The sequence below is a fragment of the Siccibacter colletis genome (genome assembly GCF_000696575.1).
Lineage (GTDB): Bacteria > Pseudomonadota > Gammaproteobacteria > Enterobacterales > Enterobacteriaceae > Siccibacter > Siccibacter colletis.
On record NZ_JMSQ01000006.1, the window covers coordinates 573,467 to 683,534 of the forward strand.

The 110,068-nt window shown below is 56.7% G+C and carries 115 protein-coding genes and 2 pseudogenes; 83 read left to right on the top strand and 34 right to left on the bottom strand.

The window, feature by feature from the left end:
- The first annotated feature begins 121 nt into the window (after positions 1–121).
- Together ET34_RS0108365 and ET34_RS0108370 are read left to right on the top strand one after the other, a co-directional pair.
- Positions 122–1,315: a methyl-accepting chemotaxis protein gene (locus tag ET34_RS0108365; protein WP_051640501.1), complete on the top strand. Its 1,194-nt coding sequence runs from the start codon at positions 122–124 to the stop codon at positions 1,313–1,315.
- 225 nt (positions 1,316–1,540) lie between these two features.
- The gene (locus tag ET34_RS0108370) at positions 1,541–2,179 is read left to right on the top strand and encodes an RpiB/LacA/LacB family sugar-phosphate isomerase (protein WP_031521119.1); all 639 of its coding nucleotides are present in this window, start codon (positions 1,541–1,543) and stop codon (positions 2,177–2,179) included.
- Between the two features lie 49 nt (positions 2,180–2,228).
- Here the strand turns inward: ET34_RS0108370 and ET34_RS0108375 are convergent, their stop codons facing one another.
- On the bottom strand, positions 2,229–3,653 hold the full coding sequence (locus ET34_RS0108375; RefSeq protein WP_031521121.1) for an MFS transporter: 1,425 nt from the start codon (positions 3,651–3,653) through the stop codon (positions 2,229–2,231).
- Between the two features lie 200 nt (positions 3,654–3,853).
- Between ET34_RS0108375 and azuC the strand changes: the two genes are divergently transcribed.
- Positions 3,854–3,937, top strand: a complete 84-nt coding sequence (gene azuC / locus ET34_RS22490) for a stress response protein AzuC (protein ID WP_014229869.1) — start codon at positions 3,854–3,856, stop codon at positions 3,935–3,937.
- Between the two features lie 96 nt (positions 3,938–4,033).
- On the top strand, positions 4,034–4,282 hold the full coding sequence (locus tag ET34_RS0108385) for a DUF2766 family protein (RefSeq protein ID WP_031521122.1): 249 nt from the start codon (positions 4,034–4,036) through the stop codon (positions 4,280–4,282).
- Positions 4,283–4,323: 41 nt separating this feature from the next.
- Here ET34_RS0108385 and ET34_RS0108390 read toward each other — a convergent pair whose 3' ends face one another.
- Positions 4,324–5,667: an anaerobic C4-dicarboxylate transporter gene (locus ET34_RS0108390; protein WP_031521124.1), complete on the bottom strand. Its 1,344-nt coding sequence runs from the start codon at positions 5,665–5,667 to the stop codon at positions 4,324–4,326.
- 306 nt (positions 5,668–5,973) lie between these two features.
- Between ET34_RS0108390 and ET34_RS0108395 the strand changes: the two genes are divergently transcribed.
- On the top strand, positions 5,974–7,125 hold the full coding sequence (locus tag ET34_RS0108395) for an alginate lyase family protein (protein ID WP_031521126.1): 1,152 nt from the start codon (positions 5,974–5,976) through the stop codon (positions 7,123–7,125).
- Here ET34_RS0108395 and ET34_RS0108400 read toward each other — a convergent pair.
- Positions 7,122–7,625 (bottom strand): non-heme ferritin-like protein, encoded by a 504-nt coding sequence (locus ET34_RS0108400; protein WP_031521128.1) that lies wholly within the window; start codon positions 7,623–7,625, stop codon positions 7,122–7,124. The genes ET34_RS0108395 and ET34_RS0108400 overlap by 4 nt on opposite strands.
- Positions 7,626–8,099: 474 nt before the next feature.
- Here ET34_RS0108400 and ET34_RS0108405 point away from each other — a divergent pair, with 474 nt between their 5' ends.
- The 6 genes from ET34_RS0108405 to otsA all read left to right on the top strand — a co-directional run bounded on the left by ET34_RS0108405 (position 8,100) and on the right by otsA (position 14,907).
- A complete protein-coding gene (locus ET34_RS0108405; protein ID WP_031521130.1) occupies positions 8,100–8,612 on the top strand; it encodes a cupin domain-containing protein in 513 nt (170 codons plus the stop codon).
- A 270-nt stretch (positions 8,613–8,882) separates the two neighbouring features.
- The gene (gene araF, locus ET34_RS0108410) at positions 8,883–9,872 is read left to right on the top strand and encodes an arabinose ABC transporter substrate-binding protein AraF (RefSeq protein WP_031521131.1); all 990 of its coding nucleotides are present in this window, start codon (positions 8,883–8,885) and stop codon (positions 9,870–9,872) included.
- Positions 9,873–9,971: 99 nt separating this feature from the next.
- On the top strand, positions 9,972–11,486 hold the full coding sequence (gene araG, locus ET34_RS0108415; protein WP_031521133.1) for an L-arabinose ABC transporter ATP-binding protein AraG: 1,515 nt from the start codon (positions 9,972–9,974) through the stop codon (positions 11,484–11,486).
- 12 nt (positions 11,487–11,498) lie between these two features.
- Entirely contained in the window at positions 11,499–12,485 is a 987-nt protein-coding gene (gene araH / locus ET34_RS0108420; protein WP_031521134.1) for an L-arabinose ABC transporter permease AraH, read from the top strand.
- Positions 12,486–12,701: 216 nt separating this feature from the next.
- Positions 12,702–13,508 (top strand): trehalose-phosphatase, encoded by an 807-nt coding sequence (otsB, locus tag ET34_RS0108425; RefSeq protein WP_031521136.1) that lies wholly within the window; start codon positions 12,702–12,704, stop codon positions 13,506–13,508.
- Positions 13,483–14,907, top strand: coding sequence for an alpha,alpha-trehalose-phosphate synthase (gene otsA, locus ET34_RS0108430; protein WP_031521138.1), 1,425 nt, complete (start codon positions 13,483–13,485; stop codon positions 14,905–14,907). Before otsB ends, otsA begins: the two co-directional genes overlap by 26 nt.
- Positions 14,908–14,956: 49 nt before the next feature.
- On the opposite strand, the gene uspC is transcribed toward otsA, so the two are convergent.
- A complete protein-coding gene (gene uspC, locus ET34_RS0108435; RefSeq protein WP_031521140.1) occupies positions 14,957–15,376 on the bottom strand; it encodes a universal stress protein UspC in 420 nt (139 codons plus the stop codon).
- 817 nt (positions 15,377–16,193) lie between these two features.
- Here uspC and flhD point away from each other — a divergent pair.
- The 17 genes from flhD to cheZ all read left to right on the top strand — a co-directional run bounded on the left by flhD (position 16,194) and on the right by cheZ (position 33,614).
- The gene (gene flhD, locus ET34_RS0108440) at positions 16,194–16,544 is read left to right on the top strand and encodes a flagellar transcriptional regulator FlhD (RefSeq protein WP_031521141.1); all 351 of its coding nucleotides are present in this window, start codon (positions 16,194–16,196) and stop codon (positions 16,542–16,544) included.
- Positions 16,545–16,547: 3 nt separating this feature from the next.
- On the top strand, positions 16,548–17,126 hold the full coding sequence (flhC, locus tag ET34_RS0108445) for a flagellar transcriptional regulator FlhC (RefSeq protein ID WP_031521143.1): 579 nt from the start codon (positions 16,548–16,550) through the stop codon (positions 17,124–17,126).
- Positions 17,127–17,253: 127 nt separating this feature from the next.
- The gene (gene motA / locus ET34_RS0108450; RefSeq protein WP_031521145.1) at positions 17,254–18,141 is read left to right on the top strand and encodes a flagellar motor stator protein MotA; all 888 of its coding nucleotides are present in this window, start codon (positions 17,254–17,256) and stop codon (positions 18,139–18,141) included.
- Positions 18,138–19,070, top strand: coding sequence for a flagellar motor protein MotB (motB, locus tag ET34_RS0108455; RefSeq protein WP_031521147.1), 933 nt, complete (start codon positions 18,138–18,140; stop codon positions 19,068–19,070). Before motA ends, motB begins: the two co-directional genes overlap by 4 nt.
- Positions 19,071–19,080: 10 nt before the next feature.
- Complete coding sequence (cheA, locus tag ET34_RS0108460; RefSeq protein WP_031521149.1) at positions 19,081–21,072, top strand: chemotaxis protein CheA; 1,992 nt, start codon at positions 19,081–19,083, stop codon at positions 21,070–21,072.
- Positions 21,073–21,096: 24 nt separating this feature from the next.
- A complete protein-coding gene (gene cheW, locus ET34_RS0108465) occupies positions 21,097–21,600 on the top strand; it encodes a chemotaxis protein CheW (protein ID WP_024549656.1) in 504 nt (167 codons plus the stop codon).
- 355 nt (positions 21,601–21,955) lie between these two features.
- The gene (locus ET34_RS0108470) at positions 21,956–22,522 is read left to right on the top strand and encodes a spore coat protein U domain-containing protein (protein WP_031521151.1); all 567 of its coding nucleotides are present in this window, start codon (positions 21,956–21,958) and stop codon (positions 22,520–22,522) included.
- A 72-nt stretch (positions 22,523–22,594) separates the two neighbouring features.
- Positions 22,595–23,098: a Csu type fimbrial protein gene (locus tag ET34_RS0108475; protein ID WP_051640502.1), complete on the top strand. Its 504-nt coding sequence runs from the start codon at positions 22,595–22,597 to the stop codon at positions 23,096–23,098.
- A gap of 15 nt (positions 23,099–23,113) precedes the next feature.
- Positions 23,114–23,866, top strand: a complete 753-nt coding sequence (locus ET34_RS0108480; RefSeq protein ID WP_031521155.1) for a fimbrial biogenesis chaperone — start codon at positions 23,114–23,116, stop codon at positions 23,864–23,866.
- Positions 23,842–26,235, top strand: a complete 2,394-nt coding sequence (locus tag ET34_RS0108485; protein ID WP_051640503.1) for a fimbria/pilus outer membrane usher protein — start codon at positions 23,842–23,844, stop codon at positions 26,233–26,235. The genes ET34_RS0108480 and ET34_RS0108485 overlap by 25 nt, the downstream gene beginning before the upstream one ends.
- Complete coding sequence (locus ET34_RS0108490) at positions 26,235–27,200, top strand: Csu type fimbrial protein (RefSeq protein ID WP_031521159.1); 966 nt, start codon at positions 26,235–26,237, stop codon at positions 27,198–27,200. Before ET34_RS0108485 ends, ET34_RS0108490 begins: the two co-directional genes overlap by 1 nt.
- 107 nt (positions 27,201–27,307) lie before the next feature.
- Positions 27,308–28,981 carry a methyl-accepting chemotaxis protein II gene (gene tar, locus ET34_RS0108495; RefSeq protein ID WP_031521161.1) on the top strand — a complete coding sequence of 558 codons (1,674 nt, stop codon included), beginning with the start codon at positions 27,308–27,310 and terminating at the stop codon, positions 28,979–28,981.
- Between the two features lie 39 nt (positions 28,982–29,020).
- Positions 29,021–30,622 carry a methyl-accepting chemotaxis protein IV gene (tap, locus tag ET34_RS0108500; RefSeq protein ID WP_031521163.1) on the top strand — a complete coding sequence of 534 codons (1,602 nt, stop codon included), beginning with the start codon at positions 29,021–29,023 and terminating at the stop codon, positions 30,620–30,622.
- An 18-nt stretch (positions 30,623–30,640) separates the two neighbouring features.
- Complete coding sequence (cheR, locus tag ET34_RS0108505) at positions 30,641–31,507, top strand: protein-glutamate O-methyltransferase CheR (protein ID WP_031521165.1); 867 nt, start codon at positions 30,641–30,643, stop codon at positions 31,505–31,507.
- Positions 31,504–32,553, top strand: coding sequence for a protein-glutamate methylesterase/protein-glutamine glutaminase (locus ET34_RS0108510; protein WP_031521167.1), 1,050 nt, complete (start codon positions 31,504–31,506; stop codon positions 32,551–32,553). The genes cheR and ET34_RS0108510 overlap by 4 nt, the downstream gene beginning before the upstream one ends.
- A 16-nt stretch (positions 32,554–32,569) precedes the next feature.
- A complete protein-coding gene (gene cheY, locus ET34_RS0108515) occupies positions 32,570–32,959 on the top strand; it encodes a chemotaxis response regulator CheY (RefSeq protein ID WP_031521169.1) in 390 nt (129 codons plus the stop codon).
- A 10-nt stretch (positions 32,960–32,969) separates the two neighbouring features.
- Entirely contained in the window at positions 32,970–33,614 is a 645-nt protein-coding gene (gene cheZ / locus ET34_RS0108520) for a protein phosphatase CheZ (RefSeq protein WP_031521170.1), read from the top strand.
- A 46-nt stretch (positions 33,615–33,660) separates the two neighbouring features.
- Here cheZ and ET34_RS0108525 read toward each other — a convergent pair whose 3' ends face one another.
- The 4 genes from ET34_RS0108525 to ET34_RS0108540 all read right to left on the bottom strand — a co-directional run bounded on the left by ET34_RS0108525 (position 33,661) and on the right by ET34_RS0108540 (position 38,712).
- Positions 33,661–34,797, bottom strand: coding sequence for a fimbrial protein (locus tag ET34_RS0108525; protein ID WP_031521172.1), 1,137 nt, complete (start codon positions 34,795–34,797; stop codon positions 33,661–33,663).
- Entirely contained in the window at positions 34,787–37,324 is a 2,538-nt protein-coding gene (locus ET34_RS0108530) for a fimbria/pilus outer membrane usher protein (RefSeq protein ID WP_031521174.1), read from the bottom strand. The genes ET34_RS0108525 and ET34_RS0108530 overlap by 11 nt, the downstream gene beginning before the upstream one ends.
- Before the next feature lie 8 nt (positions 37,325–37,332).
- Positions 37,333–38,025, bottom strand: coding sequence for a fimbrial biogenesis chaperone (locus tag ET34_RS0108535; protein ID WP_031521175.1), 693 nt, complete (start codon positions 38,023–38,025; stop codon positions 37,333–37,335).
- Between the two features lie 114 nt (positions 38,026–38,139).
- The gene (locus ET34_RS0108540) at positions 38,140–38,712 is read right to left on the bottom strand and encodes a fimbrial protein (protein WP_031521177.1); all 573 of its coding nucleotides are present in this window, start codon (positions 38,710–38,712) and stop codon (positions 38,140–38,142) included.
- A 486-nt stretch (positions 38,713–39,198) separates the two neighbouring features.
- On the opposite strand from ET34_RS0108540, the gene flhB reads away from it, so the two are divergent.
- From flhB to bglB, 5 genes are all read left to right on the top strand, one after another.
- Complete coding sequence (gene flhB / locus ET34_RS0108545; RefSeq protein ID WP_031521178.1) at positions 39,199–40,350, top strand: flagellar biosynthesis protein FlhB; 1,152 nt, start codon at positions 39,199–39,201, stop codon at positions 40,348–40,350.
- On the top strand, positions 40,343–42,421 hold the full coding sequence (gene flhA / locus ET34_RS0108550; protein ID WP_031521180.1) for a flagellar biosynthesis protein FlhA: 2,079 nt from the start codon (positions 40,343–40,345) through the stop codon (positions 42,419–42,421). Before flhB ends, flhA begins: the two co-directional genes overlap by 8 nt.
- Positions 42,421–42,813 carry a flagellar protein FlhE gene (flhE, locus tag ET34_RS0108555; RefSeq protein ID WP_031521181.1) on the top strand — a complete coding sequence of 131 codons (393 nt, stop codon included), beginning with the start codon at positions 42,421–42,423 and terminating at the stop codon, positions 42,811–42,813. Before flhA ends, flhE begins: the two co-directional genes overlap by 1 nt.
- Positions 42,814–43,103: 290 nt before the next feature.
- Positions 43,104–44,690 (top strand): MFS transporter, encoded by a 1,587-nt coding sequence (locus ET34_RS0108560; protein WP_031521183.1) that lies wholly within the window; start codon positions 43,104–43,106, stop codon positions 44,688–44,690.
- Positions 44,690–45,829 (top strand): beta-galactosidase BglB, encoded by a 1,140-nt coding sequence (bglB, locus tag ET34_RS0108565; RefSeq protein ID WP_031521185.1) that lies wholly within the window; start codon positions 44,690–44,692, stop codon positions 45,827–45,829. The genes ET34_RS0108560 and bglB overlap by 1 nt, the downstream gene beginning before the upstream one ends.
- 69 nt (positions 45,830–45,898) lie before the next feature.
- On the opposite strand, the gene argS is transcribed toward bglB, so the two are convergent.
- Positions 45,899–47,632 carry an arginine--tRNA ligase gene (gene argS / locus ET34_RS0108570; RefSeq protein WP_031521186.1) on the bottom strand — a complete coding sequence of 578 codons (1,734 nt, stop codon included), beginning with the start codon at positions 47,630–47,632 and terminating at the stop codon, positions 45,899–45,901.
- Positions 47,633–47,819: 187 nt separating this feature from the next.
- On the opposite strand from argS, the gene ET34_RS0108575 reads away from it, so the two are divergent.
- The 3 genes from ET34_RS0108575 (at position 47,820) to ET34_RS0108585 (ending at position 50,231) form a co-directional block, all read left to right on the top strand.
- Entirely contained in the window at positions 47,820–48,383 is a 564-nt protein-coding gene (locus ET34_RS0108575; protein ID WP_031521188.1) for a VOC family protein, read from the top strand.
- 135 nt (positions 48,384–48,518) lie between these two features.
- Positions 48,519–49,061 carry an SRPBCC family protein gene (locus ET34_RS0108580; RefSeq protein ID WP_031521190.1) on the top strand — a complete coding sequence of 181 codons (543 nt, stop codon included), beginning with the start codon at positions 48,519–48,521 and terminating at the stop codon, positions 49,059–49,061.
- Between the two features lie 3 nt (positions 49,062–49,064).
- Positions 49,065–50,231, top strand: coding sequence for a zinc-dependent alcohol dehydrogenase (locus tag ET34_RS0108585; protein WP_031521191.1), 1,167 nt, complete (start codon positions 49,065–49,067; stop codon positions 50,229–50,231).
- Here the strand turns inward: ET34_RS0108585 and ET34_RS0108590 are convergent.
- Entirely contained in the window at positions 50,228–51,364 is a 1,137-nt protein-coding gene (locus tag ET34_RS0108590; RefSeq protein ID WP_031521193.1) for a MalY/PatB family protein, read from the bottom strand. The genes ET34_RS0108585 and ET34_RS0108590 overlap by 4 nt on opposite strands.
- Positions 51,365–51,448: 84 nt before the next feature.
- Between ET34_RS0108590 and cutC the strand changes: the two genes are divergently transcribed.
- Entirely contained in the window at positions 51,449–52,192 is a 744-nt protein-coding gene (gene cutC, locus ET34_RS0108595) for a copper homeostasis protein CutC (protein ID WP_031521196.1), read from the top strand.
- 94 nt (positions 52,193–52,286) lie between these two features.
- Here the strand turns inward: cutC and cmoB are convergent, their stop codons facing one another.
- The 5 genes from cmoB to ET34_RS0108620 all read right to left on the bottom strand — a co-directional run bounded on the left by cmoB (position 52,287) and on the right by ET34_RS0108620 (position 55,903).
- Positions 52,287–53,258, bottom strand: a complete 972-nt coding sequence (cmoB, locus tag ET34_RS0108600; RefSeq protein ID WP_031521197.1) for a tRNA 5-methoxyuridine(34)/uridine 5-oxyacetic acid(34) synthase CmoB — start codon at positions 53,256–53,258, stop codon at positions 52,287–52,289.
- Complete coding sequence (gene cmoA / locus ET34_RS0108605; RefSeq protein WP_031521199.1) at positions 53,255–53,998, bottom strand: carboxy-S-adenosyl-L-methionine synthase CmoA; 744 nt, start codon at positions 53,996–53,998, stop codon at positions 53,255–53,257. Before cmoA ends, cmoB begins: the two co-directional genes overlap by 4 nt.
- Before the next feature lie 39 nt (positions 53,999–54,037).
- Positions 54,038–54,433 carry an MAPEG family protein gene (locus ET34_RS0108610; RefSeq protein ID WP_031521201.1) on the bottom strand — a complete coding sequence of 132 codons (396 nt, stop codon included), beginning with the start codon at positions 54,431–54,433 and terminating at the stop codon, positions 54,038–54,040.
- Between the two features lie 73 nt (positions 54,434–54,506).
- Positions 54,507–55,340 (bottom strand): DUF72 domain-containing protein, encoded by an 834-nt coding sequence (locus tag ET34_RS0108615; RefSeq protein ID WP_031521203.1) that lies wholly within the window; start codon positions 55,338–55,340, stop codon positions 54,507–54,509.
- The gene (locus tag ET34_RS0108620; RefSeq protein ID WP_031521205.1) at positions 55,337–55,903 is read right to left on the bottom strand and encodes a hydrolase; all 567 of its coding nucleotides are present in this window, start codon (positions 55,901–55,903) and stop codon (positions 55,337–55,339) included. Before ET34_RS0108620 ends, ET34_RS0108615 begins: the two co-directional genes overlap by 4 nt.
- A gap of 265 nt (positions 55,904–56,168) precedes the next feature.
- On the opposite strand from ET34_RS0108620, the gene aspS reads away from it, so the two are divergent.
- The 6 genes from aspS to ruvB all read left to right on the top strand — a co-directional run bounded on the left by aspS (position 56,169) and on the right by ruvB (position 61,426).
- Positions 56,169–57,947 (top strand): aspartate--tRNA ligase, encoded by a 1,779-nt coding sequence (aspS, locus tag ET34_RS0108625; RefSeq protein ID WP_031521206.1) that lies wholly within the window; start codon positions 56,169–56,171, stop codon positions 57,945–57,947.
- A gap of 1 nt (position 57,948) precedes the next feature.
- Positions 57,949–58,392 carry a dihydroneopterin triphosphate diphosphatase gene (gene nudB, locus ET34_RS0108630; protein WP_031521207.1) on the top strand — a complete coding sequence of 148 codons (444 nt, stop codon included), beginning with the start codon at positions 57,949–57,951 and terminating at the stop codon, positions 58,390–58,392.
- 27 nt (positions 58,393–58,419) lie between these two features.
- Positions 58,420–59,160, top strand: coding sequence for a YebC/PmpR family DNA-binding transcriptional regulator (locus tag ET34_RS0108635; RefSeq protein WP_031521208.1), 741 nt, complete (start codon positions 58,420–58,422; stop codon positions 59,158–59,160).
- A 37-nt stretch (positions 59,161–59,197) separates the two neighbouring features.
- Complete coding sequence (gene ruvC, locus ET34_RS0108640; protein ID WP_031521209.1) at positions 59,198–59,719, top strand: crossover junction endodeoxyribonuclease RuvC; 522 nt, start codon at positions 59,198–59,200, stop codon at positions 59,717–59,719.
- Between the two features lie 76 nt (positions 59,720–59,795).
- Positions 59,796–60,407: a Holliday junction branch migration protein RuvA gene (gene ruvA / locus ET34_RS0108645; RefSeq protein WP_031521210.1), complete on the top strand. Its 612-nt coding sequence runs from the start codon at positions 59,796–59,798 to the stop codon at positions 60,405–60,407.
- Positions 60,408–60,415: 8 nt separating this feature from the next.
- Positions 60,416–61,426, top strand: coding sequence for a Holliday junction branch migration DNA helicase RuvB (ruvB, locus tag ET34_RS0108650; protein WP_031521211.1), 1,011 nt, complete (start codon positions 60,416–60,418; stop codon positions 61,424–61,426).
- Between the two features lie 40 nt (positions 61,427–61,466).
- On the opposite strand, the gene znuB is transcribed toward ruvB, so the two are convergent.
- Both znuB and znuC read right to left on the bottom strand, forming a co-directional pair.
- A complete protein-coding gene (gene znuB / locus ET34_RS0108655; protein ID WP_031521212.1) occupies positions 61,467–62,252 on the bottom strand; it encodes a zinc ABC transporter permease subunit ZnuB in 786 nt (261 codons plus the stop codon).
- Positions 62,249–63,004 (bottom strand): zinc ABC transporter ATP-binding protein ZnuC, encoded by a 756-nt coding sequence (znuC, locus tag ET34_RS0108660; RefSeq protein ID WP_031521213.1) that lies wholly within the window; start codon positions 63,002–63,004, stop codon positions 62,249–62,251. Before znuC ends, znuB begins: the two co-directional genes overlap by 4 nt.
- 78 nt (positions 63,005–63,082) lie before the next feature.
- On the opposite strand from znuC, the gene znuA reads away from it, so the two are divergent.
- From znuA to lpxM, 3 genes are all read left to right on the top strand, one after another.
- Positions 63,083–64,015: a zinc ABC transporter substrate-binding protein ZnuA gene (gene znuA / locus ET34_RS0108665; RefSeq protein WP_072001995.1), complete on the top strand. Its 933-nt coding sequence runs from the start codon at positions 63,083–63,085 to the stop codon at positions 64,013–64,015.
- Between the two features lie 15 nt (positions 64,016–64,030).
- Positions 64,031–65,350, top strand: coding sequence for a murein DD-endopeptidase MepM (mepM, locus tag ET34_RS0108670; protein WP_031521217.1), 1,320 nt, complete (start codon positions 64,031–64,033; stop codon positions 65,348–65,350).
- A gap of 129 nt (positions 65,351–65,479) precedes the next feature.
- Positions 65,480–66,457: a lauroyl-Kdo(2)-lipid IV(A) myristoyltransferase gene (gene lpxM, locus ET34_RS0108675; RefSeq protein ID WP_031521218.1), complete on the top strand. Its 978-nt coding sequence runs from the start codon at positions 65,480–65,482 to the stop codon at positions 66,455–66,457.
- Positions 66,458–66,500: 43 nt separating this feature from the next.
- On the opposite strand, the gene pyk is transcribed toward lpxM, so the two are convergent.
- Both pyk and ET34_RS0108685 read right to left on the bottom strand, forming a co-directional pair.
- Positions 66,501–67,943 carry a pyruvate kinase gene (gene pyk / locus ET34_RS0108680; RefSeq protein WP_031521220.1) on the bottom strand — a complete coding sequence of 481 codons (1,443 nt, stop codon included), beginning with the start codon at positions 67,941–67,943 and terminating at the stop codon, positions 66,501–66,503.
- A gap of 130 nt (positions 67,944–68,073) precedes the next feature.
- Positions 68,074–68,943, bottom strand: a complete 870-nt coding sequence (locus ET34_RS0108685) for a MurR/RpiR family transcriptional regulator (protein WP_031521222.1) — start codon at positions 68,941–68,943, stop codon at positions 68,074–68,076.
- A 357-nt stretch (positions 68,944–69,300) separates the two neighbouring features.
- On the opposite strand from ET34_RS0108685, the gene zwf reads away from it, so the two are divergent.
- The 3 genes from zwf to ET34_RS0108700 all read left to right on the top strand — a co-directional run bounded on the left by zwf (position 69,301) and on the right by ET34_RS0108700 (position 73,526).
- Entirely contained in the window at positions 69,301–70,776 is a 1,476-nt protein-coding gene (gene zwf, locus ET34_RS0108690) for a glucose-6-phosphate dehydrogenase (RefSeq protein WP_031521224.1), read from the top strand.
- Between the two features lie 230 nt (positions 70,777–71,006).
- Positions 71,007–72,821, top strand: coding sequence for a phosphogluconate dehydratase (gene edd / locus ET34_RS0108695; RefSeq protein ID WP_031521225.1), 1,815 nt, complete (start codon positions 71,007–71,009; stop codon positions 72,819–72,821).
- Positions 72,822–72,884: 63 nt separating this feature from the next.
- Entirely contained in the window at positions 72,885–73,526 is a 642-nt protein-coding gene (locus tag ET34_RS0108700; protein WP_031521227.1) for a bifunctional 4-hydroxy-2-oxoglutarate aldolase/2-dehydro-3-deoxy-phosphogluconate aldolase, read from the top strand.
- Positions 73,527–73,565: 39 nt separating this feature from the next.
- Here the strand turns inward: ET34_RS0108700 and purT are convergent, their stop codons facing one another.
- Complete coding sequence (gene purT / locus ET34_RS0108705) at positions 73,566–74,771, bottom strand: formate-dependent phosphoribosylglycinamide formyltransferase (protein WP_031521229.1); 1,206 nt, start codon at positions 74,769–74,771, stop codon at positions 73,566–73,568.
- Positions 74,772–74,908: 137 nt separating this feature from the next.
- Between purT and ET34_RS0108710 the strand changes: the two genes are divergently transcribed.
- From ET34_RS0108710 to ptrB, 4 genes are all read left to right on the top strand, one after another.
- Positions 74,909–75,238: a YebG family protein gene (locus ET34_RS0108710; RefSeq protein WP_031521230.1), complete on the top strand. Its 330-nt coding sequence runs from the start codon at positions 74,909–74,911 to the stop codon at positions 75,236–75,238.
- A gap of 72 nt (positions 75,239–75,310) precedes the next feature.
- Positions 75,311–75,655 (top strand): protein YebF, encoded by a 345-nt coding sequence (yebF, locus tag ET34_RS0108715; protein ID WP_031521232.1) that lies wholly within the window; start codon positions 75,311–75,313, stop codon positions 75,653–75,655.
- Positions 75,656–75,821: 166 nt separating this feature from the next.
- Positions 75,822–76,484: a tellurite resistance TerB family protein gene (locus ET34_RS0108720; protein WP_031521234.1), complete on the top strand. Its 663-nt coding sequence runs from the start codon at positions 75,822–75,824 to the stop codon at positions 76,482–76,484.
- Positions 76,485–76,569: 85 nt separating this feature from the next.
- Complete coding sequence (gene ptrB, locus ET34_RS0108725; protein ID WP_031521235.1) at positions 76,570–78,630, top strand: oligopeptidase B; 2,061 nt, start codon at positions 76,570–76,572, stop codon at positions 78,628–78,630.
- On the opposite strand, the gene exoX is transcribed toward ptrB, so the two are convergent.
- Positions 78,631–79,293, bottom strand: coding sequence for an exodeoxyribonuclease X (gene exoX / locus ET34_RS0108730; protein WP_031521237.1), 663 nt, complete (start codon positions 79,291–79,293; stop codon positions 78,631–78,633). It abuts the gene before it with no gap.
- Positions 79,294–79,353: 60 nt separating this feature from the next.
- The gene (locus tag ET34_RS0108735) at positions 79,354–79,584 is read right to left on the bottom strand and encodes a DNA polymerase III subunit theta (protein ID WP_031521238.1); all 231 of its coding nucleotides are present in this window, start codon (positions 79,582–79,584) and stop codon (positions 79,354–79,356) included.
- Between the two features lie 126 nt (positions 79,585–79,710).
- On the opposite strand from ET34_RS0108735, the gene yobA reads away from it, so the two are divergent.
- Genes yobA through ET34_RS0108750 form a run of 3 tightly spaced genes read left to right on the top strand, consistent with a single transcriptional unit; the run spans position 79,711 to position 81,323 of the window.
- Positions 79,711–80,085: a CopC domain-containing protein YobA gene (yobA, locus tag ET34_RS0108740; RefSeq protein ID WP_031521240.1), complete on the top strand. Its 375-nt coding sequence runs from the start codon at positions 79,711–79,713 to the stop codon at positions 80,083–80,085.
- A complete protein-coding gene (gene copD / locus ET34_RS0108745) occupies positions 80,085–80,951 on the top strand; it encodes a copper homeostasis membrane protein CopD (RefSeq protein ID WP_031521242.1) in 867 nt (288 codons plus the stop codon). Before yobA ends, copD begins: the two co-directional genes overlap by 1 nt.
- A gap of 27 nt (positions 80,952–80,978) precedes the next feature.
- On the top strand, positions 80,979–81,323 hold the full coding sequence (locus ET34_RS0108750; RefSeq protein WP_031521244.1) for a YebY family protein: 345 nt from the start codon (positions 80,979–80,981) through the stop codon (positions 81,321–81,323).
- 312 nt (positions 81,324–81,635) lie between these two features.
- Here ET34_RS0108750 and ET34_RS0108755 read toward each other — a convergent pair whose 3' ends face one another.
- The 11 genes and pseudogenes from ET34_RS0108755 to ET34_RS0108800 form a co-directional block, all read right to left on the bottom strand.
- A complete protein-coding gene (locus tag ET34_RS0108755; RefSeq protein ID WP_031521246.1) occupies positions 81,636–82,721 on the bottom strand; it encodes a tyrosine-type recombinase/integrase in 1,086 nt (361 codons plus the stop codon).
- Positions 82,690–82,962: an excisionase gene (locus tag ET34_RS21680; RefSeq protein ID WP_072001993.1), complete on the bottom strand. Its 273-nt coding sequence runs from the start codon at positions 82,960–82,962 to the stop codon at positions 82,690–82,692. Before ET34_RS21680 ends, ET34_RS0108755 begins: the two co-directional genes overlap by 32 nt.
- Positions 82,963–83,026: 64 nt before the next feature.
- Positions 83,027–83,269 carry a DUF4060 family protein gene (locus ET34_RS0108760; RefSeq protein ID WP_031521248.1) on the bottom strand — a complete coding sequence of 81 codons (243 nt, stop codon included), beginning with the start codon at positions 83,267–83,269 and terminating at the stop codon, positions 83,027–83,029.
- Positions 83,256–83,900, bottom strand: a complete 645-nt coding sequence (locus ET34_RS0108765; protein WP_031521249.1) for an ASCH domain-containing protein — start codon at positions 83,898–83,900, stop codon at positions 83,256–83,258. Before ET34_RS0108765 ends, ET34_RS0108760 begins: the two co-directional genes overlap by 14 nt.
- A gap of 34 nt (positions 83,901–83,934) precedes the next feature.
- Positions 83,935–85,093: pseudogene (locus ET34_RS0108770) on the bottom strand (RecT family recombinase); the annotation flags it as partial.
- On the bottom strand, positions 85,059–88,280 hold the full coding sequence (locus ET34_RS22930; RefSeq protein ID WP_031521253.1) for a RecE family exodeoxyribonuclease: 3,222 nt from the start codon (positions 88,278–88,280) through the stop codon (positions 85,059–85,061). The gene ET34_RS22930 and the pseudogene ET34_RS0108770, both read right to left, overlap by 35 nt.
- A 141-nt stretch (positions 88,281–88,421) precedes the next feature.
- Positions 88,422–88,592: a YdaE family protein gene (locus tag ET34_RS23090; RefSeq protein ID WP_269077678.1), complete on the bottom strand. Its 171-nt coding sequence runs from the start codon at positions 88,590–88,592 to the stop codon at positions 88,422–88,424.
- Positions 88,585–88,740: pseudogene (locus ET34_RS22935) on the bottom strand (hypothetical protein); the annotation flags it as partial. The pseudogene ET34_RS22935 and the gene ET34_RS23090, both read right to left, overlap by 8 nt.
- 266 nt (positions 88,741–89,006) lie before the next feature.
- Entirely contained in the window at positions 89,007–89,312 is a 306-nt protein-coding gene (locus ET34_RS0108790) for a hypothetical protein (RefSeq protein ID WP_201770425.1), read from the bottom strand.
- The gene (locus ET34_RS0108795; RefSeq protein WP_031521256.1) at positions 89,305–89,757 is read right to left on the bottom strand and encodes a hypothetical protein; all 453 of its coding nucleotides are present in this window, start codon (positions 89,755–89,757) and stop codon (positions 89,305–89,307) included. The genes ET34_RS0108790 and ET34_RS0108795 overlap by 8 nt, the downstream gene beginning before the upstream one ends.
- Positions 89,758–90,150: a helix-turn-helix domain-containing protein gene (locus tag ET34_RS0108800; RefSeq protein ID WP_031521259.1), complete on the bottom strand. Its 393-nt coding sequence runs from the start codon at positions 90,148–90,150 to the stop codon at positions 89,758–89,760.
- A gap of 102 nt (positions 90,151–90,252) precedes the next feature.
- Here ET34_RS0108800 and ET34_RS21695 point away from each other — a divergent pair, with 102 nt between their 5' ends.
- The 6 genes from ET34_RS21695 (at position 90,253) to ET34_RS21255 (ending at position 93,751) form a co-directional block, all read left to right on the top strand.
- A complete protein-coding gene (locus ET34_RS21695; protein WP_031521260.1) occupies positions 90,253–90,471 on the top strand; it encodes a transcriptional regulator in 219 nt (72 codons plus the stop codon).
- Between the two features lie 59 nt (positions 90,472–90,530).
- Entirely contained in the window at positions 90,531–91,034 is a 504-nt protein-coding gene (locus ET34_RS0108810) for a toxin YdaT domain-containing protein (RefSeq protein WP_152548374.1), read from the top strand.
- Between the two features lie 184 nt (positions 91,035–91,218).
- Positions 91,219–92,205, top strand: coding sequence for a replication protein (locus tag ET34_RS0108815; protein ID WP_031521263.1), 987 nt, complete (start codon positions 91,219–91,221; stop codon positions 92,203–92,205).
- A complete protein-coding gene (locus ET34_RS0108820) occupies positions 92,189–92,932 on the top strand; it encodes a replication protein P (protein WP_031521265.1) in 744 nt (247 codons plus the stop codon). Before ET34_RS0108815 ends, ET34_RS0108820 begins: the two co-directional genes overlap by 17 nt.
- The gene (locus tag ET34_RS0108825) at positions 92,922–93,254 is read left to right on the top strand and encodes a hypothetical protein (protein ID WP_051640506.1); all 333 of its coding nucleotides are present in this window, start codon (positions 92,922–92,924) and stop codon (positions 93,252–93,254) included. The genes ET34_RS0108820 and ET34_RS0108825 overlap by 11 nt, the downstream gene beginning before the upstream one ends.
- The gene (locus ET34_RS21255; protein ID WP_051640507.1) at positions 93,251–93,751 is read left to right on the top strand and encodes a hypothetical protein; all 501 of its coding nucleotides are present in this window, start codon (positions 93,251–93,253) and stop codon (positions 93,749–93,751) included. The genes ET34_RS0108825 and ET34_RS21255 overlap by 4 nt, the downstream gene beginning before the upstream one ends.
- Before the next feature lie 37 nt (positions 93,752–93,788).
- Here the strand turns inward: ET34_RS21255 and ET34_RS0108835 are convergent, their stop codons facing one another.
- Positions 93,789–95,207, bottom strand: a complete 1,419-nt coding sequence (locus ET34_RS0108835; protein WP_031521269.1) for a hypothetical protein — start codon at positions 95,205–95,207, stop codon at positions 93,789–93,791.
- 429 nt (positions 95,208–95,636) lie between these two features.
- Between ET34_RS0108835 and ET34_RS0108840 the strand changes: the two genes are divergently transcribed.
- From ET34_RS0108840 to ET34_RS0108930, 21 genes are all read left to right on the top strand, one after another.
- Entirely contained in the window at positions 95,637–95,945 is a 309-nt protein-coding gene (locus ET34_RS0108840) for a type II toxin-antitoxin system RelE/ParE family toxin (RefSeq protein ID WP_031521271.1), read from the top strand.
- Between the two features lie 79 nt (positions 95,946–96,024).
- Positions 96,025–96,360, top strand: coding sequence for a HigA family addiction module antitoxin (locus ET34_RS0108845; protein ID WP_031521273.1), 336 nt, complete (start codon positions 96,025–96,027; stop codon positions 96,358–96,360).
- 213 nt (positions 96,361–96,573) lie between these two features.
- The gene (locus tag ET34_RS0108850) at positions 96,574–96,807 is read left to right on the top strand and encodes a DinI family protein (RefSeq protein ID WP_031521275.1); all 234 of its coding nucleotides are present in this window, start codon (positions 96,574–96,576) and stop codon (positions 96,805–96,807) included.
- 387 nt (positions 96,808–97,194) lie between these two features.
- A complete protein-coding gene (locus tag ET34_RS0108855) occupies positions 97,195–97,791 on the top strand; it encodes a DUF1367 family protein (protein WP_031521277.1) in 597 nt (198 codons plus the stop codon).
- On the top strand, positions 97,791–97,997 hold the full coding sequence (locus ET34_RS20915) for a hypothetical protein (RefSeq protein ID WP_035890989.1): 207 nt from the start codon (positions 97,791–97,793) through the stop codon (positions 97,995–97,997). The genes ET34_RS0108855 and ET34_RS20915 overlap by 1 nt, the downstream gene beginning before the upstream one ends.
- Positions 97,998–97,999: 2 nt before the next feature.
- Positions 98,000–98,290, top strand: a complete 291-nt coding sequence (locus ET34_RS0108860; protein ID WP_031521279.1) for a DUF1364 domain-containing protein — start codon at positions 98,000–98,002, stop codon at positions 98,288–98,290.
- Positions 98,287–98,649, top strand: coding sequence for a crossover junction endodeoxyribonuclease RusA (gene rusA / locus ET34_RS0108865; protein ID WP_031521282.1), 363 nt, complete (start codon positions 98,287–98,289; stop codon positions 98,647–98,649). Before ET34_RS0108860 ends, rusA begins: the two co-directional genes overlap by 4 nt.
- Complete coding sequence (locus ET34_RS22500) at positions 98,646–98,786, top strand: YlcG family protein (RefSeq protein ID WP_031521284.1); 141 nt, start codon at positions 98,646–98,648, stop codon at positions 98,784–98,786. The genes rusA and ET34_RS22500 overlap by 4 nt, the downstream gene beginning before the upstream one ends.
- Positions 98,783–99,565 (top strand): antitermination protein, encoded by a 783-nt coding sequence (locus ET34_RS0108875; RefSeq protein WP_031521286.1) that lies wholly within the window; start codon positions 98,783–98,785, stop codon positions 99,563–99,565. Before ET34_RS22500 ends, ET34_RS0108875 begins: the two co-directional genes overlap by 4 nt.
- A gap of 651 nt (positions 99,566–100,216) precedes the next feature.
- Complete coding sequence (locus ET34_RS0108880; RefSeq protein ID WP_081826917.1) at positions 100,217–100,447, top strand: class II holin family protein; 231 nt, start codon at positions 100,217–100,219, stop codon at positions 100,445–100,447.
- A 7-nt stretch (positions 100,448–100,454) separates the two neighbouring features.
- Positions 100,455–100,952 (top strand): lysozyme, encoded by a 498-nt coding sequence (locus ET34_RS0108885; RefSeq protein ID WP_031521290.1) that lies wholly within the window; start codon positions 100,455–100,457, stop codon positions 100,950–100,952.
- Positions 100,942–101,412 carry a lysis protein gene (locus tag ET34_RS0108890; protein WP_051640508.1) on the top strand — a complete coding sequence of 157 codons (471 nt, stop codon included), beginning with the start codon at positions 100,942–100,944 and terminating at the stop codon, positions 101,410–101,412. Before ET34_RS0108885 ends, ET34_RS0108890 begins: the two co-directional genes overlap by 11 nt.
- A 437-nt stretch (positions 101,413–101,849) precedes the next feature.
- Entirely contained in the window at positions 101,850–102,077 is a 228-nt protein-coding gene (locus ET34_RS21705) for a hypothetical protein (RefSeq protein WP_072001994.1), read from the top strand.
- 435 nt (positions 102,078–102,512) lie between these two features.
- Positions 102,513–102,686 carry a GnsA/GnsB family addiction module toxin gene (locus ET34_RS21710; protein WP_031521294.1) on the top strand — a complete coding sequence of 58 codons (174 nt, stop codon included), beginning with the start codon at positions 102,513–102,515 and terminating at the stop codon, positions 102,684–102,686.
- A gap of 141 nt (positions 102,687–102,827) precedes the next feature.
- Positions 102,828–103,010: a hypothetical protein gene (locus ET34_RS0108900; protein WP_031521296.1), complete on the top strand. Its 183-nt coding sequence runs from the start codon at positions 102,828–102,830 to the stop codon at positions 103,008–103,010.
- Positions 103,011–103,050: 40 nt separating this feature from the next.
- On the top strand, positions 103,051–104,052 hold the full coding sequence (locus ET34_RS0108905) for a terminase small subunit (RefSeq protein WP_031521298.1): 1,002 nt from the start codon (positions 103,051–103,053) through the stop codon (positions 104,050–104,052).
- Entirely contained in the window at positions 104,030–105,334 is a 1,305-nt protein-coding gene (locus tag ET34_RS0108910) for a terminase large subunit domain-containing protein (protein WP_031521300.1), read from the top strand. Before ET34_RS0108905 ends, ET34_RS0108910 begins: the two co-directional genes overlap by 23 nt.
- A gap of 4 nt (positions 105,335–105,338) precedes the next feature.
- Positions 105,339–106,742, top strand: coding sequence for a DUF4055 domain-containing protein (locus tag ET34_RS0108915; RefSeq protein WP_031521302.1), 1,404 nt, complete (start codon positions 105,339–105,341; stop codon positions 106,740–106,742).
- 1 nt (position 106,743) lies between these two features.
- Positions 106,744–107,847 carry a phage minor head protein gene (locus tag ET34_RS0108920; protein WP_031521304.1) on the top strand — a complete coding sequence of 368 codons (1,104 nt, stop codon included), beginning with the start codon at positions 106,744–106,746 and terminating at the stop codon, positions 107,845–107,847.
- A gap of 124 nt (positions 107,848–107,971) precedes the next feature.
- A complete protein-coding gene (locus ET34_RS0108925; protein ID WP_031521306.1) occupies positions 107,972–108,724 on the top strand; it encodes a DUF6651 domain-containing protein in 753 nt (250 codons plus the stop codon).
- Between the two features lie 16 nt (positions 108,725–108,740).
- Positions 108,741–109,877, top strand: coding sequence for a P22 phage major capsid protein family protein (locus tag ET34_RS0108930; RefSeq protein WP_031521308.1), 1,137 nt, complete (start codon positions 108,741–108,743; stop codon positions 109,875–109,877).
- Positions 109,878–110,068: the final 191 nt, after the last annotated feature.

Sequence of the window (110,068 nt, forward strand, 5' to 3'; positions counted from 1 at the left end):
TTAACCTGCCGAAAATATCTGTGTGGCACATTCTTTTGCGGGAATAGGCCTGCAAAGGAAGAAGGGAGACGGTGCAGAACACAGAGTGCAGGGAGGCAAAGTAGACACCAGGAAACCATCTATGAATTTTATCCGCAATATCAAGATCCGCATCATGGTGGTGCTGATCCTTATCCTGTCCACGCTCGCCTGGCTTGGCGTCTCAGGAGTGACGCTCGGATTTCTGTATCACCTTGAGCAGTCTGTGGCACTGACCGAACAGCAAAAACACTGGGTGGATATTGCCCAGACGCTGCTGGTGGTCTCGGCCTTTGCCAGCATCGGTATCACCATCCTGACCGAACGCTATCTCTGGTTTTGTCTGGTCAAACCGGTGGATGTGATCCGCAGGCATATGCAGGTGCTGGCGAAAGGGGATCTGGAAAAACAGCTGCCGGATCTCGGACGTAACTGTGTCGGGCTTATCGTGCCGCACATTCAGGAGATGCAGGCTAACTGGGCGCGGGCCGTCGCCGGCATCCGTACCAGTGCCGTGGCGCTGCACCATAACGCCGGCGAACTGGCAGGGGTGAACAACGATCTCTCCAGCCGTGCCGGACAGCAGGCCGCCGCGCTGGAAGAGACCAGCGCCAGCATGGAGCAGCTTGGTGGCGCGGTACAACGCAACGCCGAAAACACCACGCATGCCAGCTCGCTGGCGCGTAACGCAACGCAGATTGCTGAAGCAGGCGGACAATCAGTACGCCGGGTTATGGAGACCATGGACACCATCTCCAGCAGCTCGCAGCGCATTGTGGATATCACAACGACGATTAACAGCATCGCCTTCCAGACCAACATTCTGGCACTGAATGCAGCCGTAGAGGCGGCAAGGGCGGGTGAACAAGGACGAGGATTTGCCGTGGTAGCAAGCGAAGTTCGTAGTCTGGCAAGCCGCAGCGCGCAGGCGGCAAAAGAGATCGAGGCGCTGTTGGGCGAATCGGTAACCAATGTGCAGACCGGTTCAGAGCAGGTTAAAAAAGCAGGCGAAGCAATGGACAACATTCTTCGCGCTATTGGCCAGGTGAACGACATTATGGAAAGAATTGCCAATGCAACAGGTGAACAAAGTGATGGCATCAATCAGGTGGGGGTGGCAGTGAGAGAACTGGACACGGTGACTCAGGCGAACGTTCAGCTGGTGCAAAAATCAGTCATTTCGGCTGAAGATTTAGCGCGTCAGGCGAACCGGCTGACCGAGATCGTCTCGGTCTTCCGCGCGGCGGAAGTGCTGGCCCCGGCTTTTGAAGCGGCGCTGACCTCACCACGCGGCTGATAGTTCGCAGCGCGGCGCATCGTCGCACTGACAAAATCCTGCTCTGCCTGGTGCACAGCAGGATTTTTTTTGCCTGCATAGCGCAGCGACAAAACTGTGAGCGCATCTTAACTTTTTAAAACTGCTTTTTACTAAATTTGAAAGAACGTTTGCTAAGTAGTAAGGTTTAGCCACAGTACGTTATCCACCCCGGGGAAACCCGCACGCTATGTCGGAGAGTAACAGATGAAAATTGCACTGATGATGGAAAACAGCCAGGCGGCTAAAAACGCCATCATTTTCAACGAGCTGAAATCAGTTGCCGATGAAAAAGAGTTCCCGGTGTTCAACGTCGGGATGAAAGACGAACAGGACCATCACCTGACCTATATCCATCTGGGCATCATGGCGAGCATTCTGCTGAACTCGCGTGCGGTTGATTTCGTGGTGGCTGGCTGCGGTACCGGTCAGGGCGCGCTGATGTCTCTTAATATTCATCCGGGCGTAAACTGCGGCTACTGCATCGATCCGGCGGACGCCTTCCTGTTTGCCCAGATCAACAACGGTAACGCGCTGGCGCTGCCGTTTGCCAAAGGTTTCGGCTGGGGCGCTGAGCTGAACGTGCGCTTTATCTTCGAAAAAGCCTTCACCGGCCGTAAAGGCGAAGGCTATCCGCCGGAGCGTAAAGAGCCGCAGGTGCGTAACGCCGGTATCCTCAACCAGGTGAAAGCGGCGGTAGTGAAAGACAACTATCTTGATACGCTGCGCGCCATCGACCCGGAGCTGGTGAAAACCGCCGTGTCCGGCGAGCGCTTCCAGCAGTGCTTCTTTGAAAACAACCAGGACAAAGAGATCGAAGCCTTCGTGCGCGAAATCCTTTCCTGAGTAAACGCAGCATTATTAAAGGCCAGCAGCGATGCTGGCCTTTTGCATTTCAGCCCGCCGCTTTGCGCGACACGCTCTGCCCGGCATCGCGCGTCAGGCGCAGTGTATCCAGCAGCCCCACCAGACTCACCGCCGCAATAAACAGAAACGCAATGCGAAAGCTGATGCCGGGCATATTTTCCAGCCCCAGCCCGTCGCCGATCGCTTCTCCGAGGCGGATACCGGCAGTCCCCAGCGTAATCCCAAGCCCAATCGCCAGCTGTGTTGCGGTGCTGAACAGCGTGTTGGCATAGCTCATCTGGGCGGCGGGCACGTCGGCAAACGCCAGCGTGCTGATGCCGGTAAACTGCACCGAGCGAAATACGCCGCCCAGACCCAACACCAGCAGCACCAGCCAGGCCGGCGTCTGCGGCGTCAGCCAGGCGCAGGCCGCGAGCGCCACGACATTGAGAATACCGTTGCCAATGAGCAGGCGCTTAAAACCCAGATGGCGGATCAGCGGCGTCGTGGCGGGTTTGATGACTAAATTGCCGACGAATACCGCCAGCACCAGCAGACCGGAATGGAAGGCATCCATGCCGAACCCCACCTGAAACAGCAGCGGCAGCAGGAAGGGCACGGCGCTGATAGAACAGCGGAACAGCGAGCCGCCGTACATGGTTACCGCGAACGTGGGGATGCGCATGGCATCGAGGCGGATCATCGGGGCAGCTGCCCGCCGGAAGTGGCGCAGGGCAAAGATAAAGGCCGCGACGCTCAACACCAGCAGACCGATGAACAGCGGCAGGCTGAATCCCGGTGCGCCCGGTAGCTCCATCGCCCAGACGAGGCTAACCATCGCCAGCGCGGTGGCAAGAAAACCCGGCAGGTCAAAGCGGCGGCGCGACGCGTCGCGCACCTCGGGAATAATGCGCCACGCCAGCAGCATGGCAATCAGGCCAAGCGGCAGGTTAATAAAGAAGATCCAGCGCCAGTCAGCATAGCTGGTAATGAATCCGCCCAGCGGCGGGCCGATTATTGGCGCAATCAACGCCGGCCAGGTCAGGGTCGCAATCGCCGTGATGAGGTGTTCCTTCGGCGTGGTGCGCAGCACCGCCAGACGGCCTACCGGCACCATCAACGCCCCGCCCGCGCCCTGCAGGACACGCATTGCCACAAAGGTTTCGAGATTGGGTGCCAGCCCGCACAGTACCGAGGCGAGGGTAAAAATCGCCAGCGCCGTGGTGAACACCTGACGCGCGCCAAAGCGGTCGGCAATCCAGCCGCTGGCGGGGATCAGCACCGCCAGCGTCATCAGATAGGCACTGATACCGATATTCAGATCGACCGCATCCACCCCAAAGCTTTTCGCCATGTCGGGCAGGGCGGTGGCAATCACCGTGCCGTCGAGAAACTCCATAAAAAACGCGCCGGCCACCAGCAACGCGGCGGGTGAAAGGCCGCGTCGTGCCGTTTCGGTATCCTGTTCAGCCATAAAAGAAACGCCATTTTAAAAAAGTTTTCAGAAAGTATAGCGCGCTAACTTACGGATTCGTAAGACATTTATTTAACATTTGCCTGCTATTTTTTAACCAATTTATGTGACGCGCATCACATAACTGTTGATTTTTGTGATGGAGGTCATATTATAAGCGCATCGCAAAACATCATCTGCACACATACACTGGAGTTATCATGAAACTGCGCAAAATCCTGAAAAGCATGTTTGAAAACTACTGCAAAACTTTCAAAGATGTGCCGCCAGGCGCGATGTTCTGATAAAAAAACCTGCTGCGGCAGGTTTTTTTATAGCTGCAATTTGTTGCGGCTTCGGCCCTCGGGTACTATTGCCGCTCGCAATATAAGGAGAAGAGTATGTCCCAGGTTTTGAGCGCCGATGAAGAGCTGGTATCTGACGTTGTCGCCTGTCAGTTAGTGATTAAACAGATCCTCGATGTCATCGACGTGATCGCACCGGTCGAAGTGCGTGAGAAGATGGCCAATCAGCTGAAGGCAATCGACTTCTCCTCCAGCCCGGCGGCCGATCCGGTTACCGTGCGCGCCGTGCAAAAAGCGGTAGCGCTGATTGAGCTGAAGTTCACCCCGCAGAACGAAGCCCACTGATCGGTTTTCCCCTCGCCCCATCGCGGCGCGAGGGGAAGCAGTCAGAATAATACCTGCACCAACAGGTAACTCACCACGCAGGCGCTACTTACGCCAATCAGCCCCGGTATGATGAAGCTGTGGTTGAGGATAAATCGGCCGATGCGCGTGGTGCCCGAGCGGTCAAAACCGATGCAGGCCAGATCGCTGGGATAGGTCGGCAGGATAAAATAGCCGTACGATGCGGGAAAGAAAGCCAGCAGCATCTTCGGTTCTACCCCGAGCAGCAAACCCATCGGCGCGACCGCCGTGAGTGCCGCCGCCTGGCTGTTCACCAGCTTGGACACCAGAAACAGCACCAGCGCATAGGTCCAGGGATGGGTTCTTACCACCCCCTGCAGCGCCATTTTCAGTTCATCAAGGTGAGCCTGAAAGAAGGTATCGCTCATCCACGCCACGCCAAATACCGAAAAAATCGCCACCATCCCGGCCTTAAACACCGCGCTGTCAGAGATTGCCGCCGGTTTCACTTTACAGCTCATCAGAATTAGCGCCCCGGCAATTAGCATCAGCATCTGAATCACCAGGTTCATCGACAGCGGTTTAAGCGCCCCTTTGATCTCAAACGCCGGACGCAGTGCCGGAATGGAACCGAGCAGCACCACCACCAGAATCGCGGCAAAGAAGATCCAGGTGGACCACCAGGCCTCACGCGGAAAGCGCTGGCTCAGTAGGGTATCGGTACTGCCGTACACGTATTCCCGCTGCTGCGGATCGGCAATTTTTGCCTGGAACACGGCATCATCGGCTAACTCCTTGCCGCGCCTCAGGCTCCACAGCGCGGCGATGAGCACCCCGGTCAACGAGGCCGGTACCGACACTGCCAGAATCTGTAATATCCCCCACGCCTGGCCGACACCGTGCCCGGCGGCCAGAATCGAGACCAGCGAGACCACCGCCACCGAAACCGGTGAGGCGGTGATCGCCATCTGGGAGGCAATGGACGATACCGCCATCGGCCGTTCGGGACGTATCCCTTTTTTCAGGGCGATGTCCGCGATAATGGGAAACATGGTGTAGACCACATGCCCGGTCCCGCACAGGAAGGTGAGCGTCCAGGTGGTAAAGGGGGCCAGCAGGGTGATGTGCTGAGGATGGCGACGCAGCAGGCGCTCGGCGAACTGCATCATCACGTTTAACCCGCCTGCGGACTGGAGCGTGGCGGCGCAGCCGATGACCGCCAGGATGGTCAGCATCACGTCAACCGGAGGTTTGCCCGGCTCCAGGCCGAAGATAAAGCTAAGAATAAAAAGGCCAATACCGCTGATGAGCCCCAGTCCCATACCGCCGAAGCGCGTTCCCAGCAGCAGACAGAGAATAATGACGATAAATTCAATGACGATCATGACAATCCCTTAATGAAAAGAAGGTTATTGCGAGCATCATGACAAATTTTCGCCGCCTGCTTTGCGAGCGGGATCGGGTTTATAAAATGCTGTAAAAGCAATCACTTAATAACTTAATTTTAACATTTTCTGATAACCACCTCCCATAGCATGACCGCCAGGCGTCGCGGCTCAGTGCATCCGCCACGCATTTCCGTGACCGCGCCGCGATTTTTAACCCACGCTGCTTTCACCCCTGTTTACACTTCGTAACAATAAGCCCCTCTTATCATTGATGGTGTGAATGATGCTGTACCGGAGCGGTTTATGATGCTGTACACGCTGGACAGTTCCTGCCTGGAGCGCGCCCGACGCGCCCTGAGCCGTGGGAGTCACCCGTTAAGCGCGGCGCTGGAACAACTGCGGGTGGATGCCGATCGCATCTGCCGTACGCCGCCGGAAAGCGTGGTGATGAAACTGGCCGCTGCCCCCGGCGGGGATGCACACGATTACTACAGTCTCGCCCCCGATGCCTGGCCTTCCTTATTACGGGGCGACAAACCCTGCTGGCAGCGGCGCGAGGGCATGCTCAATCCTGACGCCGAAAGCGACACGTTTGATGCCGCACGTCTCACCCGCATGGCGAACCGCTGCCTGACGCTGGGCGCTGCCTGGTATTTTACCCGCCAGCGCGTTTACGCTCAGGCTGCCGCAGAACAGATCCGCTGCTGGTTTATCGACCGGGAAACCCGGATGCGTCCTCACCTTAACTTCGGCCATGCTGTTCCCGGCGAGCTGGTTGGGCAGGGGAGCGGGCTGAGCGAGACGCAGCCGCTTTGGATGGTGATGGATACGCTGGGGCTGATTGCCAACTCCGGGGTGCTGGATGACGAGGATGTCGGCGCGCTGCGCCAGTGGTTCGCGGCCTTCAGCCACTGGATGTTTCATACCGACATCGGCTTTGAGGGTTACGCGTGGCACGACTGGCGCGGCACGGCGCATGATGCGCAGCGCGTCGCTTTTTTGCTGTTTTGTCACGATTTCCCGCTGGCGCGGCGTGTGATCCAGCATGGTCTGACCCTGCGGCTGGCGGGCCAGTTCGATCGCGACGGGCGTCAGGCCGCCGCGCTGGACGGCGATCACCCTTTCCGCGCTGCGCTGCATAATCTTGATGCCCATCTGCGGCTTAATCGCTATGCCGAACCGCTGGATATCGACCGCTGGCAGTCGGTAACTCACGCAGGGCGGCTGCGGGCCGGGCTGGATTATCTGCTGCCGTTTGTGCTTGAACCGGAACTGTGGCCGTGGCGCGACGGTGTCGATCGTGATGATGAAACGCTGCTGCGGGTGCTGCTGCAGGCAGTGCGGGGATACGGGACGGGAGCGGAGCGGTATTGCGATGCGCTGGCGGCGCTGCCGCCGACGCAGACTGCCCGCCGGGAATGGTTACTCTGGTATCCCGGCGAGCGTGGGCGTTAGTGCAGGTTAGAGGTGAAGATCGGCAGCAGCGATTTGTCGGTCTGTTCCATGCCCAGACCGGCTTCATTCGCTTTGCGCACTTCTTCAAGCAGCGTGTTAACCAGCAATCCCTCTTCCTGCTGCATCTCTTCCAGCTCGCGCAGGAAGGTCAGGGTTTCAAGATCGTCAGCGTTTTCTGCTTCATGTGCCAGGCGGGACAGGGTTGTCAGACGCAGCTGACAATCCTGCAGCGTCTGGATGTAGATCTCTTCCAGCGAGGTGCAGGCGCTGTTTGGTGTTTCGCTCATGCGTACCACCGGCATGGCGCCGGCATGCTTCATGAAATCAAAGACGCGCATCATCTGCGTCACGTTGCCCTGCGCCTGATGGCGTAAAAACAGGGCGCTACTGTTAAAGCGGTGCGCTGCGCACCACTCGCTCAGCTGAAGGTAAAGGTTAGAAGAGTAAAACTCGCGATTTATCTGAGCGTTAAGCTTTTGTGCCACACCAGCGACTCTCATCGTAATTTCCTTATTTTGCATGCCAGGAGACAGGCGCACATTTCCGGTGCATCAGACCAGGCAATAAGTCGGATGCACATTTCGCGCCATAAAAGGGTGATAAAATAAAGTGTAGATACTCTTCATTAAAAACACGCAGAGAAATTAAAATATTTTTCTGCGCGCTCAATTAATCATACGTGGGGAAATTTACCTTAAGAATAATCTTAATAAAAGAGCGGGAGTGCAACGCTTTGTCATTAAAAGTAGGTAAATTCTTAAAGTTAAGTTTTGTAATATACTGATATATATGCTTATTTATCCGAATGGATGACTGGATATGAAAATTTTTATTTATAAAGATATATCCTCATATTAACCGCGTAATAAGCAGAAAATATATTTTTAGCGCTTCGCTTGTTAATATTTTAGCAGCAGTTAATTAATAAAGCCTCTGGCTAAAACTATACTTTAATTTTCAACTCGGGAGGCCTGATGACGATATCATGCGCAACGCACCTTTTATCTGAACCCTGCGGCGGGGTGCCCAATAATGCACTGCCCCTGATGCTGTATCCCGGTATTGCCGCCGCGGCAACCGGTGATATCGCTGACTGGTTTGAGCAGCGTTTCGACACTAACGGCTGGCCGCCGCGCTGGCGTTATCCGGTATTCACCTATACCCACTTTCACTCTAACACCCATGAAGTGCTGGGGATCTATCAGGGCTCGGCAGAGATCCAGTTTGGTGGCGAAGCGGGGCCGGTGATCGCCGTCAGCAAAGGTGATGCCGTGTTGATCCCGGCAGGCGTGGGCCATAAGCAGATTACCGCCAGCAAAGATTTCATGGCGGTCGGGGCTTACCCGGCGGGATTTTCGCCAGACAAATGTCTCGACCAGCCGGAAAAACTGACGGAAACGCAGCGTAACGTGGCTGAGGTACCGCGTCCGGGGAGCGATCCGCTGTTTGGTGAGGAGGGTGGTATCAACAGCTACTGGACGCCTTGAGTGAGAATATGGAGATAATGGCTGACGCCAGTTTTAATCATCATACATATACAGTCTGATTTATGCCTTAATCCGCTGAATTTATGTACACATTTACTGTAATTCAGCGGTGTGATGTTGCTCTCCTATGGATTTTTAATTTCCCGCTACAACTATCTCCAGCAACGGTGCCGCCACCCTGTGCGGCGCTAATGCCTTGTTTTCGGTCCGATTAATCATTCGCAGTGCGTTTTTACCCTGCACAAAAGCAAGCACAAGCTGGAGCATACCATGCACAAATTCACTAAAGCGCTGGCAGCCATAGGTCTGGCTGCGGTTATGTCACAATCCGCTATCGCGGAAACAATGAAACTCGGTTTTCTGGTGAAGCAGCCAGAAGAACCCTGGTTCCAGACCGAATGGAAATTCGCCGATAAAGCCGGAAAAGATCTGGGCTTCGAAGTGATAAAAATTGCCGTGCCTGACGGTGAAAAAACCCTGAACGCCATCGACAGCCTGGCAGCCAGCGGCGTGAAAGGTTTTGTTATCTGTACGCCCGACCCGAAACTTGGCTCCGCCATTGTCGCAAAAGCCCGCGGATACGACATGAAAGTGATCGCCGTGGATGACCAGTTTGTCACGGCAAAAGGCAAACCGATGGAAACCGTGCCGCTGGTGATGATGGCCGCCACCAAAATTGGCGAGCGCCAGGGGCAGGAACTCTATAAAGAGATGCAGAAGCGCGGCTGGGATGTGAAAGAGACCGCCGTGATGGCAATTACCGCTGATGAACTCGATACCGCCCGTCGCCGCACCTCCGGCTCAATGGACGCGCTGAAGGCCGCTGGCTTCCCGCAAAAACAGATCTATAAAGTTCCCACCAAATCTAATGACATCCCCGGTGCCTTTGATGCCGCTAACTCCATGCTGGTTCAGCACCCGGAAGTGAAGCACTGGCTGGTGGTCGGCATGAACGACAACACCGTGCTCGGCGGCGTGCGCGCGACGGAAGGGCAGGGCTTCAAAGCCGCTGACGTCATCGGGATCGGCATTAACGGCGTGGATGCGGTCAGCGAACTGTCGAAAGGCCAGGCGACCGGCTTCTACGGCTCGCTGCTGCCAAGCCCGGACGTGCACGGCTACAAGTCCAGCGAAATGCTGTTTAACTGGGTGACCAAAGACGTTGAACCGCCAAAATTCACCGAAGTGACCGATGTGGTGCTCATCACCCGCGACAACTTCAAAGAGGAACTGGCGAAGAAAGGCCTCGGCGGCAAGTAACGCGCCGGTGATCCGCCCCTTTGCGGAGGGGCTGTTGCGGCGCCACGCGCCGCTTTGCTTTCTGACAACACCACTCCTTTACTGGATGCGGGAGACGTTATGCAACAACCCACACCCTGGCTCTCCTTTCGCGGCATCGGGAAAACCTTCCCCGGTGTAAAAGCGCTTTCGGATATCAGCTTCGACTGTCACGCCGGGCAGGTCCATGCCCTGATGGGCGAAAACGGTGCCGGTAAATCCACGCTGCTGAAAATTCTCAGCGGCAACTATGCCCCCAGTACCGGCACTATCGCCATCCGCGGCGAGGAGGTGAGCTTCAGTGACACTACCGCTGCGCTGGATGCTGGCGTCGCCATTATCTATCAGGAGCTGCATCTGGTGCCTGAAATGAGCGTTGCGGAAAACATCTATCTCGGCCAGCTACCGCACAAAGCGGGGCTGGTTAACCGCTCGCTGCTCAACTATGAAGCCGGTTTGCAGCTTAAACACCTCGGGCTGGATATCGATCCCGAAACCCCGCTCAAGTATCTCTCCATCGGCCAGTGGCAGATGGTGGAAATTGCCAAAGCGCTGGCGCGCAATGCCAAAATCATTGCCTTTGACGAACCCACCAGCTCACTGTCGGCACGGGAAATTGACAACCTGTTCCGCGTGATCCGCGAGCTGCGCAAAGAGGGACGCGTCATTCTGTATGTCTCTCATCGCATGGAGGAGATCTTTGCCCTCAGCGATGCCATCACCGTGTTTAAAGACGGGCGCTACGTGCGCACCTTTGATGACATGGCGCAGGTGAACCACGATGCGCTGGTGCAGGCGATGGTAGGGCGCGATCTGGGCGACGTGTACGGCTGGCAGCCGCGGGAGCACGGCGCGGAGCGGCTGCGGCTGGAGAACGTGAAAGCCAAAGGCGTGCGCTGCCCGGTGAGCCTGTCTGTGCGACAGGGCGAAATCGTCGGGCTGTTTGGCCTGGTCGGAGCCGGGCGTAGCGAGCTGATGAAAGGCCTGTTCGGCGGCACGCGCATCAGCGACGGGCAGGTGTTCATCGACGGTGAGCCGGTCAATATCCGGCAGCCCGGCGATGCCATTCGCGCCGGGATGATGCTCTGTCCGGAGGATCGCAAAGCCGACGGCATCATCCCGGTGCATTCGGTGCAGGACAACATCAATATCAGCGCCCGACGCAAGCACATCAGCATCGGCTGTCTGATCAACCGTGCCTGGGAAACCAGCAATGCCGATCGTCATATCCGCTCGCTCAACATCAAAACCCCAAATGCGGAACAGCTGATCATGAACCTCTCCGGCGGCAACCAGCAGAAGGCCATTCTGGGGCGCTGGCTGTCTGAAGAGATGAAGGTGATCCTGCTTGATGAGCCGACGCGCGGTATTGATGTCGGGGCTAAACACGAAATTTATAACGTTATCTATGCGCTGGCGGCGCAGGGTGTGGCCGTGCTGTTTGCCTCAAGCGATTTGCCGGAAGTGCTCGGCGTCGCCGACCGCATTCTGGTGATGCGCGAAGGCGAGATCGCCGGGGAGTTACTGCACGAGGAGGCCAGCGAACAGCAGGCGCTCTCACTTGCTATGCCTAAAGTCAGCCAGGCTGTCGCTTAATCAGGAGAGGTTATGTCTTCACTCACTACATCCGGCGCACCGAAGTCTAAGTCGCCGTTTACCTTTGGCCGTATCTGGGATCAGTACGGCATGCTGGTGGTGTTCGCGGTGCTGTTTCTCGCCTGCGCGATTTTTGTCCCTAACTTCGCCACCTTCGTCAATATGAAAGGCCTCGGGCTTGCTATCTCAATGTCGGGGATGGTGGCCTGCGGCATGCTGTTCTGCCTCGCCTCGGGTGATTTCGATCTGTCGGTGGCCTCGGTGATTGCCTGTGCCGGGGTAACGGCGGCGGTGGCCATCAACCTGACGGAAAGCCTGTGGCTGGGTGTGTTTGCCGGGCTGATGCTTGGGGTACTGAGCGGTCTGGTCAACGGCTTTGTCATCGCAAAGCTGAAAATCAATGCCCTGATCACTACCCTGGCGACGATGCAGATCGTGCGCGGTCTGGCCTACATCATCTCCGACGGTAAAGCTGTGGGCATTGAAGATGAGCGCTTCTTCACCCTCGGCTACGCTAACTGGCTGGGGCTGCCGGCACCCATCTGGCTCACCGTCGGCTGCCTGATCATCTTTGGTTTCCTGTTAAATAAAACCACCTTCGGACGCAACACGCTGGCGATTGGTGGCAACGAAGAGGCGGCGCGGCTGGCGGGGGTGCCGGTGGTACGCACCAAAATCATCATCTTCGTGCTCTCAGGCCTGGTGTCTGCTGCCGCAGGGATTATCCTCGCGTCGCGCATGACCAGCGGACAGCCGATGACTTCCATCGGCTATGAACTGATCGTCATCTCGGCCTGCGTGCTGGGTGGGGTTTCTCTGAAAGGCGGCATCGGTAAAATCTCTTATGTCATGGCCGGGATCCTGATTCTGGGTACGGTTGAGAATGCCATGAACCTGCTGAATATCTCCCCGTTCTCGCAGTACGTAGTGCGCGGTTTGATTCTGCTCGCAGCGGTAATATTTGACCGCTACAAGCAGAAAGCGAAGCGTACCGTTTAATTTTTTTCTGCGTTATCTATTCGCTCCGGTTATGGGTCAGGCCTCCGCGCCTGGCCTCTTTTTTTACGCTATTTTTATATTTTTCCCGCTACTGTCATGGCTCGCGGCACAGATAATTCTCATAGCGAGCTCTCAGACACTGTCTATACTTACATGGCTAATGATAATACGGGGTAACCGTTTGGTTATCCCTCAACCTGAAAGGAGGAGAACCTGGTGGCTGAAGATTTACCCGTACCGCCTCTATTAACCGGCAATCTCGCCTTCTTTTTTGACCTGGATGGCACCCTGGCGGAAATCAAACCGCATCCCGATCAAGTTTCTATCCCGCCTGAGGTTCGCGCTATGCTCAAGCGCCTGTCGGAACTTAACGACGGGGCACTGGCACTGATCTCAGGGCGCTCGATGAAAGAGCTGGATAATCTCTCGCTACCGTTCCGTTTCCCGCTGGCTGGCGTACACGGGGCCGAGCGCCGTGATATCAGTGAAAATACCCACCTGGTAACGCTTCCGGCAGAGCTGGTGGCGACCCTGCAGCGCGACCTTGAGCGCGAAATGGCCTTAATGCCCGGCAGCGAACTGGAATCCAAAGGCATGGCCTTTGCGCTGCACTACCGTCAGGCCCCTGAATTCGAAACCCGCATCCTCGAGCTTGCGCGCACCTACGTGCGCCACAATACCTTGCTGGCGCTGCAACCGGGCAAGTGCGTGGTGGAGATCAAACCAAAAGGTATCAGCAAAGGCGCCGCCATTGCGGCATTTATGGATGAAGCGCCTTTTGCCGGACGTCAGCCTGTTTTCGTGGGCGACGACCTGACCGATGAAGCCGGTTTTGAGGTTGTGAACCAGAGGGGCGGCGTCACGATTAAAGTCGGGAAAGGGGATACCATTGCACAGTGGCGTCTGCAGTCCGTCAGAGAGGTTCATCTCTGGCTTGAAAAATTAACCTTGCAGCAAGAACAAGAAAAAAAGCACATCACCGAAAGGAGAGAAGGCTATGAGTCGCTTAGTCGTAGTATCTAATCGTATTGCCCCGCCAGATGATAAAAAGAGTAGCGCCGGTGGGCTGGCGGTAGGAATACTGGGGGCGCTGAAAGCCACAGGTGGACTCTGGTTTGGCTGGAGCGGTGAAATCGGCAATGAGGATGCCCCGCTTAAAAAAGTCAGCAAAGGCAACATTACCTGGGCTTCATTCAATCTCAGTGAAGAAGACCATGAGCAGTATTACAACCAGTTCTCCAACGCGGTACTGTGGCCGGCATTCCACTATCGCCTCGATCTGGTGAACTATCAGCGTGATGCATGGGATGGCTACCAGCGCGTGAATGCGTTGCTGGCGGATAAGCTGCAACCGCTGATTGAAGAGGACGACGTGCTGTGGATCCACGATTATCATCTGCTGCCCTTCGCCAGCGAGCTGCGTAAACGCGGCATCAATAATCGTATCGGCTTCTTCCTGCACATTCCGTTCCCGACCCCGGAAATCTTCAATGCGCTGCCGCCGCACACCGAGCTGCTTGAAGCGCTGTGCGATTACGATCTGCTGGGCTTCCAGACCGAGAACGACCGTCTGGCGTTCCTTGACAGCCTGGCGCTACAGACTCGCGTCTTTACCCGCGGCAGTAAAAACCATACCGCCTGGGGGAAAGAGTTCCAGACCGAAGTCTATCCTATCGGTATCGAGCCGAACGAAATCGCCGAACAGGCCGCCGGCCCACTACCGCCCAAGCTGGCGCAGCTTAAAAACGAGCTGGGCAGCGTGAAGAATATCTTCTCGGTGGAGCGTCTGGACTACTCCAAAGGCCTGCCGGAACGCTTCCTGGCGTTTGAAGCACTGCTGGAGAAGTATCCGGAGCACCACGGTCAGATCCGCTATACCCAGATTGCGCCAACCTCGCGTGGCGACGTGCAGGCCTATCAGGACATTCGTCACCAGCTGGAGACCGAAGCAGGGCGCATCAACGGGAAATACGGCCAGCTTGGCTGGACCCCGCTCTACTACTTAAACCAGCACTTTGACCGCAAGCTGCTGATGAAAGTGTTCCGTCATGCTGACGTCGGGCTGGTGACGCCGCTGCGTGACGGGATGAACCTGGTAGCCAAAGAGTATGTCGCCGCCCAGGACCCTGAAAATCCGGGTGTGCTGGTGCTGTCGCGCTTTGCCGGGGCTGCCAATGAACTCACCTCCGCGCTGCTGGTGAACCCCTACGATCGCGACGACGTGGCGAACGCGCTGCATCGCGCGCTGACCATGCCGCTGGCAGAACGTATCTCCCGTCACAGCGAGATGCTGGATATTATTCGTGATAATGATATCGATCACTGGCAGAGGACGTTTATCAAAGATCTAAAGGGGGTAACGCCACGTAGCGAAGAGAGTACGCTACAAAAAAATGTGGCGACCTTCCCGAAACTGGCCTGAGATAACGGCTGACAGAAAACAGGCTCACGGAGGTGAGCCTGTTTTGTTTTCAGAGGGGGACCAGCAGCACATCGACCCGGCTGGCGGATACCACGCGTCGCGCTGAGCAGGTCACTTTATTGAATAACGTCTGGTTATGGTTCCCGCACACCACCAGATCCACGCCATGCTCCTCGCAGGCCGCCAGAATATGTTCGCTAAGCTCCCCGCTGGCGATGGTGGTTTTCCATACTGGATACCCCGCCTGTGTCGTCAGCTCATCCAGAAACAGCTGCGTCTCTTCCTGCATTAACCCGCGCAGGTTATCCAGCATCGGTGCCCCCAGCTGGTTGTAAAGCTCTGGATCGGCGGCCAGCGTCAGCAGCGAGATCCGCCCGCCGGTGGGTTTAACGACGGAAACGGCTTTGGCGACCAGACGATGACTCTCCGGGGTGACGGCAACCGCCACCAGCACATGTTGATAGCTCACATTACCTCCTTTTAAACCCTTACTCTTAAGGGGAGTTATCCGGTCATACACCCTGTTAAATCCGTGTGCAAGAGGGAGGGAAGGGCAAACTGTGAGTGATTTCATAAAAAATCATTAATTATTCTTATGGAAAGAAATAGTCCATCCGCTTTTAACAATCGAAGCGCAAATTTATTCATAAGGATTTACACAACTTTGCACGAAAATGTTAACTACTTCAGGTAATCAATTAACATCGACCTCATCATAACGGAGCGTGATAGCTCAAAAAAAGAGGTAACTTAACCTACTGATTTTAGTAGTTATACGGTAACAAAGATTGCATCAAATTGTCACAAACCCAGAGCTGGTGCCGCTTGCAGGCCGGTTGGCTCTGTGCGAAGTGGTTAAAGAGTGTTTCACTGAATGGCTATTCGTCGTTCAGGAATAGTAAAGGGTGTAATTCGTACATAAATTGAGCAAATGAACAGTCTCGCTGATGGTTTGCTTGCGTTATTTGGTGAAAAAGTGTGATATAGATCACATAATTTCTAAAATTCATTCATAATCACGTTGTATGTGCCAGGGCTGACGAGTACAGTTTGCTCGAATTAGGAAAAGTCTTAGATTTTTGTAAGAAAATGATGAACGACGAGTGAACATAGTGACAGGGAACGGACATCGCGTCGAAAACGACTTCTCTCGTAAGCAACGCAAAGTTCACCGATGCATTTGGCCTTAACGATTGTTTTTCTTTTTTACCGGGTATTACCCGGCGACATCACGGGGTGCGGTTGACACCGCATAAAATAAAAGTTGGTTATTCGGGATGGGAAAAATGCACGCCTCCGAGTTGCTGAAGCATATTTATGACATCAACCTGTCATATTTATTACTCGCTCAGCGTCTGATTAGTCAGGATAAAGCGTCAGCTATGTTTCGTCTGGGGATCACAGATGATATGGCAGCCACGCTCGGTGAATTAACGTTACCTCAGATGGTTAAATTGGCAGAAACCAATCAGCTTATTTGTCAGTTTCGTTTCAGCGACAATCAGACTATCACGCGTTTAACGCAGGAATCTCGCGTAGACGATTTACAGCAAATTCATACCGGGATTTTATTATCTACGCGTTTGCTTAATGAATCGTCATCCACAGAAGATGTGGTCAGGAAGAAAAGGGCTTAAGCCATGGGCGAGAAGAGTATTGTTCAGGAAGCTCGCGACATCCAGCTGGCAATGGAATTAATCACGCTGGGTGCGCGTTTACAAATGCTCGAAAGTGAAACTCAGTTAAGCCGCGGACGCTTAATTAAGCTTTACAAAGAACTGCGTGGGAGCCCTCCGCCGAAAGGCATGCTTCCTTTCTCCACTGACTGGTTTATGACCTGGGAGCAAAATATCCACGCTTCCATGTTCTGTAACGCCTGGCAGTACCTGCTGCGCACTGGTTTATGTACCGGTGTTGATGCGGTTATCAAAGCCTACCGTTTGTACCTTGAGCAGTGCCCCGAGCAGGAGAACGGGCCGCTCCTGGCGCTTACCCGCGCCTGGACGCTGGTGCGTTTTGTCGAGAGCGGCATGCTTGAGCTGTCCCGTTGCAACTCCTGTAACGGCAATTTCATTACCCACGCGCATCAGCCTGCCGGCAGCTTCGCCTGCAGTTTGTGCCAGCCTCCTTCCCGCGCGGTAAAAAGACGTAAACTTTCCCGGGAAGGTGCCGATATTAATCCACAACTGCTGGATGAACAGGTCGAAAAGGCCGTTTAACAGTTCGGTGTGGTGAACACTCCAGCAGCGGTAAGCAATTACCGCTGCTTTTTTTTACCCCAACGAACCCCATAAACGGGCGTCACCTGCAACTCCTCAATGTATTCAACAGCGTAAGGATGATGTCGTGCTGATTTTAATAGGTTATCTGGTCGTAATCGGAACAGTATTCGGCGGTTATATGATGACCGGCGGACACCTTGGGGCACTTTATCAACCGGCGGAATTAGTCATTATCGGCGGCGCGGGTATTGGTGCTTTTATTGTGGGTAACAACGGCAAGGCTATTAAAGCCACGCTTAAGGCGCTGCCGCTGTTATTTCGCCGTTCCAAGTATACCAAAAGTATGTATATGGACCTGATGGCGCTGCTGTATCGCCTGATGGCTAAATCTCGTCAGCAGGGAATGTTTTCCCTCGAACGTGATATTGAAAATCCAAAAGAAAGCGAAATATTCGCCAGCTATCCGCGTATTCTCGCTGACACCGTAATGCTCGAATTCATCGTTGATTATCTCCGTCTGATTATTAGCGGAAATATGAATACCTTTGAAATTGAAGCATTAATGGATGAAGAAATCGAAACCCATGAAAGCGAATGTGAAGTGCCGGCGAACAGCCTGGCGATGGTCGGGGATTCCCTGCCGGCATTCGGTATCGTGGCGGCGGTGATGGGGGTAGTTCACGCCCTTGCCTCGGCGGACCGTCCGGCAGCAGAGCTGGGGGCGCTGATCGCTCACGCGATGGTGGGAACCTTCCTCGGTATTCTGCTGGCGTATGGTTTTATTTCACCGTTGGCCAGCGTACTGCGCCTGAAAAGCGCCGAAACCACCAAGATGATGCAGTGCGTGAAAGTGACGCTGCTCTCCAGCCTCAATGGTTACGCGCCGCCAATCGCGGTTGAGTTCGGTCGTAAAACGCTTTACTCCAGCGAACGTCCTTCCTTCATCGAGCTGGAAGAGCACGTGCGCGCCGTGAGATCGCCTAACCAACAGCAGGTGACAGAGGACGCATGAAGCATCAAAGCAGACCCATTGTCGTCGTAAAACGGCGCAAACATAAAGGTCACGGCGGCGGCGGCGGACATGGCTCCTGGAAGATTGCGTACGCTGACTTTATGACAGCAATGATGGCCTTCTTTCTGGTGATGTGGCTTATCTCCATCGCCAGTCCGAAGGAGCTGACGCAGATTGCGGACTACTTCCGCACGCCGCTTGCCCAGGCCATCACCGGTGGTCAGCGTATTGCCGACAGTGAGAGTCCGATTCCGGGCGGTGGGGATGACGTCACGCAGCAGCAGGGCGAAGTGAAAAAGCAGCCCAACATCGACGAGCTGAAAAAGCGCATGGATGACACCCGCCTGCGCAAGCTGCGCGGCGACCTGGATCAGCTGATTGAAGCCGACCCGAAACTGCGTGCACTGCGCCCGCACCTGAAGATTGACCTGGTGCAGGAAGGGCTGCGTATTCAGATTATCGACAGCCAGAACCGACCGATGTTTAAAACCGGCAGTGCGGAAGTAGAGCCCTACATGCGCGACATTTTGCGCGCTATCGCCCCGGTACTGAACGGCATTCAGAACAAAATCAGCCTGTCCGGGCACACCGATGACCTGCCGTATGCAGGCGGTGAGCGCGGCTACAGCAACTGGGAACTTTCAGCGGACCGCGCCAACGCCTCGCGCCGCGAGCTGGTGGTCGGCGGCCTTGATGACGGCAAAGTACTGCGCGTTGTCGGGATGGCTGCCACCATGCGCCTGGCGGATCAGGGGGCTGATGCAGCGCTTAACCGCCGTATCAGTCTGCTGGTACTGAACAAGAAGTCCGAAGAGGCAATCGTGCACGAAAACGCAGAAAGCGAAAACCAGTCACTGAGCGCCATTGAACAACCGGGAGCCGTGCCCCCGGTAACAGAACCGACACAGCAACAACCAGGTACGAGGTGATACCGTGAGCATGGATATCAGCGATTTTTATCAGACATTTTTTGACGAAGCTGACGAACTGTTAGCGGATATGGAGCAGCACCTGCTGGATCTTGTGCCGGAAGCACCTGATTCCGAACAGCTCAATGCAATTTTTCGCGCCGCACACTCCATCAAGGGTGGCGCCGGAACCTTCGGGTTCACCATTTTGCAGGAAACCACGCACTTAATGGAAAACCTGCTTGATGAAGCGCGCCGCGGTGAGATGCAACTGAACACCGATATCATCAACCTGTTTTTGGAAACCAAAGATATTATGCAAGAACAGCTCGACGCCTATAAAAGCTCAGAGCAGCCGGATCAGGCCAGCTTCGAGTATATCTGCCAGGCGCTGCGTCAACTTGCGCTGGAAGCGAAAGGTGAAGCCCCGGCTGCTGCGGCACATGCCGCTCAGCTGACGGTGGTGGCCGATGCCGCACCGGCGGGCGCTGACAGCAAACTGCGCGTCACCCTGAGCAAGCTCAAGGCGGGGGAAGTGGACGTGCTGCTGGAGGAGCTTGGCAACCTCGGCACCCTGACGCAGATCGAGAAGGGCAGCGACACCCTGAGTGCGACCATTGGCGGTATCAGCGAAGACGACATCACGGCGGTGCTGTGCTTCGTCATCGAACCGGATCAGATTGCCTTTGAACCGGCTCCGGCGGAAGCCGCAACCCCTGCCGCAGTGGAAACACCGGCTCCTGCTCCGGCAGCGGCCCCGGCGCTTAAAGCGGTGCCGACGGAGGGCGCAGCCCCACGCGCCGAACGTGAAAACAAACCGGCCGCGCGCGCCAGCGAATCCACCAGTATCCGCGTCGCGGTAGAGAAGGTTGACCAGCTGATTAACCTGGTCGGCGAACTGGTGATTACCCAGTCGATGCTGGCCCAGCGCTCTAATGAGCTGGACCCGGTCACCCACGGCGACCTGATCACCAGCATGAGTCAGTTACAACGTAACGCCCGCGATCTGCAGGAATCGGTGATGTCCATCCGTATGATGCCGATGGAATACGTCTTCAGCCGCTTCCCGCGTCTGGTGCGCGATCTGGCCGGTAAACTCGGCAAACAGGTCGAACTGACCCTGCAGGGCAGCTCTACCGAACTCGATAAGAGCCTGATAGAACGTATTATCGACCCGTTAACGCACCTGGTGCGTAACAGCCTCGACCACGGCATTGAGTCGCCGGAAAAACGCGAAGCCGCGGGTAAATCCCCGGTGGGTAACCTCATCCTGGCCGCTGAACACCAGGGCGGGAACATCTGCATTGAAGTCACCGACGACGGCGCAGGGCTGAACCGCGAGCGCATTCTGGCGAAGGCGATGTCCCAGGGCATGGCGGTGAGCGAAAACATGACCGACGAAGAAGTGGGCATGCTGATCTTCGCCCCGGGCTTCTCCACCGCTGAGCAGGTGACCGATGTCTCCGGCCGTGGCGTGGGCATGGACGTGGTGAAACGTAACATCCAGGAGATGGGTGGACACGTTGAGATCCAGTCTAAGCAGGGCGCGGGCACGACCATCCGTATTCTGCTGCCGCTGACCCTCGCCATCCTCGACGGCATGTCAGTGAAAGTGAACAACGAAGTCTTCATCCTGCCGCTTAACGCGGTAATGGAATCGCTCCAGCCGCTGGAGGACGATCTGCATCCGCTGGCCGGAGGCGAGCGCGTGCTGGAAGTCCGCGGTGAGTACCTGCCGCTGGTCGAGCTGTGGAAAGTATTTAATGTTCAGGGTGCGAAAACCGAAGCGACCCAGGGCATCGTGGTGATTCTGCAAAGCGCGGGACGTCGTTACGCGCTGCTGGTGGACCAGCTGATTGGTCAGCACCAGGTGGTGGTGAAAAACCTGGAGAGCAACTATCGCAAGGTGCCTGGCATCTCTGCTGCCACCATTCTGGGTGACGGTAGCGTGGCGCTGATCGTCGATATTTCTGCCCTGCAGGGTTTGAACCGTGAACAACGTGTGGCGGGCGCTGCCGCCTGATTTTGAGATTAAGAAGGTAAACACATGACCGGTATGAGCAACGTGACAAAACTGGCCGGCGAGCCGTCAGGCCAGGAATTCCTGGTCTTCACCCTCGGGGATGAAGAGTACGGTATCGATATTTTAAAAGTGCAGGAAATCCGTGGTTACGACCAGGTGACCCGCATCGCTAACACCCCGGAGTTTATTAAAGGGGTGACCAACCTGCGCGGTGTTATCGTGCCTATCGTCGACCTGCGCGTGAAGTTCAATCAGCAGGACGTCGAGTATAACGACAATACCGTGGTGATCGTGCTGAACCTCGGCCAGCGCGTGGTGGGTATCGTGGTTGACGGCGTGTCTGACGTGCTGTCGCTGAATGCCGATCAGATCCGCCCGGCGCCGGAGTTCGCGGTGACCCTCTCTACCGAATATCTCACCGGCCTCGGTGCGGTAGGCGAGCGGATGCTGATCCTGGTCCACATCGAGAAGCTGCTCAACAGCGAAGAGATGGCCCTGATCGACACCGCCGCTGCGCACGTCGCGTAACTATTTACGGTGCGATACATTAAGGTATCGCACCGCTTCTTTAAGTACCGCTAAACTCTCCGCTTTTTTTGTTGCAGTAACCACTTTCATTAAATGTGACTGCGATCATGGACTAATGAATATATCCTCTTTTTTGACCTCTTTTGCACTCATTTTTCCTCATTAACCCTTTGTTATAAATAGTTTTTCTTCGTTATACGCCTCTGTGCTGAGCTGCGCTTGTTTTGATGGTGATTTTGGCCTGCCTAATCTAAATTTTTTTTAACAACCTTTAACATCTGGCACATCCAGAAACATTCTGAAGGCTAATCGAAACCAGGGATGCCGGCGGCATCGTCAACACGAGGTAAGTATGATGAACTCACGCCTTTTACTTGCGCTTAGCGCCAGCAGCTTGTTGCTCGCTACTTCAGTGAGCCATGCGGTGACCAGCAGCGGGACGATTACGGCGTCGCTGACATTGACTAACGGTTGCCTGATCAACGGCTCGCCCAGTCAGAACGGTATTAACTTCGGTACCCTGAACTTTGGTACCCAGGCTGCTACCTTCAGCACCCTGACCACGCAGTTGACCGGTGCCAACGGCGGTAACACCTTCACCATTCAGTGTACGACGACCGACTACACCGTCCAGATCACCGGCAGCACCAACACCGCGCCGGGCACGGTGGTCGGTACTCCGGGCACCCCGGCACGCTACATGATCAACACCACTAACGCGGCGCAGGGCGTGGCCTACAGCCTCTACAGCGACAGCGCGTTCAACAACGTGATTGCCAACAACACCTCAATTCCGGCGGCGTCCACCGCGGGCGGCGTTGACAGCTACACCATCTATGGCCGTATCACCGGCGGCGGTAACAGCGTGACTGTGGTGCCGGGCACATACAACGACACCATCAACGTCAGCGTAACCTACTAATCACTCTTCAGGTGGTAACCGTCAATCGACAGGCAGCCCTTCGGGGCTGTCGAGGGGAGCGTTTTGCCCGAAATGTGCCGCTACGCGATTCTGGGAACGCTGCTGCTGAGCAGCGCAGCCGCGTTCGGCATCACCACGCAGAATTTTCAGGTGAGTGCCACCATCACACCCGGCTGCTCCGTCACCAGCGGTACCGGCGGGGTATACGGCACCCTGAACTTCGGCACCCGCAGTGGGGTGGACGGCAGCCGGGTGACGACCAGCTTTATTCCCAATACCTCGCTGTCGCTGGCCTGTACGCCAGGCGTGGCGCTGAGTATGAGCATCAACGGCGGTCAGAATTACACCACGGTACGGCGTATGCTGCGCAACGGCGGCACCCAGGCGGTTCCGTACCGGCTCTATACCAGCAGTTCGCTGGCTGCCAATACCGAGATCGGCGTCAATCAGGCGGTCTCACTGAGTTACACCAACAGCAATAACATTACGCTGCCCATCTTTGGCGCGGCGCAGTTAACCGGGTTCAGCCCGGCAGGAAATTATACCGATCAACTTACCGTGACATTGTCATGGTAATCAGGGAGAAGTGACATGACACCACGTGGGTTATCCGCATGCGCCTTGCTGAGCGGCTTGCTCATCGCCGGGCAGGCTGGTGCCGCCAGCAACCTGTTAATCTGGCCTATCGACCCCTATTTTGCCCCGGAAGATAAAGCCGCTGAACTCTGGTTACAGAATCAGGGCAACCAGGCCACAACCATGCAGGTGCGCATCGTTCGCTGGCGGCAGGAGAATGGCAATGAACGCTACGAGCAGCAGCAGGATGTGGTCGCCAGCCCGCCGATTGTCCGGGTCGAAGGGGGCAGTAAACAGCTTATTCGCCTGATTAAACAGAGCACCGTTCCGGCCGGCATTGAGCAGGCTTACCGCATCGTTGTCGATGAAATCCCACAGCCTGACGCCGCCCGCGACCCGAAAATCGGCCTGAAACTCCAGATGCGTTACTCCATTCCGCTGTTCGTCTACGGCCAGGGGATGGCGACCCAGCGTACCGGGGCGCACCACGCGTTTGTTAACCCCGGCGATCTCAGCTGGCGCGTGGTCAACGATGGCGGCCAGCGTGCGGTTCAGGTCACTAACCGGGGCGATGTACATGTGCGGCTCAGCAAGGTGACCGTCACCCAGGGCGGCCAGCGGCGGGAGATGGCGCAGGGTCTGCTGGGGTATGTGCTGCCCCACAGTGTGCGTAACTTCCCGCTGCCTGCCGGTACGCCGAGCCCCAACCAGCTCTCCGCTTCCATCAATGCGCATGATGCAAAATGGCAAACCGCGCCTGCGCCCTGACCACGCTGTCGGTCGCGACGGTTATCGCCACGGCGCCTCCTGCCGCGCAGGCGGCGAACGGGGATGATGCGCTGCCGCCACCGCCGGATGTGCGTGCGATCAACGCCCGCGCCACGTACCATCTCGGGCTGGTGGTCAACCACTACGATACCGGGCAACTGGTGCAGGCTACCCGCCGCGAGGGCGATTTTTATGTGGCGATTGACGATCTGAAACGCGCCGGTATCCCCGCCGAGCACCTGCCGGCAGGCGGGGAGGTCAACGTCTCGCGCCTGCCGGAGGTACAGACCGATTACGACAGCACCCGCCAGCGACTGCTGCTCACCGTACCCAACCACTGGCTGCCGGCGCGGGATATTACGCTCGGGCAGGATCAGGAGGCGGTTACGCCTCGTAACAGCACCGGGGCGCTGCTCAACTACGACTTCTATACCAACGATACGCAAAACAGCGGCAGCCAGGCCTCACTCTGGCACGAGCTGCGCTTTTTCAGCGATGTCGGCACGCTCTCCAGCACCGGTATCGCCCGGCAGACGTTCCGGGGCTACACCAGTCAGGCCAACGGTTATCGCCGCTACGACACCACTTTCACCGCCACCGATGAGCGAGACACCGTCAGCTGGTCAGTGGGGGACGTGATCAGCGACTCGCTGAGCTGGAGCAGCAGCGTGCGTATGGGCGGGCTCTCCTGGGGGCGCGACTTCTCGCTGCGCCCGGATCTGATCACCTATCCGCTGCCGGCGTTCTCCGGCGAAGCGGCGGTGCCGAGCACTGTGGACGTGTTCATCAACGGCTACCGCTCCGGCTCAACCGATCTCCAGCCCGGCCCGTTCACCCTGACCAATCTGCCCTACGTGAACGGTTCGGGGAATGCGGTGCTGGTCACCACCGATGCGCAGGGGCGGCAGGTCTCCACCACGCTGCCGTTCTACGTTGCCAGCGACCTGTTAAAACAGGGCTTGTCCGACGGGGCGTTTACCCTCGGCGCACTGCGCCGCAACTACGGCATCAAGGATTTCGACTATGGCCCGGCGGCGGGCAGCGGGTCGCTGCGCTACGGGGTCACTGACTGGTGGACCGCCGAAGCCCATACCGAAGGCGCTGAATCCCTTGCGCTGGGGGGCGTCGGCTCGATGTTTCGTCTCGGCCAGTTTGGGGTGGTTAACGGTGCCATCAGCCAGAGCCGGATGCGCGGCGAGCAGGGCCAGCAGGTCAACTGGGGCTATCAGTACAACGGCTCGTGGTTCAATATCAGCACCCAACACACCCTGCGCGATCGCCGCTTCGGCAACCTGGCGCTCTACGATCTGCAGCCGGTTTACGATATTAATCGCCAGCCCATCTCCACCCTCAGCCGCACCTCGGACCAATACACCTTTAGCCTGAATATGGGGCGCTACGGCAACCTCGGCGCGGCGTACATTGACGTGCGCAGCTTCGATGATGAAAAGACCCGGCTGCTCAACCTCTCCTGGAGTAAAAACTTCTGGGACAGCAGCTTTTACGTGGCCGCCAGTCACGACCCGGATAAAGAGGGCTGGACCGTGGCAATGTCGCTGCAGATCCCGTTCGGCAGCCTCGACAGCGTTGCGCTGAGCGTGGACAACTCGCGTGATACCGGCACCAGTACCCGGGTTAACTACAATCACGCCATGCCGAGCGACGGCGGCTTTAGCTGGGATCTGGCCTATGCCAACCAGAGTCGTAACGACGACTATCAGCAAGCCTCGCTGGGCTGGCGCAATAATGATATTGAGCTGCAGGGCGGTATCTATGGTGAGAGCGGCAGCTATACGCGCTGGGGTCAGGCCAGCGGTGCGCTGGTGGTGATGGATAAATCGGTATTCGCTGCCAACCAGATCAACGATGCCTTTGCGGTGGTCAGCACCAACGGTCAGCCGGACGTCACGGTGAATTTCGAAAACCAGCCGGCAGGGCAGACCGATGAAGATGGCTATCTGCTGGTGAGTAGCGTGACCTCTTACTACCCGGCGAACTACAGCATTAACACCCTTAATCTGCCAGCGGACACCCGCATCAAAGACACCGAGCGCCGTATCGCCATCAAACGCGGCAGCGGCTACGTGATCGAATTCCCGATGGATCAGGAGCGGGTCGCCAGCGTCATTCTGCATGATGAGAACGGCGAGCCGCTGCCAGTATCGAGCCAGGTGATCCGCCCGATGCTGCCGTCGGCCATCGTCGGCTATGACGGCATCGCCTGGCTGGAAAATATCAGCGACGTTAACCATCTCACGGTCACGACCCCGGACGGGCGACGCTGCAACGTCACCTTTGCTGCGGCCAGTGATACCGGCCATCAGCTGCGTACCTACGGGCCGGTTATCTGTAAAGAGGAGTCACGCTAATGCGCCGTTTACTCTGGGCACTGTTACTGCTGGTGGGCCTGTGCCAGACGGCGCAGGCCGTCTGTACGCTGACGCCGCCTTCCACCGCCTCGTTCGGTACCCGTACGTCATTTGTTATTAACAGCACGGTACTGGACACCAGCGCCACCTTTAACCTTGACTGTACTGCTGTGCTGACGCTGCTTACCAACGATTTTATTCGCCTGACCTATGTCAGTTCGACTAACCCGGTGGGAACCCGCGGCACCCTGCGCAATACCGCCAACACCGACAGCATTCCTTTCGTGGTGTGCAGCCAGGCCAACTGCGCTGCGCCCGGGGAGATTGCTACAGCCGGAAGTTATACCTGGAGCGGCAACCAGCTGCTGGGCCTGTTGTCGGGCAAACGCTACGCGCTGCCGTTCTACTTTCGCACCGTTGCCGGGCAAAACATCAGCGCCGGCACCTACCAGGCGACGCTCAACTTCCGTCTCGACTACAGCATCTGCGAAACCGGGATAGCGGTCTGTCTATCCGCCCAGACCGGTAGCCCGACCTTTAGCATGACGCTGAATGTGATCGTCACCAACGACTGCTCCACCATCAACGCCCCGGCGGTAAGCTTCGGCAGCGCACCGCTGGTGCAGAACTTTGCCGCAGTGACCCAGAATATCGTCATCACCTGCACCAAAGGCAGTGCCTACACCGTGGGGCTGAACAACGGGCTGTATGCCAACGGCAACGTGCGCAATATGGCCTCAACCACCACGCCGGCAAACCGTCTGAGCTACGAGGTTTATAAGGGCAATACCAACACCCGCTGGGGCATCAGCGGTACGGAACGCTGGGCCAGCACCGCCTCGTCATCAATCAGTACTGACCAGCTCAGCCGCACCTATAACTACACCGCCCGGGTATTGCCCACACAAACCACGCCGCCAGGCGGAACCTACACCGATACTCTGGTGGTCGATGTCGCCTTCTGAGGTGCTTTCTGCGGCGCCCCGTGGGCGCCAGATTTCCTGTAGTTTGAGGTAAAGTTCCCTTCCCGGATGCCGATAACACCGATAACGAATTAATCGAAAGGTGTTGTATGTTGAATCGTATCCGGGTTGTCACACTGCTGATGTTGGTGCTGGTTGTATTCGCGTGCTTACAGCTTCTTTCCGGCAGTCTTTTTTTCTCCTCGCTGAACAGCAATCAGCAGAGCTTTGCCGCCTCCAATAGCCTGCGCATGCAGCAGGCCGCACTGACCCAGACCTGGGAGCTGATGCTCCAGACTCGCATCAACCTCAGCCGCTCCTCGGCGCGCATGATGATGGACCCTGCCAACCAGCAGAGCAGCGCCAAAACCGATCTGCTTAACAATGCTAAAGCCTCGCTGGCGGAAGCCGGGCAGCGCTATGCCGCGTTTCGCAATATTGCTCCGGTCGCGGGCATGGAAGCGGTGAGCGCCGCGCTGGACAGCGATTACCAGAAATACGCCGGCGCGCTGGGCGAGCTGGTGCAGTATCTGGAAACCGGCAACATGGATGCCTTCTTTGCCCAGCCTACTCAGGGAATGCAGAACGCGCTCGATAAGTCCATTGAGGCCTACAGCAAGCAGGGCGATGCCATCTATCAGGCGGCGTTCAGCGACAGCCAGGCGGATTATCAGTTCGCCAAATGGCAGACCGGCATCCTCGCCGTGGCGCTGGTGATCGTGCTGGCGCTGGTGTGGTACGGCATTCGTCACATCCTGCTAAACCCGCTGGCCACCGTTATCGCTCACATTCGCGAGATTGCCGCTGGCAACCTGACCGGGACGCTGGCTGCGAACGGGCGTAACGAGATCACCGAGCTGGCGGTCAGCGTGCAGCATATGCAGCAGGAGCTGATTACGACCGTCACCAGCGTGCGTCAGGGCACCGATGCTATCTACAGCGGCACCAGTGAAATCGCCGCCGGGAATAACGATCTCTCCTCGCGCACCGAACAGCAGGCCGCTTCGCTGGAGCAGACCGCGGCCAGCATGGAGCAGCTGACCGCCACCGTGAAGCAGAATGCCGACAACGCCCGCCAGGCCACGCAACTGGCAAGCAGCGCCTCGGAAACCGCCGCCCGCGGCGGAAAAGTGGTGGATGGTGTGGTGAAAACCATGCACGACATCGCCGCCAGTTCGAAAAAAATCGCCGACATTACCGGGGTTATCGACGGGATTGCCTTCCAGACCAATATCCTGGCGCTTAACGCGGCGGTAGAAGCCGCCCGCGCCGGTGAGCAGGGCCGTGGCTTTGCGGTGGTTGCCGGGGAAGTGCGCAATCTCGCCAGCCGAAGCGCCAATGCGGCAAAAGAAATTAAAGCTCTGATTGAAGATTCTGTCTCTCGTGTCGATACCGGTTCAGTGCTGGTCGAATCGGCAGGGGAGACGATGAACGACATCGTCAGCGCGGTGACGCGCGTTACCGACATCATGGGCGAAATTGCCTCCGCGTCGGATGAGCAAAGCCGGGGTATAGACCAGGTGGCGCTGGCGGTGACGGAGATGGATCGCGTTACGCAGCAGAACGCCTCGCTGGTGGAAGAGTCCGCCGCGGCGGCAGCAGCGCTGGAAGAGCAGGCCAGCCGCCTGAGTCAGGCAGTGGCAGCATTCCGGCTTAACGCGCAACGCAGCGCCAGGGATACGGTAACACGAAGCAGTGCTGACTATTTGCCAGCGTCCGCGCCGGCCTTAACCCAACAAAAACCGGCGATGGCCGGGCAGGACGATAACTGGGAAACCTTCTGATAACGACACGACGGCGTGACGCCGCATAAGGGAACGTTGATGTTGAACCGTATTCGTATCTCGACCAGTCTTTTTTTGATTCTGATTGTGTGTGGCGTTTTACAAATTGGCAGTAATGGTTTGTCCTTCTGGGCTTTTCGTGACGACTTTCAGAACCTGAAAACGGTCGAGACGAGCAACCTTCAACGCGATACCCTGGCGCAGAGCCGCGCGGCCTTGTTACAGGCCAGCACCGCCCTGAGTCGTGCCGGTACTCTGACGGCGCTGAGCTACCCGGCGGAGGACATCAAAGCGCTGATGACCACCGCGCGTGCCAGCATGCAGAAAGCGGACGGCGTGTTTAAACAGTTTGCCGCCAGCGAGCCGGCGACCGACACCGCGGCGACCCTGACTGCCGCGACAACCAAAAGCTATACCGCCTGGCGTGAGGATCTTGAGCATCAGGCCACCTGGCTTGAGAGTAATCAGCTTTCCGACTTTCTGACCGCGCCGGTGCAGCAGTCGCAGGATGCCTTTGAAGCGAGCTTCAACGCCTGGCAGCAGTACATCAACCACTTTGTGGTGAGCGCCAGCGAAGACAGCAAAAAGAACTACCAGATCTCGGGGATTATTTTTGCCGTGGTGACGGTGATTGCCCTGCTGCTCATGGCCGGGGCGCTGCTGTGGTCGAAAGTGATGCTGGTGCAGCCGCTGGCGATTATCCGCAGCCACTTTGAGAGCATCGCGGCGGGAAATCTGGCGCGGCCCATTGCCGTGTACGGACGCAACGAGATCTCGGAGATCTTCGACGGCCTGAAACATATGCAGACCTCGCTGCGCGACACCGTAAGCCAGGTGCGTAACGGCAGCCATGCGATGCATACCGGCATCGGTGAAATTGCCGCCGGCAATAACGATCTGTCGTCGCGTACCGAACAGCAGGCGGCCTCGCTGGCGCAGACCGCGGCCAGCATGGAACAGCTGACTGCCACCGTGGGCCAGAACGCGGACAACGCCCGTCAGGCAGCGAAGCTGTCGCAGAACGCGGCACAAACCGCAGAGCAGGGCGGCGAGCAGACCGCGCGCATGGCGCGCACCATGCACGAGATTGAAGCCAGCTCGCAAAAGATTGGTGACATCACCAGCGTGATTGACGGCATCGCGTTCCAGACCAACATCCTGGCGCTCAACGCGGCGGTGGAAGCCGCCCGCGCCGGTGAGCAGGGACGCGGATTCGCGGTCGTGGCCGGGGAAGTGCGTAACCTCGCCAGCCGGAGCGCCGATGCGGCAAAAGAGATCAAAGTGCTGATCGACGAGTCCGTGGCACGCGTCCAGCAGGGCAGCGTGCTGGTGGATACCGCGTCCACCACCATGGCGGACATTGTCCGCTCGGTCACGCAGGTTAACGACATTATGGGGGAGATCGCTTCTGCCTCAGACGAACAACGCCGCGGCATCGAACAGGTTGCCCAAGCAGTAAGCCAGATGGATCAGGTTACTCAGCAGAACGCCGCGCTTGTGGAAGAGGCTGCGGCGGCCACGGATGCACTGGCAAATCAGGCTGACCACCTTACGACTCTGGTGGCAGCATTTCAGCTCGACCACGCGCAGGTGCGCGAGGAGAAGCAGGTACCGTTTGACGCGGTGCCGGTTACACCCTGACGGTAATAAGAAGGCGCTATGACATCATCACTGCCTACCGGGCAAACGTCATTATTGTTGCAGATGACACAGCGCCTCGCGCTGTCCGACGCTCATTTCCGTCGGATATGTCAATTAATCTACCAGCGCGCGGGGATCGTGCTGGCTGACCATAAGCGGGATATGGTTTACAACCGCCTGGTCCGCCGGTTGCGCACCCTCGGGCTGGACGATTTTGGTCGCTATCTCGGTATGCTGGAAGCGAACCAGAACAGCGCGGAGTGGCAGGCGTTTATCAACTCCCTGACCACCAACCTCACGGCCTTTTTCCGTGAGGCGCACCACTTCCCGGTGCTGGCGGAGCATGCCCGCAAGCACAGCGGCGAATATCGCGTGTGGAGCGCGGCGGCCTCAACCGGGGAAGAGCCGTACTCTATCGCCATCACCCTGGCGGATACGCTGGGCACGGCACCGGGTCGCTGGAAGGTCTTTGCCAGCGACATTGATACCGAAGTGCTGGAAAAAGCGCGCAGCGGCATCTATCGCCTGGAAGAGCTGAAAACGCTGTCGCCGCAGCAGTTGCAGCGCTATTTCATGCGCGGCACCGGTCCGCATGATGGCCTGGTACGCGTGCGCCAGGATCTGGCGAATCAGGTTGAGTTTGCCTCGCTTAACCTGCTGCAAAAGCAGTACGACATCGGCGGCCCGTTCGATGCAATCTTTTGCCGCAACGTGATGATTTATTTCGATAAGGACACACAGCAAGAGATCCTGCGGCGCTTCGTTCCGCTGCTTAAACCCGACGGCCTGCTGTTCGCCGGGCATTCAGAGAACTTCAGCAACCTCAGTCGCGACTTCTGGTTACGTGGCCAGACCGTCTATTCGCTGAGTAAGGAAAGAGCATGAGTAAAATCAGAGTGTTGTCAGTGGATGACTCTGCGCTGATGCGCCAGATAATGACCGAGATCATTAACAGCCACAGCGACATGGAAATGGTAGCGACCGCACCGGACCCGCTGGTTGCCCGCGACCTGATTAAAAAGTTTAACCCGGATGTGCTCACGCTCGACGTGGAAATGCCGCGCATGGACGGCCTCGATTTCCTGGAAAAACTGATGCGCCTGCGTCCGATGCCGGTGGTGATGGTCTCCTCCCTGACCGGGAAGGGCTCGGAAATCACCCTGCGCGCGCTGGAGTTGGGCGCTATCGACTTCGTGACTAAGCCGCAGCTGGGCATTCGTGAAGGGATGCTGGCCTACAGCGAGATGATCGCCGATAAAGTGCGCACCGCCTCGCGGGCAAAACTCTCGGCGCGCGCGCCGGAAGCGGCCCCGGCCACCCTGAAGGCCGGCCCGCTGCTCAGTTCGGAAAAACTGATTGCAATTGGCGCGTCAACCGGCGGCACCGAGGCGATTCGCCACGTGCTGCAACCGCTGCCGCTCTCAAGCCCGGCGGTGCTTATTACCCAGCACATGCCGCCGGGCTTTACCCGCTCCTTCGCCGAGCGCCTGAACAAACTGTGCCAGATTAGCGTGAAAGAGGCAGAAGACGGCGAACGTGTATTGCCAGGACACGCCTATATTGCGCCCGGTGATCGGCACATGGAGCTGGCGCGTAGCGGGGCAAACTATCAAATCAAATTACATGACGGGCCGCCGGTAAACCGCCACCGCCCGGCCGTCGATGTGCTGTTTCATTCAGTCGCGAAGCATGCGGGGCGCAACGCGGTGGGGGTTATTCTCACCGGGATGGGCAACGACGGCGCGGCCGGAATGTTAGCGATGCACCAGGCCGGTGCCTGGACCATCGCGCAAAACGAAGCAAGTTGTGTGGTGTTCGGCATGCCGCGAGAGGCCATCAATTCAGGTGGCGTCAGCGAAGTGGTCGATCTAAGCCAGGTCAGCCAGCAGATGCTGGCGAAAATCAGTGCCGGACAGGCAATACGTATTTAAGAGGAGAGTAGTGGTTATGGCAGATAAAGATCTTAAGTTCCTGGTAGTGGATGATTTCTCCACCATGCGTCGCATTGTACGTAACCTGCTGAAAGAGCTGGGTTTCAACAACGTAGAAGAAGCGGAAGATGGCGTGGACGCGCTGGCAAAACTGCAGGCTGGCGGTTTTGGCTTTGTGATCTCCGACTGGAACATGCCGAATATGGACGGCCTTGAGCTGCTGAAAACCATTCGTGCCGACAGCAACATGGCTGCCATGCCGGTGCTGATGGTCACGGCGGAAGCCAAGAAAGAGAACATCATCGCAGCAGCGCAGGCGGGTGCCAGCGGCTACGTGGTAAAACCGTTTACCGCTGCGACCCTGGAAGAGAAGATGGGCAAAATCTTCGAAAAACTCGGCATGTGAGGGCGGGACGATGATGCAACCAATAATCAAACCGACTGATGAGCATACGCCCGGCGATATCATAGCCCGCATTGGTAGTCTCACGCGTATGCTGCGCGACACCATGAAGGAGCTGGGACTCGATCAGGCGATTGCAGAAGCAGCTGAGGCGATTCCGGATGCCCGCGACCGCCTGGATTATGTGGTACAGATGACGGCGCAGGCCGCCGAGCGCGCACTGAACTGCGTAGAGGCTTCCCAGCCTCATCAGAACCAGATGGAGTCCGGCGCGAAAGCGCTGAGCAGCCGCTGGGATGAGTGGTTTGAGAACCCGATCGAACTGAGTGACGCGCGTGAGCTGGTCACCGACACCCGTAATTATCTGGCAGACGTGCCGTCCCATACCGGGGCGACGAACGCACAGCTGCTGGAAATCATGATGGCGCAGGATTTCCAGGATCTGACCGGTCAGGTTATCAAGCGCATGATGGACGTGGTGCAGGAGATTGAGCGCCAGCTGCTGATGGTGCTGCTGGAAAACATTCCGGATCAGCCAAGCCGCGCCAAACGTCCGAACGACAGCCTGCTCAACGGCCCGCAGCTTGATGCGACCGCCGCTGGCGTCGTGGCAAGCCAGGATCAGGTTGACGATCTGCTCGACAGTCTCGGTTTCTGAGTCTGATACGCCCCCGGATGCCAGGGTATCCGGGGGCGTAGTTTTTCTAGCGTAAATCCATTTTTACCGTCACATTCCCTTCGTATTTCCCGGCTGCCGGGCGCGAATCCGTGGTGCTCACCGGCGCGGCCTTCATCACGATGCTGCCGTTCCCCTGTTCATCAAGCGTCACCGGAAACTCGACGCTGCCATCCAGCATCACCGGGTTGTTGTTGTTATCAAACATCCGTACTCCCATATCGTCACGATCGATCATGCGCGCAATTAACTTGCCTGAATCGACCACGCCGCGGTCGGCGCTCAGCGTAAGCTTGATTTTCTGCTGGTTATTCACCGCCGGATTATCGCAGCGGTAGGAGATATCCACGTCTTTCAGGGTAAAGCCTTGCGGAGGTTGACCCGCCGCAACGTACTGACTGGTCATGGTCTGCCCCAGATCCACCTCAATGGTGCTCCCTGCGTTGATCACGCAGCTTAGCGGGGCGGTGAGCGTACCGCTAAGCCAGATGTTGGAGACCTGCTGGGCGCTGCCGATATCGCAACTGCCGGAGCCGAACGAGAGGCAGGCATAGTTTTGCGCCATCAGCGTCGCGGGGATAGTCTCCTCACCGAGGATCGGTTTTTTGACATACAGCGTCACGGCGATCACGTTCCATTTGAACTTGCGTTTAGTGGTACTGGCCCCGACGGGGCGCGTACTCTCGCTGCAGACGCTGGCGGTTTGCTCGGTCGGTTTCTTCTGCTCAAGCGCCTTCATCATTCCGGACATCGGCGTCGGGTAGCTGTTGATGGGAATGGGCGTCAGGCCAGTGCCGTCCGGAGAGTCAACGGCGTTGCTATAGGCCTGCACGTCGGCATCGAGAAACTCCGTCAGATAACCATAGCCTGAGATGCCTGGCGATAACGGGCTACCGGCATAGTTAGTGGTCATGACTGGCGTGCTGGCGAGCAGGTTGCCCGGACAGCTACAGTTAGCTTCGATCTCCGTCCCGCTGCCCACCAGATAATGCGACATCGGTAAAATATGTTGCGTGACGTTTTCATCCGCTGTCATCTCGTGGTTAAAGCTACTTTCATAGCTTGCTGCTGCGCTGAAACAGTCGTGAAGGATCGTGGCCTGCACCTGGCCACTTATCAGCATGACGAGCAGCGTTAGCATGCATACTGTTGAGTTAGTCTGCATGTCGGGTCTCCTGTTTGCAGAGCGCTGACAGGGTGCGGATACCCGTAGCGCGAGGTACTGACGCGGTGGCGGGGATCTGCACCCGGGCGCGGCAACGTTGTGCCGCATCGGTGCCCCACTGCACGTTGACGCCTGCCTGTTCGCCAACTCCGGCGAGGTAAAGCAGGCCGCCATCGTCAACGATACCGCTCTGTGCCTGGCCCTCTACGCTGGCTACCGCGCCAAACGGCACCGGACGACCATTGTCCCGGGTCAGGGTCACCAGCACGCGGTAACCGATGCGGGCATCAAATCGGGCCGTCACCGCCGCGTTGCGGCTTGGGATCACCATCACCGCGGTGGCATTGGTGTCTACATCCTCCGGCAGGGTAGTGGTATCTACGCGCAGTGTATTTTGTTGATAGGCTGTCAGTGACGGGATAATGGCGTTGCCAAACCAGTCGGTCTGAATGCCGCGTTGATTTTTGAAACGCACCCCTGATGCCCCGCCAGTGCTGACGATAGCGAACTGATCGCCGAGCGGCTGGGAGAGGGTAACGCCCTCGGGATGGGCCACCACCGCGCCGCTGATTCCGTAGCTGACGCGCGAGGAGTCGTCGGCGCCATAGTAATAGCCTGCATTAACGTTCGCGTATTCGGAACGGTAGCTGGTATAGAGGCTACTGTTATCGGTGCCGTCATGGTTGGTATGGCTCTGCTGCAGCGAGTAGTTCAGGCGCTGATCGTCGAGTAGCGTGCCGCTCAGGCCGAGGCTCTGGCTGGTATCGCCGTGGCGGCTGTTACTCATGCTGTAGCTGGCCCAACTGTTGGGCAGCCAGCGACTGAGCGGCACGCTGAAGCCGAGGCTTATCATGCGATCGCTGTCATCATCCCCGGAGGTGGTATAGGTGCAGGCCAGATGCGCGCTGACGCCGCCAAAGGTGCGGTTGATACCGGCGGTAACGCTGCGCTCGCGCTGCGAGGTTCCCCAGTAATCCTGCTGGTAGCCGTTAAGATAGAGGCTGCTGCCGAGCAGCGTCTGGCTGACGCTGGCCTGCACCCGGTTGCGCTTGTTGTAGCGAAAGGTCCAGTCGTCTTCGTCATAGCGCTGATTCGCGTCGGCGAAGCTGTAGTAGCCCGCCGTGGAGTAGCGGTAGCTGGCAAGGGTGAAGTTGGTATCGGTGGCATCGATTTTCCCGGACCAGAGCACGCGGTAAGACTGCCCGGTGTGGCGGGTGTTGTCATCCAGCGTGGCCCGCGCCCAGGTAACGTCGAAGGAGAACGCGCCCAGCTCACCCGGCACCAGACCGACGCCCACATTGCCCGCCTGGTAATCCGCAGAGGCGGTCAGGCCGCCAAATGCCGTCAGGGTGTTATTGATGCCGTAGATTACGCTGCCCTGTGTGAACAGCGGTTCATTTTGCTGACTGTTGTTATCCGCCCGGAAGCGCGCCGCCGTGACCTCATACTTTATCTGACCGGGACGCTGCATAACCGCCACGCTGGAGTAGGGCTGAGTCCAGCTGTGCACCGTGCCATCCGCTTCCTTTACGGAAATCTCCAGATCGCCGCTGTTGGTCGTGGAGTTCAGGTCGGTTATCTCAAACGCGCCAGGCGCGACGTTCTGCTGATAGATAATGTAACCATTCTGCCGCACCGAGACCTCGGCGTTGGAGCTGGCGATGCCGCGGATCACCGGTGCAAACCCGCGCTGGCTGTAAGGCAGCATCTCCTCATCGGAGGCCAGGTTAACGCCGCTGTACTGCACGCTGTCGAACACGTCTCCGCGCGTGCTGCTCTGGCCGGCCGTGAACTGCGCACGCAGGGCATCCACGTCATGCTGTATCCAGCTGCTGAGCGATTCCCAACTGTGCCGATCGTTAGTCTCGCTCCAGATGGAGTAGTTGCGCAGCCGCCAGCCACCAAGGTTCAGGCCACTGCGCAGGTTAAGGTACTGGCTGCTGTCGCGCTGGTGCGCACTGTCCTCGTTCTGCGAGCCGGAGAACGCATAGTCGGTGAACAGCACCGGCACGCCGTCCTGCCAGCGCGCGGGGTCGATCTCCCCGGCGCGGGTTTCGTTGAGCGCGGCCTGAGGCAGACTGAGGTGCAGCGTCAGGGTGGAAAAAGTAAACGCGGCGGAGGCAAAAGGGATGTAGTGCCCCATTGGCTGCGGCAGCGGCGCGTTGTCGGGCAGCGCGGCAAGCGCAGGGTATTCATCGACCCGCACGCCCCATCGGCGCAGCTGCGCCACCGTCAACTGGGGCTGCAGAGTGCCGTCCGGGCCGCTCAGGTAGCTGATGCTCTCATCCGGCAGTGAATGGGTGTTAAGGATGATGCGCGAGACCCAGCTGCCGGGCAGCTGCGCATCCGGGCGCGAAAACAGCGACAGGTCAATATCCTGCTGTGCCAGGAGGTCGCCTTCCAGCGATGAAGGGGCGAAATAAAATTCGCGCGCGTCGGCGGTCGATGATGCCAGCAGGAGGGTTCCGCCCACGCAGGGCAGAAGGGTGCGTAATCGCCCACCGCTAACAGCGTTTTTTCTGCTCATCGGGATGCTCAGTTTGCCTGCAGCGCAGCGCTGTAGGCGGCGGAGGCATTGCCATAGTCGGTAACACAGCGCCAGGAGACGCTGTTGCCGCTGGCGTTTGTGGGCAGCGCAAACTGCGCCTGGCTTTTGGGTGCCACCAGTTCAATGTTATCCAGCCGGGTAGCGCCGAGCTGTAGCGATTCGAAAACGCTGTAATAGGGGCCGCCGTTGGTAACGATCAGCGTATTACCGCTGCGGCTGAAGCTCAGGTTTTTACAGGTCTCAGCAGGCGTGCCAGCCAGGGCTGCCGGGCGGAAAAACAGCTTCAGCCGGGTTTTGAAGATCAGACGCAGCACGTTTTTATCTTCCGAGCCCTTTTCGTTGGCCGGGATTGTGCGGACGTTAAGGTAGAACATCGATTCGCGATCCTCTGCCAGCGGCGCACCGGTCCAGGTAATGCGCAGGCTCTGTTCTTTTTGCGCATCCAGCCGAAACAGCGGAGGCGTAATAATAAACGGCCCGCGGGTTTTCCCGTCGCCGGTATCGACCCAGGACTGCACCAGCCAGGGCAATTCACGGTCCCGGTTTATCAGGGCCAGTTCGACCTCTTTTTTATTGATGTCGTAAATAACGCGGGTACGCCCTATTTGTACTCCGCCAGCAAGCGCAGGAGCAGTAATAGTTGCTGAGAGGCAAAGGATAAATAAATTCACTGTTCGCATTATGCTAACCATCAATGCTAATTATAATTTGAGAGTATTACTTCATGCCCGACCAGCGCCGGGCATGAAGTAATTAATGAGTAAGTGCCCGTTCAGGCATCCACTAAAATAAAATTAACGGTAAAGAATATTGACGGTCATATCACCGTCAGCCGGGCCGGCAGTGACTTTATCGGTAAAGGATTTATAGCGGGCATTAAAGTTGGTGGTGAGGGTATCGTCCGGCATGGCGGAGAGCGGAACATAGACCTGATCTTCGCTGCCGTCGAACTTCAGCAGCTCGGTTTTACCGTCCAGGCTCACTGCGATGCCGACGCCCGTCGCGGCCGTTTCGCCCTCGGTGGTGATGGTACTAACGTCCATCAGCGTGGGGGTGCCGGTCAGCGTGGTTGGCGCATTAAAAGTAAGCTGTACCATTGCCAGGCCATCTGTCGTGACCGGGCAATCGACCAGCGCAATGGAGAACGGAACCTCCGGTGATTCATCGCCAGTTTTGGCAAACAGCGAGGTGGGATAGCTACCCAGTGGCACGGTGCTGTCGTGCCCGTCATCGCCGGAGATTTCACAGCTTGGTTCGATAATTTCACCAGTGAAATGCACCACACCCGCATTCATTTCTGACGCCATTGCCGAGGCTGAGCACATTGCCAGCAGCGTGCTGAATAACATATTTTTCGTAAAACGCATAACAACCACTCCTTATTAATATTCCCTGGTGCGTAATTCAATTGCAATTGAAGCAAAAAATAATAAAACCTGTTTTTTCGGCATTATATACGCTGTATTCAAAGCGCGAAGCGGATTCTTTATAAGAATATTAATTACGAAAGAGAATTTTGTAAGAATGTTTAATTGTGCCGCGTTTAATATAGGGCTGATAAATAAAAGGGCGCAGAGATATATTATTTTTAGCGTCAGGCGATGCTAATTTATACATTATTTACTGGGCTTAGGTTAAATCAGACCCGCGTTTAATCCGAGCGCGTTCCCGCAGCGGGCGTTGGTTTACCGTCCATTATCGCGGTAGCAAATCGCATCTCCCGGTCCGTAACACGCGGCGTGCACCCCTTACTAAACGCAGTAAAAAGCCCCCTTTACGCGGGCTATTCACGGCATTGGCTACGCGGCCCTCTGGCATGATAACTGCGGGAAAAACGTGTCGAGATTGACGTAGTGGCTGAAGATAGCGACCAGGAAAAGACAGAGGCCCCCACACCACACCGAATAGAAAAAGCGCGTGAGGATGGGCAGATACCCCGATCCAGAGAACTGACCTCGCTGCTGATGCTGCTGGCAGGCGTGTCGATCCTCTGGGTGGGCGGGGCGCCCCTTGGTCGAAAACTGGCGGCCATGCTGGCGGCAGGTCTGCATTTCGATCACAGCATTATCAATGACCCCAGCCTGATTGTCGGCCAAATCGGCAGCCTTCTTAAGCAGTCCCTGATGGCGTTACTGCCACTGATTACCGGACTTGTGCTGGTGGCGCTTGCCGCACCGATGCTGCTCGGCGGCCTGCTGTTCAGCGGTAAAGCGGTGGCGTTTAAATTCAGCAAGCTTAACCCGCTGCCGGGCATCGCGCGCATGTTCTCGGCCCAGACCGGGGCTGAACTGCTGAAAGCGGTACTGAAATCATTGCTGGTGGGTGCGGTCACCGGCTTTTATGTCTGGCATAACTGGCCGGAGATGCTGCGCCTGGTCAGCGAGTCGCCCGTTTCGGCGCTGCGTAACGCCCTGAATATTGTGGCGCTGTGCGGCGTGCTGATCGTGCTTGGTCTGATCCCGATGGTCGGGTTTGACGTCTTCTTCCAGATCTTCAGCCACATCAAAAAATTACGCATGACGCGGCAGGATATCCGCGACGAGCACAAGCAGAACGAGGGTGACCCGCACGTGAAGGGGCGCATCCGCCAGCAGCAGCGCGCCGCTGCCCGTCGCCGCATGATGGCCGACGTGCCGAAGGCCGACGTTATCGTTACCAACCCGACGCACTACGCCGTAGCGCTGCGCTATGAAGAGAACAAAATGAGCGCGCCGAAAGTGGTGGCGAAGGGCGCAGGGCTGGTGGCGCTGCGCATCCGTGAAATTGGCAACGAGCATCGCATTCCGATGCTCGAAGCACCTCCGCTGGCGCGTGCGCTTTACCGCCATGCGGAGATAGGTCAGCAAATTCCCGGCACCCTCTATTCGGCGGTAGCGGAAGTGCTGGCCTGGGTCTGGCAGTTGCGCCGCTGGCGCGTGGCGGGCGGCCTGATCCCGAAAAAACCTGTAAATCTTCCGGTGCCTCCGGGGCTGGACTTTATGAACGAGAAGGACACTGATGGCTAATCTGGCTGCAATGCTGCGCTTGCCTGGCAATATGAAATCGACCCAGTGGCAGATCCTTGCCGGGCCGATCCTCATCCTGTTGATTCTGTCGATGATGGTACTGCCGCTGCCGGCATTTGTTCTCGACCTGCTTTTCACCTTTAACATTGCACTCTCCATCATGGTGCTGCTGGTGGCGATGTTCACCCAGCGCACGCTGGAGTTTGCGGCGTTCCCGACCATTCTGCTGTTTACCACGCTGCTGCGCCTGGCGCTCAACGTGGCGTCCACCCGTATCATTCTGATGGAAGGGCATACCGGCGGCGCGGCGGCGGGTAAAGTGGTGGAAGCCTTCGGGCACTTCCTGGTCGGCGGCAATTTCGCCATCGGTATCGTGGTGTTCATCATCCTCGTTATCATCAACTTCATGGTTATCACCAAGGGTGCCGGTCGTATCGCCGAAGTGGGCGCGCGTTTCGTGCTCGACGGGATGCCCGGCAAGCAGATGGCCATCGATGCCGATCTCAACGCCGGCCTGATTGGGGAAGAAGAAGCCAAGAAGCGCCGCTCGGAAGTGACCCAGGAAGCTGACTTCTACGGTTCGATGGACGGTGCGAGTAAATTCGTGCGCGGTGACGCCATCGCCGGGATCCTGATTATGGTGATCAACGTCGTCGGCGGTCTGCTGGTCGGCGTGCTGCAGCACGATATGGCGTTTGGTCACGCAGCAGAGAGCTATACGCTGTTGACCATCGGTGACGGCCTGGTTGCCCAGATCCCGGCGCTGGTGATCTCCACTGCGGCGGGCGTAATCGTTACGCGTGTGGCGACCGAGCAGGACGTGGGCGAGCAGATGGTGACCCAGCTGTTCAGCAACCCACGCGTCATGCTGCTGGCTGCGGCGGTACTGGGCCTGCTCGGCATGGTGCCTGGCATGCCTAACCTGGTGTTTCTGCTGTTCACCGCGGCACTGCTGGGCCTGGCCTGGTGGATGCGCGGACGCGAAATGAAAGCGCCAGCCCCGGCGGCACCGGTGAAAGCCCCGGAAACCACCCAGGCGGTGGAAGCCACCTGGAACGATGTTCAGCTGGAAGACTCCCTCGGTATGGAAGTGGGCTATCGCCTGATCCCGATGGTGGATAATCAGCAGGACGGCGAGCTGCTCGGTCGTATTCGCAGTATTCGTAAGAAATTTGCTCAGGAGATGGGCTTCCTGCCACCGGTGGTGCATATCCGTGACAACATGGATCTGCCGCCGGCGCGCTACCGTATCCTGATGAAAGGGGTGGAGATTGGCAGCGGCGAGGCCTATCCGGGCCGCTGGCTGGCGATTAACCCCGGCACCGCTGCCGGCACGCTGCCGGGTGAAACCACCGTCGATCCGGCCTTTGGCCTGGCCGCGGTATGGATTGAGAGCGCCCTGAAAGAGCAGGCGCAGATCCAGGGCTTTACCGTCGTGGAAGCCAGTACCGTGGTGGCAACCCACCTCAATCACCTCATCGGCCAGTTCGCGCCTGAGCTGTTTGGTCGTCAGGAAGCGCAGCAGCTGCTGGATCGCGTGACCCAGGAGATGCCGAAGCTGACCGAAGATCTGGTGCCGGGCATTCTGACGCTCACCACGCTGCACAAGGTGCTGCAGAACCTGCTGGCCGAGAAAGTGCCGATCCGCGATATGCGCACCATTCTCGAAACCCTGGCCGAACATGCGCCGGTGCAGAGCGATCCTTACGAGCTGACCAACGTGGTGCGCGTGGCGCTGGGCCGCGCCATCACCCAGCAGTGGTTCCCGGGCAACGGCGAAGTGCAGGTGATTGGTCTGGATACCGCGCTGGAACGTCTGCTGCTGCAGGCGCTGCAGGGCGGCGGCGGGCTGGAACCTGGGCTGGCGGACCGTCTGCTGGAGCAGGCGCAGCAGGCGCTGAGTCGTCAGGAGATGCTGGGTGCGCCGCCGGTGCTGCTGGTGAACCACGCCCTGCGTCCGCTGCTGGCGCGCTTCCTGCGCCGCAGCCTGCCGCAGCTGGTGGTGCTGTCGAATCTCGAAATGACTGACAACCGCAACATCCGCATGACTGCCACCATCGGAGGCCAGTGATGCGTGGCTTACTGCTGCTGCTCTGCCTGCCGTTCGCCGCGTTCGCGAAGGGCGAGGGGGCGTGGGAAGCCAGCAACGGCGGCACTACGCTAACCTGGCGCGGCGTGGCGGCGTCGTCCTCGCCGCTGATGCCGAAGGATAAGCCGGAGGGGGTGATGAACCTCGTGGTCTGGCGCTACGAGCTGAACGGCCCCATTCCGGCGGGCCTGCAGACGCGCCTCTGCTCGCTCAGCCGCTGCGTCGCGATTGAAGGCGGGCAGGGGACCACGCGCGGTCTGACCGGGGTGCCCGCCAGCGAACCGCTGCGCTTCATCTGGGAAGTGCCCGGTGGCGGGAAGCTGTTCCCGATGATGCGGGTGCAGTCGAACCAGGTGATTGTGAACTATCACTAATTTCTCGGGGCTGCCATGCGCAGCCCTGTTTTTTTACCGCATTTCCCCCAGGCTTTACGAGCCGCTTCGCAAATCCGACACCTTCTTTTGAACATCCCAAAACACTGTTTTATAAATCAGTGACACGGATAGCGGCACTCTTTGCATTTTTGCCAGCATCGCTTCCCGGATGGCAGAAACAAAAAGGTATCCCTTACTTCATACTTTTACTTTAGCCGTAACAGGTTCCCTGTTGCCCTTCGGGCAGCGTTGCCGGGGATCTCCCATTAGTACCTACAGGGTTGACGGCAATGAAAACACGAAAAATTGGCCTTCCTAATTACCTCGCCTACGGCTCCGGAGATTTCCTCGGGGCAGGGACCACCGCCCTGACGGCGGCCTGGTTGCTCTATTTCTACACCACCTTCTGTGGCCTTACGCCTATCGAGGCGACCTTTATCTTTGCCGCCGCGCGCGTGCTGGATGCGGTGGTCAGCCCGCTGATGGGCTTTCTGACCGATAATTTCGGCACCACCTGGTTTGGTCGCCGCTTTGGCCGCCGCAAGTTCTTTATCCTGCTCGGTATTCCCTGCGTCTTCAGCTACTCGCTGATGTGGGTCGGGGACATGGGCTTCTGGTACTACCTGCTGACCTATCTGCTGTTCGACATTGTCTACACCATGATCCTGGTGCCATACGAAACCCTGGTGCCGGAGATGACCGATGACTTCAAGCAGAAAACCAAGTTCTCCGGGGCGCGCATCTCGATGGCGCAGATGTCGGCCATTCTCGCTTCCTTCCTGCCGGGCGTGCTGCTCACCCAGTTCGGTAAAGACAACGCGATCTCCTTCTTCTACGCCAGCCTGGTGTTCTCGGTGCTGTGCGCCATCATGCTGACGTTCGTCTGGTTCTTCACCTGGGAGCGGCCGCGTGAGGAGTGGTCTGAAGCGGCGCTGCGTGCCGAAGAAGAGAAGAAAAGCCTGACGCTGGGTCAGAGTCTCAACCGCCTGTTCGTCGAGCTGATCTCCACCCTGCGCATTAAGATTTTCCGTCAGCATCTTGGCATGTACCTTGGGGGCTACATCGCCCAGGACGTGTTCAACGCCGTATTCACCTACTACGTGGTGTTCGTGCTGATGCAGGAAGCGGCGATGGCCTCAAACCTGCTGGGCACCATGGCTATCTTCCAGTTCATCGCCGTGATCGCCATGATCCCGCTGTGCATCCGCTTCGGACCGGCACCCTCTTACCGGATGGTGGTGGTGCTGTTCGGCCTCAGCTCGCTCTCCTACGCGATGCTCTACTACGCCGGGTTAAGCGATATTTACGCGCTGCTGCTGCTAATCTCCGCTATTGCCGGCCTCGGGCGCGGCGGCATCAACTATGTGCCGTGGAACACCTATACCTATATCGCCGATGTGGATGAGGTCATTACCGGCCAGCGCCGCGAAGGCATCTTCGCCGGCATCATGACGCTCACCCGTAAAGCCTCTCAGGCGGGTGCCGTGATGCTGGTGGGCATTGTGATGCAGATGTCCGGCTTCGTATCCGGTCAGAGCGTGCAGGCCCCGGCAGTGAGCCACACCATTCTGATGATCCTCAGCGTCGGCACGCTCATCGTACTGGCCTGCGGTTTCCTGGTTTCGCTGCGCTTTAAGCTCAACCTGGCCACCCACAGCATTCTGCGCGAAGAGACCAGCAAAATGCGCACCACCGGCCGGGCGATACCGGAAAGCGCCAGCCCGCACAATCGCGCCACGGTTGAGATGCTGGCGGGTATGCCTTACGAGAACCTGTGGGGCAACAACAACATCGGCTATCTGAACCGCAACAAACCGGCAGCCCCCGCGCTGAAGGGCCATGCACCTGAATTCGACACGACACAGAGGTTAAGTTAATGATTGTTTACCCTGTCAAACACAGCCCGTTACTGTGCCAGCCGGAGCGTTTTATCGCCCGGGATGAGCTGAAGTCCCTGATCCACAAGCTCACTGATAATCTGGTCAATATCAAGGATGAAACCGGCGCGTTCCTGCTGCGCCTGGATGATGGCCGCGTGATTGACACCAAAGGCTGGGCCGGCTGGGAGTGGACCCACGGTGTCGGACTGTACGGCATGTACCAGTACTGGCGTCAGACCGGCGATACCACCATGCGTGACATCATCGACGGCTGGTTCGCCGACCGCTTTGCCGAAGGGGCGACCACCAAAAACGTTAACACCATGGCGCCATTCCTCACCCTGGCGTACCGCTATGAGGAGACCGGGAATCCGGCCTGGCTGCCGTGGCTGGAGAGCTGGGCCGAGTGGGCAATGTATGAGATGCCGCGCACCGAATGGGGCGGCATGCAACACATCACCCTGGCGGAAGAGAACCATCAGCAGATGTGGGACGACACCCTGATGATGACGGTGCTGCCGCTGGCGAAGATCGGCAAGCTGCTCGGGAAGCCGGAGTACGTCGAGGAAGCGGTGTATCAGTTCCTGCTGCACGTCCAGAATCTGATGGATCGGGAAACCGGGCTGTGGTTCCACGGCTGGAGCTACGAAGGCAACCACAACTTCGCGAACGCCCGCTGGGCGCGCGGCAACAGCTGGCTGACGATTGTCATCCCGGACTTTCTGGAGCTGGTGGATCTGCCGGAGCGCGACCCGGTGCGACGCTACCTGATTCAGGTGCTGGAGAATCAGGTTGCTGCCCTGGCCAAATGCCAGGATCGCAGCGGGCTGTGGCATACGCTGCTCGACGATCCGAATTCCTACCTTGAAGCGTCGGCCACCGCCGGGTTTGCCACTGGTATCCTGAAAGCGGTACGCAAGCGCTACATCGGGAAAGCGTATGCTGCCGTCGCCGAAAAAGCGGTGAAGGGCATTGTGGCGAACATCTCCCCGGACGGCGAGCTGTTGCAAACCTCGTTTGGTACCGGCATGGGCCATGACCTGGAATTCTATCGTCAGATCCCGCTCACTTCGATGCCCTACGGCCAGGCGATGGCGATCCTTTGTCTGGCAGAGTATCTGCGCAGCTACCTCTGACCCGAGCACGACGCCATAAAAAAAGCCTGAACATCACGTTCAGGCTTTTTTGTTACCGCAGGCGAGGTATTACATGCGCTCGACGGTTTTGATACCCAGCGTATCCAGACCCAGCTTCAGGGTTTTCGCGGTCAGCAGCGCCAGCTTCAGGCGGCTCTGACGCACCGCGTCGCTCCCGGCGCTGAGGATCGGGCAGTGCTCGTAGAAGCCGGAGAACAGGCCCGCCACGTCGTAGAGGTAAGCACACATCACGTGCGGCGTACCTTCCCGGGCCACGGTGGTCAGCGTCTCTTCAAACTGCAACAGACGTGCCGCCAGCGCCGCTTCGCGATCCTCGGTGATGGTTACCGGAGCGGTGAGGCTGCTTTCATCGACGCCCGCCTTGCGGAACACGGAGAGCACGCGGGTGTAGGCATACTGCATATAGGGCGCGGTATTGCCTTCAAACGCCAGCATGTTGTCCCAGTCAAACACGTAGTCGGTGGTGCGGCTCTTGGAGAGATCGGCGTATTTCACCGCGCCGATGCCCACGGCGTCAGCCAGTTTTTCCAGCTCGTCTGCCGGCATGTCCGGGTTCTTCTCGCCCACCAGGCGGCGCGCGCGCTCCATCGCTTCGTCCAGCAGCTCGGTCAGCTTGATGGTACCACCAGCACGGGTTTTGAACGGCTTGCCGTCTTTGCCCAACATCATACCGAACATGTGGTGCTCCAGCGGTACGGAGTCTGGTACATAGCCCGCTTTACGCACGATGGTCCACGCCTGCATCAGGTGCTGGTGCTGACGCGAGTCGATGTAGTAGAGCACGCGGTCGGCATGCAGGGTTTCATAGCGGTATTTCGCGCAGGCGATGTCCGTGGTGGTGTAGAGGTAGCCGCCATCCTTCTTCTGGATGATGACGCCCATCGGTTCGCCTTCTTTGTTTTTGTACTCGTCGAGGAAGACCACGGTAGCGCCTTCGCTCTCGGTCGCCAGACCTTTCTCTTTCAGGTCGGCCACAATCCCCGGCAGCATCGGGTTATAAAGGCTTTCGCCCATCACGTCGTCGCGGGTGAGGGTGACGTTCATGCGCTCGTAGGTCAGCTGGTTCTGGGTCATGGTGATGTCCACCAGCTTGCGCCACATCTGGCGGCAGTACTCGTCGCCGCCCTGCAGCTTCACCACGTAAGCGCGGGCGCGCTCGGCGAACTCAGCGTCTTCGTCGTAGTGTTTCTTGGCTTCACGGTAGAAGTTTTCCAGGTCTGCCAGCGCCATGTCGCCAGCGTTTTCGTTCTGCTGCTTCTCAAGGAAGGCAATCAGCATACCGAACTGGGTGCCCCAGTCGCCGACGTGGTTGGCGCGGATCACCTTGTGCCCGAGGAACTCAAGGGTGCGCACCGCAGCGTCACCAATGATAGTGGAACGCACGTGACCGACGTGCATCTCTTTCGCGACGTTCGGCGCAGAGTAGTCCACCACCACGGTTTGCGGCTGGGCAACTTTTGTCACGCCCGCGCGGTCGGAGGCAGCGGCTTCATCCACGCGCAGCGCGAGGAACACCGGGTCGAGGAAGATATTGATAAAGCCCGGGCCGGCGATTTCCACTTTTGCAGCGATGCCGGTGAGATCGAGGCTGGCGATAACCTGCTCAGCTAACTGTCGCGGCGGCATGCCCAGTTTTTTCGCCACCGCCATGACCCCATTGGCCTGGTAGTCACCAAACTGCGCTTTGGCTGACTGGCGAACCTGGGGTTCGCAATCCGCAGGCGCACCTGCGGCAATCAGTGCCTGACTGACTTTATCTGAGAGAAGAGCCTGAATATTCACCGGGATACCTTACCGTAAAGAGGCAGCACAACAGGGGTGCCGCATGATGCATTTGAAAAACCAGGGGCGGGATTATACTGCATTTGGCGGGAGACGTCAGCCCTGCGCTGGGCCGGGGCAGGCGGGGGTTTTTAAGCGGCCCGCACCAGGGTAGAGTAGCGCCTTTTCACACCTTCCCGGAGCACCGATGACCGACTGGCACGCCATTGACGACCTTCACGATATCCACGCCGACCTGCCGCGTTTTGGCGCCGCGCTCACCGCCCTGGCGGCGCGTCTCGGGCTGGATATTGCCCCGCTTGACGCCGACCACATCTCACTGCGCTGCCATCAGAACGCTACCGCCGAGCGCTGGCGTAAGGGCTTTGAACAGTGCGGCGAGCTGCTGTCGGAGAACATCATCAACGGGCGTTCTATCTGCCTGTTCAGGCTGCATACGCCGGTCATGGTGGCGCACTGGCAGTTTTCCATTGTTGAGCTGCCGTGGCCGGGGGAGAAGCGCTACCCGCATGAGGGGTGGGAGCACGTGGAAATCGTGCTGCCGGGCGACCCGGAAACGCTGAATGCCCGCGCGGTCGCGCTGCTTTCCGATGAAGGGCTGAGCCAGCCGGGGATTTCAGTGAAAACCAGTTCACCCAAGGGCGAGCGGGAGCGCCTGCCAAACCCGACGCTGGCAGTGACCGACGGCAGCGTGACGATTAAATTCCACCCGTGGTCCATAGAGGACATCGTCGCCAGCGAGCGGGAATAGCGCCTTCGCCATGCAATCAGGGCCGTTCGGGTTTCCGGGCGGCCCTTTTTATTGTCTATAGTCATAGGGGTATGCAGTCTGACCGCGCACAGTAAGGAGTATTCACGCCTGTTTTCGACCTGATGGGAGAGACCAATGCACGATACCGTAAAGCGAGACGATCTCTGGAACCACCCCGACGAGCCTGGATTGCACCGATCCATTCTCATTCACCGCTCCCCCGAGGCGCTGTTCGACCTCTGGCGCGACCCCGCCATTTTTCCCCGCCTGATGGCGCACTTTGCGCGCATTACCGTCCTGAGCAATACCGCGTCCCACTGGGAGGTGCCGGTACCGCTTGGCAAAAACGTCGAGTGGGATGCGTATATCGTTGACGAGGCGCGTGGGCAGTACATCGCCTGGGCCTCGGAAAAGAAGGCCACGGTGCCCAATGCCGGGCGGCTCGCGTTCCGGCCGGTTTCCGATGAGAGAGGCACCGAAGTGACCATGACCCTGCATTTTTCGCCGCCCGGCGGCGTGTTTGGCGAGTGGCTGTCGAAGAAAATCGATCTGGTGCCGGAAGCGATGCTCAGCCAGGCGCTGCGGCGCTTCAAAAGCATGGCGGAAACCGGTGAGTTTGCCACCAATAAGCCGCAGCCGGCCGGACGTCACGGTGGCATGGACAAGGTAGAGGAGTAAACGATGCGAGCACTTTGCTGGAATGGCGTAAACGATCTGCGCGTAGAAACCGTGGGCGACCCGATAATCGTTAACCCGCACGATGCCATCATTAAGGTTGGGCTGACCACCACCTGCGGCTCGGATCTGCACGTCATTGACGGGCTGATCCCGAGCATGGAGGAGGGGGATATTCTTGGCCATGAGTTTATGGGCGAGGTGGTCGAGGTGGGACACGAGGTGAAAAATATCCGGCGCGGTGACCGGGTCGTGGTACCGTCGTTTATCGCCTGCGGCTCCTGCTGGTACTGCAATCACGGCCTGTACTCCTGCTGCGATAACACCAACCCGAACGCCCATTTACAGGAGCCGATTCTCGGCTATCCCACTGCCGGGATCTACGCCTACAGCCACGCCTTCGGTGGCTATGCAGGTTCACATGCCGAGTACGTGCGCGTCCCCTTTGCCGATACCGACTGCTTTGTGGTGCCTGATGCGGTGTCCGATGAGCAGGCGCTGTTTCTCTCTGATGCGGCACCCACCGGCTATATGGGGGCTGACTTCTGCAATATTCACCCCGGCGATACCGTGGCGGTGTGGGGCGCAGGCGGCGTCGGGCTGATGGCGGCACAGAGCGCGTATCTGATGGGGGCCGAGCGGGTGATCGTCATCGACCGCTTCCCGGAGCGGCTGGCGATGGCGCGGGAGAAAATCGGCGCAATCACCCTCGATTATACCGAGGTGGACATTTACGAAGCGCTGCTGCACCTCACCGGCGGGCGCGGGCCGGACAGCTGCATCGACGCCGTGGGGATGGAAGCGCACGGCGAAGGACTGCAGTACGCCTACGATCGCACCAAACAGGCGCTGAAAATGCACACCGATATCGGCACCGCGCTGCGTCAGGCGATTCATGCCTGCCGCAAAGGCGGGACGCTGGCGATCCTCGGCGTGTACGGGATGATGGACAAATTCCCGCTCGGCGTGGCGATGAACAAGGGGCTGACGATCCGCACCGCCCAGCAGCACGGCCAGTTTTATATGGAGCGCCTGCTGCATCACGCCTCGCACGGTGAACTGCGCACCGACTTCCTCGCCACCCACCGCTTCTCGCTGGAGGATGCCCCGCGCGGCTACGAGATGTTCAAACGTAAAGAGGACGGCTGCATCCGCGCGGTGTTCAAGCCCTAGCGCGTCACGGCACGCGTCAGCCGCCCAATGGCCTCTTCCAGTGTGGCGGCGGTGCAGCCGAAGTTTATGCGCACGTGCTGCGCGTCGCCAAAGTCCTCACCCGGCGAGAACCCCAGCCCGGCCCGGCGGAAGAAGGTAGTCGGGTTGTCCACTTCCAGCCCGGAGGCATCGACCCAGGCGAGGTAGGTAGCTTCCGGGCTGTTCATCTGCAGCCCGCGCAGGCCGTTCACCGCCTCGTACAGCCGGTCACGGTTGGTGCGTAAATAGTCGAGCTGGGCGCGCAGCCAGGCGTCCCCGTCCTGCCACGCCGCCTGGGCCGCGACTATTGCCAGCACGTCCGCTGAAGGCACGATGCCGTCCCGCACCGCGTTGAAGCGCTGACGCAGTTCCGGGTTCGGGATCACCGCCACCGAGGCGCCAAGCCCGGCAATATTGAAGGTTTTCGACGGCGACATCAGGGTAATGGAGCGCTGCGCGGCGTCCTCGCTCAGGGTGGCGAACGGGATATGTTTGCAGCCCGGCTCCAGCAGCAAATCGCAGTGAATTTCATCGGAACACACCACCAGATCGTGACGGCGGGCGAAGGTCAGCTGGGCTTCCAGCTCGTCGCGGCGATAGACCGTGCCACCCGGATTGTGCGGGTTACACAGCATCAGCAGCTGTTCACGCCCGGTCATCTGGTCGTCAATCGCCTGCAGATCCAGCACCTCCCGGCCCTGTTGCGGGCGCAGTGGCACGCTAATCTGGCTGCGCCCGCCTGCCTTCGCGGCTTTGCGAAACGGGGGATAGATCGGCGTCGGGGCCAGGGTTCCCGCATCGGCATCGCTGAAGGCGCGGACGCTGAGATTCAGCGCCGACACGATCCCCGGCAGGAAGACCAGCCACTCCGCTTTCACCTGCCAGCTGTAATGGCGCTCGCACCAGGCGATAAACGCATCCGCCAGCCCGGCAGGCGCGCCGCCGTAGCCGAATACACCGTGGGCGATACGCTGCGTTAGCGCGTCGGTGACGCAGGCCGGAGAGCGAAAATCGGTATCCGCGACCCACATCGGCAGTACGTCCTCAGCAAATTTTGTCCACTTTGAACTGTCACTGTGACGGCGGTCGATCGCTTCGTTGAAGTTGAATGCCATGATGCGTTGTCCTTTTTATTGTGATAACTCAGACTAGCACGCCGGGAAAAGGCGACAACTGAAAAGGTTTTGCAGGAGAAAACAATGGCTTTGCTTGAGATATGTTGTTACGGCATGACGTGTGCCATCACCGCCGAACAGGCGGGTGCCGATCGCATCGAACTGTGCAGCGCGCCAAAAGAGGGCGGCCTGACGCCGTCGGCGGGCGTGCTGAAGGGCGTCAGGCATAACGTCACTATCCCGGTGCATCCCATCGTGCGTCCGCGCGGCGGCGATTTCTGCTACAGCCAGGCGGAGTTGAGCACCATGCTCGACGATATCGCCTTTATTCGCGATCTGGGCTTTCCGGGGCTGGTGACTGGGATACTGAATGAGGATGGCGGGGTGGATCGGCAAAAAATGCAGGCGGTGATGCGCGCCGCGCCTGGCATGGCGGTCACCTTCCATCGCGCCTTCGATATGTGTGCTAACCCGATGATTGCACTGGAGGAACTGACCGAACTCGGCGTGGCGCGGATTTTAACTTCGGGCCAGCAGGCAAGCGCAGAGCAAGGTATTTCATTAATTACGGAACTAAAGCACCGATCCCGTGCTCCAATCATTATGGCCGGTGCAGGCGTACGGCTGAACAATCTGGAAACCTTTATCGCTGCGGGCGTGGATGAACTCCACAGTTCCGCAGGACGCTACACTTCCTCGCCGATGCGCTATCGCCACGCCGGGGTATCGATGTCAGCGGATGCCAGTGCGGATGAATATGCCCGCTACGAGGTGGACGCCGAAAGCGTCGCCGCGATGAAAGCCGCACTGACGCGGCCTGTTTCCTGAACGCCTGACGATTTTTACCGCGCATCATGTCGCCCATATGATGCTTGCTCGTACCAGGCCCCGGTCTTTTGCCGGGGCTTTTTTTATCGATGCGTCAGGGTTTGCGCGCGGTGAGCACGGCGCGCAGCGGGGCGGGGTAGCCTTCGATGGTTTTCAGACTGTCCTGCGGGTCGAGGAAGTCGGCCAGCGATTCGGTCTTCATCCAGTCGGTGCGGCGCTGCTCTTCGGTGGTGGTGTAGCAGTGATCGGCGATGGTGACATCCACAAAACCACACTTCTCCAGCCAGTTTTTCAGCGCCAGCGCGGACGGAATAAAGTAGACGTTGCGCATCTGCGCATAGCGGTCACCCGGCACCAGCACGCGGTGCTCGTCACCTTCCACCACCAGCGTCTCCAGCACCAGTTCCCCTTCGCTGACCAGTTGGTTTTTCAGCTGCCAGAGGTGATCCAGCGGCGAGCGGCGATGATAGAGCACGCCCATTGAGAAAACAGTATCGAACGCGGCGAGCGCCGGAAGCTGCTCAATACCCAGCGGCAGCATGTGCGCCCGCTGGTCGTCGCCCAGCAGTTTACGCACCGCCTCGAACTGGCACAGGAACAGCTGCATCGGATCGATGCCCACCGCCAGTTTCGCCCCGGCACCGATCATGCGCCAGAGGTGATACCCGCTGCCGCAGCCGACATCGAGTATGGTGCGGCCCGCCAGTGGCTGAATGTGCGGCAGAACGCGATCCCACTTCAGGTCAGAACGCCATTCGGTGTCGATATCCACGCCGTAGAGGGAATACGGCCCCTTGCGCCACGGCATCAGGTTACGCATCAGGGTGTCGATGCGCTGTACCTGACCTTCGCTCAGCGGCTGCGCTGCGTCGGCGGTAACGCTGTGCAGCAGGTCGAGGTGATGCGGGGCCAGTTCCGGCAGGTGTCCCACCGACTTCATCCACAGGCGGAACTGGCCGTGCAGCGCCTCACGCTGCCACTCCCCGAGCTGGGCCGGCAGGGTTTCCAGCCAGCCCGCCAGCGGACCCACAGCAATCTGCTGATAAAATTTTCCGAAGTCGATCATGCGCGTGCTCCGCCTTTCAGCGCCACCAGCGAACCAAAGTTAAAGCACTGGAACCAGAGTTCGCTGTGGGCGAAGCCGGCCTGATGCAGACGCGCTTTGTGCGCTTCCACCGAATCGGTGAGCATCACGTTCTCCAGCATGCTGCGTTTCTGGCTGATCTCCAGCTCGCTGTAGCCGTTGGCACGCTTGAAGTCGTGGTGCATGTCGAACAGCAGTTCGCCGACGGTGGCGTCTTCAAAGCTGAATTTTTCCGACAGCACCAGCGCACCGCCCGGCTTCAGCCCGGCACAGATGCGGGTTAACAGCGTCAGGCGGTCGTCCGGGGCGAGGAACTGCAGCGTAAAGTTGAGCACCACCAGCGAGGCGTTTTCAATCGGCACGTCGCGAATATCGGCTTCGATAACCTCGACCGGGGTCTGCGCTTTGAACGCATCGAGATGACGACGGCAGCGCTCCACCATCGCCGGGGAGTTGTCCACGGCAATGATTTTGCAGTCGTCATGATGAATGTTGCGCCGCACCGACAGCGTCGCCGCGCCCAGCGAGCAGCCGAGGTCATACACCTGACTTGCCGGGGTAACGAAGCGCTCCGCCAGCATCCCGATCATGGAAATGATATTGGAATAACCCGGCACCGAGCGCTGGATCATATCGGGGAAGACTTCCGCTACCCGTTCATCAAAGGTCCAGTCGCCGAGACGGGCGATGGGCGCGGAAAATAGCGTGTCGCGATTGGACATGGCGTAATCCTGCGAAAAACAAAAGGGGCGTATTGTGCGCTAACGTAACGAGAAAACCAACTCCCACGGCATATACCAGAGGTTAGTCAGCACCATCAGCAACAGCGCGCACAGCGTGGCGCTCAGGCCGGAGCGACGCCAGCCGATCAGGTGATGCTGATAACCGTAGTACTGCATCAGCCGGCCGGCAATCAGCAGCAGTCCGCAGACGTGCACCATCCAGGTGAACGCGCCGTTCATCTCCATAAACAGCAGCAGCACCAGGGCGAGGGGAATGTACTCCATCGCGTTGCTCTGAATGCGCAGGGCGCTTTGCAGCTCGCTAAAACCACCGTCGCCGTAGCTGACGCGGTACTGGCTGCGCAGGCGCAGTACATCAATTGAAAACTTAACCAACAGCAGAGCGCCAAGCACGGCATAAAGCGCGCTTACCATAGAAACTCCGTTTAACAGCCAGGGTGGATGCGGGGGCTATGATAGCGTGCGCATTACGCGCTGTCGCTAGTCGTCAGAAAAGAGAATCCTGGGCGGGGATGGCCGGCTCCGGGCCAAGCGAGGGCAGATGCTGACGCAGCGCGGGCCACAGGGTATGCACCAGCTCCGGCGCCTGGGCGATATCCGGCGTGTGCAGAAATAGATACGGCGTGGTGGTCTGCGTCCACATGGCCAGCTTGCGCAGCCAGACGTCAAACAGCTCGACGTTTTGCGCCATGTTGTCGCTGCCGATAAAGCGCACCATCGGGTGGCTGGCGGTAACCACCGCATGCACCGGCAACACCGGTTTTTTGCGCTGCGCCTCGCGGATCGCCTCGCTGTGTGGATTGGCGGCCTGTACCGGGCGGCTGTCGAGGATCACCCGGTTGACTCCGCGCGCGTGCAGCCCGCGGTTGAGCGCCCGCTCGTCCTCGCCTTTGGTGAAGAACGCCCGATGGCGGACTTCCACCCCGTAACTGAACGCGCCGGGCAGCCCATCAAGAAACGCCCACAGCGCGGGCAAATCTCGTGGCCCAAAGGTGGCCGGAAGCTGCAGCCAGTACTGACCGATGCGCCCGGCCAGCGGGTCAAGACGGGTAAAGAACTCCTGCGTCAGCGCCTCGCAGTTGCGCAGCGCCGCCTGGTGGGAAATGGTGGCCGGAAACTTAAAGCAGAAGCGGAAGTTGTCATCGGTCTGGGCATGCCAGCGCGCCACGATCTCCGCCTTCGGCAGCGCGTAGAGCGTCGTGTTGCCCTCCACACAATTAAAATGGCGAGCATACTCTTCGAGACCGGTGATGCCGAGCCGCACCCATTTCGGGTGCGACCACTGCGGCAGTCCGATCCAGACGCGCGGGGCTGTACTCATAGCGCCGCCAGCAGCTCCGCGGTGCTACAGACTTTACCGATGCGCGGGAAGATATGGGTCATGCTGCCCTGATGCTGTTCCGCATCCGCGGCGCTGCACGCATCTTCCACCACGATCAGGTTGAAACCCAGCTCCCAGGCGTTACGCGCTGTGGACTCCACGCCGATATTGGTGGAGATCCCGCACAGCACGATGGTGTCGATCCCGCGACGGCGCAGCTGCAGCTCGAGATCGGTGCCGTAAAACGCGCCCCATTGGCGTTTGGTGACTTCAATATCGCTGTCGCGCTTGCCCAGCGCCGGGGGATATGTCCACCAGTTGTCCGGCAGCGCGTGGCCGCCCATCGGCGCGTCAACCGGTTGTCGTAACGCATCGCCGAAATCCGCCGACCAGCCTACGCGCACCAGCACCACCGGCGCGGCGTGGGCACGAAATTTATCGGCCAGCTGCGCGGTACGGGAGACCACGTCGTCGGCGCTGTGCGGCCCACCGGCGAACGGTAAAATGCCTTCCTGAAGGTCAATCACTACCAGCGCGGTAGTTGCAGGATTAAAATCTGACATCGTCACTCCCTCTTTTTTGTTGTGAGCTGAGTACCTTACGCGTTTTATAAGGTATTGCTGTTTACTAAATTTGTTAATTTTTGTGAGAATGCGCAATAAGACGCGCAGCAAACGCGCTACCGTGTGGCTGCGGACTTATCGTGGACTGGAATTTCCAGTATAATAGCCGCCTTTTTTCATCAGTAGTGACATTCAGCTAAAGCTGCGACAGTGGCGCCTGTAAGCCAGGCGGCAAACGGCCTGTGGCTAAGTTAAGGGATATCTCATGCGTACAGAATATTGCGGGCAGCTCCGACTGTCCCACGTGGGGCAGCAGGTGACTCTGTCTGGTTGGGTCAACCGTCGTCGCGATCTCGGTAGCCTTATTTTCATCGACATGCGCGACCGCGAAGGTATCGTGCAGGTGTTTTTCGACCCGGATCGCGCGGATGCGTTCAAGCTCGCCTCTGAACTGCGTAATGAGTTCTGCATTCAGATTACCGGCACCGTACGTGCCCGTGATGAAAAAAACATGAATCGCGACATGGCGACCGGTGAAGTGGAAGTGTTCGCCACCGATCTGACCATCATCAACCGCGCCGAGCCGCTGCCGCTTGACTCCAACCAGGTCAACTCTGAAGAAGCGCGTCTCAAGTACCGCTACCTGGATCTGCGCCGCCCGGAAATGGCCCAGCGCCTGAAAGCGCGTGCTAAAATCACCAGCTTTGTGCGCCGCTTTATGGATGACCACGGCTTCCTCGACATCGAAACCCCGATGCTGACCAAAGCGACCCCGGAAGGCGCGCGCGACTACCTGGTGCCGTCCCGCGTGCATAAAGGTAAATTCTACGCGCTGCCGCAGTCCCCGCAGCTGTTCAAGCAGCTGCTGATGATGTCCGGCTTCGATCGCTATTATCAGATCGTAAAATGCTTCCGCGATGAAGACCTGCGCGCTGACCGCCAGCCGGAATTCACCCAGATCGACGTTGAGACCTCCTTCATGACCGCGCCGCAGGTGCGTGAAGTGATGGAAGATCTGATCCGCAAGCTTTGGCTTGAGATCAAAGGCGTGGACCTGGGCCAGTTCCCGATCATGACCTTCGCCGAAGCCGAGCGCCGCTACGGTTCCGACAAGCCGGACCTGCGCAACCCGCTGGAGCTGGTGGATGTCGCCGACCTGCTTACCGCGGTCGAATTCAAAGTTTTCTCCGGCCCGGCTAACGATCCGAAAGGCCGCGTTGCCGCACTGCGCGTGCCGGGCGGTGCCCAGCTGAGCCGCAAGCAGATTGACGACTACGGCAAGTTTATCGAGATCTACGGCGCGAAAGGCCTGGCGTACATCAAGGTTAACGAGCGCGCAGCAGGTCTGGAAGGTATCACCAGCCCGGTGGCGAAATTCCTCAACGCGGACATCGTCGAGGCTATCCTTGAGCGCACCGGTGCGCAGGACGGCGACATGATCTTCTTCGGCGCCGACAAGAAAAAAGTGGTTGCCGACGCGCTGGGCGCGCTGCGCCTGAAGCTCGGAAAAGATCTCAGCCTGACCGACGAGGCCAAATGGGCGCCGCTGTGGGTGGTTGACTTCCCGATGTTCGAAGAGGACGGCGAGGGCGGCCTGAGCGCCATGCACCATCCGTTCACCGCGCCGAAAGACATGACGGCCGACGAGCTGAAAGCCGCGCCGGAAGAGGCGGTGGCTAACGCTTACGATATGGTGATCAACGGCTACGAAGTGGGCGGCGGTTCCGTGCGTATTCACCGCGGCGACATGCAGCAGACGGTATTCGGTATTCTCGGCATCAACGAGCAGGAGCAGCGCGAGAAGTTCGGCTTCCTGCTCGACGCCCTGAAATTCGGTACCCCGCCGCATGCGGGCCTGGCGTTTGGTCTGGATCGCCTGACCATGCTGCTGACCGGTACTGATAACATCCGTGACGTCATCGCCTTCCCGAAAACCACCGCGGCGGCGTGCCTGATGACCGAAGCACCAAGCTTCGCGAATCCGGCCTCCCTCGGCGAGCTGGGTATTCAGGTGATCAAAAAAGAGTCCCCGGAGAATAAGTAATATGCAGTATAAGCAACCCGTTTCGGTACTGGTGGTCATCTATGCCGAAGATACGAAACGGGTGCTGATGTTACAGCGACGCGACGATCCCGAGTTCTGGCAGTCGGTTACCGGCAGCCTGGAAGCGGGGGAGACCGCGTTGCAGGCCGCCGCGCGTGAAGTAATGGAAGAGGTCGCTATTGATGTGGCGCAGGAGCCGCTGAGCCTGGTCGACTGTCAGCGCACGGTGGAATTCGAAATCTTTACTCATTTGCGTCATCGCTACGAGCCGGGCGTTAAGCGCAACACGGAATACTGGTTCCGTCTTGCGCTGCCCCACGAGCGGCAGATTGTCTTTACCGAACATCTGACCTACCGCTGGGTGGACGCCGCGGACGCCGCCGCGCTCACCAAGTCGTGGAGCAACCGGCAGGCGATTGAAGAATTTGTGATTAACGACGCCTGAACGGCGAGCTTTCTGGAGATATTTTTTATGGCAGGTCATAGTAAATGGGCCAACACCAAACACCGCAAAGCGGCACAGGATGCCAAACGCGGTAAGATCTTTACCAAAATCATTCGCGAGCTGGTGACCGCTGCGCGTCTGGGCGGCGGTGATGCCGGCTCTAACCCGCGTCTGCGTGCGGCCATCGATAAAGCGCTCTCCAACAACATGACGCGTGACACCCTGAACCGCGCTATCGCGCGCGGCGTCGGCGGTGATGAAGACGCGAACATGGAAACCATCATCTATGAAGGTTACGGTCCGGGCGGCACCGCCGTGATGGTCGAATGCCTGTCCGATAACCGCAACCGTACCGTGGCGGAAGTGCGTCATGCCTTCACCAAAACCGGCGGCAACCTCGGCACCGACGGCTCCGTGGCGTATCTGTTCAGCAAGAAGGGCGTGATCTCCTTCGAAGCGGGCGATGAAGACACCATCATGGAAGCGGCGCTGGAAGCCGGTGCGGAAGACGTGGTGACCTACGACGACGGCGCGATTGACGTCTACACCGCCTGGGAAGAGATGGGCGCGGTGAAAGATGCGCTGGAAGCGGCAGGTCTGAAAGCCGACAACGCTGAAGTCACCATGATCCCGTCCACCAAAGCCGACATGGATGCGGAAACCGCACCGAAACTGCTGCGTCTCATCGACATGCTCGAAGACTGTGACGACGTGCAGGAGGTGTATCACAACGGTGAGATCTCTGACGAGGTCGCAGCCACGCTGTAATGGGTACGTTCACCAGTAGCGTAACGGGAGAGGCGTGATGGCGATTATTCTGGGTATCGACCCGGGCTCACGCATCACCGGTTACGGTGTGATCCGCCAGGTCGGACGGCAGCTCAGCTACCTTGGTAGCGGCTGCATCCGCACCAAAGTTGACGATTTACCGTCCCGCCTGAAGCTGATTTACGCTGGCGTCAGTGAAATCATCACCCAGTTTCAACCGGATTATTTCGCCATTGAGCAGGTGTTTATGGCAAAAAACGCCGACTCGGCGCTGAAGCTCGGCCAGGCGCGCGGGGTGGCGATTGTGGCGGCGGTGAATCAGGATCTGCCGGTATTTGAATACGCCGCGCGTCAGGTAAAGCAGACGGTGGTTGGCACCGGCGGGGCCGACAAAAGCCAGGTGCAGCACATGGTGCGCACCCTGCTCAAGCTGCCGGCGAACCCGCAGGCGGATGCCGCGGATGCGCTGGCCATCGCCATTACCCATTGTCATCTCAGCCAGAATCTGGCCCAGATAAGCGAAACGCGGCTTAATCTGGCCCGGGGGCGGCTGCGGTAAAATTAAGGCTGGATGTTTATCCAGCCTTTTTTATATGATACGGGCAACTTTTTGCCGCGAAACGCAGGAGCGCATTGTGATAGGCAGATTACGAGGCACCATTATTGAGAAGCAGCCGCCGCTGGTGCTGCTGGAAGCATCAGGCGTTGGTTATGAAGTGCATATGCCGATGACCTGTTTCTATGAGCTGCCGGAGCTGGGCAGCGAGGCGGTGATCTTTACCCATTTTGTAGTGCGCGAAGATGCCCAGCTGCTGTTCGGGTTTAATAACAAGCAAGAACGCACCCTGTTCCGCGAGCTGATCAAAGTCAACGGCGTAGGCCCGAAGCTGGCGCTGGCGATCCTCTCCGGGATGTCGGCCCAGCAGTTCGTTAACGCCGTGGAACGTGAAGAGCCTGCTGCGCTGGTGAAGCTGCCCGGCATCGGCAAAAAAACCGCCGAGCGTCTGGTGGTGGAGATGAAAGACCGCTTCAAAGGGTTGCACGGCGATCTCTTCACGCCAGCGGCAGATCTGGTGCTGACGTCACCGGCCAGCCCGGCGGTAGACGACGCCGAAGCAGAAGCGGTTGCTGCCCTGGTATCCCTGGGTTATAAACCTCAGGAAGCCAGCCGTATGGTGAGCAAAATCGCGCGTCCTGATGCAGACAGCGAGACACTGATTCGTGAAGCGCTCCGCGCCGCGTTGTGAGGTAAAGGATGATTGAAGCAGACCGCCTGGTCGCCCCGGGCAGTATTACCGCCGAAGAGGTCGCTGACCGTGCGATTCGCCCGAAGCTACTGGAGGAGTATGTCGGCCAGCCGCAGGTGCGCTCGCAGATGGAAATTTTTATCCAGGCGGCGAAACTGCGTGGCGATGCGCTCGATCACCTGCTGATTTTTGGCCCGCCGGGGCTGGGAAAAACCACGCTGGCGAATATCGTGGCCAACGAAATGGGCGTTAACCTGCGCACCACCTCCGGCCCGGTGCTGGAGAAAGCCGGCGATCTGGCGGCGATGCTCACCAACCTTGAGCCGCACGACGTGCTGTTCATCGATGAAATTCATCGTCTGTCGCCGGTGGTGGAGGAGGTGCTCTACCCGGCGATGGAAGATTATCAACTCGATATCATGATCGGCGAAGGGCCGGCGGCGCGCTCGATTAAAATCGATTTGCCGCCGTTTACCCTGATTGGCGCCACCACCCGCGCCGGCTCGCTGACCTCGCCGCTGCGCGACCGTTTTGGCATCGTCCAGCGGCTGGAGTTTTATCAGATTGAAGATCTGCGCCACATCGTCAGCCGCAGCGCCCGCTATCTTGGGCTGGAGCTGAGCGAAGAGGGCGCGCTGGAAGTGGCGCGTCGTTCCCGCGGTACGCCGCGTATCGCCAACCGCCTGTTGCGCCGCGTGCGCGATTTCGCTGAAGTACGCCACAATGGCGACATCTCCCATGAAGTGGCGGCGGCGGCGCTGGATATGCTTAACGTCGATGCGGAAGGGTTTGACTATATGGACCGCAAGTTGCTGCTGGCGGTGATTGATAAGTTCTTTGGCGGGCCGGTGGGGCTGGATAACCTCGCCGCCGCTATCGGCGAAGAGCGCGATACCATTGAGGACGTGCTCGAACCCTATCTGATCCAGCAGGGCTTCCTGCAGCGTACCCCGCGCGGGCGTATGGCGACAGTCCGCGCCTGGAACCACTTCGGCATCACGCCCCCGGCTATGCCATAAAAAAAGCCCCGGTTAACCGGGGCTTTTTTGTCTCTGCGGCTCAGACCGCGTTTTTCTTCATCATGCTGAAGATAAACATCAGGGCGGCACACAGCACCACCGACGGCCCGGCAGGGGTGTCGTAGAAGGCGGAGAAGGTGAGGCCACCGGTAACCGCGACCATGCCGATCCCTACCGCAATGCCTGCCATCTGCTCCGGCGTGCGCGCAAAGCGGCGCGCGGTGGCAGCAGGAATAATCAGCAGCGAGGTGATAATCAGCGCCCCGACGAATTTCATCGCCACGCCGATGGTCAGCGCGGTCACCAGCATCAGCAGCAGTTTCACCCGCTGCAGCTTCACGCCATCCACAAACGCCAGATCCGCGCTGATGGTCATGGCCAGCAGGCTGCGCCACTGCCAGAACAGAATGCCCAGCACCACAACTACACCGCAGCCGATGGCGAGCAGATCGTCCGGCGTCACCGACAGCAGGTCACCAAACAGGTAGGCCATCAGATCAACGCGGATGTTCGACATCAGGCTCACCACCACCAGTCCGAGCGACAGGGCGCTGTGGGCCATAATCCCGAGCAGGGTGTCGATGGCCAGATGCGGACGTTTTTCCAGCCACACCAGCCCACCGGCCAGCAGCAGGGTAACGGCAATCACCGCATAGAACGGATTGACGTTCAGCAGCAGGCCGAAAGCGACGCCCAGCAGCGAGGCGTGCGCCAGGGTATCGCCGAAATAGGACATGCGACGCCAGACCACAAATGAGCCAAGCGGACCCGCCGCGCACGCGAGCATGATCCCGGCCAGCCAGCCGGGTAACAGTAATTCAATCATGAGTGGCCATTTCCTCTGCGCAGAATAATACGACCTTCCAGATCGTGGCGGTGATTGTGGTGATGGCGGTAGATGCCGAGCTGTTCAGCGCCGCGCGGCCCGAACATGGAGATGAACTCCGGATGCATGGACACCACTTCCGGCGTACCTGAGCAGCAGATGTGCTGGTTCAGACACAGCACCTCGTCGGTTTTCGCCATCACCAGATGCAGATCGTGGGAGACCATCAGTACCGCGCAGTTAAGCTCCTGGCGCAGCTGGTTGATGAGATCGTAGAGCGCCACCTGCCCGTTGACGTCCACCCCCTGAGTTGGCTCGTCCAGCACCAGCAACTGCGGGCTGTTCAGCAGCGCACGCGCCAGCAGCACACGCTGGGTTTCCCCGCCGGAGAGTTTTTGCATCGGCGCATCCACCAGATGGCCGGCCTGCACGCGTTTCAGGGCAGGGAGGATGTCGGCTTTGCGGGTACCGGGGCGCAGACGCATAAACCGACTTACCGTGAGCGGCAGGGTGGCATCAAGGTGCAGCTTTTGCGGCACGTAACCGATGCGCAGCTGCGGACCCCGCTTGATAACCCCCGAATGGGGTGCTACCAGTCCCAGCACGACGCGTACCAGCGTGGATTTTCCGGCTCCGTTTGGCCCCAGAAGGGTGAGGATTTTGCCCGGCGTTAATTTCAGTGAGACGTCAGAGAGGACACGGCGTTGACCGAATACTACAGAGACTTTTTCGAGTTCAACCAGATTCGTCATAGGAATTTAAACATTGCACAAGTCAGCGGATGTTATAATATCACACCCCCCGCACTGATGAAGATGAAAAGACGCATTATGTTACATAAAAATACGCTTCTTTGCGCGGCGCTCGGCGCGGCGCTTACCGGTGGTGTTGCACTCAATGCTGATGCGGCTGTTGTCGCTTCGCTTAAGCCCGTGGGCTTTATCGCCGCCGCCATTGCTGACGGCGTTACCGACACCGAAGTCCTGCTTCCCGATGGCGCATCCGAGCATGATTATGCACTGCGCCCGTCAGATGTAAAACGCTTGCAGGGCGCGGACTTAGTCGTCTGGATCGGCCCGGAAATGGAAGCCTTCATGGAAAAGGCGGTGGTTCACATACCTGAGCAAAAACAAATCGCTCTGGCGGAACTTCCTGCGGTGAAACCGCTACTCATGAAAGGAGCGCACGACGATGAGCACGAGCATCATGATGGTGAAGATGAGGAAGAACATCATCATCATGGTGAATATAACATGCATATCTGGCTTTCGCCTGAAATCGCAAAAGCCTCTGCGGTTGCAATCCACGATAAATTAGTGGAACTTATGCCGCAACGTCGAGCCAAACTGGACGCCAACCTGAAAGAATTCGAGGCTGAATTAGCCCGAACCGATGAGCAGGTTGGTCGCGTGCTCGCACCGCTGAAAGGGAAAGGGTACTTCGTTTTTCATGACGCCTATGGCTACTACGAAAAACATTTCGGGCTGTCTTCCCTCGGGCATTTCACGGTAAATCCCGAAATCCAACCCGGTGCGCAGCGTTTACATGAAATCAGAACACAGCTGGTTCAGCACAAAGCCGAATGCGTTTTTGCTGAACCGCAATTCAGGCCAGCGGTCGTTGAAGCCGTTGCCAGAGGAACGCAGGTGCGAATGGGTACTCTGGATCCACTGGGAACAGCCATCGGTGTGAGCAAAGCGAGCTATATGCAGTTCCTGACTCAACTATCGAACCAGTATGCGAGCTGCCTGAAAGGAGATTAACGAGGAAGTGAATACGTGCAACAGATAGCCCGCTCTGTCGCCCTGGCATTTAACAATCTGCCTCGACCCCACCGCGTTATGCTGGGGTCACTTACTGTTCTTACACTTGCGGTCGCCGTCTGGCGACCCTACGTTTATCACCCTGAATCCGCGCCAATCGTTAAGGCGATTGAGCTTGAGCAGAACGACATTCGTTCCCTGCTGCCGGAAGCCAGTGAACCTATCGACCAGGCACCGCCGGAAGACGATGCCATCCCGCAGGATGAACTGGACGATAAAACCGCCGGCGAAGCAGGGGTTCATGAATATGTCGTCTCCACCGGCGATACCCTGAGCAGCGTGCTCAATCAGTACGGTATCGACATGGGAGAGATCAGCCAGCTCGCCACCGTCGATAAAGATCTGCGTAACCTGAAAATCGGCCAGCAGATCTCCTGGACGTTGACCGACAACGGCGAACTTCAGCGCCTCACCTGGGAACTCTCCCGCCGCGAAACCCGCACCTACGACCGCACTGCTACCGGCTTCAAAATGAGTAGCGAAATGCAGCAGGGCGACTGGGTAAATAACGTCTTCAAAGGCACCGTTGGCTCAAGCTTTGTCAGCAGCGCGCGCGATGCCGGCCTGACCAGTACCGAAATCAGCGCCGTGATCAAATCTATGCAATGGCAGATGGACTTCCGCAAGCTGAAGAAAGGCGACCAGTTCGCCGTGCTGATGTCGCGCGAGATGTTCGACGGTAAGCGCGAGCAGAGCCAGCTGGTGGGCGTGCGTCTGCGCTCTGACGGCAAAGACTACTACGCGGTGCGCGCCGATGACGGTAAGTTCTACGATCGCAACGGCTCTGGTCTGGCGAAAGGCTTCCTGCGCTTCCCGACCGCAAAACAGTTCCGCGTCTCGTCCAACTTCAACCCGCGCCGCGTTAACCCGGTAACGGGTCGAATCGCCCCGCATAAGGGCGTCGATTTCGCTATGCCGCAGGGCACGCCGGTGCTGGCAGTAGGTGATGGCGAAGTGCTGGTGGCAAAACGCAGCGGCGGAGCCGGTTACTACGTGGCTATCCGTCACGGTCGTACCTACACCACGCGCTACATGCACCTGAGAAAGCTGCTGGTGAAACCGGGCCAGAAAGTGAAACGCGGCGATCGCATTGCGCTGTCGGGTAACACCGGACGCTCAACCGGGCCGCACCTGCACTATGAAATCTGGATCAACCAGCAGGCGGTGAACCCGCTGACCGCGAAGCTGCCGCGTACCGAAGGGCTTACCGGCTCGGATCGTCGCGACTACCTGGCGAAAACCCGCGAAGTTACGCCGCAGCTGCGATTCGATTAACCGCTGCGCAATTGACAGCCGGCATCGCCTGATGCCGGCTTTTCTTTTTGTCTGACCCGCCGCCCGCCGCTACAATGTCTGATAATTTATTCCCGGTAGTAGTGGCTATATTCTGGCCCGAGAAGGCGTATGGAAACTAAAAAAAACGTAAACGAGTACATTCCCACCTTTGACCGTGCTTTTCTTCATCCTCGCTTCTGGGGCTCCTGGGCGGGTGTTGGCGCGATCGCTGCCGTAGCAATGCTGCCGCCGTCGGTGCGCGATCCGCTGCTGGCGAAACTCGGACGGCTGGGCGGTCGGCTGGGTAAAAGCGCCCGCCGTCGTGCACAGATAAACCTGCTGTATTGCTTCCCGGATATGCCGGAAAGCCAGCGCGAAGCGATAGTCGATGAGATGTTTGCCACGGCACCGCAGGCGATGGCCCTGACCGCCGAGATGGCGATCCGCGGCGCAGATAAAGTGATGCCGCGCATCGTCTGGCACGGTCGCGAGATCATTGATGAGATGCAGCGCACCAATGAAAAAGTGATTTTCCTGGTGCCGCATGCCTGGAGCATCGATATTCCGGCGATGCTGATGGCCGCCAGCGGCTATCCGGTTGCCGGCATGTTCCACAACCAGGGCGACCCGGTGTTTGACTACGTGTGGAATAAAGTGCGCCTGCGCTTTGGTGGCAGGCTCCACGCGCGTAACGACGGCATCAAGCCGTTTATCAGCTCGGTGCGTGCCGGCTACTGGGGCTACTATCTTCCCGACCAGGATCACGGCCCGGAGCAGAGCGAGTTTGTCGATTTCTTCGGTACCTATAAAGCCACGCTGCCGGCGATTGGCCGCCTGATGAAAGTGTGTCGCGCTCGTGTGCTGCCGCTGTTCCCGGTCTACAACAGCAAAACCCACCAGCTGGAAATCTACGTGCGTCCGCCGATGGACGATCTCATTGATGCGGATGACCGCACCATCGCCCGGCGCATGAATGAGGAAGTGGAGATTTTCGTGCGCCCGAACCCGGAGCAGTACACCTGGATCCTGAAGCTGCTGAAAACCCGTAAGGAGGGCGAGATCCAGCCGTACAAGCGCAAAGATCTCTGGGGCAAAAGCGCCAAATGAAAAAAGCCCTCGCGATGAGGGCTTTTTTATTGCCTGAGGCCGGTTACTCGACGGTCAGAATGCGGGTGGTGTTAGTGGTGCCAATGGTACCCATCACGTCACCCTGAGTGACGATCACCAGGTCGCCCGACACCAGGTAACCTTTGTCGCGCAGCAGATTGACCGCATCCTGCGCGGCGACCACGCCGTCGTTCGCGTTATCGAAGTACACCGGGGTCACGCCGCGGTACAGCGCGGTCAGGCTCAGAGTGCGCTCGTGACGCGACATGGCGAAGATCGGCAGGCCGGAGCTGATACGTGAGGTCATCAGCGCGGTACGGCCTGATTCGGTCATGGTAATGATGGCGCTCACGCCTTTCAGGTGGTTAGCGGCATACATCGCCGACATGGCGATGGCTTCTTCCACATTGTCGAACTGCACATCGAGACGATGCTTGGAGACGTTGATGCTCGGGATCTTCTCGGCACCCAGGCAGACGCGCGCCATCGCCGCCACGGTTTCGGCCGGATACTGCCCGGCGGCCGTTTCGGCTGAGAGCATCACTGCATCGGTACCATCCAGCACGGCGTTTGCCACGTCCATCACTTCGGCGCGGGTCGGCATCGGGTTTGTGATCATCGACTCCATCATCTGGGTAGCGGTGATCACGGCGCGGTTCAGCTTGCGGGCGCGACGGATCAGGGTCTTCTGAATGCCTACCAGTTCCGGGTCACCGATTTCTACCCCGAGGTCACCGCGGGCGACCATCACCACGTCAGAGGCCAGAATGATGTCGTCCATCGCCTCGTCGCTGCACACCGCTTCCGCACGCTCAACTTTGGCGCAGATCATGGCATCGCAACCGGCGTCGCGCGCCAGACGGCGAGCATAGTTGAGGTCTTCGCCGCAGCGCGGGAAGGAGACGGCCAGGTAATCGACGCCGATTTTCGCGGCGGTAACGATGTCGGCTTTATCTTTTTCGGTCAGCGCTTCCGCGGAGAGACCGCCGCCGAGCTTGTTGATGCCCTTGTTGTTGGAGAGCGGGCCGCCGACGGTCACTTCGGTGAACACGCGCATGCCGTTCACTTCCAGTACCTTCAGCTGTACGCGGCCATCATCGAGCAGCAGAACGTCGCCCGGCACCACGTCGGCCGGCAGACCTTTATAGTCGATGCCAACTTTCTCTTTATCGCCTTCGCCTTTGCCCAGGTTGGCATCGAGCAGGAACTTGTCGCCGATATTGAGGAAGACTTTGCCTTCTTTAAAGGTGGAAACACGAATTTTTGGCCCCTGAAGGTCGCCAAGGATCGCGACGTGGCGGCCCAGTTTCGCGGCGATTTCACGCACTTTGTCTGCGCGCAACTGATGATCTTCCGGGGTGCCGTGGGAAAAGTTCATACGAACAACGTTAGCACCCGCAGCGATGATTTTTTCGAGGTTGTTATCGCGGTCAGTAGCCGGGCCTAATGTGGTGACGATTTTGGTTCTGCGAAGCCGTCTGGACATGTATTACTCCGTTGACTGAAACAACTTAGGCGTTGCGTGAATATAAAAGGGGGTAACTCAAACTGCCGCTGGGGCAAAGAGAGTGACCATAACCGAATGTATGAATAAGTTACAGCTTTGTTATAAAAAATTAGTCGCGTTCGCCGGGGATATGTAGCGTCTTATCAAAGCGCGATTCTTTAAGCGCTTCCTTGACTCGCTTCAAGTTATCCCGGAATTTTGCTCCGCGGCGCAGAGTAAAACCGGTAGCCAGCACGTCAATCACCGTCAGCTGCGCCAGGCGAGACACCATCGGCATATAGATGTCGGTGTCTTCCGGGACATCCAGCAGCAGCGCCAGCGTCGCTTCCCGCGCCAGCGGTGAGCCTTCCGAGGTAATGGCCAGCACCATCGCATCGCTTTCGCGCGCCAGCCGTGCCAGCTCCACCAGGCTTTTGGTGCGCCCGGTGTGGGAGATCAACACCACCACGTCGTCGTCGCTGCAGTTCATACAGCTCATGCGCTGCACCACGATGTCATCGGAATAGACGACCGGCACGTTGAAGCGGAAAAACTTATTCATCGCATCGTGAGCCACCGCCGCCGACGAACCCAGCCCGAAAAAGGCGATCTTCTTGGCCTGGGTCAGCATATCCACCGCGCGGTTCACCGCCGACATATCCAGCGCCTGGCGCACCTGGTCGAGGCTCGCCATTGCCGATTCGAAAATCTTGCCGGTGTAAGCCTCCACGCTGTCGTCTTCATCGACGTTGCGATTCACATACGGGGTGCCGTTTGCCAGACTTTGCGCCAGATGTAGTTTAAAATCGGGAAAGCCACGGGTGTCGAGGCTGCGGCAAAAGCGGTTCACCGTCGGCTCGCTCACGCCGGCCTCGCTGGCGAGGGTCGCGATGCTTGAATGAATGGCGCTTGAGGGGGAAGCCAGAATCGCTTCGGCCACTTTACGTTCTGATTTGCTAAGGTATTCCAGATGGCTCTGGATCTTTTCCAGCATATTCATGATTTGCGTATAACTCAGCGAGGTAAGCGGTTCTACAACGTGGTAAAACCGTGAGGCGAATGCCCGAATATACTCCGCGATGGCACAGCAGGGGAAAGTCAGTCACGGGAATGTTGTTGTTTTTTTTCATAACTTGATCAACATCGACTTTTCCTGTGCCGTCGCGTTCATTTTATCAGCACCTGCTGTTCACGCCTGCTGCCACGCGTCCGGTGAGATCCACGCAACGGCAATAACGCACCTTACGCCACGTGCTAAAGGTTTCGTGAAACGGGCAAAAGCAGTAGAGTGCTGCGTAATAAAATTACAAGCAGGGTCTGGCAAGAAGACCTGCAAATCCGAAACGAGGAGAATGATATGGCGGTAACGCAGACGGCTCAGGCATGTGACCTGGTCATTTTCGGGGCGAAAGGCGACCTGGCGCGCCGTAAACTGTTGCCATCCCTGTATCAGCTGGAAAAAGCCGGTCAGATCCACCCGGAGACCCGCATTCTGGGGGTAGGGCGCGCCGAATGGGATAAACAAGCCTATACCAAAGTAGTGCGTGAAGCGCTGGAAACCTTCATGAAAGAGAAGATTGACGAAGCGCTGTGGGACACCCTGAGCGGCCGTCTCGACTTCTGCAATCTCGATGTGAATGACGTCTCCGCCTTTTCCCGCCTGGGTGAGATGCTGGACCAGAAAAACCGCGTCACCATTAACTATTTCGCCATGCCGCCGAGCACCTTCGGTGCCATCTGCAAGGGGCTTGGCGAAGCGAAGCTGAACGCCAAGCCAGCGCGCGTGGTAATGGAAAAACCGCTCGGCACCTCGCTGGATACCTCCCGGGAAATCAACGACCAGGTGGGCGAGTTCTTTGAAGAGTGCCAGGTCTACCGTATCGACCACTATCTCGGTAAAGAGACGGTGCTCAACCTGCTGGCGCTGCGCTTTGCCAACTCCCTGTTCGTAAATAACTGGGATAACCGCACCATCGACCACGTGGAAATCACGGTGGCGGAAGAGGTGGGTATCGAAGGGCGCTGGGGCTATTTCGACCAGGCCGGGCAGATGCGCGATATGATCCAGAACCACCTGCTGCAGATCCTGTGCATGATTGCCATGTCGCCGCCGTCTGATCTGACCGCCGACAGCATTCGCGATGAAAAAGTGAAGGTGCTGAAATCCCTGCGCCGCATCGATCGCACCAACGTGCGCGAAAAAACCGTACGCGGTCAGTACTCTGCTGGCTTTGCTCAGGGCAAAAAAGTGCCGGGTTACCTGGAGGAAGAGGGCGCGAACAAGTCCAGCAACACCGAAACCTTCGTGGCGATCCGCGTGGACATCGACAACTGGCGCTGGGCCGGGGTGCCGTTCTACCTGCGTACCGGTAAACGTCTGCCGACCAAATGCTCTGAAGTCGTGGTCTATTTCAAAACCCCGGAGCTGAACCTGTTTAAAGAGTCATGGCAGGATCTGCCGCAGAACAAGCTCACCATTCGCCTGCAGCCGGACGAAGGCGTGGACATCCAGGTGCTGAACAAGGTGCCGGGTCTGGACCACAAGCATAACCTGCAGATCACCAAGCTCGATCTGAGCTACTCCGAGACCTTCAACGAAACGCACCTCGCCGATGCCTATGAGCGTCTGCTGCTGGAAACCATGCGCGGTATCCAGGCGCTGTTTGTTCGCCGTGACGAAGTGGAAGAGGCGTGGAAGTGGGTTGACTCCATCACCGAAGCCTGGGCGGCAGACAACGATGCGCCGAAGCCGTATCAGGCCGGCACCTGGGGCCCGGTGGCGTCCGTTGCCATGATCACCCGGGATGGCCGTTCCTGGAACGAGTTCGAATAACCCCCGCTGCGTCAGGTTACCAATTTTACCGGTAACATGATCTGACGCAGGTTGACTCCTGATTTACAAATTTAACGCCCTGACTGGATTCACCAGCAGGGCTTTTTTCATTACACTGGCTGAAGCGATTTTGCCCTTGCCGGGCGCGGATAAAGCGTTTCAGCGCAGTTGCTCTCTCTGTTACGCCTGCAATTCAGCGCCCTGAGGCACTACTCTTATCAGGAGCTTTTATGAATCCTTCAATGTTACGCGTAACAAATCGAATTATTGAGCGCTCGCGAAAGAGCCGTAGCGCTTACCTCGCCCGGATCGAACAGGCGAAGAGCGACACGGTGCACCGCGCGTCGCTGGCCTGCGGTAACCTGGCCCACGGCTTTGCTGCCTGCCAGCCGGACGATAAAGCCTCCCTGAAGAGTATGCTGCGCCATAACATCGGCATCATCACCTCCTACAACGATATGCTCTCTGCGCATCAGCCCTATGAACGTTACCCCGACGTTATCCGTAAAGCGCTGCATGAGATTGGTGCCGTGGCGCAGGTGGCAGGCGGCGTGCCGGCAATGTGCGATGGCGTTACCCAGGGCCAGGACGGCATGGAGCTGTCGCTGCTCAGCCGGGAAGTGATCGCCATGTCCGCGGCGGTCGGCCTGTCGCACAACATGTTCGACGGCGCGCTCTACCTTGGCGTGTGCGACAAAATCGTCCCGGGCCTGGCAATGGCTGCGTTCTCTTTCGGCCATCTGCCGTCGGTCTTTATCCCCTCCGGCCCAATGACCAGTGGCCTGCCGAACAAAGAGAAGGTGCGTATCCGCCAGCTCTATGCCGAAGGCAAAGTGGATCGCATGGCGCTGCTGGAGTCGGAAGCCGCTTCTTACCATGCTCCCGGCACCTGCACCTTCTACGGCACCGCCAACACTAACCAGATGGTGGTGGAGTTCATGGGGATGCAGCTGCCCGGTTCGTCGTTTGTTCACCCGGATGCCGAACTGCGCGAAGCGCTGACCTGCGCAGCAGCACGCCAGGTGACGCGCCTCACCGGGAACGGTAACGAGTGGATGCCGATCGGCAAAATGGTCGATGAAAAAGTGGTGGTTAACGGCATTGTCGCTCTGCTGGCCACCGGCGGCTCCACCAACCACACCATGCACCTGGTGGCGATGGCGCGCGCGGCGGGCATCATTATCAACTGGGATGACATTTCCGAGCTGTCGGACGTGGTGCCGCTGATGGCGCGGCTCTATCCCAACGGCCCCGCGGACATCAACCACTTCCAGGCCGCCGGCGGCGTGCCGGTGTTGATCCGCGAGCTGCTGAAGGGCGGATTACTGCACGAGGACGTCAACACCGTGGCCGGGTTTGGCCTGCGTCGTTATACCCTGGAGCCGTGGCTTAACAACGGCCAGCTCGACTGGCGCGAGGGGGCAGAGGCCTCGCTCGACAGCGAGATCATCGCCACCATTGAAAAACCGTTCTCGCGTCACGGCGGCACCAAAGTGCTGAGCGGCAACCTCGGGCGCGCGGTGATGAAAACTTCGGCAGTGCCGGTGGAGAACCAGATTATTGAAGCCCCGGCGGTGGTGTTCGAGAGCCAGCATGACGTGCTACCCGCCTTTGAAGCGGGTCTGCTGGACCGCGATTGCGTGGTGGTGGTTCGTCATCAGGGGCCAAAAGCGAACGGGATGCCAGAATTACATAAACTCATGCCGCCACTTGGTGTATTATTGGACCGCTGTTTCAAAATTGCGTTAGTTACCGATGGACGACTCTCTGGCGCATCCGGTAAGGTACCTTCCGCTATCCACGTCACGCCTGAAGCCTACGGCGGCGGGATGCTGGCGAAGGTGCGCGACGGCGACCTCATTCGCGTTAACGGGCAGACCGGCGAGCTGACGCTGCTGGTGGACGACGCCGAACTGGCGGCCCGTGAAGCCTTTGTGCCGGATCTGAGCGCGATGCGTGTCGGCACCGGACGTGAGCTGTTTGGCGCGTTACGCGAGAAGTTATCTGGCGCGGAACAGGGCGCAACCTGTATTACTTTTGAATAATTCCCGGCGCAACGATGCGCCGGACACAGATGAATTAATTAAAACTGGCGGGAGTAAATCTGAATGAAAAACTGGAAAACAAGTGCCGAAGCAATCCTTACCTCAGGCCCGGTTGTCCCTGTCATCGTCATTAACAAACTCGAACACGCTGTACCGATGGCAAAAGCGCTGGTCGCTGGCGGCGTGCGCGTGCTGGAAGTGACCCTGCGCACCGAGTGCGCGCTGGAAGCGATTCGCCTGATTGCTAAAGAAGTGCCGGATGCCATCATCGGCGCGGGCACCGTGCTGAACGCGAAGCAGCTGGCAGAGGTCACCGAAGCGGGTGCACAGTTTGCCATCAGCCCGGGTCTCACTGAGCCGCTGCTGAAAGCGGCTACCGAAGGCACCATCCCGCTGATCCCTGGCATCAGCACCGTGTCTGAGCTGATGCTGGGCATGGACTACGGTCTGAAAGAGTTCAAATTCTTCCCGGCGGAAGCGAACGGTGGCACCAAAGCGCTGCAGGCTATCGCAGGGCCGTTCTCCCAGGTGCGTTTCTGCCCGACCGGCGGTATCTCCCCGGCTAACTACCGTGACTACCTGGCGCTGAAAAGCGTGCTTTGCATCGGCGGCTCCTGGCTGGTGCCGGCTGACGCGCTGGAAAGCGGCGATTACGATCGCATCACCACCCTGGCGCGCGAAGCGGTCGCTGGCGCGCAGCAGTAATAAAAAAGGCGAGGGCATCTGCCACTCGCCTCAATATCATCAGCCCGGCCATGTAGCCGGGCTTTTTTTATCCTGTACCACCACAGCCGCCGCAGCGGTTTTAGCGCGTGCAACGGCCTCTTCCACGCTATCGGCGGCGGCGAGGGCCACGCCGAGACGGCGCGTGCCGTTGATCTCCGGCTTGCCGAACAGGCGCAGCTGGACGCTGGCACCCAGCGCCTGCTCCAGATTTCCGTACGTCAGATTATCGCTGGTCAGCTGCGGCAGAATGACGGCGGACGCGGAGGGGCCATACTGACGAATACCGCCGATCGGCAACCCGGTAAAGGCGCGCACGTGCAATGCGAACTCCGAGAGATCCTGTGAAATCAGGGTCACCATGCCGGTGTCATGCGGGCGCGGCGAGACTTCGCTGAAAATGACTTCATCACCACAGATAAACAGCTCCACGCCAAACAGGCCGTAGCCACCGAGCGCCAGAACGACTTTTCGCGCCATCTCCTGGGCGCGCGTCAGCGCCAGCTCGCTCATCTGCTGCGGCTGCCAGGACTCGCGATAGTCGCCGTCTTCCTGACGATGGCCCACCGGCGCGCAGAAATGAACGCCATCTACCGCGCTGACGGTGAGCAGGGTGATCTCAAAATCGAAATTGACCACGCCTTCCACGATAACCCGCCCGGCCCCGGCGCGGCCGCCCTGTTGCGCGTATTCCCACGCCTGCGCCAGCTGGTCTGCGCTACGGATAAAGCTCTGACCTTTCCCGGAAGAGCTCATCACCGGTTTTACGATGCAGGGCAGGCCGATGGCGTCCACCGCCGCACGGAAGGCGCTTTCGCTGTCGGCAAACTGATAGCTTGAGGTAGGGATCGCCAGCGTTTCAGCCGCGAGACGGCGAATGCCTTCCCGGTTCATGGTGAGCTGTGTGGCGCGTGCGGTCGGTACTACGTGCTGCCCGGCCTGCTCCAGCTCCACCAGCATATCGGTCGCGATGGCCTCGATCTCCGGCACGATGTAGTGTGGTTTTTCCTGCTCAACCAGCGCTTTGAGTGCGGCAGCATCAAGCATATTGATGACATGGCTGCGGTGGGCGACGTGCATGGCCGGGGCGTCAGGGTAGCGATCCACGGCAATCACTTCGATGCCCATACGCTGACACTCAATCGCGACTTCCTTACCCAGTTCACCCGATCCCAAAAGCATTACCCGCGTAGCTGCGGGGCGCAGCGCCGTACCCAACTTAGCCATAACCCTGTATCCTGATGTGAAAAAAATGACCGGCGCAGTATAAACGAAAACGTTTGCGTTGGCAGTGATTTTACGGTTGCATCCTGGGGCGACGAAGGTTTATACTGTATATAAATACAGTGATGCGAGGCTGCAAAATGACCGTTGAAATTAAATATGTAGTTGTCCGCGAAGGTGAGGAAAAGATGTCTTTTGCCAATAAAAAAGATGCTGACGCTTACGACAAAATGCTCGATCTGGCAGAAGTGCTTGGCGACTGGTTACAGGAGAGCCCGCTGAAGCTGGAAGATGACCAGAACGAAGCGCTGGCGATGTGGCTGGCCGAGCAGCGTGACGCCCTGAGCGCGATCATCAAAACCGGCAAGCTGCCGGAAAGCGACGCGTCAGAAAAAGCGGCCCCGGCATCACGTAAAAAGGCCAGTTCTGATGCGCCTTCTGCCGACGTGAAGCCAATCAAAGCGGCATAATCAGACCAGAGACACTGGCGTTACTAAGGTTTTCGACCATGCTTTTTCTGAACGTACTGACAGGAGAACAGCATGATCAAAACAGGAACGCTACTTATGGGGCTGCTGGCACTGTGCAGCGCCCCGGCTCTGGCCGCGCCCGCCCACGACGTGAGCTTTCCGCGCTGCGAAGGCAGTGATGCCGAAACCATCGCGTCGAGCGTGAAGCGCGACTATCAGCAAAACCGTATCCCGCGCTGGGCTGATGACCAGCGTATTCTCGGCCAGGCCGATCCGGTTGCCTGGGTGAACCCCAAAGAAGTACGCGGGGAAGACGACACCTGGCAGGTGCCGCTGACGGTGCGTGGTAAAAACACCGACATCCAGTATCGGGTCACTATCGACTGCCGCAAAGGCACCGCCCGCTATCAGCACTGAACCCTCAGGCAGCCCAGGCTGCCTGTGTTGTTTCTGCCTCCCGGCGGCGCGACACTGCTTTGCCCGGTCAGCAGGCAATAATTTTCCCTTCCTTGCTCAACCCCGACATTTCTTGACGCTCGGTCACTTACCCTCGGTTAAACATATGCATTAACGGGGAAAAACAATGTCTCAATGGTTGAAACAGCTTCAGTCCGTTCTGGGTCAGGCGAAATCCGCTACCCAGCAGTCCGGCGGCAAAGAACAGGGTTACAGCAAATACATGCCCGGCGCGCTGGGCGGCCTCGCGGGGCTGCTGGTGGCGAACTCCTCATCGCGTAAGCTATTAACCAAATATGCCGGTAGCGCGCTGCTGATGGGCGGCGGGGCGGTGGCGGGCACCGTACTGTGGAATAAGTACAAAGACAAAGTGCGCGCTGCGCATCAGGATGAACCGGGCTACGGCCAGCATCATTCGCCGCTGGATGTGCGCACTGAGCGCCTGATCCTCGCGCTGGTATTTGCCGCGAAAAGCGACGGGCATATCGACGACCAGGAGCGCCAGGCGATTGAGCAGCAGCTGCGTGAGGCTGGCGTTGAGCAGCAGGGACGGGTGCTGATCCAGCAGGCCATTGAGCAGCCGCTGGATCCAAAACGCATCGCCAGCGGCATTCAGAATGAAGAAGAAGCGCTGGAGGTGTACTTCCTGAGCTGTGCCGCCATCGATATTGATCACTTTATGGAGCGCAGCTACCTCAACGCGCTCGGCGACGAGCTGAAGATCCCGCAGGACGTACGTACCAGCATCGAGCAGGATCTGAAACAGCAAAAACAGACGCTGCCGGGGTAATCTCTTTGCAAAATGTCATGTTTCGCTTGCATCACGCGTGGGTTTTGCCACCCTTACAGGGTGTTAAACGCAAAAGAAAAATGACATGCCACCAAAAGCGAGAAAAATCCCCCATGCGCTCACCGAGCATGGCGACACCCGTATCGACAATTACTTCTGGCTGCGCGACGACACGCGTTCGCAGCCAGAAGTGCTGGAGTACCTGCACCAGGAGAACGATTACGGACGCGATATCATGTCCACGCAGCAGGCGCTGCAGGACCGTTTACTCAAGGAGATGGTTGACCGCATCCCCCAGCGCGATGTCTCCGCCCCCTACGTGAACAACGGCTATCGCTACCGGCACGTGTATGAAACCGGCTGCGAGTACGCGATCTATCAGCGTCAGTCGGTGATGTGTTCAGAATGGGATGACTGGGAGCTGCTGCTTGATTCCAACAAGCGCGCGGCCCACAGTGAGTTTTACACCCTTGGCGGCCTGTCAATTACTCCTGATAACAGCATCATGGCGCTGGCGGAAGATTTCCTCTCCCGCCGCCAGTACGGCCTGCGTTTCCGCAATCTGGAAACCGGAAACTGGTATCCCGAAATGCTGGAGAACGTCTCGCCGAGCTTTGTCTGGGCCAACGACTCCACCACGCTCTATTACGTGCGTAAACATGCCACCACGCTGCTGCCGTATCAGGTGTGGCGTCATACCATCGGCACGCCGTCGAAGTGGGATGAGCTGGTTTATGAAGAGAAGGACGACACTTTCTACGTCAGCCTGCACAAAACCACCTCCCGGCATTTCATCCAGATCTACCTCAACAGCGCCACCACCAGCGAAGTGCTGCTGCTGGATGCCGAGCTGCCAGACGCGCAGCCGCAATGCTTCCTCGCGCGCCGCAAAGATCACGAATACAGCCTCGACCACTATCAGCATACCTTTTACCTGCGCTCGAACCGCGACGGCAAAAACTTCGGTCTGTACCGCACCAGAGTGCGTGACGAAGCGCGCTGGGAAGTGCTGATCCCGGCGCGCGACCACATCATGCTGGAAGGCTTCACCCTGTTCACCGACTGGCTGGTGGTGGAAGAGCGCCAGCGCGGCCTCACCAGCCTGCGGCAGATCAACCGCAAAACCCGGGAAGTGACCGGCATCGCCTTCGACGATCCGGCTTATGTGACCTGGCTTGCCTACAACCCGGAGCCGGAGACGTCACGCCTGCGCTACGGCTACTCCTCCATGACCACGCCTGACACCCTGTTTGAGCTGGACATGGATACCGGCGAGCGGCGGGTGCTGAAGCAGACCGAGGTAGCAGGCTTTGATGCCGGGAACTACCGCAGCGAGCACCTGTGGGTGAAGGCGCGGGACGGGGTCGAAGTGCCGGTGTCTCTGGTGTACCACAAGTCCTGGTTCCAGCGCGGCAAGAACCCGCTGCTGGTCTACGGCTACGGCTCCTATGGCACCTGCATGGATGCCGACTTCAGCACCAGCCGCCTCAGCCTGCTGGATCGCGGTTTCGTCTATGCCATCGCCCATATCCGCGGCGGCGGAGAACTGGGGCAGGGTTGGTATGAAGACGGCAAATTCCTGAAGAAGAAAAATACCTTCAACGACTACATTGACGTCTGCGATGCCCTGCTGAAAGAGGGCTATGGCGACAGGCGCTATGTCTATGGCATGGGCGGCAGCGCGGGCGGGATGCTGATGGGGACCGTCATCAACGAACGTCCCGAGCTGTTCCACGGGGTAGTCGCCCAGGTGCCGTTTGTCGATGTGGTCACCACCATGCTGGATGAATCCATCCCACTCACCACCGGTGAGTTTGAGGAGTGGGGCAATCCGAAGGATGAAACCTACTATCACTACATGAAGGATTACAGCCCTTACGATCAGGTAAAAGCTCAGGCTTATCCGCATCTGCTGGTCACTACCGGGCTGCACGACTCCCAGGTGCAGTACTGGGAACCCGCCAAATGGGTGGCGAAGCTGCGGGAGTATAAAACGGACGATAATCTGCTACTGCTCTGTACCGATATGGATTCCGGGCACGGTGGGAAATCGGGGCGCTTCAAGTCCTACGAAGGGGTGGCGATGGAATACGCCTTCCTGATCGCACTGGCGCAGGGCACGCTGCCCGGCCAGGCGACCCGGTAATTACTCTTCGCCCAGGTAGTGGCGCAGCGTCAGGTGCCACTCCGGGGTCATGGCTTTGAAATTGTTCTTCATCCAGCGCAGGTAGCCGGGATCGCGATCGGCGATTTCGGCCACCGGCCGGCCACGATATTTCCCGAACGGGAAGGTCTGGATCAGCCCTGGTCGTCCGGTCACCTCTACCATCTCTTCCGGCGTCCAGCCAGAGTTCTCCATAATATCAATCAGCAGCGCCGCGGTGATGTAGCAGTCAAACAGCGCGCGGTGATGATGCAGATCCGGCGGCGTCTCAACGTGCAGCTTGCGTGACTTATACAGCGCCATATTGCTGTATTTGATGCCGGGCCACAGGCGGCGCGCCAGCTTGACGGTACAGATCCAGTCTCCGCTCATCGGCGGGAGCATACGCTGGTCGAAACTGGCATTGTGCGCCACGTAATAAGGACTGCCGTGATAGCGTGGAATGACGTCTTCAATCCACGGCTTGTCGGCGACCATTGCTTCGGTGATTTTATGTATCGCCATCGCCTGCGGGCTGATAGGCCGGTCAGGGCGCACCAGATCGCTCATGGGATTGACGATCTGACCGTCGATGATGTCTACCGAGGCGACTTCCACCACGCCGCCCTGAAGGCCGCAGGTTTCGGTATCGATAACGCGTAGCATGGTTTACTCCGGGAATAGCAAATGCAACCCCGCCAGGGCGGAGCCTGACGAGGATAAGCGCTATTTCGTTTTAGGTTCGTAGGGCAGACGGGACAGGTTGACCGACGCCAGACGGTGGGCGATGAGACGCTCGCGAAAATAGTCGCGCAGTGCTTCAGGCTGTTCGCGCTCCACCATCTCGGCCACCACCGGCATGTTATAGCGCTCTTTAAACGCCACGCCCGCGGCGGCCAGATCGACGTTGACCTTGTCCATCTCATCCTGGGGAAGTTGTGCCAGATTATATTGCATAAGGGTTCTCCTTCTGGATGCAGGCAAAGGTACTGTGCAGCCGGGCAGATGACAAGCCCTTATCGTTTCGACTTCCCTGCTAAAACTGATATTCTTTTGCCAGTCTTGCAAATAAGGAATGGAAATATGTCATTTTCCCGCCGTATGCTCTCCTCCCTGTTAACCCTGACCGCCACGCTGGCATTTTCGTCTGCCGCACTGGCCCATGCGCACCTCACGCAGCAGACCCCTGCAGCCAATGCCGCCGTGAGCGAAGCGCCGAAAGCGCTGACGCTTAATTTCTCCGAAGGCGTGGAGCAGAACTTCAGTAAGGTAGTCCTGCTTGGCCCGGACGACCAGCCGGTCGCGACCGGAAAGGCCACCCTGAATGCCAGCGATGATAAGCAACTGCTGGTGCCGCTTAATGCCCCGCTGAAAACCGGGCGTTATCAGGTGCAGTGGCAGGTGGTTTCCGTCGACGGGCATAAAACCAAAGGAACTTACGCGTTCAGTATCAAATAATGCCTGAGCTGCTCTATCCCGCGCTGCGCTGCCTGCACGTTCTCTCTCTTTGCACCCTGTTTGGTGCAGCGGTCTGCCTTGCGTTTTTTGCCGCCGGCGCGCTGAAACCCGCGCTGCAAGATGCCCTGCGTGGTTATCAGGTCGTGGCAGTGTCGCTGCTGATGTTCACCACGGTCGGCATCTATCTCGCCCAGGCGGGGCTGATGGGGGATGGGCCGGGGGATATGATTAACCCGCAGGTGTTGCAGGCCGTCGCCGGTACGCGCTTTGGCAGCGTCTGGATGGTGCAGGGCGCGCTGGCGGCAGCAACGCTGCTGGCGATGTTACTGCGCATGCCCACGGCGGCGATCCTGCTGCTGCCTGCGGGGCAACTGATGCTGCTGGCCTGGACCGGTCATGCCGCGATGAATGACGGGGCAGTCGGGGCGTTACAGCGCCTTAACCATACGCTGCACCTGCTGTGCGTCGCCTGGTGGCTGGGTGGGTTATTGCCGCTGTTGCTTTGTATGCGGCTGGCGGTGAAGCCCGGGCTGCAGGCGCTGGCGATTACCGCCATGCGGCGATTTTCCCTGACCGGGCACCTGGCAGTGGCGGGCGCTATCATCACCGGGGTGCTGAATGCGCTACTCATCGGGCGTTTCGCCTGGCACGGGTTCACGCCGTGGTTCCAGCTGCTGTTGATCAAATGTGCGCTGGTGGTCGGGATGGTGGCAATAGCGCTCTATAACCGTTATGTTCTGGTACCACGTTTTCACGCCAGCGGTGCGGCGGTATCGCGCTTCATCCGCATGACGCAAACTGAAATGCTGCTCGGTGTCATGGTCATTGCAACAGTCAGCCTGTTCGCGACCTGGGCACCATTCTGAATGATTGACAGGTAACAAGAGAAAGCTATGAAAAAAACGTTACTGGCACTGCTGTTAACCGCCGTTTCCGGTATGGCGCTTGCCGCGCCGCAGGTGACAACCGTGAGCCGTTTTGAGATAGGTAAAGACAAGTGGGCGTTTAATCGTGAAGAGGTGATGCTCTCATGTCGTCCTGACGGTGCGCTGTTTGTTATCAATCCGTCTACCCTGATGCAGTATCCGCTGAATGATAAGGCCCAGCAGCAGGTCGCGAGCGGTAAAACCAGCGGTCAGCCGATTTCTATCCTGGTGGTGGACGATCCGGCGCGCCCGGGCCACAAGATGAGTCTTGAACCGTTTATCGAGCGTGCGCAGGCGCTGTGTAAGTCCTGAGCCACAGGCTACAGGCATAAAAAAACCGCGCTGCAGCGCGGTTTTTTTTGGATGATCGCGCCAGATCGGCTTTTTTTGCCCGCGTGATAGTTGCGGACTGGAAAACCTGACGTCGTCATCTATTCTTAAAGTGCAAGGCGACTAAGCCTGCATTAATGCCAACTTTTAGCGCACGGCTCCATCCCAGGAGCCATTTCCCTGGACCGAAAACAGGAATCGTTTTCGGTCTTTTTTTATCCGGTTGATTTTCAAGGCTTTTTTGGTGTCCATCCCTAAATCCCCCGAAAAACACTCGAATATTTCATATCCTGTCTAAACCATAACATATTCTGAACCGCGCGCGTCCAGGTATTTTTTGGTCATTGTTAAATTTTTATGCCCAAGTAAACGCTGCGAAAACTCTTCCCCGCGCTCCCTTTCATAAAGACGACTGGCAAGACTTCTGATCTCATGAAATGGTGGAGGATTCGGCCCAAACTGTAGACCCGTCATGTCCCGGACTTCTGAAAAAGCTTGGGTTACACCATCAGGTGTCAGTGGGCCTGGTCTTCTTCCCCCGCGCCTTACCGGAGAGTAGAGCATAAAATCTGTGGGATTATTATCCCGGCAACGCTCAATCACTTCGTGAAGCACCAATCCGGCAGCCTCAAGTTTCAGGTCGAGTGGCAGCGCAAGTTTATGCCCGGTTTTCTCCTGAACAACAAATAACCTGCCAGCCCTGATGTCTGAGAACCGTAGAAGGGTAATGTCCTCGCGGCGCTGCCCGGTCACTAATCCAAGATCGCACGCATTGGGAAGCCATTCAGAATGGGCCACAGCAGCAGCTCGTATCACTTCAAACTGCTCAAGCAGCAAACGCTCCCTTTTTACCTTTGGTGTCGGTGTGCGCGTCGGTTCCGCCGGGTTCCTCTCAATATGCCCTTCAACGATAGCTTCCCTGAATACGTCCAGCAGCACAGACCTTAAACCAGATGCCATGCTTTTCTTGTCACAGATGATATAGGTTTCCAGAAATGCCGACACGTCCTTAGTACTGACCGACGATAATGGCATTTTCCCAAAAGCATCTCTTATCGTGGCAATCTGATTTCGCCTGACCTTCATTGTGCTGGCTTTCAACTCCCTCCGCTCCAGAATCACCTCGTAGCGCTCAAGCCACGCCTTAACCGTAAAGGTAGGCGTGTCCTTTATACGGTCCAGCAGCGCTGAGGGGATGTAGTTCTGGTCGATGTAGTTATTGGCCTCAATGGCCTGGGAGATAGCGTCCTTTCTATCGATCCGGCCAAGTGATAATTCTTGGCCGGTTATCGGGTTTCGCCAGCTATAAAGACGGTCTCTTTTGCGATAGGTCAGGTTACGGGGCAGGTTAGCGTCGTAACGAATTGGCCTTTTCGCCATGAGTCAGTCTCTCCAGTAGGGTGCCGCCGGCTGGCAGTGTCATGCGTTTAGTTTTAGGGCGAAGGTTCTTTTTGCTCGGATCCACGTAAGTGGCATCGGGCTGAACCTTATATTCCTTACCGTGAAGCTCCGGCGGAGGGTATATGCGGCCCTCCCTGGTCCAGCGGCGAAGAGTTGAAAGGGAAGGCGGCTTTGAATAAGTCTCTTCTGCCCATTCCTGTAAATTTAGAAGCTTGGCCATACATCCTCCTGCTTCCGACAACTCATTATAAAGTTGCCGGAAAAGTGTTTGTGATAATTCAATATCAGGCGACTTGCCCGGGGAGGGAACGGAGCCGGCGCATGCCGGTCATCGCGGTGGCCACATAGCTCGCTTTCCTGTTCACGATCTCCACCCATACCTTCACGCCTTCAACCCTCACCGTGTACGTCTCTTTCATCTTGCTGCGCCCATAATCGCCGTAGCGTTCTGCGTGGGCAGCCAGAGCAAGATCGCAAGCCCGGCGAGCTAACGGTGATTGCTGGCTTCCGCGGTTAATCAGTCGCATGGCCATCTCCTTCGATGCGCTTAAACTCAATCACCCAGATCCAAGGGTTAGCCTGCCAGCTGTCGTCGCCGTAGATGTCCTTCCACAGGCTTCGAAAACCAAGGAAGTGCTTATCACCAATGACGCAACATTCAGTCGGTGCGCCTTCAGCTTTTGCATCCTCTTCGCTGATGCTGTTCAGCCGCTCGACTCGCACATCGGTAATCTCCAGCAGAATCCGGCTGGCCCAGCGCGGCATATGGATGGATGGCGTCCATTTTTCGATGACCGCTGGCTTATTGCATACAGAAACTGGCACGCGGTGTGTTTGCTCAGTCCAGATTTGGCGTTCGCTGGCTTTATAAACTAGGGTCGCTACGTCTGTTGCCCGGCTATGTACACGGAACGTCTCACGCACCCAGATGCGATCGCCGGGCTGGCCGAACGGGCAAAAATGTGCGGTCGTGCTGCCATGCTTATGTTTTAGTGAAGATTTCCAGCCATAGGCATCTGGATTGGGGAAAACGCCACGAGCGATATCATCCGCAGGTTGCGGCTTCATGATCCGCCGCGTCTGCGTCTTCCGGCCGTCGAGGATCGCCCGCACCATCTCGCCGTTAAAAATCATTCCGCGTTCTGTAACTTTCGTCATGTCGTTACCGGGAGGGCGAACCCTCCCGCCTCCCTTAGGCCACGTATTCCGGTTTCATATCTGCCAAGGTGATGCTGAACTGATCGTGCAGTTCATCACCCAGGTGACGTTTCGCAGATGCCAGAACGCGTTCCACTTCAACAAAGCGGTCAGCTGCGCCCGGTTCGCCAGGTTGCGGCAGAGAGTTGATCGCCGCTTCCACTTTGTTACGCGCATCCACTAGGTAATAACGCTTCACTGCCTTGTTTTTCAGCTCTGTGAACAGGGCCGATCCCAGCGTCGGTTTGGCGGTTTCGATGTCGGCTCGAAGGGCCTTCGCGCTATCCACATCTTGTGCAGCTTCGATTCGCTTCCGTAACTCATTAGCCAGGCCATCGATATTTGCTGCGGTTTCCTGCACATCTTGAGTGCTTGTTACGCTGTCACCTTTGATGTCCGAAAGGCTTACGCGCTGAGCGGGAGCTGGATTGATCTCCCGCTCTGTGCGCTGATCCAGTTCATCAGGCGTATAAACGCCAAGGATCACATGCGGGCAGTAGAGCCGCGCCCAGTACTTCACCCCAAGATAGGCTATCTGCTGGTCTGGTTTTGAAACCCACAGAGGCGAATTGCGGGTTACCACCTGAGACAGGTAAAGAGGCTTGTCCCAAGTGATTTCAGTTTCGCCACGAAGAATGGCTCCGACCTGAATGTAGAGCCCAACTTCATCTTCGTCAGCCCAGTCTCGAACGCGCTCAATGGAGGTGTATTTGCCATTCTTGCCCGTTTTCTCGCGGCTCACTTCTTTAGTTCTGGTACAGCGCTCCCAATCACCGCCGTAGCGATAATGAAAACGACCATGAATGGCGCTGGAACTTGTGATTACGGCATTAACAAGCTGCGCTTCATAACCCAGCTGGCCGTTTACCAGATGCGTTTTTTGCGCCACCGCGTATGGATTCATGCCCCACTGCATCGCCTGCATGACGATCGCCATGCAATCGGCTGGCTTTCCTGCTAGATGAGCCGGTACGGTAACCTGAGAGTCAGCCATCAGGTTGGCAAAGGCAGTAAGCTGACTCAGCGCTTGCACGTTGAAAATAGCGTTGCTAGCAGAAATGGTGTTCGGTGCCTGCTGTTCTGCTGTGATGATGTTCGTGTTTTCCATCGTCTTTCCCCTTATGCCTGAGTACGCAGCGCTTCGAGGCGGCGCAGGTCGAAGTCGTTTAGTTCGTCGGTGTAATCATCGATGATCGGCGCTGGCCACTCGCCTGTGTCGAAGCCGGTCGCGATAGCTCGCATCATTTTTCGGTACTCGAGCATGCCCAGTTCCAGCAGGTCTGCCGATGCCTCAATGATGGCGATCCAGTGGTAGTTCTCGTCTTTGTTGACGAAAATCCAGAAGAACTGATCCAGCGCCGCGGTTTCGCAGTACATAGCCGCGCTCAGGTGGTAATCGCGGTCGATGATTTCCCTATGCAGCCTGGCCCGCAGGCTCTCTTGCTTAACGTTCCACATGCTGATGGTTTTGAGGTCAGCGCCGATGCGCACGCCATCTAGGTCAATTTCAAGGTCAGGGCGCACGCGCACTTCCAGCCCGGTCTCTTCGTCGAAGCCGAAGTAGCTCACCTCAACGGCACGGCTCGGGTGCGTCAGCAGCATGCCGGCGGTCGGGTGCGCTAACAGGGCGGACTGGATAGCCAGCGCGGTTGCCAGCTGCTGGCGCGTAACCAGAATCTTGTCGCCCGGGTTTTCACGCCATGCGTCCAGCAGTTCGTCAGCAAACACAGCGTCAGGTTTGGCCGACTTCACCGCCTGGATCATGTCTGCCTTAGTGCCGGAAACTTTCAGCGGTACCGGCTTCTGAGCTTCCTGAGCTACCAGGTCAGGATTGATTGTCGCCAGTTGCTCCAGCAGCGCCTCGCGGCTGCCGGTAGTTTTCACCGGCGCTGGCAGGGTGGCGTTGTGCTCTTTGATACAGGCCTTCATGGCTGCGGCGGTCTGCTTCTGGTCTGCCTCGATACGCTGGAACTCAGCTGGAAGCGTCATATAGCTCTGAGCTGTTTCTTCCAGGCTGCCCCCCATCGGCACCGGCGCTGGCAGGGTGGCGTTGTGCTCTTCAAGCAGCGCTTTGATATCGTCTGCGCTCAGCAGCGCGGGCAGGATGGAGTTGTACTCATCGATAAAGGCGCGCAGGGTCGCCGCGGTGGTGAATGCCCCTTCCGGGATCACCGGCTCCACGCTGAATTCTTCATCAAGGTTTTCCGGCTGCAGCGCCAGCGCATGCACCAGGTTACCCATATCCAGCACTTTGGAACCTTCGCGCGGAATGGTTTTCGCAACGTGGCGCGCGTTGAAGTACATCAGGCTGACGCGGGCATCTTTCACTTGGGTGCTACTGATCCCGTTCGCCGCGTGATATACGTCATTCGGCACATCTTCATAGCGGCCCGGTTCGAAGTAAGCAGGGTATTCCGGTACCGGTTCTGATGATGGTTCTTCCGGCGCACTGGCGGTTTCCTCCGGCGCTTCGGTGGTAACTTCCGGCGCAGTGCTGTTCGCGAGGCTCGGCGCAGCGGCGGCCAGAATGTCTGCTGAGGCTAATGTAACTGCTTGCGGATCAGCTGCATCAGCGCTTTCGCCTGCTGATACCGTATCGTTAATTTCGCTTTCGGAGCGCTCAGTCTCTTCCATCTGCACATCGCTGGTGGTCTCCGATTCCTGATTAGCAACTTCATTGGTGGTTGTGGCCAGCAGGCCATCGATGGAGAACATGCCGCCGCCGAGGTTCGCAACCTGTGGCTGGCTTGTGGCGGCTTTTTCCGCTTCAATCTTCTTGTTAACTTCGCTTTCCCAGCTTACTTCTGGGGTGTGACGTGCTGCCGCCAGCGTTTCCGCTGTAGGTTTCTCGTGGTCGGTTTCGGTCAGGTTCGCATTGATGTAGCCGGCAAGACGTCCTGGCTGTTTGTAGTGCTCAGGGTGAGCGCTACGGATCAGCGCAAAAATTGCAGCGCGGGAATAATCCAGAATGCCGGGTGTTGCGCGCAAAGCTTCAGACCATTCTTTAAACGGACTGTCTTTTGCTGCGACGATAGCCTTCGCCTGGCGGAAAACATCACTTGGGACATCGTAGATATTGAAATCCGCTGGCAGCGTTGCTAATGCAATCTCAGTATCGAGCCCGTCGAAGTCGGGTTGGTAGTTAGGATTTCGATCGGTTTTTCCGCTGCCGCCCGGCTGTGCTGCTGACACCTCAGGTTCGGCAGCTGGCGTAGGAAGTGGCAGCAACTCAGTTTCAGCATTGAATTCAGCCGTCATCGTCTGGTTCACAAACTCAAGATGATCAACCGGCGTAAGGTGAATATTCTCCGTCGCGATGCGCACCAGGTTGAAAATGGCCGCGCGGTTGACCTCCAGAATGCCAGGCTGATTGCGCAGGATTTTGCTCCAGCTTTTCCATGGCTCTTCTTTGTTTGCGACAATCTCCTTGGCGCGGCGGAGTATGCTCCCCGGAATTTCCATATGATTGAAATCCATCGGCAGCAGGGCGCATGCGATTTCTAAATCGAGAGTATCGAAAGTATGGTGCGCGCCGGCGCCGCGGTCCGTGACATGCCCACTATCAGCATTGGTTTCCGCGTCGGTGCGCTGAATTTCATCAATCCTGTTACCAGCAGCCCATTCACGCGTGAGGATCCCACGGTCAATGTGATTAGTTACCACCCACAGCTTCATAAATCGGATGATTAAGCCCAGCTCATGCCGTAAGTCCTGCGGGAACACTTCCTTAACCGCGCGGGTGAGCTTCCACAGGCCAGGCATGTCATATTTTTTGAGCTCAGGTACGTTGCTCGCAGCGAGCAGCAGGTTCTGGACGTAGGTGTTGTCCGTGTCCATCTCCATCCCGAGAAGTGCGGACTGGGTCTCTTTATTGATGTGATAAACATGGGTCTCATCGGATGCAAACTGGGCGAGCAGCTGCGTGCGGAACGACATGGGCGCCAGCGCGTTAAACGTGTTGGTCTCATCAACGCTGGCAGCTAGCACAACTTCGCTGTCGGTATCGGAGGATAAGGTTTCCTCTTCATCACACTCTTCAGGTTCAACTGAGGCTGATTCAGTTTTCTGCTTCAACTTCCATGTGCGCTGATCTTCGGCCAGTTCGTAGCGTTCGCACCAGGCGAAATCCACGGCTGCTTCTTCCGGCAGGTCGTCATAAACCGGGAAGTCGGTGCGGATCGGCTTCGAATAGTCCTTGCCGCGGCCGGTTTCGATTTCAGCGTCTTCCAGCGCGACATCGAGCTGAAGGTTGGCACGGGATTCGGTTTTCGCAGTGAACCAGACCACTGCATCTTGCTTACCGGATTTCTGAGTGGCTTTGACCACATAGAAAAATTCCATGTGAGATCCTCTTTTTTGGATGTAAGATCCCCGGGCCAGAAATAGCGCCCATTGGGTGTGTTTTTGGTTTTGGTATTAATGCCGGTGTAACTTTGGTCGGTGGCACCGGGCGTTCAGGCCCGCCTTGCGCGGGCTTTTACGTTATGCTTCGTGAGCCATCTGGTCGTATGAAGCACAGCGTACAGAGCAGTAATCGCGTTCTTCGTGCGTCAATTGCGCGCCGCGGATTAAGGTCAGTTCGTTTTTTACTTCTTCGCTTTTCTCAATCGGCTTCCCACAGAGGTGGTAAGCACATTTTTTCGAGTCACACATCCGGATTCCCCTTCTGAGCCAGCAGATAGCAGAGGCGGCGAAGAATCACCTCTACAAAATTCAGCTTTACGGCCTGCTGCCGTGATGGTTTGCGTGCGTAATCAATCATCTAACCCTCGTTTTGCCTTATCGCCGGCCAGCGGAACGTTTAACCTGATGCGCTGCTGTCTTGCCACTTTAGGTAAATGCTTGCCTAAGTAGTTCGTAATGCGTCTTGGTGAGATGAATTAAACACAATGTTTAGTTTCCTGTCAACAAAATGAGTAATTTAAGATAAACAAAAAGTTTAATGTGGGGGTTTAGAGGGGTTAGCTGCGATGTGAATGCATAAAAATCCCGACGCGAAGGTCGGGATCGGATAGTTCGGGATGGGGGGGCGGGAGAGGGCATAAAAAACCCGGCGCGGTGGCCGGGTTATTTCGATAAAAACATTTCCAATACCTTTGGTATTGCTGGAATCAATTGGGAAAATACTACTGCTCCTACAACCCAAAGAATTATAGAATTTTTTGCATCACTTACGTCTGTTTTAGTCGCGTAGTTTGAACGCATGACCGCAATGTCGGTTTTCATCTGCTGGACGTCTTTTTCAAGGTCCTTAACTCTTTGCAGCATATCGCTACCTCCTCCATTGCCTCCACCATAGGCATCATCTTGTAGCATTTCTTTCTCAGCATCAAGTCGACCATTTGGAAGGGGGAAAACATTCGAGTCAGCCATCGATACTTGATCTCCATTCGGATGCGATAGCGAAATAAGATCGCATAACATCAATGGTTTCCCATACAGATTCAGGGCTGGTGTCTTTGAAAAGTAGAGTTGCCTCAACTGTATAATACCCCGGCCCTTTTGCAATAAAGGACTGAATAGTAGTCATCGTCGCTACATACTCTCCTTTATTCCCCCATTGTGGATGATACTTAAAGACTTTTTTGTTATCTGATGCCAATGAGACTGTTTCACCTTTGAAAAAAATTTCAATTTCAAGGGAATAATTATCGATACCATTAAAATTGATTACGCCAAAGTTTATCGACAAAGAATGCTCGCAGGGGAACTTATTGCAAGCTAATGCAATTGCTGGATGAGGATCGCCTACGAGGACACCGGGGGCAAAAACCCCTGAATAAACGAAGGCAATTTTTGCCTGATCGACTTTTGACATTTATTCCCCTTGCGAACGTATCCGCCCCTTCATATAACGCTCATACAGCTCATCCAGCTCCTTCAGGCGAAGCGCAAAGATGCGAAGCATGTTCTGCTGCTCTTCCTCAGGCAACTGACGGTACAGCTCCAGCAGGCGCTGTTCATCCGGTTTGAGACCATCTTTTTGATCGACGTCTTGCCCTAAAAGCCACGCGAGACTGACCCCTAGGGCATCCGCCAGTTTGATAGCGGAACTCTTACCTATCGTCCCACGCACGAACCAGTTGTTAACTGACTGGGAACTGACGCCACATATTCTCGCCATATCAGCTTTGGAAATGCCCTTCTGCTCAATTATTTCATTGAGCCTTAGCACCTGCGGATGATCCGTTTGATGAGTTTTTTCTTTCATAACAGGATTCTAAACCAAATGTTTATTAGCTCAACACTCAAAAAGTTGACATTAAACTAAACATTATGTTTAATTCTTATCACCCAACTTATGGAGCCCAATATGAACGCATTAGACAAAGCTATTGCCGCAGCTGGTAGTGCAACAAAACTTGCAGAACTTTTATCCACGAGCGCTATGAATGTGAGTCATTGGCGTAATCGCAATGGTGGCTTAGTGCCTCAGGCCCGGGTTCTGCCGATTTTCCATGTCACCGGCGTAACGCCACATGAATTGCGCCCTGATCTCTATCCGAACCCAACTGATGGTTTACCTAAGTAGGAGAACTGGCAATGCAAACACTGTCTTTTCAACAGAATAACAGAGCGCAATCGGAGCGCATGAAATTCCAGTATCAAGAGAGTAAGGCCGAAAGTAAGGCGTTCGATCAACGCGCTATATGTTCTGCCGTTCGCGCCTGGGCAGCTGCTGCCGGACAGGACGTTGCTGCTGCTCATATCGTGGACCAGTGGCGCAACAGCGGAGGAGAGGGGATCGACTTCCCGGAAGATATTAGCCGTGCCAGGCAGAAGCTCTTTCGCTGGCTTGATAACCGTTTCGATACTGACGACTGCAGAGAACGGGTGCGCCAGCTGACTCCCGCCATCCTGGCTGTTTTGCCACTTGAACACCGCGGCTCTCTGGTAGGTGGCGACTGCAAGATGACGCGCCTAGCGCACGCCGAGAAGGAGATAAGCGAAGCGAAGAGGGCTGTGCTGCTGGACGCACCAAAGCATCAAAAATTGAAAGAGATGAGCGAGGGTATTACTGCTCTTTTCAGGCTTGAGCCTGATCTGGCAGGGCCACTGATGGCAATGGTTACAACGATGCTGGGGGCGATATGACTGGTTCAAAAATGGCGAAAGCCGCGGTGCGCGAACACCAACGGCTTTCAGGTGCAAAAACGGCAAGTCATTGCGAGGTCATTATGACAAACACATGTACAAAACACCAGGCGAAAGGGGCATAGCTATGTCGAATGTCGCTTACGCCGATTTTGCGGCGCGTTCTGCCGTCAGGAGCAACAGGATGGAAAACCAGAAGACCGGATTCATCCCGTTGTACCGGAGTGTATTGAAGCAGCCCTGGGCGAAAGACGTTTTCCTGCGCACGTTGTGGGAAAACCTCCTATTGGGCGCTGCCCGTCAGCCCTACACGGCTAACTTCAAGGGTCGCCAATGGCCCCTACAAACCGGACAACTGGTTACCACATCGGCCGATCTGGGGCTGAAATTATGCGACCGGGCAGGAGAGCCTACAAGTCGCCATGCAGTGGATCGGATGCTCGCAGTTTTCGAGAAAGAGGGGATGATTTCGACTGCCGGAGAGAAGCGAAAAGGCACTGTAATAACCATCACGAACTACGCTGTATATGCTCAAAAAATGGACGATTTACCCGCGCATTTACCCGCGCATTATCCCGAGCATTACCCCGCGCATGACGAAGCCAGGAATGGCGGTGCTTCTGGCGGTGGTGCCGCGCATACCCGCGCGCATAAGGCCGAGCGATTCCCCGCGCATCATGAACAACAAGGTAATAACAACAATATTAATACTAAAAGATCTTCGTCTCGGAATTCTGCCGAATCCCGAAACGAGGCGACTGAAAAATTCCTTTCTCGTCATCCAGACGCTGCTGATGGAATCTACACACCCGCCGGTAAATCCTGGGGTACCGCTGACGATCTCAAAGCTGCTCGTTGGATGTACGCACAGCTGCTAACGGTTAACGCCAGTCTGAGCGAGCCGAAGTGGGTCGAATGGGCCAACACAATTCGCCTCATGCGCGTGCAAGACCACCGCACGCACTTCGACATCTGCGATCTGCTCAAGTGGGCCAGCAAAGACGACTTCTGGAAGCGCAATATTCTGAGCCCGTCAAGCCTGCGCAAGCAGTGGGATCAGCTGAGCACAAAGCGCCTGCATAACCCATCCGTTGCACGGCACGCTACTGAGCGCATCGACTTCAACAACACAGACTGGATCAACGGGGTGTTCGATGAAAAGTCTTTCTGACCAGATTCGCAACCTGGACCGCGAAAACTTCCGTCGCGTGGCGCATGGGCTTCCTGAGGTGCAAGGTGATCGCCCGCAGCATGACCAGGCCGCTGTGATTTTCAATGAGTTGTTCAGCCAGCTGCGCGCTGCATTCCCCGCGGCGATGTCCGCTTTCCGGGAACAATCAGAGTTCAACGAGCTGCGCCGGCAGTGGGCAATGGCATTTCGTGAAAATGGGATCACCACGCTTGAGCAGGTTCGCGCGGGTATGCGCGTGGCAAGACGTCAGGAAAAACCATTTTTGCCGTCCCCGGGTCAGTTCGTCGCGTGGTGTAAAGCAGAGGACAGCGCCTCACTCGGGCTTCCTAACCAGAATGAACTTGTCTCACTGGTGTACGAGTACTGTCGCAACCGGAGCCGCTACCACGATGCTGAATCCTACCCGTGGCCAGATCACGGCATTAAGCCGCACACCGTGAAATACCGTGCCTGTTACTGGCTGGTAACCACGCTGTACCAGCAGATGCGTTCCGCAAGCCTCAGCGATCTGGAGCTAAACCGCAAAGCAGCTGATGAACTGGCGAAGATGGTAAAGCGTATCCGTGGTGGTGAAGAGCTTCCCGAGCCGGTTGCGCGCCTCCCGATATTGGGTGGAAAAGCCCTGTCCAGAGAGCAGGCTCTGGCGCGAATCGCTGATATTCGCAGGCAGCACGGTCTGCGCGGAGGGCAGTCTCATGGGAAGTGAAAAGCTATGGAAAATCGTTCATTACCTGAAAGCACACCCGACCATTACCCCGCGGCAGGTGAAGCGTCTGCTGGGGTGCGACTGCCGGAAAGCGAACGACCTACTGAACTATCTGCACCAGCGTGGCGTCGTGGCGAACATCGGGAAGCATCGCCATCCGGAATACCGGCTTAAGCATAACGGCGAGCTGAAAATACAGCCTCTGCGCGTAAAAGCCGAGCAGCCGAGCGCATGCGCTCAGGTCAACGTGATCACAGATATTTGCCGCCAGAACTGGGTCGGTTATCAAATTCATAAAATTTTCGGGAGTGCGCGAGTATGATCGATTCACTTAACAACAAAGAGTTAGTAGCAGCAAGCCATGAGTTTGCTATGGCATTGAGCAGTGACACGGCGATTTGCGACATTGCGAAGATGATTTCTCGCCTGGCTGAAAGGCTAGACTGCATAACTACAGCAATGCGTCAATCGGCGCAAAAAAACGATGGGCTACCAGATAACGCTTCAACCCTAATTTTACATAAGGAGTTAAATGATAGGGATGGGTTAAAATGTAGATACTCTAGAGAAAAAAATGGTGTCTGTGATAACAAGCTTTGTTGTATAGGGTGGATAGGACAAGGAGTTATTACGAGAAGTATTGAGGGTAAAATCAAATGTTCTGATATCTTGGTACGATTACCAAAACTCTCAAAGAGTGATTTGGAACTTTTCCAAGGGAGGATGTTAAAAGCACTAATGGTGGGGGAGATTATAACTAAAAAAGCTGTAATTGAAACTATGCAAGAATATGGTATAACTATTCAATTTATTCGATAATAAAGCCGCGGCATCTTCACTGCGATGCCGCTTAAGATTAGAAAATGATATTATTTATATCAGAGATTGCATTTAGTGAGCCACGGTAGTCACTTCCTGTTTTTGGAAGAATATAAGTATATCTTGAATCACCATTGTAAATAATCTTCCAATGTTTTCCTTCTTCAGAGAGTTCAAAGCCTAAATCTTTAAGTTGCTTTGAAGTATTTCTATCCATGCTCCTATAGTCATTTAATGCTTTTCGTAATTTCTGGGATCTTATTTCTGTTTCCAATGTAGATTGATTGTTTGAAAGTAGAGAAGTGAGTATGTGATGGCTTCTGCTGTTTTCTTTAGTATTGATAAGTGTGGATTTAATTGAGGCTAAAATGACGTTTTTTATCTCCCCTTCAAAAAAGTCAGTTTCCTCACCTGCATTTAATAAGATGCTGCCTTGAGCAAAAGCCTGTGATTGAAGCGTGCGAACTCTATTTTCTAAAGAGTGTATTTTATTCTTGAGTTCTTCAATTTGCTCATCCTTAGCGATGTTGTCAGCTTCGTACAAATTCATTAATTCATGAGTGTATTCTCCTCGGACTTTAAGCGCATTAATCGAGTCCTTGGTTATTCTTTTCTGTATTTCACTCCAGCCACTTTCAGATACAGGTGCCATAGTAGTTGTGGCTTTAACAACATCATCAAATAATTCATCTTCAAATTCTTTTGCGGTTTTATCTCCTCGACGATAAAAACTTATGTTCTGTCCTCGGGGCCAATAAATACCAATTGCACCGGCGTAAGCATTCTTTGCATTGGTTTGATTTTTTAGTTTGATGGAGAATATTCTATCGCTCGGCTCTATTAATATATGAGCTAAACCACATACTTTCCTTGCCAGTCGCTCTGGGATTATATTGTGAGGATGCTCGTTAAAAAAATATTTTGAACTAACGTATATTATTGGTAGCCGATTATCTGTCTCCCCGTTGATCACCTTAGCAGCCATGTTTAAATGATCATTGGTTGTCGATAAATAATGCGGTTCAACTGATGTCTTAAATGCATCATCTGAGCCACCAGAAAACCTATCTATCAATCGCATTACTATTAATGGTTTTTTTGGTTGCGGAGCGAGATATGCAGCCTCTTGACTTACCACACTTGATTCAACTTGAATCCAAGTTTTACCGTTTGTGAGGTTTTTATTTATAGAAATGTCTGTAACCCACTTATGTGGTTCGGATATTTTTGAATACCTAAAACACCCAAGGTTTATTTCTGTATTTTCATAGTTTATAATATCAATGCTTTCGTTTTTAGATTCAATATGGAAATCATCATTTTTATAATTACATGCTAACTGAGCGGTGATGAAATTAGTGTGTGGTGACTCATTGATCCATGAAAAGCATTCATTGAAAATATCTTCAAAAGAAATATTACTTGAAATGAAAAACTCGGTAGAAAAATACTTCATATAAAATCCTTATTTAAAATGAGAGTTTTCTCATTTTGAATAATACTTGCAGGAATCGATAAGATCTAGTGGGCTGGAGGCAAACTCGCTTAAAAAAATTTCACCTATGATCCTGAACCTTCCTACAAGTGTTTAATAAGCACATAAATGAAATTATTAACAATGTATATAGATTGGAGTCCTACTTATTGAATACCTATCTGTAAGACATTCTTACAATAAGAAATCCCATTGAGATAAAGGTGGCCCGCTCCGGCAACTTGGTAACCCCGCCGTTCACTGAAGCGCTGGTAATGGCAAACCTCCCTGATATGGTTTGTAAAAAGACGAAGCCGAGTAAGTGGATAAAACTACATTGGATGCACTTGCGCACAGTGCTACGGTGCGCTATCATTATCTCACGTTGTTGGCATAGGGGGCTGCAATGAAATGCTAAAGAGCATTGAGGGCTTCCGGGAGAAGTGGCTATCTGACTTTTTTCACTATAGTAAGCCAGATAGAAGGATTCCTAAGGACATAGAATCCTCGCTCCACCGGAAGCTGGATATTTTGAATGCAGCGGCTTCGCACAGGGATTTGAGATCGCCGCCGGGGAATCGGTATGAGCAGTTAAATCCACCTTTAGATGAATATTCTTCAATAAGGGTGAATGAAAAATACCGGTTAATTTTCAAGTGGATCGATGGTAAAGCTTCAGATATCTATCTTGATCCGCACAAATACTCAAAGCATAAATAAAATTATAAATATAAATGGTTAGGGCTTCGGCCCTAATCTTTCTCGAAGTAGCGATACCACCAATCAAGAGACGAAGCGCATGAGACAAGCCATGAGGAAACCAACCACTGTAGGAGACGTGTTACTTTACGAATATCTTGAACCACTCGGTCTCAAAATCAACGATCTCGCGGAAATGTTGAACGTTCACCGGAATTCTGTAAGTGCTCTCGTGAACAACAATCGTAAACTTACCACAGAGATGGCTTTTAGGCTGTCTGTGGCCTTCGATACAAGTGTGGAATTCTGGCTGAATTTACAAAGTAACGTTGATGTATGGGAAGTAGAGAACGACGCAAGAACTCAGGAAGAGCTCAGCCGCGTTGTTAAGGCTGAATCCTTCCTGGCAGAGAAAGATCATCACGAAGTAGCGTAACCATCCCCGTCATTACAGAATTATCAAGGCCCGCACTGCGGGCCTTTTTACTATGCAGACATGCATGTACGGGATATCGAAATATGTCATAGCGTAAGCGCTTAAAATCAACGCACAACGTAACTTACCGTTAAATCTACGTTTTTTTATTGCAATCATCTTACATCCGATTAATACTGTATGAATGTACAGTTATTGTGATGAGGAGGAATGATGAGAGTTGAAGTGATGATCGACCGCAACAAAAAACTGCCGGAAGGGGCAATCCCTGCTTTAGAAACCGAACTGGTTAAGCGCCTCACGAACAACTACCCCGACTGTAAACTGAATATCCGCCGCGCGGGTACTGATGGACTGAGTGTTCATGGTGCTGACAAATCTGACAAAAAACGTATCGAGGAGATTCTTCAGGAAACGTGGGAAAGTGCGGATGAGTGGTTTTATTGATCGCATCAATTTTACAGGGGTAGTAAACACGTTTTTCGCTTTTGCGTTTCTCTAACTGCTCCTCATAACGATTTACTGCGTCAATATGTCGCTTTGGGGGAAATTGTGAGCAGTGCCGATGATTCAACAAAAAATGACCAGTGGTACGATGTGATTAGGAGAGCTGATAACACCGTTGTTTACAGTTTTCCTGCCAATGGTAGATATTTGGTCTATCAGTTGAATGGATTAGTTTCCTTGCGTCCTCTGCTTGAGGATGAAGAAATCTTTACCCTTAATGGGTTTATGCAGTTTGCTACACGTCTGGGCTACCGGCTTATCCCACCGTCTGATATTATCATTTCATAGGTCTGAACAACCTATGCCTGATGCGCCACGGAGAATCCCATGGCGCAGTTACAACTTATCAAACAGTCTTCAGGAATCCTGATCCCCGCAACGCCGGAGACCAGCGATCTTCTGCACTCAAAAATCAAGCTCGGTGCCGTGCTGGTAGCCGACTTCAAGCAGGTCCGCAACCCGGCCTTCCATCGCCGCTTCTTCGCATTGTTGAATCTCGGTTTCGAATACTGGGAGCCGACTGGCGGCGCGATCTCCTCTAATGAGCGCAAGCTGGTTACCGGCTATGCCAAATTTCTGACCTCATACGGTGGGAACGAAGGCGCGCTGCTGGATGCCGCCGAACAATACCTTGACCGCATCGCAGATAAGCGCACAGGCAGCATCAGTGCCTGCAAGTCGTTCGACGCATATCGCGCATGGGTAACCATCGAATCTGGCCACTACGACGCGATCCAGCTGCCTGACGGCACCCTACGCAAACATCCCCGCAGCATTGCCTTTGCCAATATGGACGAAACCGAGTTTCAGCAGCTGTATAAGGCCGCGCTGGATGTTCTGTGGCGCTGGATATTGTCCAGGGCATTCAACAGCCAACGCGACGCAGAGAACGCCGCTGCGCAGCTCATGAGCTTCGCGGGGTGATGGCGATGAAGAAGACATGGTTTCAGCACACCGACTGCACCACCCAGCAGGCAGAAGAGCTTTTAGCGGAATACCGGCGCCGCGGTGTGACAGTCGAGCGCAGCCTGAATGCAGATTTGACCACCTGGACTGTCAGCGCCCGGCTGCCTGAAGGCAAGAATCCGCCACGGGCTGACCGCCGCTGGCAAAACCGAGTGTGGGGGTGAGAGTGGCCAATTTACGCAACGCGGCGCGCGGCCGCGAATGTCAGGTACGGATCCCTGGCGTGTGCAATAGCAATCCTGAAACGTCCGTTCTGGCGCATATCCGCCTGGCCGGACTGTGCGGCACCGGAATCAAGCCACCAGACCTGATCGCCACCATCGCATGCAGCTGTTGTCACGACGAAATAGACCGCCGAACCCAGCTGGTGGATGCGGAGTATGCAAAGGAGTGCGCGCTGGAAGGCATGGCACGTACGCAGGTTATATGGCTGAAAAAGGGACTGGTGAAGGCATGAATACCTACAGCATCATACTACCGTGGCCGCCGAGTAATAACCGCTATTACCGGCATAACCGCGGGCGCACGCACATCAGCGCCGAAGGGCAGGCCTACCGTGACCGCGTGGCCCAAATCATCAAAGACCAGATGCTGGATATCGGCATTGCTACACCGGTGAAGATCCGCATCGAGTGTCATATGCCTGACCGCCGCCGCCGGGACCTGGACAATCTACAGAAGGCCGCATTCGATGCGCTGACAAAAGCCGGGTTCTGGCAGGACGACCATCTGGTGGATGATTACCGGGTCAAGCGCATGCCGATCATCAAAGGCGGAATGTTGCTGCTGACCATCACCGAACTGGAGCCATCATGAGTCCAGAGCTAATTGCGTCATTCCGCATGCGCTGGCAGCGCCTGCGCGTTTATCGCCGCCGGGGAACCGTGCTGGTGGACTACCGCATACTTCGCAACCTTATCCGTATTCACCAGATGGCAGGAACCAGGGCATGAACCTCGAAAACACCGTTAAGTATCACTTCGCTAAGTCGACGATGATCAGCGATTCTCCGCGCGCCACCGCATCAGACTCCCTGACCGGCACGGATATCATGGCGGCTATGGGGATGACCCAGGAACGGGCCGCAATGGGTTACAGCGCTTTCCTTGGCAAGATGGGCATCAGCAACAACGACCGGGAGAGGGCGATCGCGCTTCTGGCCGAATATGCGCTGACAAAATGCGATAAGGTCGCAGCGCTGCGCAAGCTGGGCGCCGGCGTCAAGCCGCTGGTGATGCGCCAGCTGGCCATATTCGCCTTCGAGGACTATTCGCGCAGCGCCGCCAGCGTTAAGCAGTGCGATTGCTGCGCCGGGGCGGGCTTTATTCAGGCCGACGTCTTCACGAATAAATTCCGTAAACCAGAAGGCAAAATGACCGTATCCGGGATGGTGAAGGTCAAAGAGACGGTGCGCATCCTCTGCAAAAAGTGCAATGGTGCCGGCACGGTCAGTGCAGCCTGCAGCGATTGCCACGGGCGCGGCAAGGCAATGAGTAAGGAATTGACGGACAAGCAGGGCGTGCCGGTGATGGCTGACTGTAAGCGCTGCGGCGGTCGCGGCTATGAGCGCATCCCTTCAACTGAGGCATATGCCGCCATAAGCCAGATTACAGATGCGATCAGCCTGGACACGTGGAAGAAGTCGGTTAAGCCATTCTACGACCAGCTGATCACCAAATTCGATATCGAAGAGACGTGGGCCGAAACACAGCTTAAGGCGATCACCAGATAGTGCTCACGAAAATAGCCAACGATATTATTGCCGGCTATTTACTTTTCCCGAATCTGTGTTACTTTTGTCCTAACGATGGGTTAATGCCTTCGTTGAAGTGGTGAGGAAATAAGTAAACATCGCACACCGGGTCAGAAGACGCCTTGAGATGAAGCCACAATCCCTATTTAAGCCCTGCGGTTAACCCCGTGGGGCTTTTGACTTTATAGGCATTATGAAAGGCAATTGCGAATTAATTGCTTGGAATTGCATGCACGATGAAGCAAATGTAAATGTAAATGTAATCTTAATGTTTAGTAATCCCGGCCCGATAAAGGTTTAGTCTGTCATAGGTGAAATATTGACGAGTTTTTTGAAGTGCGTCTCATCCTAATCCTATAGAAAGCCTACACTTTGCTGGCATCTTAAGACGGTGCACTCGAGAGTCATAACTGCAGTAAGTTTCCGGGTATGCGTAGGGAACCCTCAAGTCTGACCAGGACGTTAGATCGTCTCTACCCATAAACTCAGGCGGCAACTGTACGCTGCGGTATAAGGCCAGGAATGGCCCTCCTGATAAACATTTCAAACCAGCCCCAGTGGCTGGTTTTTTTTCGCCCCTCAACCACACAGCACTTCCGAACCTAAGCGGAGGTGAGAGATATGTCGCATATGAGCAAGCTAGTAACCGGAGTCGCCCTCGGCACGTCTGGTGGCACCATTCTAAACGGTGTCCTGACAAAACTAAGTCCTGATGAGTGGAGTGCCGTCGGTGTACTGGCTGGTATCGTGGGCATCATCATCACAGGGCTGATTAACTGGTACTTCAAGCGCAAGGTCGCTAACGCGCAGGTAAAAGCGCTGGAGAAGTATGGCCCGGCGGTAAAAGTGGGAGATGAATAACATGCCTATGACCAGCAGCCTGCGTAACAAACTCATCGCCGCCGCTGGTGGTGGTGCAATGCTCATCGCCTCGCTATTCCTTGGCGGTCAGGGTGGCGTGGAAGGTCGTCGCTATGAAGCCTATAAAGACGTTGCTGGTGTCTGGACAGTCTGCGACGGCCACACAGGGCGCGGCATCGTCATCGGCAAGACCTATACCGACGGTGAATGCGATGCCCTGCTGCGCAAAGACCTGCAGCCCGCGAAGCGAACCGTAGACCGCTTGGTTAAAGTGCCTCTGGGTGAGTATCAGCGGGCCGCGCTATACAGCTTCGTTTTCAACGTTGGGTCTGACGCGTTCTTTAAATCAACGCTCCTGCGCAAACTCAACAAAGGTGACCAGGCCGGTGCGTGCGATGAAATGCGCCGGTGGGTTTACGCTGGTGGCATGAAGTGGAAAGGGCTTCAGAACCGGCGAGAGATGGAACGCTCCATGTGCCTGGCGGAGGGCAAAGATGGCCTTTAGCTGGAAAACCATGCTCGCTGGCTTGCTGGTGGTGGGGCTGGTTGTTGCCGGAAAACTGGCGAACTATTACCACACACGGCTCACAGAAACCCGCTCATCTTTAACCAAAGTTAATCATGAATTAAAACTGGCTAAAGATGGCGTCGCAGATATGCAGAAGCGCCAGCGTGACGTTGCGGCGCTGGATGCGAAGTACACGAAGGAATTAGCAGATGCAAAAGCTGAAAATGATGTTCTGCAGCGTAAGCTTGATAATGGTGGTCGGGTGCTCGTCAATGGCCGATGTCCAGTGCCAACCGACACTAAAAGCTCCGGCCCCGCCGGCATGGGCAATGATGCCACCATCGAACTCTCTGACATTGCTGGACGAAACGTTCTCGGTATCAGATCAGGCATCAAAAAAGACCAGTCCGCACTAATGGCTCTGCAGGAGTACATTAATACGCAGTGCTTGAAATAGATCACCATCCCTGAGGTTCAGTAAATTCCCTCCTCAGAGTTTAAACTTCGCAAGTGATTGGAGCATCTTGCCGGTAGACTCGATAATGGCTACATCGAGATATCAGGCTCATAACTAGTCGATTATGCTGCCGTGCCGCGTTTCTCGCGTAGCAATGTGCCATTCAGCGACACATTCACAATCATTTGTGTTTGGGCCGTGCTTAATTTTTTTTTTATGTATAGACTCAGCCCACCCTCCTGAAATGATTATCAGGAGGGTGTATTGCTTGTTTGTCAATCGTAGCTCTCCGGGTGGCTCCAGAGCATTATGATCTGGAAGATAAGCGGTGCTAATAAAGGCCATGCGATAGCATGGCCTTTTCTAAGTATCAGCGTTTTTTTGAAGCCAAGGCGGCAATTACCTTAAAACAAACGCTTAAGGATTAAGGCAAATTGATGAAAAAGGTATTGGTCTTCTTCAACTCGCAGCCGGTAGAAGTGGTAGATGTGCTTAAACCTGTAACATCTGTCACGCGGAATTATCCAAACGGTGATGAAGTATCATTAAAAATAATGACCACAGGAATACATTCATTAACAGGCGATCACGTTGAGATTTGTGTTGCTTCTGATCGGGAATTGTCCCAAGAAGAAGTGGTAAGTGCGGCGAAAAAATATCTTTAACGAGAACGCATGCAGCTTCGAAAACCCTCTCAACCTGTTAATGAGTGTGTTGAAATTAGGATCTACAGTTGAAGATTATGGTGAATACCCCTTAGCGGTGGGGCTAAGTAACCTGATGGCTCCTCTTCACTGGCGCTAATCGTGAACGTCTGAAGCAGCGGGTCATGGGTGGTTAACCCAAAGGCTCACCGGGAGGCACCCGGCATCATATACCCAAAGCCCCTGTAGAAATGCAGGGGCTTTTTATTGCCTGCAACGAAAGCATCCTTCATGTTGGGATACCATTTGAAGGAAGTAGCAAGCAAAGCCTATGAGCATGCAGCACCAGTAACCTCGGTAGTCTATAATTTATAGACAGTTATGGTTAAGGACAGTTAATCAACAATTGTCACCTTGCTGGAAATGGGAACAGTTGATGAACCAGAAGAGGTAAAAATGAAAGTTGAAGCTCTGACGCAAAAGGCAGAAGAAGAAATTGCCGCTCTGATAGCAAAAAAAATTTCAGAATTACGAAAGAAAACCGGAAAAGAAGTTTCTGAAATTCAGTTTGTTGCTCGTGAAACGATGGCCGGTCTTGAAGGTTATGAAGTGACAATTAAAGTTATTTAACATTCCCTATACAGACAAGGTCGCTCTTGCGGCCTTTTTTATTGCCTTAGCAGTGAGCAGGTCCATCGTAATGGCTCAATAGAGGTTGCTCCTGTAGGCGTCGTGATGGAATCCTGAACGCATGCAAAACAGGAGGCCATCATGCATACAATAGACGGTGAAAACTTTGAAAAAGTAATCCGGTCAGTCAGTGCCGGACCCGCCGATATCGCTTACCAGCATTTAGTTGAACTTGGGTTCAAGTGGCTTAACGAATACGAATCGCGATTGTTATTACTAACTGACGAACAAGCGACAGTACTCAAGCACTTGCTGTCGTTCTAAATGATAATTTTTTAATGGCTTTAGACACAGGAAAAGGACCATGGCAAAACCGGACTGGGGAGCGCTGCAAGACCAGTTCCTCGCCGAGCATGCCAGAACAGGTATATCGCCTAAAGATTGGTGCGAAGTGCAGGGGCTGAATTACACATCTGCGCGCAGATACATCAAAAAGCCAGCTGCGCAAAGTGCGCAAATATCTGCGCAGAAAAAAATGCGCACTGCGCAAAAAGAAAAATGCGCAGAGGCGCTGGTGGATGAGGATCGCTTAACGGCCCAGCAAAGACTTTTTGTGGCTGAATACCTGAAGGATGGCAATGCCACACAGGCAGCTATCCGGGCGGGGTACAGCAAGAAGACGGCCAATGAGCAGGGAGCGAGGCTGTTAGCAAAAGTTAGTATTGCTCAGGCCATCGCGCAGCAGCAAAAAGCCGCCATCGCGCGCGCGATTGGCTCTGCCGATGAAGTCCTCACGCAGATGTGGCAGCTCGCCACTTTCGATGCCAACCAGCTTTCGCAATACCGCCGCGGGGCGTGTCGTTACTGTTGGGGCGATGGCCATTACTATCAGTGGCGTGATGACGTTGAGTTTGAAGAGGCTCTTGCAAAGGCTGAAGGCAATGAACGAGCAAAGCTTCCGGAGGATCCCGGCGGCTATGGCTATGACCATAATCGTGAGCCGCACCCTGAATGTCCACGCTGCAATGGCGATGGAATAGGCCAACCTTACTTCGCCGACACACGAAAGCTCTCCGCTGATGCTGCGCTCGCTTACTCAGGCGTGAAGCTTGGCAAGAATGGCGTGGAAATTACGGCCATCAGCCGCGAGCGAATGTACGAGGCGATTATGAAGCGACTGGGCCTGGCCGACAGTGAGTTCGCGCAGCGCCTGCAGCAGATTGAAATTGAGCGCCGCCAGCTGGAGGTCGAAAAACTCCGCAAAGAGTTAGCCGGTGATGGTGATGATAACGAACCTACCCCAGTGCAGATTAATATCAACGTAGTGGATGCGAGGGCAGACGATGGGGATCAGCCCGAAACTTAACATCCCGCAGGCGCGCTTCCTCGCGATGGAGCACAAATTCAAAGCCTACGTCGCCGGGTTCGGTTCCGGTAAGACATGGGTGGGCTGTGGCGGCATCTGTAAGGGGATGTGGGAGCATCCGAAGATTAACCAGGGTTACTTCGCGCCAACCTATCCGCAGATTCGTGACATTTTCTACCCAACGATAGAAGAGGTGGCCTTTGACTGGGGGCTGGGCGTCAAAATTAATGAGGGGAACAAAGAGGTTCACTTCTATGAAGGGCGTCGGTATCGCGGTACGACAATCTGCCGCTCGATGGAGAAGCCTGGCTCGATAGTCGGCTTCAAAATCGGTAACGCCATGGTAGATGAGCTGGATGTCATGGCCGCGGCGAAAGCACAGCAGGCCTGGCGAAAAATCATTGCCCGTATGCGTTACAAGGTTGATGGCCTTCGTAACGGCATTGATGTAACGACCACCCCGGAAGGTTTTAAGTTCGTGTATCAGCAGTTCGTGAAGGCAGTGCGTGAAAAGCCTGAGCTTGCGGCCCTGTACGGTCTGATACAGGCCAGCACGTTCGACAACGCGAAAAACCTGCCCGCGGATTACATCCCTTCACTGATGAACTCCTACCCTCCGGAGTTGATTAAGGCGTATCTGAGGGGGCGCTTCACCAACCTGACCAGCGGCACTATCTATCACCAGTTCGATCGCCGGCTGAATAACTGTACCGATGAAGAGCATGCAGGCGAGCCGCTCTATATCGGCATGGACTTCAACGTAGGCAAGATGGCGGCCATCGTCCATGTACTACGGGACGGTGAGCCGCGAGCAGTACGCGAACTGATAAAAGTTTATGACACTCCGGCCATGATTAAGCGCATTCAGGAAGAATTCTGGCGCTATGAGGGCGGGCGCTATGTTGCCTCCAGGCAGATTTATATCTATCCGGATGCATCTGGCGATTCCCGGAAGTCCAACAACGCCAGCGTTACTGATATTGCGCAGCTCAAACAGGCTGGCTTCAGCGTGGTAGTGAATGCCGCAAACCCGCCGGTGAAGGATCGCATCAATTCAGTGAACGCCATGTTCTGCAATGGGAACGGGGAGCGTCGCTACAAAGTGAACGTAACACGCTGCCCGGTCTATACAGACAGCCTGGAGCAGCAAGTATGGGCTGCCAACGGCGAGCCGGATAAATCCGCCGATAACGATCACCCAAACGATGCTGGTGGCTATTTCATCGTGAAGCAATTCCCGATCATTAAGCCGACCGGCAAGGTTACCCAACTACGGATCTGATTCCATGCCTGACATTTCAACACCCAATCTGGACTATGGGAACATGGTCGAGGCGTGGGATATCAACGATGCCCTAATGGGCGGCACGCTGTATATGCGCCAGCTGGGCGAGTCATATCTCCCGCGCTGGCCGAAAGAAGATGAAGAGGATTATAAAAAGCGCCTGGCGGTGGCCACGCTGCTACCGGCATACGAAGAGACGATCAACCAGAACGTCGGACGTGTGTTCGCTGAACCGATCAAATTGGGCGAAAACGTCCCGGGCCAATTACGCCAGTTCGCGAAGGATGTAGACCTTGAAGGAACCCGCCTCGATGTCTGGGCGCAGGCATTCTTCAGTCTGGCAATGCAATATGGACTCTCCCACGCGCTGGTGGATTACCCCAGGGTGGACGCCGAACAGGTAAGGACTAAAGCCGATGAAAAGGCCACCGGGGCTCGGCCATACATCACTATGCTCAACCCCCGGCAGGTGATCGGCTGGAAGTCGAAGATGGTCGGTGGCAAGGTCGTGTTGACTGCTCTGCGCATCAAAGAAGTGGTGGTCGAGGATGGCGATGACTTCGGGCAGACAAAAGTGGAACAAATCCGCCTCCTGACGCCGGGTAAGGTGGAAATCTACCGCAAGTCTAATGGTGCCGATGGGGTGGCTAGCTGGGTGATATTCGACGAATGGCGGACCTCTCGCCAAGACATCACGCTGGTCACGCTCTATACCAAACGCACTGGCTTTATGTGCGGCTCACCGCCGCTACTCAATATGGCGCTGCTGAACGTTAAGCACTGGCAGAGTCAGAGCGAACAGGACAACATTCTTCATGTTGCCCGGGTCCCGATCCTAACCGTGTTCGGCCTCGAGGAGGGACAAGAGCTGGTGATTGGCTCTTCGTCCGCCACGTCATTTTCCGATCGCCAAAGGCAAGGGCTCGAATACGTTGAGCATACTGGCTCATCAATCGGGGCCGGCAAAGAGTCGCTGGCCGAGCTGGTGGAACAGATGCGCCAGGCTGGCGCGAAGCTGCTGCGAACTGATAACACTTCGACAAAGTCTGTAGACCAGACCTCAGAAGAGAAAATGCAGGAGCAATCGCCACTCTACACTATGGCCACCAGCCTTGAAGATGCGATCGACAACATCCTGCAGATTATGGCTGAGTACATCGGCGAGGCGGAAGGTGGCAATGTAGACGTCCGCACAGAACTGGATGTTGAGTCGAAAGAGTTTAATCCGCCGGCGGCGCTGGCCATTCAGGCTCTGCGCCAGGGTGGAGACCTCCGCCGTATTGATGCCATCAAAGCCCTGCAGAAGCTCAGTCTGATTGATGCTGATGCGGATCCTGACAAGGTGTTGAGCGAGCTACTGACCGAATCGGCCTCACTTACAGAGCCGTTGCCAGACGAGGTGTGATATGTCCCGTTCCGTCAATGACAGGCTCCAGGACGAGACCATAGCACACGGACTGTACGTGACGCGCTACGGTACCGGCGTCGGTCGGCGCATGGTAGCGCTTCTGAACAAGATGGATGCAGACCTGGCTGCAAGGTTGCTGGTGTTGCTGGACGGTAAGCGCGCGGACAACTACAGCGCCCGCCGCCTGGCCTCGCTACTGGCAGGTGTTAGAGACCTCAACCAACAAGCCTATGAACCGGTTAACGTGGCGCTGGCGCGCGAACTAACGCGTTATGTTGATTATGAGACTGGCTATCAGATGGACCTTTTCAGCAGCATCATCCCTGAGCAGATCCTTCGGCATGTGCCACTCCAGAGCATCGCTTCGGAGCAGGTTTACGCCGCGGCTGCGGCGCAGCCCTTTCAGGGACGGTTGCTTAAGGAGTGGGGGCGGAAGCTGGAATCGGATCGCCTGGACAAAATCACCAACGCTGTTCGCTCTGGCTTCCTTCAGGGTGAAACCGTTGAGCAGATTGTCCGTCGCGTTGCCGGCACGCCGCAGCTTCAAAGGCAGGACAGCGTCATCAACACATCCCGGCGCGATCTGGCTGTTGTGGCCCGCACAGCGGTGAATCATATGGCCGCCACGGCGCGCCAGGAGTTTGCCCAGGCCAACAGCGATATCGTGAAGGCCAAGCAGTGGTCCTCCACGCTGGATACGCATACCAGTCAGTGGTGCATCATTCGCGACCGCAAACTCTACACCCTGGACGGCAAGCCGCTGGGGCATGTGGTTCCGTATCTCCGCGGCCCAGGCAAAATCCATTTCTGCTGCCGCTCCGGCGTAATCCTGATCACCAAATCGTGGGAAGAGTTGCAGATAGCCTCAGGCGAACTGAGCAGCGCCACACGGGCCTCGATGGACGGGCAGGTGCCAGCGCATACCAGTTATGCCGACTGGCTTACCCGGCAATCATACGCGCGGCAGGAGCAGGTGCTGGGCGTCACCCGGGCGCAGATGCTGCGTGACGGCAAAATCACCGTGCCGGAGATGTTCAACGATGCCGGAGAGTTTCTTACCCTGGACGAATTGCGCCGCGTGGATGCGTCAGCGTTCGAGTAACACGAACCTCATCAACATCAGGCTGCCTCCGGGCAGCTTTTTTTATGCCTGCCGCTGAGCGGATGCGATGCGGTGACCGGGTCGGATGGCCCACTACCAATAGCCGGAAGGCTGGAGCAAAACAATGAAACTCAAACTTGATGCTAACGGGAATGTGGTCGTTGAAAACGGTATGCCTGTGTACGTCCATGATGACGGAAAAGAGATCCCGTTCGATGCAGCCGCAGCGATGACCAAAATCACCTCCCTTAATGGCGAGGCCAAAACTCACCGCGAAGCGAAAGAGACGGCGGAAGCCAATCTCGCAAAATTCTCCGGCATCGCCGACCCGGCCAAGGCGCTCGAAGCCCTGGAGATGATGACCAAAATCGACCAGAAGAAGCTGATCGATGCTGGCGCCGTCGACCAGGTAAAAGCTGAGATTACCAAGGTATACCAGCAGCAGTTGGAAGAAGCGAACGGCAAGACCAAGCAGCTGGAGAGCCAGCTCTACGACGAGATGATTGGCGGCCGCTTCGGTGGCTCCAAGTTCATCTCCGAGAAGATGGCGATCCCGACTGAGTTCGTGCGTTCCTACTTCGGGCAGAACTTCAAAATCGAAGACGGCAAGGTTGTGGCCTACGACGGCCAGGGCAACAAGGTGTTCTCCCGCACCAAGCCCGGCGAGCTGGCAGGCTTCGACGAAGCGCTGGAATCTCTGGTCGAGTTGCATCCTCAGAAAGACTACATCCTCAAAGCGTCCGGCAACAGCGGCGGCGGTTCCCACCAGTCGCAGCATCAGGCCGGGCAAAAAACCATGAAACGCGTTGCTTTTGATGCCCTGCCACCAGCGGAACAACAGGCTGCAATTGGCGGCGGCACGAGCATCGTCGATTAACCGAAAGGAAAAATAAATGTCCAATACTTTGACTGGCCTGATCCCGACCATCTATACGGCGCTGAACCGCGTTTCCCGTGAGCAGGTCGGCTTTATCCCTGCTGTGGCCCGTAACGCCAAAGCCGATGCGGCCGCCAAGGACCAAACAGTTACCGCGCCGGTGGCCCCCAAGACCACCACGGTTGATATCACCCCGGCGGCGACCGCACCGAACGATGGCGATCAGAACATCGGCTCTGTGGATGTCAAAATCACCAAATCAAAAATGGCCCCGGTCAAATGGAATGGTGAAGAGCAGCTGGCTATTGGCCCGTCAGGTAACTATGACGTTATCCTTGCCGACCAGTTCTCGCAGGCCTTCCGTGCACTGGCCAATGAAATGGACGCCGATCTGGCGGCGCTGTTTTACAAATCCTCCCGCGCTGTTGGCGCGCCAAAAGATACCCCGTTCAGCATTAAGGACGATCTGTCCGATGCAGCACTGGCCCGGCAGATTCTGGTAGATAACGGAGCCCCGACTACCGACCTGCGTATGGTGCTGGGGGGCGAAGCGATGGCATCCATTCGTGGCAAACAGTCCGTACTGTTCAAAGCGAATGAGGCGGGTACGGACCAACTGCTGCGCGAAGGCATTATCGGCCGTGTGATGGGCTTTAACCTGCACGAATCGGCCAACATCAAACGCACTGCAAAAAGCGCCGCGGCGGGCTACAAGGTCAATGGCTCTAAGAAAGAAGGCGACATCATCATTGCCATCTCTGCAGGCACTGGAGGGATCGCAGCTGGCACGGCGGTGAAATTCGACGGTGACGATAACCAGTACCTGGTTGTTGCTGCTACCTCCTCCAGCATCACCATTGGTGCGCCGGGCCTGCGTCAGGATCTGGCAGACGCGACAGCGTTAACTGTCGTGAGCGAATTCACCCCTAACATGGCATTCGACCGCAATGCTTTCCTGTTGGCTTGCCGTACTCCGGCAATGCCGAAAGGTGGTGATACTGCTGATGACGTGATGAACGTTACCGACCCCGCGTCCGGGATCACCTTCCAGATCGCGCTTTATCGTCAGTACCGCCAGGTACGTTATGAGGTGGGTGTGGCGTGGGGTGTGGCATCTGTTCAACCTGAACATTCCACCATCATCATGGGTTAACCCAGAGGGGGGCTGCGGCCCCTTTGTTTTTCAGGAGGCCCAATGGCCGGATTAACCAGAGAGCAGCGCGCTCAGCGTGAAGCGGAAAAGCTTGCAGCTCAGCAGGCCGCTGATAAAAACCCTGCCCAGCAGGAACAGCAGCAGGAACAGCAGCAGGAACAGCAGCAGGAACAGCAGCAGGAACAGCAGCA

Coding starts and splice junctions, on each gene's coding strand:
- ET34_RS0108365 (WP_051640501.1), top strand. CDS start 122: ATGAATTTTATCCGCAATATCAAGATCCGCATCATGGTGGTGCTGATC.
- ET34_RS0108370 (WP_031521119.1), top strand. CDS start 1,541: ATGAAAATTGCACTGATGATGGAAAACAGCCAGGCGGCTAAAAACGCC.
- ET34_RS0108375 (WP_031521121.1), bottom strand. CDS start 3,653: ATGGCTGAACAGGATACCGAAACGGCACGACGCGGCCTTTCACCCGCC.
- azuC (WP_014229869.1), top strand. CDS start 3,854: ATGAAACTGCGCAAAATCCTGAAAAGCATGTTTGAAAACTACTGCAAA.
- ET34_RS0108385 (WP_031521122.1), top strand. CDS start 4,034: ATGTCCCAGGTTTTGAGCGCCGATGAAGAGCTGGTATCTGACGTTGTC.
- ET34_RS0108390 (WP_031521124.1), bottom strand. CDS start 5,667: ATGATCGTCATTGAATTTATCGTCATTATTCTCTGTCTGCTGCTGGGA.
- ET34_RS0108395 (WP_031521126.1), top strand. CDS start 5,974: ATGATGCTGTACACGCTGGACAGTTCCTGCCTGGAGCGCGCCCGACGC.
- ET34_RS0108400 (WP_031521128.1), bottom strand. CDS start 7,625: ATGAGAGTCGCTGGTGTGGCACAAAAGCTTAACGCTCAGATAAATCGC.
- ET34_RS0108405 (WP_031521130.1), top strand. CDS start 8,100: ATGACGATATCATGCGCAACGCACCTTTTATCTGAACCCTGCGGCGGG.
- araF (WP_031521131.1), top strand. CDS start 8,883: ATGCACAAATTCACTAAAGCGCTGGCAGCCATAGGTCTGGCTGCGGTT.
- araG (WP_031521133.1), top strand. CDS start 9,972: ATGCAACAACCCACACCCTGGCTCTCCTTTCGCGGCATCGGGAAAACC.
- araH (WP_031521134.1), top strand. CDS start 11,499: ATGTCTTCACTCACTACATCCGGCGCACCGAAGTCTAAGTCGCCGTTT.
- otsA (WP_031521138.1), top strand. CDS start 13,483: ATGAGTCGCTTAGTCGTAGTATCTAATCGTATTGCCCCGCCAGATGAT.
- flhD (WP_031521141.1), top strand. CDS start 16,194: ATGCACGCCTCCGAGTTGCTGAAGCATATTTATGACATCAACCTGTCA.
- flhC (WP_031521143.1), top strand. CDS start 16,548: ATGGGCGAGAAGAGTATTGTTCAGGAAGCTCGCGACATCCAGCTGGCA.
- motB (WP_031521147.1), top strand. CDS start 18,138: ATGAAGCATCAAAGCAGACCCATTGTCGTCGTAAAACGGCGCAAACAT.
- cheA (WP_031521149.1), top strand. CDS start 19,081: ATGGATATCAGCGATTTTTATCAGACATTTTTTGACGAAGCTGACGAA.
- cheW (WP_024549656.1), top strand. CDS start 21,097: ATGACCGGTATGAGCAACGTGACAAAACTGGCCGGCGAGCCGTCAGGC.
- ET34_RS0108470 (WP_031521151.1), top strand. CDS start 21,956: ATGAACTCACGCCTTTTACTTGCGCTTAGCGCCAGCAGCTTGTTGCTC.
- ET34_RS0108475 (WP_051640502.1), top strand. CDS start 22,595: ATGTGCCGCTACGCGATTCTGGGAACGCTGCTGCTGAGCAGCGCAGCC.
- ET34_RS0108480 (WP_031521155.1), top strand. CDS start 23,114: ATGACACCACGTGGGTTATCCGCATGCGCCTTGCTGAGCGGCTTGCTC.
- ET34_RS0108485 (WP_051640503.1), top strand. CDS start 23,842: ATGGCAAACCGCGCCTGCGCCCTGACCACGCTGTCGGTCGCGACGGTT.
- ET34_RS0108490 (WP_031521159.1), top strand. CDS start 26,235: ATGCGCCGTTTACTCTGGGCACTGTTACTGCTGGTGGGCCTGTGCCAG.
- tar (WP_031521161.1), top strand. CDS start 27,308: ATGTTGAATCGTATCCGGGTTGTCACACTGCTGATGTTGGTGCTGGTT.
- tap (WP_031521163.1), top strand. CDS start 29,021: ATGTTGAACCGTATTCGTATCTCGACCAGTCTTTTTTTGATTCTGATT.
- cheR (WP_031521165.1), top strand. CDS start 30,641: ATGACATCATCACTGCCTACCGGGCAAACGTCATTATTGTTGCAGATG.
- ET34_RS0108510 (WP_031521167.1), top strand. CDS start 31,504: ATGAGTAAAATCAGAGTGTTGTCAGTGGATGACTCTGCGCTGATGCGC.
- cheY (WP_031521169.1), top strand. CDS start 32,570: ATGGCAGATAAAGATCTTAAGTTCCTGGTAGTGGATGATTTCTCCACC.
- cheZ (WP_031521170.1), top strand. CDS start 32,970: ATGATGCAACCAATAATCAAACCGACTGATGAGCATACGCCCGGCGAT.
- ET34_RS0108525 (WP_031521172.1), bottom strand. CDS start 34,797: ATGCAGACTAACTCAACAGTATGCATGCTAACGCTGCTCGTCATGCTG.
- ET34_RS0108530 (WP_031521174.1), bottom strand. CDS start 37,324: ATGAGCAGAAAAAACGCTGTTAGCGGTGGGCGATTACGCACCCTTCTG.
- ET34_RS0108535 (WP_031521175.1), bottom strand. CDS start 38,025: ATGCGAACAGTGAATTTATTTATCCTTTGCCTCTCAGCAACTATTACT.
- ET34_RS0108540 (WP_031521177.1), bottom strand. CDS start 38,712: ATGCGTTTTACGAAAAATATGTTATTCAGCACGCTGCTGGCAATGTGC.
- flhA (WP_031521180.1), top strand. CDS start 40,343: ATGGCTAATCTGGCTGCAATGCTGCGCTTGCCTGGCAATATGAAATCG.
- flhE (WP_031521181.1), top strand. CDS start 42,421: ATGCGTGGCTTACTGCTGCTGCTCTGCCTGCCGTTCGCCGCGTTCGCG.
- ET34_RS0108560 (WP_031521183.1), top strand. CDS start 43,104: ATGAAAACACGAAAAATTGGCCTTCCTAATTACCTCGCCTACGGCTCC.
- bglB (WP_031521185.1), top strand. CDS start 44,690: ATGATTGTTTACCCTGTCAAACACAGCCCGTTACTGTGCCAGCCGGAG.
- ET34_RS0108575 (WP_031521188.1), top strand. CDS start 47,820: ATGACCGACTGGCACGCCATTGACGACCTTCACGATATCCACGCCGAC.
- ET34_RS0108580 (WP_031521190.1), top strand. CDS start 48,519: ATGCACGATACCGTAAAGCGAGACGATCTCTGGAACCACCCCGACGAG.
- ET34_RS0108585 (WP_031521191.1), top strand. CDS start 49,065: ATGCGAGCACTTTGCTGGAATGGCGTAAACGATCTGCGCGTAGAAACC.
- ET34_RS0108590 (WP_031521193.1), bottom strand. CDS start 51,364: ATGGCATTCAACTTCAACGAAGCGATCGACCGCCGTCACAGTGACAGT.
- cutC (WP_031521196.1), top strand. CDS start 51,449: ATGGCTTTGCTTGAGATATGTTGTTACGGCATGACGTGTGCCATCACC.
- cmoB (WP_031521197.1), bottom strand. CDS start 53,258: ATGATCGACTTCGGAAAATTTTATCAGCAGATTGCTGTGGGTCCGCTG.
- cmoA (WP_031521199.1), bottom strand. CDS start 53,998: ATGTCCAATCGCGACACGCTATTTTCCGCGCCCATCGCCCGTCTCGGC.
- ET34_RS0108610 (WP_031521201.1), bottom strand. CDS start 54,433: ATGGTAAGCGCGCTTTATGCCGTGCTTGGCGCTCTGCTGTTGGTTAAG.
- ET34_RS0108615 (WP_031521203.1), bottom strand. CDS start 55,340: ATGAGTACAGCCCCGCGCGTCTGGATCGGACTGCCGCAGTGGTCGCAC.
- ET34_RS0108620 (WP_031521205.1), bottom strand. CDS start 55,903: ATGTCAGATTTTAATCCTGCAACTACCGCGCTGGTAGTGATTGACCTT.
- aspS (WP_031521206.1), top strand. CDS start 56,169: ATGCGTACAGAATATTGCGGGCAGCTCCGACTGTCCCACGTGGGGCAG.
- nudB (WP_031521207.1), top strand. CDS start 57,949: ATGCAGTATAAGCAACCCGTTTCGGTACTGGTGGTCATCTATGCCGAA.
- ET34_RS0108635 (WP_031521208.1), top strand. CDS start 58,420: ATGGCAGGTCATAGTAAATGGGCCAACACCAAACACCGCAAAGCGGCA.
- ruvC (WP_031521209.1), top strand. CDS start 59,198: ATGGCGATTATTCTGGGTATCGACCCGGGCTCACGCATCACCGGTTAC.
- ruvB (WP_031521211.1), top strand. CDS start 60,416: ATGATTGAAGCAGACCGCCTGGTCGCCCCGGGCAGTATTACCGCCGAA.
- znuB (WP_031521212.1), bottom strand. CDS start 62,252: ATGATTGAATTACTGTTACCCGGCTGGCTGGCCGGGATCATGCTCGCG.
- znuC (WP_031521213.1), bottom strand. CDS start 63,004: ATGACGAATCTGGTTGAACTCGAAAAAGTCTCTGTAGTATTCGGTCAA.
- znuA (WP_072001995.1), top strand. CDS start 63,083: ATGTTACATAAAAATACGCTTCTTTGCGCGGCGCTCGGCGCGGCGCTT.
- lpxM (WP_031521218.1), top strand. CDS start 65,480: ATGGAAACTAAAAAAAACGTAAACGAGTACATTCCCACCTTTGACCGT.
- pyk (WP_031521220.1), bottom strand. CDS start 67,943: ATGTCCAGACGGCTTCGCAGAACCAAAATCGTCACCACATTAGGCCCG.
- ET34_RS0108685 (WP_031521222.1), bottom strand. CDS start 68,943: ATGAATATGCTGGAAAAGATCCAGAGCCATCTGGAATACCTTAGCAAA.
- zwf (WP_031521224.1), top strand. CDS start 69,301: ATGGCGGTAACGCAGACGGCTCAGGCATGTGACCTGGTCATTTTCGGG.
- edd (WP_031521225.1), top strand. CDS start 71,007: ATGAATCCTTCAATGTTACGCGTAACAAATCGAATTATTGAGCGCTCG.
- ET34_RS0108700 (WP_031521227.1), top strand. CDS start 72,885: ATGAAAAACTGGAAAACAAGTGCCGAAGCAATCCTTACCTCAGGCCCG.
- purT (WP_031521229.1), bottom strand. CDS start 74,771: ATGGCTAAGTTGGGTACGGCGCTGCGCCCCGCAGCTACGCGGGTAATG.
- ET34_RS0108710 (WP_031521230.1), top strand. CDS start 74,909: ATGACCGTTGAAATTAAATATGTAGTTGTCCGCGAAGGTGAGGAAAAG.
- yebF (WP_031521232.1), top strand. CDS start 75,311: ATGATCAAAACAGGAACGCTACTTATGGGGCTGCTGGCACTGTGCAGC.
- ET34_RS0108720 (WP_031521234.1), top strand. CDS start 75,822: ATGTCTCAATGGTTGAAACAGCTTCAGTCCGTTCTGGGTCAGGCGAAA.
- ptrB (WP_031521235.1), top strand. CDS start 76,570: ATGCCACCAAAAGCGAGAAAAATCCCCCATGCGCTCACCGAGCATGGC.
- exoX (WP_031521237.1), bottom strand. CDS start 79,293: ATGCTACGCGTTATCGATACCGAAACCTGCGGCCTTCAGGGCGGCGTG.
- ET34_RS0108735 (WP_031521238.1), bottom strand. CDS start 79,584: ATGCAATATAATCTGGCACAACTTCCCCAGGATGAGATGGACAAGGTC.
- yobA (WP_031521240.1), top strand. CDS start 79,711: ATGTCATTTTCCCGCCGTATGCTCTCCTCCCTGTTAACCCTGACCGCC.
- copD (WP_031521242.1), top strand. CDS start 80,085: ATGCCTGAGCTGCTCTATCCCGCGCTGCGCTGCCTGCACGTTCTCTCT.
- ET34_RS0108750 (WP_031521244.1), top strand. CDS start 80,979: ATGAAAAAAACGTTACTGGCACTGCTGTTAACCGCCGTTTCCGGTATG.
- ET34_RS0108755 (WP_031521246.1), bottom strand. CDS start 82,721: ATGGCGAAAAGGCCAATTCGTTACGACGCTAACCTGCCCCGTAACCTG.
- ET34_RS21680 (WP_072001993.1), bottom strand. CDS start 82,962: ATGGCCAAGCTTCTAAATTTACAGGAATGGGCAGAAGAGACTTATTCA.
- ET34_RS0108760 (WP_031521248.1), bottom strand. CDS start 83,269: ATGCGACTGATTAACCGCGGAAGCCAGCAATCACCGTTAGCTCGCCGG.
- ET34_RS0108765 (WP_031521249.1), bottom strand. CDS start 83,900: ATGACGAAAGTTACAGAACGCGGAATGATTTTTAACGGCGAGATGGTG.
- ET34_RS22930 (WP_031521253.1), bottom strand. CDS start 88,280: ATGGAATTTTTCTATGTGGTCAAAGCCACTCAGAAATCCGGTAAGCAA.
- ET34_RS23090 (WP_269077678.1), bottom strand. CDS start 88,592: ATGTGTGACTCGAAAAAATGTGCTTACCACCTCTGTGGGAAGCCGATT.
- ET34_RS0108790 (WP_201770425.1), bottom strand. CDS start 89,312: ATGGCTGACTCGAATGTTTTCCCCCTTCCAAATGGTCGACTTGATGCT.
- ET34_RS0108795 (WP_031521256.1), bottom strand. CDS start 89,757: ATGTCAAAAGTCGATCAGGCAAAAATTGCCTTCGTTTATTCAGGGGTT.
- ET34_RS0108800 (WP_031521259.1), bottom strand. CDS start 90,150: ATGAAAGAAAAAACTCATCAAACGGATCATCCGCAGGTGCTAAGGCTC.
- ET34_RS21695 (WP_031521260.1), top strand. CDS start 90,253: ATGAACGCATTAGACAAAGCTATTGCCGCAGCTGGTAGTGCAACAAAA.
- ET34_RS0108810 (WP_152548374.1), top strand. CDS start 90,531: ATGAAATTCCAGTATCAAGAGAGTAAGGCCGAAAGTAAGGCGTTCGAT.
- ET34_RS0108815 (WP_031521263.1), top strand. CDS start 91,219: ATGGAAAACCAGAAGACCGGATTCATCCCGTTGTACCGGAGTGTATTG.
- ET34_RS0108820 (WP_031521265.1), top strand. CDS start 92,189: ATGAAAAGTCTTTCTGACCAGATTCGCAACCTGGACCGCGAAAACTTC.
- ET34_RS0108825 (WP_051640506.1), top strand. CDS start 92,922: ATGGGAAGTGAAAAGCTATGGAAAATCGTTCATTACCTGAAAGCACAC.
- ET34_RS21255 (WP_051640507.1), top strand. CDS start 93,251: ATGATCGATTCACTTAACAACAAAGAGTTAGTAGCAGCAAGCCATGAG.
- ET34_RS0108835 (WP_031521269.1), bottom strand. CDS start 95,207: ATGAAGTATTTTTCTACCGAGTTTTTCATTTCAAGTAATATTTCTTTT.
- ET34_RS0108840 (WP_031521271.1), top strand. CDS start 95,637: ATGCTAAAGAGCATTGAGGGCTTCCGGGAGAAGTGGCTATCTGACTTT.
- ET34_RS0108845 (WP_031521273.1), top strand. CDS start 96,025: ATGAGACAAGCCATGAGGAAACCAACCACTGTAGGAGACGTGTTACTT.
- ET34_RS0108850 (WP_031521275.1), top strand. CDS start 96,574: ATGAGAGTTGAAGTGATGATCGACCGCAACAAAAAACTGCCGGAAGGG.
- ET34_RS0108855 (WP_031521277.1), top strand. CDS start 97,195: ATGGCGCAGTTACAACTTATCAAACAGTCTTCAGGAATCCTGATCCCC.
- ET34_RS20915 (WP_035890989.1), top strand. CDS start 97,791: ATGGCGATGAAGAAGACATGGTTTCAGCACACCGACTGCACCACCCAG.
- rusA (WP_031521282.1), top strand. CDS start 98,287: ATGAATACCTACAGCATCATACTACCGTGGCCGCCGAGTAATAACCGC.
- ET34_RS22500 (WP_031521284.1), top strand. CDS start 98,646: ATGAGTCCAGAGCTAATTGCGTCATTCCGCATGCGCTGGCAGCGCCTG.
- ET34_RS0108875 (WP_031521286.1), top strand. CDS start 98,783: ATGAACCTCGAAAACACCGTTAAGTATCACTTCGCTAAGTCGACGATG.
- ET34_RS0108880 (WP_081826917.1), top strand. CDS start 100,217: ATGAGCAAGCTAGTAACCGGAGTCGCCCTCGGCACGTCTGGTGGCACC.
- ET34_RS0108885 (WP_031521290.1), top strand. CDS start 100,455: ATGACCAGCAGCCTGCGTAACAAACTCATCGCCGCCGCTGGTGGTGGT.
- ET34_RS0108890 (WP_051640508.1), top strand. CDS start 100,942: ATGGCCTTTAGCTGGAAAACCATGCTCGCTGGCTTGCTGGTGGTGGGG.
- ET34_RS21705 (WP_072001994.1), top strand. CDS start 101,850: ATGAAAAAGGTATTGGTCTTCTTCAACTCGCAGCCGGTAGAAGTGGTA.
- ET34_RS21710 (WP_031521294.1), top strand. CDS start 102,513: ATGAAAGTTGAAGCTCTGACGCAAAAGGCAGAAGAAGAAATTGCCGCT.
- ET34_RS0108900 (WP_031521296.1), top strand. CDS start 102,828: ATGCATACAATAGACGGTGAAAACTTTGAAAAAGTAATCCGGTCAGTC.
- ET34_RS0108905 (WP_031521298.1), top strand. CDS start 103,051: ATGGCAAAACCGGACTGGGGAGCGCTGCAAGACCAGTTCCTCGCCGAG.
- ET34_RS0108910 (WP_031521300.1), top strand. CDS start 104,030: ATGGGGATCAGCCCGAAACTTAACATCCCGCAGGCGCGCTTCCTCGCG.
- ET34_RS0108915 (WP_031521302.1), top strand. CDS start 105,339: ATGCCTGACATTTCAACACCCAATCTGGACTATGGGAACATGGTCGAG.
- ET34_RS0108920 (WP_031521304.1), top strand. CDS start 106,744: ATGTCCCGTTCCGTCAATGACAGGCTCCAGGACGAGACCATAGCACAC.
- ET34_RS0108925 (WP_031521306.1), top strand. CDS start 107,972: ATGAAACTCAAACTTGATGCTAACGGGAATGTGGTCGTTGAAAACGGT.
- ET34_RS0108930 (WP_031521308.1), top strand. CDS start 108,741: ATGTCCAATACTTTGACTGGCCTGATCCCGACCATCTATACGGCGCTG.